General features: G+C 65.5%; 94 protein-coding genes, 3 tRNA genes and 1 pseudogene (1 of these 98 running past the window's edge). 51 read left to right on the forward strand and 47 right to left on the reverse strand.

All coding sequences use genetic code 11. The annotated features are described in order from the left end of the window. On the forward strand, positions 1–850 hold the 3' portion of the coding sequence (locus SF06_RS12575) for a c-type cytochrome (RefSeq protein WP_039561788.1). Its footprint begins 146 nt before the window's first position; 850 of the gene's 996 nt are visible here — the last part of the coding sequence; its start codon lies beyond the left edge, outside the window; the stop codon is at positions 848–850. 169 nt (positions 851–1,019) lie between these two features. Here the strand turns inward: SF06_RS12575 and SF06_RS12580 are convergent, their stop codons facing one another. The 7 genes from SF06_RS12580 to SF06_RS12610 all read right to left on the reverse strand — a co-directional run bounded on the left by SF06_RS12580 (position 1,020) and on the right by SF06_RS12610 (position 10,641). Then, positions 1,020–2,060, reverse strand: coding sequence for an FUSC family protein (locus tag SF06_RS12580; protein WP_139326696.1), 1,041 nt, complete (start codon positions 2,058–2,060; stop codon positions 1,020–1,022). A gap of 100 nt (positions 2,061–2,160) precedes the next feature. Then, a complete protein-coding gene (locus SF06_RS12585) occupies positions 2,161–3,492 on the reverse strand; it encodes a deoxyguanosinetriphosphate triphosphohydrolase (protein ID WP_039561791.1) in 1,332 nt (443 codons plus the stop codon). 256 nt (positions 3,493–3,748) lie between these two features. After that, on the reverse strand, positions 3,749–4,969 hold the full coding sequence (gene fabB, locus SF06_RS12590) for a beta-ketoacyl-ACP synthase I (protein ID WP_027589719.1): 1,221 nt from the start codon (positions 4,967–4,969) through the stop codon (positions 3,749–3,751). A 12-nt stretch (positions 4,970–4,981) separates the two neighbouring features. Then, positions 4,982–5,497, reverse strand: a complete 516-nt coding sequence (gene fabA / locus SF06_RS12595) for a 3-hydroxyacyl-[acyl-carrier-protein] dehydratase FabA (RefSeq protein WP_027589720.1) — start codon at positions 5,495–5,497, stop codon at positions 4,982–4,984. A gap of 158 nt (positions 5,498–5,655) precedes the next feature. Then, on the reverse strand, positions 5,656–7,533 hold the full coding sequence (locus SF06_RS12600; RefSeq protein WP_052199818.1) for an ATP-binding protein: 1,878 nt from the start codon (positions 7,531–7,533) through the stop codon (positions 5,656–5,658). Positions 7,534–7,592: 59 nt separating this feature from the next. Beyond that, positions 7,593–8,507 carry a hypothetical protein gene (locus tag SF06_RS12605; RefSeq protein ID WP_052199815.1) on the reverse strand — a complete coding sequence of 305 codons (915 nt, stop codon included), beginning with the start codon at positions 8,505–8,507 and terminating at the stop codon, positions 7,593–7,595. A gap of 4 nt (positions 8,508–8,511) precedes the next feature. After that, the gene (locus SF06_RS12610) at positions 8,512–10,641 is read right to left on the reverse strand and encodes a TonB-dependent receptor plug domain-containing protein (protein ID WP_076380827.1); all 2,130 of its coding nucleotides are present in this window, start codon (positions 10,639–10,641) and stop codon (positions 8,512–8,514) included. Between the two features lie 135 nt (positions 10,642–10,776). Between SF06_RS12610 and SF06_RS12615 the strand changes: the two genes are divergently transcribed. The 10 genes from SF06_RS12615 (at position 10,777) to SF06_RS12660 (ending at position 19,296) form a co-directional block, all read left to right on the forward strand. Further along, positions 10,777–11,799: an NAD(P)H-dependent glycerol-3-phosphate dehydrogenase gene (locus SF06_RS12615; RefSeq protein ID WP_027589723.1), complete on the forward strand. Its 1,023-nt coding sequence runs from the start codon at positions 10,777–10,779 to the stop codon at positions 11,797–11,799. 34 nt (positions 11,800–11,833) lie between these two features. Beyond that, a complete protein-coding gene (locus SF06_RS12620; protein ID WP_039561795.1) occupies positions 11,834–12,181 on the forward strand; it encodes a DUF4389 domain-containing protein in 348 nt (115 codons plus the stop codon). Then, entirely contained in the window at positions 12,178–12,633 is a 456-nt protein-coding gene (sixA, locus tag SF06_RS12625) for a phosphohistidine phosphatase SixA (RefSeq protein ID WP_039561798.1), read from the forward strand. The genes SF06_RS12620 and sixA overlap by 4 nt, the downstream gene beginning before the upstream one ends. Before the next feature lie 126 nt (positions 12,634–12,759). Continuing rightward, positions 12,760–14,487 (forward strand): AMP-binding protein, encoded by a 1,728-nt coding sequence (locus tag SF06_RS12630; protein WP_437123596.1) that lies wholly within the window; start codon positions 12,760–12,762, stop codon positions 14,485–14,487. Continuing rightward, positions 14,432–14,872: a hotdog fold thioesterase gene (locus SF06_RS12635; protein ID WP_039561800.1), complete on the forward strand. Its 441-nt coding sequence runs from the start codon at positions 14,432–14,434 to the stop codon at positions 14,870–14,872. Before SF06_RS12630 ends, SF06_RS12635 begins: the two co-directional genes overlap by 56 nt. Positions 14,873–14,978: 106 nt before the next feature. After that, positions 14,979–15,773: an alpha/beta fold hydrolase gene (locus SF06_RS12640; RefSeq protein ID WP_039561893.1), complete on the forward strand. Its 795-nt coding sequence runs from the start codon at positions 14,979–14,981 to the stop codon at positions 15,771–15,773. Then, positions 15,770–16,633: an alpha/beta hydrolase gene (locus SF06_RS12645; protein WP_039561803.1), complete on the forward strand. Its 864-nt coding sequence runs from the start codon at positions 15,770–15,772 to the stop codon at positions 16,631–16,633. Before SF06_RS12640 ends, SF06_RS12645 begins: the two co-directional genes overlap by 4 nt. Positions 16,634–16,685: 52 nt before the next feature. Beyond that, complete coding sequence (locus SF06_RS12650; protein WP_039561805.1) at positions 16,686–17,348, forward strand: glutathione S-transferase family protein; 663 nt, start codon at positions 16,686–16,688, stop codon at positions 17,346–17,348. A 7-nt stretch (positions 17,349–17,355) separates the two neighbouring features. After that, positions 17,356–18,159 (forward strand): DUF4892 domain-containing protein, encoded by an 804-nt coding sequence (locus tag SF06_RS12655; protein WP_039606317.1) that lies wholly within the window; start codon positions 17,356–17,358, stop codon positions 18,157–18,159. A 66-nt stretch (positions 18,160–18,225) separates the two neighbouring features. Beyond that, positions 18,226–19,296 (forward strand): AI-2E family transporter, encoded by a 1,071-nt coding sequence (locus SF06_RS12660; RefSeq protein ID WP_027589731.1) that lies wholly within the window; start codon positions 18,226–18,228, stop codon positions 19,294–19,296. Positions 19,297–19,305: 9 nt separating this feature from the next. On the opposite strand, the gene SF06_RS12665 is transcribed toward SF06_RS12660, so the two are convergent. Beyond that, positions 19,306–20,289, reverse strand: a complete 984-nt coding sequence (locus tag SF06_RS12665; protein ID WP_027589732.1) for a patatin-like phospholipase family protein — start codon at positions 20,287–20,289, stop codon at positions 19,306–19,308. Between the two features lie 132 nt (positions 20,290–20,421). On the opposite strand from SF06_RS12665, the gene selD reads away from it, so the two are divergent. The 6 genes from selD (at position 20,422) to SF06_RS12695 (ending at position 27,340) form a co-directional block, all read left to right on the forward strand. Further along, the gene (gene selD / locus SF06_RS12670) at positions 20,422–21,456 is read left to right on the forward strand and encodes a selenide, water dikinase SelD (RefSeq protein WP_039561807.1); all 1,035 of its coding nucleotides are present in this window, start codon (positions 20,422–20,424) and stop codon (positions 21,454–21,456) included. Then, positions 21,456–22,556: a tRNA 2-selenouridine(34) synthase MnmH gene (gene mnmH, locus SF06_RS12675; RefSeq protein ID WP_039561808.1), complete on the forward strand. Its 1,101-nt coding sequence runs from the start codon at positions 21,456–21,458 to the stop codon at positions 22,554–22,556. Before selD ends, mnmH begins: the two co-directional genes overlap by 1 nt. Before the next feature lie 130 nt (positions 22,557–22,686). After that, on the forward strand, positions 22,687–23,592 hold the full coding sequence (locus tag SF06_RS12680) for an AAA family ATPase (RefSeq protein WP_039561809.1): 906 nt from the start codon (positions 22,687–22,689) through the stop codon (positions 23,590–23,592). Then, positions 23,592–24,533, forward strand: a complete 942-nt coding sequence (locus SF06_RS12685) for a DUF58 domain-containing protein (RefSeq protein WP_065365685.1) — start codon at positions 23,592–23,594, stop codon at positions 24,531–24,533. Before SF06_RS12680 ends, SF06_RS12685 begins: the two co-directional genes overlap by 1 nt. A gap of 5 nt (positions 24,534–24,538) precedes the next feature. After that, positions 24,539–26,488, forward strand: a complete 1,950-nt coding sequence (locus SF06_RS12690) for a transglutaminase TgpA family protein (protein ID WP_039561811.1) — start codon at positions 24,539–24,541, stop codon at positions 26,486–26,488. A gap of 60 nt (positions 26,489–26,548) precedes the next feature. Then, positions 26,549–27,340: an acyl-CoA thioesterase gene (locus SF06_RS12695; RefSeq protein WP_027589738.1), complete on the forward strand. Its 792-nt coding sequence runs from the start codon at positions 26,549–26,551 to the stop codon at positions 27,338–27,340. Positions 27,341–27,385: 45 nt separating this feature from the next. On the opposite strand, the gene SF06_RS12700 is transcribed toward SF06_RS12695, so the two are convergent. The 4 genes from SF06_RS12700 to thpR all read right to left on the reverse strand — a co-directional run bounded on the left by SF06_RS12700 (position 27,386) and on the right by thpR (position 30,742). Beyond that, positions 27,386–28,861, reverse strand: coding sequence for a methyl-accepting chemotaxis protein (locus SF06_RS12700; protein ID WP_027589739.1), 1,476 nt, complete (start codon positions 28,859–28,861; stop codon positions 27,386–27,388). Positions 28,862–28,939: 78 nt separating this feature from the next. Then, positions 28,940–29,761: a TatD family hydrolase gene (locus SF06_RS12705; protein WP_027589740.1), complete on the reverse strand. Its 822-nt coding sequence runs from the start codon at positions 29,759–29,761 to the stop codon at positions 28,940–28,942. A gap of 31 nt (positions 29,762–29,792) precedes the next feature. Continuing rightward, complete coding sequence (locus SF06_RS12710; protein WP_027589741.1) at positions 29,793–30,092, reverse strand: lipase secretion chaperone; 300 nt, start codon at positions 30,090–30,092, stop codon at positions 29,793–29,795. Between the two features lie 113 nt (positions 30,093–30,205). After that, on the reverse strand, positions 30,206–30,742 hold the full coding sequence (thpR, locus tag SF06_RS12715) for an RNA 2',3'-cyclic phosphodiesterase (RefSeq protein ID WP_051587354.1): 537 nt from the start codon (positions 30,740–30,742) through the stop codon (positions 30,206–30,208). Between the two features lie 172 nt (positions 30,743–30,914). Here thpR and SF06_RS12720 point away from each other — a divergent pair, with 172 nt between their 5' ends. After that, complete coding sequence (locus SF06_RS12720) at positions 30,915–31,202, forward strand: hypothetical protein (RefSeq protein WP_027589742.1); 288 nt, start codon at positions 30,915–30,917, stop codon at positions 31,200–31,202. A 14-nt stretch (positions 31,203–31,216) separates the two neighbouring features. Here the strand turns inward: SF06_RS12720 and greB are convergent, their stop codons facing one another. The 3 genes from greB to SF06_RS12735 are packed head-to-tail and all read right to left on the reverse strand — an operon-like array spanning position 31,217 to position 34,928. Beyond that, entirely contained in the window at positions 31,217–31,723 is a 507-nt protein-coding gene (greB, locus tag SF06_RS12725) for a transcription elongation factor GreB (RefSeq protein ID WP_027589743.1), read from the reverse strand. A gap of 14 nt (positions 31,724–31,737) precedes the next feature. Further along, the gene (locus SF06_RS12730) at positions 31,738–34,245 is read right to left on the reverse strand and encodes an ABC transporter permease (protein WP_039561813.1); all 2,508 of its coding nucleotides are present in this window, start codon (positions 34,243–34,245) and stop codon (positions 31,738–31,740) included. Continuing rightward, positions 34,245–34,928, reverse strand: coding sequence for an ABC transporter ATP-binding protein (locus SF06_RS12735; protein ID WP_027589745.1), 684 nt, complete (start codon positions 34,926–34,928; stop codon positions 34,245–34,247). The genes SF06_RS12730 and SF06_RS12735 overlap by 1 nt, the downstream gene beginning before the upstream one ends. A gap of 10 nt (positions 34,929–34,938) precedes the next feature. Here SF06_RS12735 and SF06_RS12740 point away from each other — a divergent pair, with 10 nt between their 5' ends. From SF06_RS12740 to SF06_RS12750, 3 genes are all read left to right on the forward strand, one after another. Then, positions 34,939–35,544: an arylesterase gene (locus SF06_RS12740; RefSeq protein WP_027589746.1), complete on the forward strand. Its 606-nt coding sequence runs from the start codon at positions 34,939–34,941 to the stop codon at positions 35,542–35,544. A 56-nt stretch (positions 35,545–35,600) separates the two neighbouring features. Then, on the forward strand, positions 35,601–35,885 hold the full coding sequence (locus SF06_RS12745) for a hypothetical protein (protein WP_039561815.1): 285 nt from the start codon (positions 35,601–35,603) through the stop codon (positions 35,883–35,885). A gap of 145 nt (positions 35,886–36,030) precedes the next feature. After that, a complete protein-coding gene (locus tag SF06_RS12750) occupies positions 36,031–37,005 on the forward strand; it encodes a L,D-transpeptidase family protein (RefSeq protein WP_052199816.1) in 975 nt (324 codons plus the stop codon). 67 nt (positions 37,006–37,072) lie between these two features. Here SF06_RS12750 and SF06_RS12755 read toward each other — a convergent pair whose 3' ends face one another. Next, on the reverse strand, positions 37,073–37,324 hold the full coding sequence (locus tag SF06_RS12755) for an Lpp/OprI family alanine-zipper lipoprotein (RefSeq protein WP_027589748.1): 252 nt from the start codon (positions 37,322–37,324) through the stop codon (positions 37,073–37,075). A 363-nt stretch (positions 37,325–37,687) separates the two neighbouring features. On the opposite strand from SF06_RS12755, the gene SF06_RS12760 reads away from it, so the two are divergent. Then, positions 37,688–37,963, forward strand: coding sequence for a GNAT family N-acetyltransferase (locus tag SF06_RS12760; RefSeq protein WP_027589749.1), 276 nt, complete (start codon positions 37,688–37,690; stop codon positions 37,961–37,963). 48 nt (positions 37,964–38,011) lie between these two features. On the opposite strand, the gene SF06_RS12765 is transcribed toward SF06_RS12760, so the two are convergent. Then, entirely contained in the window at positions 38,012–39,085 is a 1,074-nt protein-coding gene (locus SF06_RS12765; RefSeq protein ID WP_027589750.1) for a 3-deoxy-7-phosphoheptulonate synthase, read from the reverse strand. Positions 39,086–39,323: 238 nt separating this feature from the next. On the opposite strand from SF06_RS12765, the gene cysB reads away from it, so the two are divergent. Further along, complete coding sequence (gene cysB, locus SF06_RS12770; protein ID WP_039561819.1) at positions 39,324–40,295, forward strand: HTH-type transcriptional regulator CysB; 972 nt, start codon at positions 39,324–39,326, stop codon at positions 40,293–40,295. 58 nt (positions 40,296–40,353) lie between these two features. Here the strand turns inward: cysB and SF06_RS12775 are convergent, their stop codons facing one another. Further along, the gene (locus SF06_RS12775; protein ID WP_039561820.1) at positions 40,354–41,088 is read right to left on the reverse strand and encodes a phosphoadenylyl-sulfate reductase; all 735 of its coding nucleotides are present in this window, start codon (positions 41,086–41,088) and stop codon (positions 40,354–40,356) included. A 173-nt stretch (positions 41,089–41,261) separates the two neighbouring features. On the opposite strand from SF06_RS12775, the gene thrH reads away from it, so the two are divergent. Continuing rightward, positions 41,262–41,879, forward strand: coding sequence for a bifunctional phosphoserine phosphatase/homoserine phosphotransferase ThrH (thrH, locus tag SF06_RS12780; protein ID WP_039561821.1), 618 nt, complete (start codon positions 41,262–41,264; stop codon positions 41,877–41,879). A gap of 149 nt (positions 41,880–42,028) precedes the next feature. On the opposite strand, the gene SF06_RS12785 is transcribed toward thrH, so the two are convergent. The 5 genes from SF06_RS12785 to pabB form a co-directional block, all read right to left on the reverse strand. After that, a complete protein-coding gene (locus SF06_RS12785) occupies positions 42,029–42,856 on the reverse strand; it encodes a DUF7281 domain-containing protein (protein WP_039561823.1) in 828 nt (275 codons plus the stop codon). Then, complete coding sequence (locus SF06_RS12790) at positions 42,841–44,061, reverse strand: hypothetical protein (protein WP_039561825.1); 1,221 nt, start codon at positions 44,059–44,061, stop codon at positions 42,841–42,843. The genes SF06_RS12785 and SF06_RS12790 overlap by 16 nt, the downstream gene beginning before the upstream one ends. Beyond that, the gene (locus SF06_RS12795) at positions 44,058–44,699 is read right to left on the reverse strand and encodes a hypothetical protein (RefSeq protein WP_039561826.1); all 642 of its coding nucleotides are present in this window, start codon (positions 44,697–44,699) and stop codon (positions 44,058–44,060) included. The genes SF06_RS12790 and SF06_RS12795 overlap by 4 nt, the downstream gene beginning before the upstream one ends. Next, the gene (locus SF06_RS12800) at positions 44,699–48,373 is read right to left on the reverse strand and encodes an ATP-binding protein (RefSeq protein ID WP_039561830.1); all 3,675 of its coding nucleotides are present in this window, start codon (positions 48,371–48,373) and stop codon (positions 44,699–44,701) included. The genes SF06_RS12795 and SF06_RS12800 overlap by 1 nt, the downstream gene beginning before the upstream one ends. A 203-nt stretch (positions 48,374–48,576) precedes the next feature. Further along, positions 48,577–49,926: an aminodeoxychorismate synthase component I gene (gene pabB / locus SF06_RS12805; RefSeq protein ID WP_039561832.1), complete on the reverse strand. Its 1,350-nt coding sequence runs from the start codon at positions 49,924–49,926 to the stop codon at positions 48,577–48,579. Between the two features lie 167 nt (positions 49,927–50,093). On the opposite strand from pabB, the gene SF06_RS12810 reads away from it, so the two are divergent. The 7 genes from SF06_RS12810 (at position 50,094) to SF06_RS12840 (ending at position 60,800) form a co-directional block, all read left to right on the forward strand. After that, positions 50,094–52,778, forward strand: a complete 2,685-nt coding sequence (locus SF06_RS12810) for a winged helix-turn-helix domain-containing protein (protein WP_081993437.1) — start codon at positions 50,094–50,096, stop codon at positions 52,776–52,778. Further along, a complete protein-coding gene (locus tag SF06_RS12815; RefSeq protein ID WP_039561833.1) occupies positions 52,775–55,483 on the forward strand; it encodes a winged helix-turn-helix domain-containing protein in 2,709 nt (902 codons plus the stop codon). Before SF06_RS12810 ends, SF06_RS12815 begins: the two co-directional genes overlap by 4 nt. A gap of 217 nt (positions 55,484–55,700) precedes the next feature. Beyond that, positions 55,701–56,141, forward strand: a complete 441-nt coding sequence (locus SF06_RS12820; protein ID WP_027589761.1) for a DUF6160 family protein — start codon at positions 55,701–55,703, stop codon at positions 56,139–56,141. Positions 56,142–56,205: 64 nt separating this feature from the next. Beyond that, on the forward strand, positions 56,206–56,976 hold the full coding sequence (locus SF06_RS12825) for a C39 family peptidase (RefSeq protein ID WP_027589762.1): 771 nt from the start codon (positions 56,206–56,208) through the stop codon (positions 56,974–56,976). A 60-nt stretch (positions 56,977–57,036) separates the two neighbouring features. After that, entirely contained in the window at positions 57,037–58,056 is a 1,020-nt protein-coding gene (locus SF06_RS12830; protein WP_027589763.1) for a transporter, read from the forward strand. Between the two features lie 18 nt (positions 58,057–58,074). Then, the gene (locus SF06_RS12835) at positions 58,075–59,667 is read left to right on the forward strand and encodes an outer membrane protein transport protein (protein ID WP_027589764.1); all 1,593 of its coding nucleotides are present in this window, start codon (positions 58,075–58,077) and stop codon (positions 59,665–59,667) included. Between the two features lie 8 nt (positions 59,668–59,675). Continuing rightward, positions 59,676–60,800 (forward strand): MalM family protein, encoded by a 1,125-nt coding sequence (locus tag SF06_RS12840; RefSeq protein ID WP_039561834.1) that lies wholly within the window; start codon positions 59,676–59,678, stop codon positions 60,798–60,800. Here the strand turns inward: SF06_RS12840 and SF06_RS12845 are convergent, their stop codons facing one another. The 3 genes from SF06_RS12845 to rloA are packed head-to-tail and all read right to left on the reverse strand — an operon-like array spanning position 60,801 to position 63,863. After that, complete coding sequence (locus tag SF06_RS12845; RefSeq protein ID WP_169745311.1) at positions 60,801–61,781, reverse strand: alpha-L-glutamate ligase-like protein; 981 nt, start codon at positions 61,779–61,781, stop codon at positions 60,801–60,803. It lies immediately after the preceding gene. Positions 61,782–61,788: 7 nt separating this feature from the next. Beyond that, positions 61,789–63,315, reverse strand: a complete 1,527-nt coding sequence (rloB, locus tag SF06_RS12850; RefSeq protein WP_027589767.1) for an osmotic stress tolerance membrane protein RloB — start codon at positions 63,313–63,315, stop codon at positions 61,789–61,791. Between the two features lie 8 nt (positions 63,316–63,323). Next, positions 63,324–63,863, reverse strand: coding sequence for a retropepsin-like aspartic peptidase RloA (gene rloA, locus SF06_RS12855; RefSeq protein ID WP_027589768.1), 540 nt, complete (start codon positions 63,861–63,863; stop codon positions 63,324–63,326). Between the two features lie 295 nt (positions 63,864–64,158). Here rloA and SF06_RS12860 point away from each other — a divergent pair, with 295 nt between their 5' ends. The 5 genes from SF06_RS12860 to prpF all read left to right on the forward strand — a co-directional run bounded on the left by SF06_RS12860 (position 64,159) and on the right by prpF (position 70,883). Further along, positions 64,159–64,866 (forward strand): GntR family transcriptional regulator, encoded by a 708-nt coding sequence (locus tag SF06_RS12860; RefSeq protein ID WP_037008614.1) that lies wholly within the window; start codon positions 64,159–64,161, stop codon positions 64,864–64,866. Beyond that, a complete protein-coding gene (prpB, locus tag SF06_RS12865) occupies positions 64,863–65,750 on the forward strand; it encodes a methylisocitrate lyase (RefSeq protein WP_027589770.1) in 888 nt (295 codons plus the stop codon). Before SF06_RS12860 ends, prpB begins: the two co-directional genes overlap by 4 nt. 84 nt (positions 65,751–65,834) lie before the next feature. Beyond that, a complete protein-coding gene (gene prpC, locus SF06_RS12870) occupies positions 65,835–66,962 on the forward strand; it encodes a bifunctional 2-methylcitrate synthase/citrate synthase (protein ID WP_039561838.1) in 1,128 nt (375 codons plus the stop codon). A 71-nt stretch (positions 66,963–67,033) separates the two neighbouring features. After that, positions 67,034–69,640, forward strand: coding sequence for a Fe/S-dependent 2-methylisocitrate dehydratase AcnD (gene acnD / locus SF06_RS12875; protein WP_039561840.1), 2,607 nt, complete (start codon positions 67,034–67,036; stop codon positions 69,638–69,640). Positions 69,641–69,695: 55 nt separating this feature from the next. Beyond that, positions 69,696–70,883, forward strand: a complete 1,188-nt coding sequence (prpF, locus tag SF06_RS12880) for a 2-methylaconitate cis-trans isomerase PrpF (protein WP_039561841.1) — start codon at positions 69,696–69,698, stop codon at positions 70,881–70,883. A gap of 62 nt (positions 70,884–70,945) precedes the next feature. Here the strand turns inward: prpF and ppsR are convergent, their stop codons facing one another. Further along, the gene (gene ppsR, locus SF06_RS12885; protein ID WP_027589774.1) at positions 70,946–71,764 is read right to left on the reverse strand and encodes a posphoenolpyruvate synthetase regulatory kinase/phosphorylase PpsR; all 819 of its coding nucleotides are present in this window, start codon (positions 71,762–71,764) and stop codon (positions 70,946–70,948) included. A 157-nt stretch (positions 71,765–71,921) separates the two neighbouring features. Between ppsR and ppsA the strand changes: the two genes are divergently transcribed. From ppsA to SF06_RS12920, 7 genes are all read left to right on the forward strand, one after another. Then, positions 71,922–74,291: a phosphoenolpyruvate synthase gene (gene ppsA, locus SF06_RS12890; protein WP_039561843.1), complete on the forward strand. Its 2,370-nt coding sequence runs from the start codon at positions 71,922–71,924 to the stop codon at positions 74,289–74,291. 69 nt (positions 74,292–74,360) lie between these two features. Then, on the forward strand, positions 74,361–75,356 hold the full coding sequence (locus SF06_RS12895) for an alpha/beta fold hydrolase (RefSeq protein ID WP_039561844.1): 996 nt from the start codon (positions 74,361–74,363) through the stop codon (positions 75,354–75,356). Between the two features lie 60 nt (positions 75,357–75,416). Beyond that, on the forward strand, positions 75,417–75,905 hold the full coding sequence (gene rraA, locus SF06_RS12900; RefSeq protein WP_027589777.1) for a ribonuclease E activity regulator RraA: 489 nt from the start codon (positions 75,417–75,419) through the stop codon (positions 75,903–75,905). A 106-nt stretch (positions 75,906–76,011) separates the two neighbouring features. Further along, entirely contained in the window at positions 76,012–76,254 is a 243-nt protein-coding gene (locus SF06_RS12905; RefSeq protein ID WP_027589778.1) for a hypothetical protein, read from the forward strand. Positions 76,255–76,256: 2 nt separating this feature from the next. Continuing rightward, positions 76,257–77,081 (forward strand): mechanosensitive ion channel family protein, encoded by an 825-nt coding sequence (locus SF06_RS12910; protein ID WP_027589779.1) that lies wholly within the window; start codon positions 76,257–76,259, stop codon positions 77,079–77,081. Positions 77,082–77,165: 84 nt separating this feature from the next. Then, positions 77,166–77,756, forward strand: a complete 591-nt coding sequence (sigX, locus tag SF06_RS12915; protein ID WP_027589780.1) for an RNA polymerase sigma factor SigX — start codon at positions 77,166–77,168, stop codon at positions 77,754–77,756. Positions 77,757–77,830: 74 nt separating this feature from the next. Continuing rightward, positions 77,831–78,811: an OmpA family protein gene (locus tag SF06_RS12920; protein WP_027589781.1), complete on the forward strand. Its 981-nt coding sequence runs from the start codon at positions 77,831–77,833 to the stop codon at positions 78,809–78,811. Between the two features lie 72 nt (positions 78,812–78,883). Here SF06_RS12920 and SF06_RS18360 read toward each other — a convergent pair whose 3' ends face one another. The 13 genes and pseudogenes from SF06_RS18360 to SF06_RS12980 all read right to left on the reverse strand — a co-directional run bounded on the left by SF06_RS18360 (position 78,884) and on the right by SF06_RS12980 (position 94,120). Then, a complete protein-coding gene (locus tag SF06_RS18360; RefSeq protein WP_139326695.1) occupies positions 78,884–79,087 on the reverse strand; it encodes a hypothetical protein in 204 nt (67 codons plus the stop codon). A gap of 79 nt (positions 79,088–79,166) precedes the next feature. After that, positions 79,167–81,854, reverse strand: a complete 2,688-nt coding sequence (locus SF06_RS12925; RefSeq protein ID WP_039561902.1) for a nitrate reductase — start codon at positions 81,852–81,854, stop codon at positions 79,167–79,169. Positions 81,855–81,879: 25 nt separating this feature from the next. Next, positions 81,880–83,079: pseudogene (locus SF06_RS12930) on the reverse strand (NAD(P)/FAD-dependent oxidoreductase); the annotation flags it as partial. A 257-nt stretch (positions 83,080–83,336) separates the two neighbouring features. Continuing rightward, complete coding sequence (locus SF06_RS12935) at positions 83,337–84,032, reverse strand: hypothetical protein (RefSeq protein WP_039561847.1); 696 nt, start codon at positions 84,030–84,032, stop codon at positions 83,337–83,339. Positions 84,033–84,156: 124 nt separating this feature from the next. Further along, positions 84,157–86,001, reverse strand: coding sequence for a sulfatase-like hydrolase/transferase (locus tag SF06_RS12940; RefSeq protein WP_039561848.1), 1,845 nt, complete (start codon positions 85,999–86,001; stop codon positions 84,157–84,159). 170 nt (positions 86,002–86,171) lie between these two features. After that, a complete protein-coding gene (locus SF06_RS12945; protein ID WP_027589786.1) occupies positions 86,172–86,960 on the reverse strand; it encodes an ABC transporter ATP-binding protein in 789 nt (262 codons plus the stop codon). Between the two features lie 13 nt (positions 86,961–86,973). Then, positions 86,974–87,753, reverse strand: a complete 780-nt coding sequence (gene ntrB, locus SF06_RS12950; protein WP_139182002.1) for a nitrate ABC transporter permease — start codon at positions 87,751–87,753, stop codon at positions 86,974–86,976. 80 nt (positions 87,754–87,833) lie between these two features. Beyond that, on the reverse strand, positions 87,834–89,078 hold the full coding sequence (locus SF06_RS12955; protein ID WP_039561849.1) for a CmpA/NrtA family ABC transporter substrate-binding protein: 1,245 nt from the start codon (positions 89,076–89,078) through the stop codon (positions 87,834–87,836). A gap of 501 nt (positions 89,079–89,579) precedes the next feature. Beyond that, entirely contained in the window at positions 89,580–90,812 is a 1,233-nt protein-coding gene (gene alaC, locus SF06_RS12960) for an alanine transaminase (RefSeq protein WP_027589789.1), read from the reverse strand. A gap of 109 nt (positions 90,813–90,921) precedes the next feature. Beyond that, positions 90,922–91,500: an ANTAR domain-containing response regulator gene (locus SF06_RS12965; protein WP_039561854.1), complete on the reverse strand. Its 579-nt coding sequence runs from the start codon at positions 91,498–91,500 to the stop codon at positions 90,922–90,924. Between the two features lie 182 nt (positions 91,501–91,682). Then, on the reverse strand, positions 91,683–91,892 hold the full coding sequence (locus SF06_RS12970) for a YgdI/YgdR family lipoprotein (protein ID WP_027589791.1): 210 nt from the start codon (positions 91,890–91,892) through the stop codon (positions 91,683–91,685). Positions 91,893–91,982: 90 nt separating this feature from the next. Continuing rightward, positions 91,983–93,473 (reverse strand): methyl-accepting chemotaxis protein, encoded by a 1,491-nt coding sequence (locus tag SF06_RS12975; protein WP_039561855.1) that lies wholly within the window; start codon positions 93,471–93,473, stop codon positions 91,983–91,985. Positions 93,474–93,703: 230 nt separating this feature from the next. After that, entirely contained in the window at positions 93,704–94,120 is a 417-nt protein-coding gene (locus tag SF06_RS12980) for an OsmC family protein (protein ID WP_027589793.1), read from the reverse strand. Between the two features lie 136 nt (positions 94,121–94,256). Here SF06_RS12980 and SF06_RS12985 point away from each other — a divergent pair, with 136 nt between their 5' ends. Then, complete coding sequence (locus SF06_RS12985) at positions 94,257–94,904, forward strand: thiopurine S-methyltransferase (RefSeq protein WP_039561856.1); 648 nt, start codon at positions 94,257–94,259, stop codon at positions 94,902–94,904. 1 nt (position 94,905) lies between these two features. Here SF06_RS12985 and SF06_RS12990 read toward each other — a convergent pair whose 3' ends face one another. The 3 genes from SF06_RS12990 to SF06_RS13000 all read right to left on the reverse strand — a co-directional run bounded on the left by SF06_RS12990 (position 94,906) and on the right by SF06_RS13000 (position 97,993). Continuing rightward, entirely contained in the window at positions 94,906–95,556 is a 651-nt protein-coding gene (locus SF06_RS12990) for a DUF2959 domain-containing protein (protein WP_039561859.1), read from the reverse strand. Between the two features lie 193 nt (positions 95,557–95,749). Further along, a complete protein-coding gene (gene htpX / locus SF06_RS12995) occupies positions 95,750–96,622 on the reverse strand; it encodes a protease HtpX (RefSeq protein WP_027591780.1) in 873 nt (290 codons plus the stop codon). Between the two features lie 159 nt (positions 96,623–96,781). Beyond that, positions 96,782–97,993 (reverse strand): pyridoxal phosphate-dependent aminotransferase, encoded by a 1,212-nt coding sequence (locus SF06_RS13000; protein ID WP_027591781.1) that lies wholly within the window; start codon positions 97,991–97,993, stop codon positions 96,782–96,784. 185 nt (positions 97,994–98,178) lie between these two features. Here SF06_RS13000 and msrB point away from each other — a divergent pair, with 185 nt between their 5' ends. From msrB to SF06_RS13015, 3 genes are read left to right on the forward strand one after another with little or no spacing between them, the layout of a single operon-like run. Continuing rightward, a complete protein-coding gene (gene msrB, locus SF06_RS13005) occupies positions 98,179–98,583 on the forward strand; it encodes a peptide-methionine (R)-S-oxide reductase MsrB (protein ID WP_027591782.1) in 405 nt (134 codons plus the stop codon). A gap of 18 nt (positions 98,584–98,601) precedes the next feature. Beyond that, complete coding sequence (locus SF06_RS13010; protein WP_027591783.1) at positions 98,602–99,084, forward strand: glutathione peroxidase; 483 nt, start codon at positions 98,602–98,604, stop codon at positions 99,082–99,084. Positions 99,085–99,096: 12 nt separating this feature from the next. Next, positions 99,097–99,978: an ATP-binding protein gene (locus tag SF06_RS13015; protein ID WP_027591784.1), complete on the forward strand. Its 882-nt coding sequence runs from the start codon at positions 99,097–99,099 to the stop codon at positions 99,976–99,978. A gap of 70 nt (positions 99,979–100,048) precedes the next feature. Here the strand turns inward: SF06_RS13015 and SF06_RS13020 are convergent, their stop codons facing one another. Continuing rightward, entirely contained in the window at positions 100,049–100,816 is a 768-nt protein-coding gene (locus SF06_RS13020; RefSeq protein WP_027591785.1) for a hypothetical protein, read from the reverse strand. A 344-nt stretch (positions 100,817–101,160) separates the two neighbouring features. On the opposite strand from SF06_RS13020, the gene SF06_RS13025 reads away from it, so the two are divergent. The 4 genes from SF06_RS13025 (at position 101,161) to SF06_RS13040 (ending at position 103,126) form a co-directional block, all read left to right on the forward strand. Further along, positions 101,161–101,236 (forward strand) — tRNA-Glu (locus SF06_RS13025). A 4-nt stretch (positions 101,237–101,240) separates the two neighbouring features. Further along, positions 101,241–101,316, forward strand: a tRNA-Gly gene (locus SF06_RS13030). A 74-nt stretch (positions 101,317–101,390) separates the two neighbouring features. Then, positions 101,391–101,466 (forward strand) — tRNA-Gly (locus SF06_RS13035). 82 nt (positions 101,467–101,548) lie between these two features. Then, positions 101,549–103,126: a cation:proton antiporter family protein gene (locus SF06_RS13040; RefSeq protein WP_039561862.1), complete on the forward strand. Its 1,578-nt coding sequence runs from the start codon at positions 101,549–101,551 to the stop codon at positions 103,124–103,126. Here the strand turns inward: SF06_RS13040 and SF06_RS13045 are convergent. From SF06_RS13045 to SF06_RS18525, 3 genes are read right to left on the reverse strand one after another with little or no spacing between them, the layout of a single operon-like run. After that, positions 103,108–103,686: an NAD(P)H-dependent oxidoreductase gene (locus tag SF06_RS13045; protein ID WP_039561865.1), complete on the reverse strand. Its 579-nt coding sequence runs from the start codon at positions 103,684–103,686 to the stop codon at positions 103,108–103,110. The two genes, SF06_RS13040 and SF06_RS13045, sit on opposite strands and share 19 nt — an antisense overlap. Positions 103,687–103,740: 54 nt before the next feature. Beyond that, positions 103,741–104,118: a MerR family transcriptional regulator gene (locus SF06_RS13050; RefSeq protein ID WP_039561867.1), complete on the reverse strand. Its 378-nt coding sequence runs from the start codon at positions 104,116–104,118 to the stop codon at positions 103,741–103,743. A 13-nt stretch (positions 104,119–104,131) separates the two neighbouring features. Continuing rightward, positions 104,132–104,383, reverse strand: a complete 252-nt coding sequence (locus tag SF06_RS18525; protein ID WP_027591713.1) for a hypothetical protein — start codon at positions 104,381–104,383, stop codon at positions 104,132–104,134. Positions 104,384–104,539: the final 156 nt, after the last annotated feature.

The following is a 104,539-nucleotide window of genomic DNA, read 5'->3' on the forward strand; positions in this document are numbered from 1 at the left end:
CCTGGAGAAGAGCCAGCTCCATCCGGAACTCAAGCGGGTGATCCGCCGGGGTCATGATCTGTTCATGAACACCCAGCAACTGCGTGGCAAGAACGTGTTCAACAACATGAACTGCAGCAGCTGCCACATGGGCGAAGGCCGCCTGCCGTTCGCCGGCCCGGTATGGCCGGCGGCGGTGACCCTGCCGGACTTCCGGCCGAAGAACAACCATGTGAACAACCTGGAGGAGCGCATCGCCGGCTGCTTCAGCTATTCCATGAACGGCACGCCGCCGGCCTATGGCAGCGACGACATGCTGGCGTTGTCCGCCTATCACCAGTGGCTGGCCAAGGGTGTCGAGATGTATCCCAGCGCGCCAATTTATGGCCGCGGCTACCCGAAGCTGAACGACCCGCAGCAGAAGCCCGACTACAAGCGTGGCAAGCAGGTGTACGAGGCCAAGTGCAGCCTCTGCCACAGCAACGACGGCAGTGGTCTGGTGCAGAACGGCAAGGTGGTGTTCCCGGCGGTATGGGGCGACAACTCCTACAACTGGGGCGCCGGTATCGCTCGCACGTTCACCCTGGCGGCGTTCGTCAAGCACAACATGCCGCTGGGCCAGCGTGGCACCCTGAGCGATCAGGAAGCCTGGGACGTGGCCTACTACATCGACACCCAGGAGCGTCCGCAGGACCCGCGCTACACCGGTAACGTGAAGGAAACCCGGGCCAAGTACGACGCGACCTTCCACAAGGCCACCAACTACGGCCTGACCGTCAATGGCAAGCTGCTGGGTGACCACGACAACACCGGCAGCAAGCCCTTCCTCAAGCCCGAAGCGCTCAAGCCGCGCACTTTTACGGCTGAGTAAGCGCCTGCTGTTGACTGAACCCTGGGGCCGGCTTCACACCGGCTCCAGGGTTTTTTGTGCCCGCCGGATGTTGCTGCGCCGCGCCGACCGGCAGTGCGAGTTGACCCGTGTCGGGGTAAACCAGGCGGGGCTCGGTTTCAATTGGCCCTGCGGTCACGCCTAGACGGCGCTATGCCGAGCGCCTTCTCGCCAGCACCCGCTGCAGTGCTTGCACCAGGCTGGCCATCATCAGCACCAGCACAATTCCCAACACCACATTAAGCAGGCGTCCCTGCGGCTGTAGCCAGTCCGTGGCGAGGCCTTCGCGCAGCAGCAGGCAGCCCAGGGTGGTCTGGATGGCGAACAGCAGGTAGTGGCTCGCCTGGAAGGCGCGGTTGAAGAAGATCACCGGCAGCAGCAGGGCGCTGAGCAGCAGCGGGCGCTGCAGGCTGTGGCCGATGGCGGTCATCAGCGCGCTGACCAGCAGCACGGCCAGCGCCATATACAGCAGCGGCCGCAGGCCACGCACCAGGTTGAGCTGCAGCATGATCACCACCGTCAGGCTCAGCCAGTAGCCGTGGGCCAGCTCCAGCAGGTCGATGAACAGCCCGGCCAGCCCCAGGGCAAGGATGCAGGCCAGGGCATGCAGCAGCCACGGCTGGCGCGGCACGCTGCGGGCCTGGCGGCGCATCACGCGCAGCACCGCCAGCAGGCGTGGCATGTAAGGCCAGGTGCGCAAGGCATGCAGGCCGCGCAGGATGAACGCCAGCAGTGTGGTCCACAGGGCACCGAGCAGGAACAGCATCGCCACCGCGCCGGCATTGTTCAGGTCGCTCTGGCCATGGCTGCCCTGGCCGAGACACAGGCAGACCGCCAGGCCGAGCCCCAGCTTGCCGGCTTCGTTGCCGTAGCGTTGCAGGCGGGCCAGCAGCAGGCCCATGGCGGCGAACAGCAGCAGGCTATACAGCGGATGGCTGGCGGCGGTGTAGCCCAGCGCCGCGGCGAGGGCGCCTAGGGTACCGATGAGCAGCATGCGCAGCATGCCGTAGCGGTGCAGCGGATTGGCCAGGGCCGCCTGGAACGCGCCCAGCGCCGCCCAGAGGAAGCCGTTATGGCCGCTGACCAGACCGAGCACAAGGGGCAGGGCGCAGCCGAGCGTGGCGACGGTGGCGACACCCCAGACCGGTGCCGAGAAGCCGTGGCGCACGGCATGGGGAATACGAAGACGCATGGTTCGGGTGTCGTGACGGTTGGTGTAAGGCCTGTCGGCATTGCGGTAGCGAAGCGGGAGGCCTGCGCTGAGTAGACTGACAGGCGCCGGCAACGTTCAGTCACATCGGCCGGGCCCGCCCGGTCAGCTCCAGGGCCATTTCGCTGGCGTAGCTGTCGGTCATGCCGGCGATGAAATCCAGCATGCGCAGATAGCCCCGGTACAGCGGCCAGTTCGGATCGGGCGCGTTGTTGCCCAGCAGGTCGAGCACTCGGCGATGCTTGAAGGATGGCGTGCGGCCACCATGCTGCTCGCGCGCCGCGCCGCAGAAGGCGTTGAGCAGGATTTCCAGGGTGGTGTAGGCGCCGATCTCGTGCAGGGTCTTGCGCTTGTCCTGGAAGATCTTTTCCCGGGCGGTGGCCTTGGCCTGCTGTACGCAGTAGCGCGCCGGTCCTTGCATGTGTTCCACCAGGTCGCCTTCAAGGGTGCCGGCCAACAGGGCATCGCGCTGGTCCACGAAGGCGCGGGCGGCGGCGTTGGTCAGGTGCTCGATGGCCTTGCCGCGCAAGATCGCCAGCTTGCGCCGCCGCGAGTCGTTGGGGCCGAGCTGGCGGTAGGTTTCCGGCAGGTCGTCGCCGACCAGGCCGAGCAGCAGGGCTTCGACCTCGCCGTAGTCGAGCAGCTCCATTTCCAGGCCGTCTTCCAGATCGATCAGGCCATAGCAGATGTCATCCGCCGCCTCCATCAGGTAGACCAGCGGATGCCGGGCCCAGCGCTGTTCCTCCAACTGCGGCAGGCCCAGCTTGCCGGCGATCTGCTCCAGCACCGGCAATTCGCTCTGGTAGCAGCCGAACTTGTGCTTCTTGTAGCCCAGGGCGTCGGCGTGGCGCGAGGTCCAGGGGTACTTCAGGTAGGTGCCGAGGGTCGCGTAGGTCAGCCGCATGCCGCCGTCGAACTGGTGGTACTCGAGCTGGGTCAGCACCCGCAGGCCCTGGGCGTTGCCTTCGAAATGCAGGAAGTCGTTGCGCTGGTCGTCTTCCAGGTCGTCCAGCCAACCGCGCTCCCCGGCCTGCTGGAACCAGTGGCGAATGGCATCCTCCCCGGAATGGCCGAACGGCGGGTTGCCGATGTCATGGGCCAGACACGCAGACTGCACGATCATGCCCAGGTCGCCGGGGTCGCACCAGTCGGGCAGCTCGCCACGCAGCATCTCGCCGACGCGCATGGCCAATGAGCGGCCGACGCAGCTGACTTCCAGCGAGTGGGTCAGGCGCGTGTGGATGTGGTCGTTGCTGGACACCGGGTGCACCTGGGTCTTGCGGCCCAGGCGGCGGAAGGCGCCGGAGAAGATCACCCGGTCGTGGTCCTTGTGGAACGGCGAGCGGCCAAGCTCCTCGGTGCCGTGCACGGGCTTGCCGAGGCGTTCGCGGCTGAGCAGGGAATGCCAGTCCAAGGGCGGGTCTCCTGAAGGGGCGGAGGCTCAAGCTTGGCCATTTGCGGTGGATTGGACAAGCGAGCAGGGCGTCGTTCGCGGCGCGATTGTCTGCCGTAGGGTGGGTAACTCGCGCAGCGATTACCCACCGAAGGCGGGTGCCCTGCGGTAGACAAGGCTGCGCCGTTGTCTACCCTGCGGTTCTGCTGCGGCCCCTCCACGGGCACTGAAACGAAAAAGGCGCCCGAAGGCGCCTCTCTCAATTCCGCGACCGGGCTTACTTGCCCTGCCAGCGCTTCAGGATCAGGGTGGCGTTGGTGCCGCCGAAGCCGAAGCTGTTGCTCATCACGGTGTCGATCTTGGCGTTCTCGACGGTGCTGCGCTGGATCGGCAGGTCGGCGACTTCCGGGTCCAGCTCTTCGATGTTGGCCGAACCGGCAATGAAGTTGCCTTCCATCATCAGCAGGCAGTAGATCGCTTCCTGCACGCCGGCGGCGCCCAAGGAGTGGCCGGACAGGCTCTTGGTGGAGCTGATGGCCGGGGCCTTGTCGCCGAACACTTCGCGCACGGCGCGGGCTTCCGCGACGTCACCTACCGGGGTGGAAGTGCCGTGGGTGTTCAGGTAGTCGATCGGGCTGTCGACGGTGGCCAGTGCCTGCTGCATGCAGCGCACTGCGCCTTCGCCGCTCGGGGCGACCATGTCGTAGCCGTCGGAGGTGGCACCGTAACCTACGATCTCCGCGTAGATCTTGGCGCCACGGGCCAGGGCGTGCTCCAGCTCCTCGACCACCACCATGCCGCCGCCGCCGGCGATCACGAAGCCATCACGCTTGGCGTCGTAGGCGCGGGAGGCCTTCTCGGGGGTGTCGTTGTACTGGGTGGACAGGGCGCCCATGGCATCGAACAGGAAGCTCTGGCTCCAGTGCTCCTCTTCACCGCCGCCGGCGAAGACGATGTCCTGCTTGCCCATCTGGATCTGCTCGACGGCGTTGCCGATGCAATGTGCGCTGGTGGCGCAGGCCGAGGAGATCGAGTAATTGACGCCCTTGATCTTGAACGGGGTGGCCAGGCACGCGGACACGGTGCTGCCCATGGTGCGCGGGACGCGGTACGGGCCGACGCGCTTGACGCCTTTTTCGCGCAGGGTGTCCAGGGCTTCCATCTGGTTGAAGGTGGAGGCGCCGCCCGAGCCGGCGATCAGGCCGGTGCGCGGGTTGGAGATCTGCTCTTCGCTCAGGTTGGCATCGGCAATGGCCTGCTGCATGGACAGATAGGCAAAGGCTGCTGCGTCGCCCATGAACCGGTAGACCTTGCGATCGATCAGCTCTTCCAGATTCAGGTCAATCGAGCCGGAGACCTGGCTGCGCAGACCCATTTCGGCATAGGACGGATTGAAACGGATGCCCGGGCGGCTGGCGCGCAGGTTGGCGGAGACGGTTTCTTTGTCATTGCCCAGGCAGGACACGATGCCCAGGCCGGTAATCACGACGCGACGCATACGGATTGACCCTTAGAAATTGTCAGTGGAAGTGAACAGGCCGACACGCAGGCCTTCGGCGCTGTAGATTTCGCGGCCATCGACGCTGACGCTGCCATCGGCGATGGCCAGGATCAGCGAGCGGTTGATGGTGCGCTTGATGTGCAGGTTATAGGTGACCTTCTTGGCGGTGGGCAGCACCTGGCCGAAGAACTTCACCTCGCCCGATCCCAGGGCGCGACCGCGGCCGGGGTTGCCCTGCCAGGCCAGGAAGAAACCGACCAGTTGCCACATGGCGTCCAGGCCCAGGCAGCCGGGCATGACGGGATCGCCTTCGAAGTGGCAGCCGAAGAACCACAGGTCCGGGTGGATATCGAGCTCGGCGACGATCTCGCCCTTGCCGTACTTGCCGCCGACGTCGGAAATATGGGTAATCCGGTCGACCATCAGCATGTTCGGCGCGGGCAGTTGCGCATTACCCGGGCCAAACAGCTCACCGCGGCTGCAGCGCAGCAAGTCTTCCCGGGTGAAGGCGTTCTGTTGTGTCATGCGAGTTCCTCAATAGTCCCAGTCATGGCTCTGGGTAAATCGTTCATCTGCACGCGCGTGACGGTGCAAATCAGCCTAAGAGACAGTCGCCTGGGCGAGAAAGTCACAGGCAACGGGATACAAGTGTTCGCCAAATGCGAATCCGAAGTGCAGAAACTTTAGCACTCGCCGTCAGGCGACTCCTTGCGTTCGGTCAGCCAGCGTAGCAGCAGGCGCTGTAAATCGGCCCGTTTGAAGGGTTTTGCCAGGTAGTCGTTCATGCCGGCCGCCAGGCAGGCTTCGCGGTCCCCGGGCAGCGCGTTGGCGGTCAGCGCGATCACCGGCACCTGCGCGTAACCTGGCAGGGTGCGCAGTACCCGGGTCGCGCTGAGGCCGTCGAGCTCGGGCAGCTGGCAGTCCATGAGGATGGCGTCGAACTGCTCGGAGCCGGCGCGCTGCAGGGCTTCGCGACCGGTGTAGGCCTGGCTGATGCGATAGCCCAGACTGCGCAGCATGGCCTGGGTGACGGCCTGGTTTACCGCGTTGTCCTCGACGATGAGGATGTGCTGGCCACCGCCGAGTGCCGCATCCAGCGGTTCCCGATCCGGTACGTTCGCGCCTTGCAGCGAGCACTCGAGGGTCAATTCCAGGGTAAAGGTGGAGCCGCTGCCGGGCTGGCTGCGCGCAAACAGCTGGCCGCCCATGCCCTCGGCGAGGGTGCGGGCGATGGACAGGCCCAGGCCGGTGCCGCCATAGCGGCGGGAGATCGAGCTGTCGGCCTGCTGGAAGGGATCGAACATGCGCGCCAGCCGCTCGGCCTCGATGCCGATGCCCGAATCCTGCACGGCGCAGCTGAGCCGCAGGCGCGATTCGTCCACCTGCTGCCAGCGAACTTCCAGGCGCACGCCGCCACGCTCGGTGAACTTAAGGGCGTTGCCCAGCAGGTTGACCAGGATCTGCCGCAGGCGGGTGGGATCGCCGCGCACCTCGTAGTCCTCCAGGCCCGGCTGAGTGTCGGCCTCCAGGCTCAGGCCGCGCTGCTGGGCGCCCGGCTGGAAGGCCTGCAGGGTGTTCTGCAGCAGCTCGGCGAGGTTGAACGGGATGTGTTCGAAGTCCAGCGAGCCGCGTTCGATGCGCGAGAAATCCAGGATGTCGTTGATCACCTTCAGCAGGTGTTCGGTGGATTCGTTGGCCAGTGCCGTGTACTCGGCCTGCTCGGAATCCAGGGGGGTGGTTTCCAGCAGCTGCAGCATGCCGAGCACGCCGTTCATGGGGGTGCGCAGTTCATGGCTCATCATGGCCAGGAAGTCCGATTTGGCACGGTTGGCCGCCTCCGCTTCCTCACGGGCCAGGGTCAGCTGGCGAATGCTGATCTGCTGCTCGCGGTTGGCGGTGGCCAGTGCCACCGCCAGCTGGTTGATATGGCGGGCCAGGTCGCCCAGCTCGCGAATGCGCGGCTCGGGCAACAGGGCAACCTGTTGGCCACGCCCGATAGACAGCACCGCGCGGTCCATGTCGCCGATGGGGCGGGACAGGCCGCGGGCCAGACGCTGGGCGAGCAGCAGTGTGAAGGACAGGGCGAAGGCCAGCAGCAGGCCCGCGCTGATCAGTATCTGCCGCTGGCGCTCGCTGAACGGGTTGTCGGTCATGCTGACGCGCACCCAGCCGAGCCGTTCCTCCGTCAGCGAGGACTCGTCGCGGCCGAAGGGCAGGAACGGATCGCTCAGGGGGATCGGCTGGCGGCGAATCGACGCCACATAAAGGGACACATTTGCCTCATTGGGCGCGGCCGGCTGGCCACCCACCGCAAGCAGGCGATCGTTGTGATCGTAGACCTCCACGGCACGCAGATAGGGGGTATCCAGGCTGCCCTGCAGCAGACTCTCCAGCACCAGCGGGTTACCGGTGATGACGCCGAACTCGGTAGCTGGAGCAAGCTGGTCGGCAATCAGTTGGCCGACCTGATCGCGCTCGGCACGCAGGTCCTGCAAGCGCGTGTGGGTGAAGTAGGCGATCAGCAGCAGTCCGAGCGCAAGCGCCGGCAGCAGGCTGACCATCAATGTGCGGGTGTGGATGTTGCGGCTGTGCCAGGAGAAAAAATGCCAAGGGGTGCGTTTCACGGGGAGGCCTCCAGGCGTTGCAGCGCTTGTTCCAGCTGGTGCGGATCGGTCATGGGGATGCCGAGCGACAGGGCGACCCGGGTATTGCCCATTACCTTGAAATGGGCTGGGTAGAGTTCGTGGGGCCAGGTGGCGGGATCTCGGTCGAGCAGGGTGCCGAGGGTGTCGAGCCAGTCCTGCTGATCGCTGTAGGTGCTGACCAGGCTGCCGGCATGCACGAAGGCCGCAGTTGGGCCGATCAGCGCCTGGCGCCGGCCATAACTGCTCAACAGCAGGGTCTTGATGGTGTGCGGGTTGTACAGGTGCGGGTCGTCGAGACCCAGCAGCACGTCGCTCTGGTCGAGCAGGCGGCCGAGAACCCGGGGGTCGCGGGTGTTCGGCCAGAAGTGCGCATTGATCTCCAGCTCGCCCGCGGGCGTCACCTGGCGCAGCTCCTGGACGAGGAAGGCACTGTCGTTGCTGTACAGCACGCCAATGTGGCGGGCCTGGGGTAGCAGGAGTCGGATCAGGTTCAGCTGGCGCGCGAGCGGCGGGTCACCCCACAGCAGGGTGATGCCCAATGGCTGTCGGCGCCCCAGGATCTGTCGTCCTTCGATCCGGTTGACCTGCATGACCAGGGTCGGCGGCCCTTCCACGGAGCGCTGGCGCCAGTCGAGCAGCTCTGGGCCGATGAGGATCAGGCGCAGATCCCGTGGCAAGTCCGCGACCGCCGGCAACTGCTCGGCACGGGAAAACTGCACACGATCATCCGGCCGGCTGGCCTGTAGGCCCACGAGGAAACGCTGCAGGGCCGGACTGCTCTCCTGAGCCGCGACCAGGATCTCCAGTGCCTGTACGGCTGGCGCTCCGGCCAGCAATAGCACCGCAAGGCCAGCTGCCCGCAGTGCGTTCATCCTTGAAAGAGTGGTCATGGAGTCAGAGTTCTACTCCTGCGGAGAGCCAGTAGACGTGGCGCTGTTTGTAATTGGTGTTCCGGCCGCCGAGTGGGTTGTCGTCCAGGCGCTGTTGCCAGGTGCCGCTCAGTTCAATACCGGTGCTGCCCATCTGGAACCGTTTGGTGACATGCAGATCAAGCCGTTCGAAGCGGTTTTCGTTGAGGCTGTCGGCCCCGAGATAGGTAAGGTTGCTATTCCAGCCTCGGCCCCATTCGCGCAGCCAGCTCAACGAGCCGCTGTGGCGCGGCGTCAACTCACTGTCGTAGTGGTGGGTGGCCTGGAATTCGATATAGGCGTAGCTCAGACGCAGTCGGTCGCTCTGCCCGAGCTGCCAGTTGGCATCGCTTTCCCAGCCATGGAAGCTCAAACGGTCATCATTGGTGGGGCTGGGATCGCCAAGCGAGGGCCAGAAGGTAATCAGGTCGGTAATGTCCTCGTCAAACAAGCGCACATCCAAATGCAGGCCGAGGTTGGCAAAGTGTCCGTTGTAGCCCAGTTCACGGGAAACGATATGCTCCTGGCGCAGCCCGCCCTGCGCATGACTGCTCAGGAACAGATAGGCTGACCCTTGGCCCAGCACGGCAGGCTGCAGGTTGCGCACCCGCATTCGCCAGTCGGCCGACTCTTCGAACATATCCGGTGAGCGAACCGCCTCGGCGTACACTGCCCGTATGCCATGGGCCGGGTGAAACAGATAGTTGACGGCTACGCGGGGCGACAGGGATTCGCCGATCATGCTGTCATGCTCGTACATCGCGCCGCCTTGAAGGAGCCATTCGGAGGTCGCGTACCACTCGAGATGTCCAAACACCCGGGCGATGTTCTTGCTGCGCGAGCCGTCGAAGTAGGTTTCCGAGGTGACGGCATCGTGCCGGTAACTCGTACCGCTGATTAGCCGCAGGTGATCGCCGATACTCAGCGTGTCTTGAACCTCGAGATCGAACCGGTTTTCGCGGCTGTTGGCATTGAGCAGGCCGCAGGTATATGCGTCGAATCCCAGAAGGCTAAGGTCCTGCATCAACTGCTGTGTCAACGTCATCTGTTGCGGTGTGGCAGGTACGGGTTGCGCGCCTTGCCCGGAGGCATAGGCGATCAGGGCGTTGACGTATGAGGGCGATTGTCCATAGAGCTGCGATAGAGCGGGACTGAAATAAATCTGTGGCGCGCAGGCGCGCCATTCCTGGATGCGCTCCCAGTGCTGCACCGCCCCCTGCACGTAAACCCTGTGGGTAGGGGAGAGGTCGATATTCCAGCGCAGGCTGGCAGCGTAGTCCCGGGCGTCGACATCGGCACGTGAGTCCTGCAGGTTGGCCGGGTAATCATTGGAATACTCGTAGTTCTTGTCCTGATTGGTGCCCGACTTCAATGCCAGTTGCCAGTCGAGCGAGTGACGGCTGTCCAATTCATGAGTGCTGCGCAGATTGAGGCGCGACAGTCGCTGGCTGTCCGGAAAGTCGTTGCCCCGGCGATCCATGTCAAAGCGGTCATGATCGAATGCGGACAAGGATATGCGCATGGCGCCACCGTCCCAGCCGAAACCGTGCCTGGCGTACCAGTCTTCAATGCCTCGCTTGCCAGTTGTGTAGCTCAGTTGGGTGCCCAGGCTATCACTGGGTTGGCGGGTGATGATGTTAATCACACCCAACAGTGCATTGGCTCCATAGCTCACAGTGTTCGGACCGCGGAACACCTCGATGCGCTCGATATCTTCGATTGCTACCGGGATGTCTACCCAGTCGACCTGGGCGAGCGCGGGGCGGTATACCGAGCGGCCGTCGACCATGACTTGCAGGCGCCTCGCTGCGGCACCCAATCCGCCGTGGTAGTTGACCGTGGTGGCGCTACCCTCGGGAATCACCAGCATGCCCGGCACGAGTCGTAGCAGTTCGGTAATTTCCCGCGCGCCGCTGGTACGGATCAGCTCGCGGTCGAGCACTGTGATGCTGCCGGGCACGGCAGCGGGGGCTTGTTGCAAACGTGTGGCGGTGAGGATTTCTGGAAGCTCAGTGGTGCCGAGAAAAAGCTCGAAGGCATGTGCGCGACCCACAGAGCACAGGGTCAGCCCCAGAAGCAGGGGCGGCAGCGATTTCGCTAATCCGGGGAATGGCACAGGACAACTCGTTTCAGGCCAGGAAAGGCCGGCATGTTAACCGAGACGGTGGTGCCACGGGCAAGGCGGTACTGTCCGCAACGGCCGCGCTCCGTATAATGCGCCGTCGCCACGGGGGTGGCTGGAGATAAAAGAATGACTGAACGACAACCCATTGCGGTTCTGGGTGGGGGAAGCTTCGGGACGGCCATCGCCAACCTGTTGGCAGAGAATGGCCAGATCGCGCGCCTGTGGATGCGCGATGCCGAGCAGGCGGAAACGATGCGCCGCGAGCGGGAAAATCCCCGCTACCTCAAGGGCATCCGTATTCATCCCGGCGTGGAGCCGTGCAGCGATCTGGCCGAAGTGCTGGCCGCTTGCGAACTGGTGTTCGTTGCGCTGCCCTCCAGCGCGCTGCGCCAGGCCCTGCAGCCAGTGGCCGAGGCGCTGCGCGGCAAGCTGCTGGTCAGCACGACCAAGGGGATCGAGGCGCAGAGCTTCAAGCTGATGAGCCAGATTCTCGAGGAGATCGCGCCGCAGGCCCGCATCGGTGTGTTGTCCGGTCCGAACCTGGCGCGTGAGGTGGCGGAGCACGCACTGACCGCCACGGTCATCGCCAGTACCGATGAGGAGCTCTGCCGTCGCGTGCAGGACGCGCTGCATGGCCGTACCTTCCGGGTCTACGCCAGCAGCGACCGTTTCGGTGTCGAACTGGGCGGTGCGCTCAAGAACGTCTACGCCATCATGTCCGGTATGGCCGCCGCCATGGGCACCGGGGAAAACACCAAGAGCATGCTGGTGACCCGCGCCCTGGCGGAAATGACCCGCTTCGCCGTGCGTCTGGGCGCCAACCCGATGACCTTCCTGGGCCTGGCCGGTGTCGGAGACCTGATCGTCACCTGCTTCTCTTCCAAGAGCCGCAACTACCAGGTGGGCTACGCCCTGGGGCAGGGGCTGTCGTTGGAGGAGGCGGTGGGTCGCCTGGGAGAGGTGGCCGAGGGGGTCAACACCCTCAAGGTGCTCAAGGGCAAGGCCGAGGAATTGCAGGTCTACATGCCGCTCGTGGCCGGTCTGCATGCGATCCTCTTCGAGGGGCGCACGGTGGACCAGGTCAGCGAGGCGCTGATGCGTGGCGATCCCAAGACCGACGTGGATTTCATCCCGGCCAGTGGTTTCTGATCGGGTCGGGTATCACTAACCGAGGAGTAAGACCATGCAGGACCCGAAAGCCGAACTGCGCCGCGAAGCCTTGTTGCTGCGCGTACTGTGGATGCTGGTATTCGTCATCGTCTGGCAGCTTGCCGAGCTGGTGCTGCTCTGCCTGGTGGTGGTGCAGTTGCTGGTGCGCCTGGTGCAGGGCGAACCGAACCGGGCGCTGATGGATTTCGGCGACAGCCTGAGCCGCTATCTGGCCCAGATCGGCCGTTTCGAGGCCTTCCACAGCGATCGCAAGCCCTGGCCATTCGCCGACTGGCCGGCTGCACGCGCTCCGGAGCGGGATGTCGAGCCGGTTGCGCCGGCGCCGGTCAAGCCCGCAGACGATACCGCGCCCCGCCCATGAGGCTCTGGTTGCTGCGCCACGGCGAAGCGCAACGCTTCGCCCCGCAGGATGCCTTGCGGGCGCTGACCGAACAGGGGCGTCGGGAGGTGCTGGAAAGCGCAGCCCAGCTGCGCGGGCGACCCCTTGAAGCCATCCTGGCCAGCCCGTACGTGCGGGCCCGCCAGACGGCCGAGCTGGTTGCCGAGACGCTGGGCTACCCCGGCGTGGTGGAAATCCAGGCCTGGCTGACGCCGGACAGTGACCCCGCGGATGCGTTGAGTCAGCTGTTCCGGCGGCCCGAAGGCGAGTTGCTGGTGGTCACTCACCAGCCCTTCGTCGGCGCGCTGGCCGGGCTGTTGCTGCACGGCCACCGCCAGTCCCCGCTGCCCATGCGGACCGCCGCACTGGTCGGCCTGGAGGGGGATTACCTGCTCGCTGGCGCCATGGACCTGCTCGTCCAGCCTTCCCGCTAAGCTTTTTGGTGATGGTTGCAGCCGCAGCGGCAGTCGTCGCTTGCGCAATCGGCGAACCCGTGAAACATTAACCAAGCAAGTGCTTGGTAGTCTAAAAAACAACAACAAGAAAATGGAGGGACGCCGGTGGCCATCACGCAACCGTTGCTGCCGCTAGAGCAATTCTATTGGCGCGAGAAACGACACCCCGATCGGCGCTACCTGATCCAGCCCCAGGCAGGCGGACAGGTGGAAGAGCTGACCTGGGGGCAAGTGGGCGAGCAGGCCCGCCGCGCGGCAGCCTGGCTGCGGCAGCTGGAGCTGGCACCGGGCAGTCGCATTGCAATCATTTCCAAGAACTGCGCGCACTGGATTGTCGCCGACCTGGCAATCTGGATGGCCGGACACGTTTCCGTGCCGCTCTATCCCAACCTCACCGCCGAGTCGGTACGCCAGATCCTCGAGCACTCGGAAAGCGCTGTAGCGTTCATCGGCAAGCTGGACGACTGGCCGGCCATGGCCCCTGGCGTCCCCGAGGGGGTACGCACCGTCGGCTTGCCGCTGCGGCCCACGGGCCGCTTCGATCATCTGTGGAGCGACCTGCAGGCCTGCACGCCGATCACCGACAACCCGGCTCCCCAGGCCTGTCGGCTGGCCACCATCATCTACACCTCCGGCACCACCGGCGTACCCAAGGGCGTGATGCACAGCTTTGGCAACTTCGGCTTCACCGGCAGGCAAGCGGTCGCGCTGTTCGGTGTGCAGGAGGGGGACCGGGGCCTTTCCTACCTGCCGCTGTGCCATGTGGCCGAGCGTATCTTCGTCGAGGTGGTGTCGTTCTACGGGGGGCAGACGGTGTATTTCGCCGAGAGCCTGGATACCTTCATTCACGATATCCGCCGTGCCCGGCCCACCCTGTTCTTCGCCGTGCCACGCATCTGGACCAAGTTCCAGCACGGCGTATTCGCGCGCATGTCGCCGCGCCGGCTGGATGTCCTCATGAAGCTGCCCGTTCTCGGCGGCCTGCTGCGGCGCAAGGTGCTCGCCGGCCTGGGCCTGGATGCCGTGCGCTATGCCTTTTCCGGTGGTGCGCCGGTGCCCGAGTCGCTGCTGGATTGGTACCGGCGGCTCGGCCTGGAGATTAACGAGGTCTACGGGATGACCGAGAACTGCGGCTACTCGCACGTCGGCCGCCCGGGCGAACGCAAGCCAGGCTGGATCGGGCGCAGCAATCCGGGCGTGGAGGTACGTATCAGCACCGAGGGCGAAGTGCAGGTGCGCAGCCAGGCGGTCATGCAGGGCTACTACAAGGAGCCATCGATGACCGCCGATACCCTGACCGAGGACGGCTTCCTGCGCACGGGCGACAAGGGCGAGCTGGACGGCAGCGGATTCCTGCGCTTGACCGGGCGCATCAAGGAAATCTTCAAGACCAGCAAGGGCAAGTACGTGGCGCCGGCGCCCATCGAGAACCGCCTGGCGGAACACGAGCAGATCGAGCTGGTCTGTGTCGTCGGCGACGGGCTGCCCAGGCCAATGGCCCTCTGCGTGCTGTCGGAAACCGGCAAGGCGCAGGCGCGCGAGCACCTGGAAGGGCATCTCCATCGGCTGCTGGGTGACGTCAACGCCGGGCTCGACAAGCATGAACAGCTCAAGGGACTGGTGATCATCGGCGACCTGTGGGCGGTGGAGAACGGCTTTCTCACCCCGACGCTGAAGATCCGCCGGGCCATGGTGGAGCGCCATTACGGCCACTGTTTCGAGGCATGGGGCGAGCACGCACGGGCGGTGCTCTGGCATGACGGCAAGGAGAACGGGCATGGCGATCTGGCGACAGACTCCGGATCTCGAGCGGCTCACAGCCCAGCTGGCTGACACCATTGGCGAGCTGCTCGACATCCGCTTCGAGGCATTCGATGCCGACACGCTGACCGCCAGCATGGTGGTCGACCGACGAACCCATCAGCCCTACGGCCTGCTGCACGGCGGCGCCTCGGTGGTGCTCGCCGAGACCCTGGGCTCGATGGCCAGCTACCTGTGCCTCGACCCACAGACCCACTATTGCGTGGGACTGGAGGTCAACGCCAACCACCTGCGGGCGCTGCGCAGCGGTCGGGTCACCGCCGTGGCCCGGCCGGTGCACCTGGGACGCACCACCCACGTCTGGGATATCCGCCTGCACGGAAAGGACGGCAAGCCCAGCTGTATCGCGCGGCTGACCGTGGCGGTGGTCCCCCACGCCGCGCAGCCACCGACCTGATGTTGGCTTGGCCGGAGTGCCGTCCTGTGCGGCGCTTCCGGCCGTTGCCGGTGGCCTGCGGGAAAGCAACAATCCCGGCCTGTTTTTCACGCCGCCAGACCCGCCGATGTCCCGTGTCCTGTTCTTCGCCCACGCCAACGGATTTCCGTCGGAAACCTACCGCAAGCTCTTTACCGGGCTGGAGCCCGACTACCGTATCCATCGCCTGGCACAGCACGGCCATGACCCGCGTTTTCCGGTGGATGACAACTGGGGCAATCTGGTCGTCGAGCTGATCGAGTCGCTGGAGCGCCTCGACGGGCCGGTCTGGGGTGTTGGTCATTCGTTGGGCGGCATCCTGCATTTCCATGCGGCCCTGCGTCGACCGGAACTGTACCGGGGCGTGGTGATGTTGGATTCGCCGCTGCTGACGGTGGTCGACCGGCTGGCCATCCGCGCCGCCAAACGCTTCGGTTTCATCGACCGGCTCACCCCGGCCGGCCGTAGCCTGGGCCGTCGCGACCGTTTCGCCGACCACGCGCAAGCCCGCGCGTATTTCGCCGGCAAGGCGCTGTTTCGCCGTTTCGACCCCGACTGTCTGGACGATTATGTCCGCCATGGCCTGGCGCCGGCCGAGGATGGTCTGCGCCTGAGGTTCGATCCGGCTACCGAAATCGACATCTACCGCAGCGTGCCGCACCGGGTTCCAGGCAGGCCGCAGCGCCTGGCCGTCCCCCTGGCCATGGTGCGCGGGCGCGACAGCCGCACCGTGCTGCCCCATCATGTACGCCTGGCCCGGCGACTGCCGCGTGGCGAGTGTCTTTCGGTGCCGGGTAGCCACATGTTTCCGCTGGAACGCCCGCAACACACCGCCGAATTGCTGCGCGGCCTGTTGCATCGCTGGGAGGAGCAAGCCCCATGACCGCCCGGGTCGAAGAAATCCGTCTCAACCTGCCCCATGTCGAACTGGCTGCGCACCTGTACGGCCCCGAGGATGGCCGGCCGGTACTGGCCCTGCACGGCTGGCTGGACAACGCCGCCACGTTCGCCCGGCTTGCGCCGAAGCTGGAGGGGCTGCGCATCGTCGCGCTGGACTTCGCCGGTCACGGCCACTCTGCTCACCGGGGCGCCGGCGCTGGCTACCAGTTGTGGGACTACGTCATGGACGTGCTGCTGGTAGCCGAAGAGCTGGGCTGGCAGCGCTTCTCGCTGCTCGGCCATTCCCTGGGCGGCATCATTTCCATGATGCTGGCCTCGTCGATGCCCGATCGGGTCGAGCGGCTGGCGCTGATCGACGGCCTGGTGCCCTATGTCGGCGAGGCCGAGCAGGCGCCGCAGAAGCTTGGCGAGGCCCTGCAGGCGCAGCTGAACCTGCGCACCAAGCGCAAGCCGGTGTATGCCACCCTCGAGCAGGCCGTCGAGGCGCGCATGAAAGGGGTGGGAGATGTTTCCCGCGAGGCGGCGGAACTGCTGGCCGTCCGCGGGCTGATGCCGGTGCCGGGCGGTTACACCTGGCGCACCGATGCGCGGTTGACCCTGCCCAGCCCGCTGCGCCTGACCCGCGCGCATGCCCGGGCCTTTGTCGAAGCGCTGCGCTGTCCGGTCGATCTGGTGGTGGCTGAGCAGGGCATGCTGGCGAGTGAACAGCTGCTGATGACGTGGCTCACCCTGCTGCCGATCACTGTGCATCGCCTGCCCGGGGGCCATCACCTGCATCTGGATGACGAGGCGGGCGCACAGGCCGTCGCAGACTGTTTCAATCGAGCCTTTGCCGTGCCTTGACTTGCGCCGGCCAACTGGCGAGGCTGCAAGCCACTGTGAGTGGAGAGCAGCCATGATTGATCTGTATACGGCCGATACCCCCAACGGCTTCAAGGTGTCCATCGCCCTCGAGGAGCTGAGCCTGCCCTACGAGGTGCATGCGCTCAGTTTCGCCAACCGGGAGCAGAAGGCGCCCGAGTATCTGAAGATCAACCCCAACGGACGCATTCCCGCCATTGTCGATCGCGACAATGACCATTTCGCCGTGTTCGAATCCGGTGCCATTCTGATCTATCTGGCCGAGAAGACCGGGCGCCTGATGCCAAGCGATTTCAAGGGCCGCTCCACGGTGATCCAGTGGCTGATGTTCCAGATGGGCGGTGTCGGCCCCATGCAGGGTCAGGCCAACGTCTTCTATCGCTACTTCCCGGAAAAGATTCCCGCCGCCATCGAGCGCTACCAGAACGAAACCCGTCGGCTGTACGAGGTGCTCGATAGCCGCCTTGGCCAAGTGGAGTACCTGGCCGGCGACTACAGCATCGCCGACATCGCCACCTTCCCGTGGGTGCGTATCCATGACTGGGCGGGGGTGAGCGTGGACGGTCTGGAGCATCTGCAGCGCTGGATGACCGCGCTGGAGGCCCGGCCTGCAGTGCAACGCGGGCTGCAGGTGCCGCCCAGCACCAAGGCCGAGGCCGAACAGGTGAAAGCCGCCCAGTCGATCCTGGTCCGGTGAGGTGCGGATGCGTCAGTTCCTGATCGGTTCCCTGTTCCTGAATCTCATCGCCCTGCCGGTTACTTACGCCGAGGAGGTGCGGTTGCCCGAGTTGCCGGTGCCGCAGCAAGCGCAGTTGAGTGAGGCACGCGAAAGCGAGGGCGTTCAGCGCGTCTATCCGCAGGCATCGATCAGCCGCATCAGCGGACGTCTGCGTATCGACCAGTCCATCGAAACCCGGGGGCGGCTCACTGCACTCACCTGGGAACTGCCGGATGAGCGTCATCTGGGCGAGGCATTCGCCCAGGCCCGTCTGGCGCTGCTCGAGCAGGGCGCGCAACTGCTCTACTGGTGCGAAGGGCGTGACTGCGGCTCCAGCAGCCTGTGGGCCAACAGCATCTTCGGCAACGCCCGCCTGTACGGCCCGGACAACCAGCAGGGCTACATGCTGCTGCGTCTGGATGAGCCCCGTGCCGACAGCCTGCTGGCGCTGTACATGATCACCCGCGGCAACCGCCGCGCCTACCTGCACGCCGAGCGCCTGGACGCCGACGCCCCACTGGGCAGGGTGCTGCCCAGCGCCGCCACGCTGCTGCGGCAGCTGCGCGAGCACGGCTCGCTGGCGCTGCGCGACCTGTCAGGGGAGCCGGACCCGGAGTGGGTCAGTGTGCTGGTGCGGGCCCTGAACCTCGACAGCACCCTGCGTGTCAGTCTGGCCGGCCCCCAGGCGGCGGCCTGGCGCGACGCCCTGGTGGCGCGTAATGTGCGTGCCGGTCGCCTGGAGCTGGCGGCGAATGGTGGCGACGGACTGCGTATCGAACTGCTGCGCTGATGATCCTGCGTACCCGGGCCCCGCGAGCCCTGATCACCTTGTGCCGCCGGGAGCGGCTGACCTCCGATGATGAGCAATGACCGCCTGCTGATTCAGATTCTGCTGTTGAGCCTGCTGGGCGCCAGCCTGTGGGTGCTGGCGCCCTTCGTGTCCGCCCTGTTCTGGGCAGCGGTGCTGGCCTTCGCGTCCTGGCCGCTGATGCGCTTGCTGACCCGCTGGCTGTCGGGGCGCCAGACGGTGGCCGCTGCCGTGCTGACCGCCGGCTGGATGCTGCTGGTGGCGGTGCCGCTGGTCCTGCTGGGGCTGAACATGGCGGATCATCTGCGTGATCTGAATGCGCTGATCCATGACCTGCAGGACGCCGGCCTGCCGCCGGCGCCAGCCTGGCTGGTCGAGATTCCGCTGATTGGCGACTGGCTGCGTGACACCTGGCGCGAGCTCGACGAGCAGGGCACGGCGCTGTTCGATGCCCTGCGCCCGCACCTGGGCTTCCTGGGCAACTGGCTGCTGGGGCGCAGCGCGCAGATTGCCGGCGGCATGATCGAACTGGCGCTGAGCCTGGTGCTGGTGTTCTTCTTCTACCGCGACGGCCCCCGCCTGTCGGCCTTCGTGCACAGCGTGCTGGAACGCCTGATCGGTCGGCGCGCGGACCACTATCTGGAGCTGGTGGCCGCCACCATCCAGCGGGTGGTCAACGGCGTAATCGGGACCGCGGCGGCGCAAGCCGCGCTGGCCGGCATCGGCCTTGCCATTGCCGGGGTGCCCGGCGTACTGCCGCTGGCCCTGCTGACCTTCGTGCTCAGCCTGATTCCCATGGGGCCGCCGCTGGTGTGGATTCCCGCCACCGTATGGCTGGTGGGCCAGGAGGCGTATGGCATGGCGATTTTCCTGGCCGTGTGGGGCACCTTCGTGATCAGCGGCGTGGACAACGTGCTCAAGCCCTACCTGATCAGCCGGGGCGGCAATCTGCCGCTGGTGGTGGTGCTGCTCGGCGTGTTCGGCGGCATCCTGGCCTTCGGCTTCATGGGCCTGTTCCTCGGGCCCACCCTGCTGGCGGTGGCCTACAGCCTGCTCAATGACTGGGTCGGCAAGGCGGAGGAGCAGAAAGCCGCCGAGACGGGCGGGCCGGTGCTGTAGGTCTCACGGTCAGGCCGTGTCTTCGTAATTGTCCAGGGTGTCGCTGGCGATCTGCCGGCCCAGTGCGATGAGTTCTTGGGCGCGGTGGAAGTCGAAGAAGCGACAGACCTTGCGCGGCACGTTGATCAGGATGTCCGGCGGATAGCCGGCGATCTTGTACTGGGCCAGCGAGGTCTGCATGGCCTCGAAGCTCTGGTTGACCAGTTCCAGCAGCGACGCCGGACCGACCTGGTCCACCACGCGCGTGCCGCTGGCCGAACGCGGCGAGCCTGGTTTGAGCGGCGCGGCGATCGGTTGCTGGGCTTCCGGATCGGCCTCCTCGGGAGCGCTCGGCGCATGGCCGTTGCCATTGCCGGTGCGCATGAAGGGCAGGCGGTGGAGCATGCCTTCGAAGCGGTTGCGCATCGCGGGCGGACGCTCGATCTCCGGCAGGCGGTAATGGCGATGCCCGGCGGCGTTGAGGTTGACCGCCACGATCAGGTCGCTATGGCTGGAGACCACCGGCACGATGGGCAGGGGGTTGAGCAGGCCGCCATCCACCAGCGTGCGCTGGTCCTGCAGGACCGGGGTGAAGATGCTGGGAATCGCCGCCGAGGCGCGCATGGCCTGGTGCAGGTCGCCTTCCTGGAACCAGATTTCCTGCTGGTTGGTGAGGTCGGTGGCCACCGCCGTGAACGGGATCGCCAGGTCCTCGATGTTCACCTCGCCGAGGATTTCGCGAATGCGCCCGAAGACCTTCTCGCCGCGCATCATGCCCAGCGAGAAACTCACGTCCACCAGGCGCAGCACGTCCAGGTAGTCGAGGCTTTCGATCCAGGCGCGGTATTCCGGTAGCTTGCCGGCGGCGTAGATGCCGCCCACCACCGCGCCCATCGAGCAACCGGCGATGCAGGTGATCTCGTAGCCGCGCCGTTCCAGCTCCTCGATGACGCCAATATGGGCGTAGCCGCGTGCCCCGCCCGAGCCCAGCACCAGTGCCACCCGCTTGCCCATATCGTTCCCTCGTCAAAAGGGGGGACGATAGCGCGGCGCCTCTGTCGTCGCCAAGCCCGACGTAGGCGCGGACAGAGGGGCCCACAGAGCGCTAGAATCCCCGCCCCGATCTGAACCTCGCCCGGAGACGCCATGCCCGAGACCATTCGCCTGACCCAGTACAGCCACGGTGCCGGCTGCGGTTGCAAGATTTCCCCGAAGGTGCTCGATGTGATCCTGGCCGGCAGCGGTGCGCAGAACCTCGATCCGGCCCTGTGGGTCGGCAACGCCTCCCGTGACGATGCCGCCGTGTATGGTATCGACGGCGAACGCGGGGTGGTCTCCACCACCGACTTCTTCATGCCCATCGTCGACGACCCGTTCGATTTCGGCCGCATCGCTGCGACCAACGCCATCAGCGACATCTATGCCATGGGCGGCGACCCGCTGATGGCCATCGCCATCCTCGGCTGGCCGGTGAACGTGCTGGCGCCGGAAGTTGCCCGTGAGGTGGTGGCGGGCGGGCGCGCTGCCTGCGAGGCGGCCGGCATCCCGTTGGCGGGCGGACATTCCATCGACGCGCCGGAGCCGATCTTCGGCCTGGCCGTCACCGGCCTGGTCGACAAGCGCCACCTCAAGCGCAACGACACGGCCAGCGCCGGCGCGCGCCTGTACCTGACCAAGCCGCTGGGCATCGGCATCTACACCACGGCGGAAAAGAAGGCCGCCCTGCGTGCCGAGGATGTCGGCGTGGCGCGCGATCTGATGTGCACCCTGAACCGCGCCGGCAGCCGCTTTGGCCGGCTGGAAGGGGTGCAGGCGATGACCGACGTCACCGGCTTCGGCCTGCTCGGCCATCTGCTGGAAATGGCCGACGGCAGCGGCCTGTCGGCCCGGGTGGCGTTCGACCGGGTGCCGCGCCTGCCGGCGGTGGAGCACTACCTCGAACAGGGCTGCGTGCCCGGCGGCACCCATCGCAACTTCGACAGCTATGGCCAGCGGGCCGCCCCCCTGGAGGAGCTGCACAAGCTGCTGCTGTGCGACCCGCAGACCTCGGGTGGCCTGCTGGTGGCCGTGGCCCCGGAAGGCGAGGCGGAATTCCTCTCCGTGGCGGCCGAGCTGGGCATGAGTCTTTCGCCCATCGGCGAGCTGACGGAGCGACAGCAGTATTCTGTCCAGGTGATCTGATGCGAGAAAACAGCAGTAACTACCGCGACCTTTTCCTCAACGACCGGCCACTGATGGACGTGCGGGCGCCCATCGAGTTTCGCAAGGGCGCCTTTCCGCAGGCCATCAATCGGCCGTTGATGGAGGACGCGGAGCGCGAAAAGGTTGGTACCTGCTACAAGCAGCGTGGGCAAGAGGCGGCCATCGAGCTGGGGCATCGCCTGGTGTCGGGGGCGGTGAAGGAGCAACGCATTGCGGCCTGGGCGGCCTTCGCCCGCGCCAATCCCGAGGGCTATCTGTACTGCTTCCGCGGCGGCCTGCGTTCGCAGATCGTCCAGCAGTGGCTGAAGAGCGAGGCGGGCATCGACTATCCGCGCGTGGTGGGTGGCTACAAGGCCATGCGCACCTTCCTGATCGATACCACCGAGCAAGCCATGGCCCAGTGCCGCTTCGTGGTGCTCGGTGGCTACACCGGCATCGGCAAGACCGAAGTCCTGGCGCAACTGCCCAGCGCGCTGGATCTGGAAGGCCACGCCAATCATCGCGGTTCCAGCTTCGGCCGCCACGCCACGCCACAGCCGGGGCAGATCGACTTCGACAACCGGCTGGCCATCGACATCCTCAAGAAGCGCGCTGCCGGCTTCGAGCATTTCGTCCTGGAAGACGAGGGGCGCATGGTGGGCAGCTGCTCGCTGCCGCTGTCCCTGTGCCGGGGCATGCAGGAATATCCGCTGGTCTGGCTGGAGGACAGTTTCGAGAACCGTGTCGAACGCATCCTCAAGGACTACGTCATCGACCTGCTGGCCGAGTTCGTCGCCCTGCACGGCGCCGAGCAGGGCTTCCCCGTGTTCGCCGAGCGGCTGCGCCAGAGCCTGTCGAATATCCAGCGCCGCCTTGGCGGCGAGCGTGCCCAGCGCCTGCTGGCGCTGATGGACGAGGCGCTGGCGGAGCAGGCCAGAAGCGGCGCGGTGGATCTGCACCGCGCCTGGATCGAAGGCCTGCTGCGCGAGTACTACGACCCCATGTACGCCTTCCAGCAGGAGAAGAAGCGCGAGCGGGTGATCTTTACCGGCAATCGCGAAGAGGTCATCGGCTACCTGGCGCGGCTGACCTGCCGCTAGCGTTTGCGCCGCGGCGTGCAGAATGTGCACGCTGCACGGCCAGGCGTCCGGCCAGTTCACAGAATCGCCGCGCGCGGCCTTGCCCGCCTTGGAGTGGTCAGTAGCATCGACCGCTCATCAAGGAGGCTGCATGCGCACGAAACTGGAACGCTGCCTGGCGGCAGTAAACGAGGTGGTGCTGGGCAAGGAAGCGCAGGTGCGTCTGGCCATGGCCTGCCTGCTGGCCCGGGGACATCTGCTGATCGAAGACCTGCCCGGCATGGGCAAGACCACCCTCAGCCATACCCTGGCGCGTGTGCTGGGGCTGGGCTTCCAGCGTATCCAGTTCACTGCGGACCTGCTGCCGGGCGACATTCTCGGCACTTCGGTGTTCGACCCGCGCAGCGGCCGCTTCACTTTCCATCCGGGGCCGATCTTCGCCGAGCTGGTGCTGGCCGATGAAATCAATCGCGCCACGCCGAAAAGCCAGAGTGCGCTGCTGGAGGCGATGGAAGAAGGACAGGTGACCCATGAGGGCACCACCCATGCGCTGCCGTCGCCTTTCTTCGTCATTGCCACCCAGAATCCCAGCAACCAGGGTGGCACCTTCGCGCTGCCGGAATCGCAGCTGGACCGTTTCCTGATGCGCCTGTCGCTGGGGTATCCAGCGCTGGCCGCCGAGCGGGATCTGCTGCTGGGCACGACACGTCGCGCGCTGCTGGCGCATATCCAGCCGCTGCTCGAACCCGGTGAGCTGGCCGAGGCGCAGCAGGCGGTCAGCGCCGTGCATGCCAGCACCGCCGTGGTGGACTATGTGCTGCGCCTGGCCACCGTGACCCGCCAGTCCGATGCCTTTGGCAGCGGCCTGTCACCGCGCGCCACCCTGGCGCTGCTGGCCGCGGCGCGGGCCTGGGCCTGGCTGGCCGGGCGCGAATACCTGATTCCCGAGGATGTCCAGGCGGTGCTGCCGGCCGTGGCCGGGCATCGACTGGGCCATGACAGCAACAGCGGGGATGCGCAGGTGCGCCGGCTGCTGGACGAAGTGCCGGTGCTGTGATGCCTGCACTGCGGGGGGAGCGCTGGCTGATGCGGCGGCTCCCGGCGGCCCGGCATGTTCGCCTGGCGCCGCGCCAGGTGTTCATCCTGCCCACCCGCGCAGGATGGGCGCTCGCGGCTGCAGTGGGGCCCATGTTGCTGGTGGCGGTCAATTACCAGAACAGTCCGGCCTATGCGCTGACCTTCCTGTTGGTATCGCTGGCGCTGGTGTCGCTGCTGCATGCCTGGCGCACGTTGCTCGGCGTAGAGCTGCGCGCGGGGCCCGCGGAGTCCACCTTCGCCGGCCAGGCCGCCTGCTTTCAGATATTCCTCGGGGCCGACAGTGCCCGTTCCGCCATCGCGCTGGGCTGGCCCGGTATGGAACGCGTCCTGGTTGATATTCCTGAGACGGGCGAGGCCCGCGTCGAACTGCTGCTGCCGGCGCTACGCCGAGGCTGGCTGGTGGCGCCGCGCCTGCGTGTGGAAAGCCGTTTCCCATTGGGTTTGTGGGTAGCCTGGAGCGGGGTGGACCTGCAGCAGCAGGCGCTGGTGTATCCGCAGCCGACCAGCGGGTCGCCGATGCGTAGTCGTGCCGGCGGTGGCGACGGCGATGGCCAGCCGGCGGGCGAGGGGGTGGACGACTTTCGCGGCCTGCGCCAGCACCAGCCCGCCGATGGCGCACGTCGGCTGGACTGGAAGGCCTTCTCGCGCGGGCAGGGGCTGCGCGTGAAGGAGTTTGCCGCGTGGGCCGGCGGCGACTGGCTGCTGGACCTGGACAGCCTGCCTGGCCCGCTGGAGGAACGCCTGTCGCGCTTGTGCCAGGCGGTGCTGGAATTGTGCTCCGAGGGACGGCCCTTCGAATTACGCGTGGCGGGCAAGCGCCTGGGACCGGCAATCGGCGCAGCCCATCGCGAGGCCTGCTTGCGCGCGCTGGCATTGCACGGCCTGGGGGAAGCCTCGTGAGCCATATGCCGCGTCACGCACTGAGCTGGCTGCTGACCGCGCAGTTGCTGGTCATTCTGCCGTTCGTGGCGTACCTGCCGGCTTGGTTGGTGCTGCTCTGGCTGGGCTGTGCCGCGTGGCGGGTCCAGGTGTACCGCATGCGCGTGCCCTTGCCGCCGTCGTGGCTCAAGGGCTTGCTGCTGCTGGCCGTGCTGCTGGGGCTGGCGCTGTCCAGCTCGGGCTTCGATCTGAACGCGGCCGCCGCGCTGCTGGTTGCCGCATTCATCCTCAAGGTGCTGGAAATGCACCGGCGGCGCGATGCGCTGGTGGTGGTTTTCCTGGGGTTCTTCGTGCTGGTGACCGGCTTCCTGTTCGATTCCGGTCTGCTGGCCACCCTGTACAGTCTGGTGCCCTTCGTCGCGCTGCTGGCAGCGCTGATCGGCCTGCAAGAAAGCGAGCTGGCCCGGCGACCCGTCCGGACCCTGCGCCTGGCCGGCACGCTGCTGCTGCAGGCATTGCCGCTGCTGCTGGTGCTGTTCGTGCTGTTCCCGCGTCTGGGACCGCTGTGGTCATTGCCCCAGGTGAAGCAGCAGGGTGTCAGCGGCCTGTCCGACCGCATGGCGCCGGGCGACATTGTCGAACTGAGCCAGTCCAGCGCGCTGGCCTTTCGGGTCGGCTTCGACGGGGCGGCACCTCCGCGTACTGAACTGTACTGGCGGGCGCTGACCCTGGAGCGCTTCGACGGTCGCGAATGGAGCCAGGACGCCGCACCTGCCTGGCCGAGCGCGCCCCAGTGGCAAGCACAGGGCGAGCCGCTGCGCTACAGCGTGGTGATGGAGCCCAGTAATCGCACCTGGCTGTATGGCCTGGATGTCGCGCAAACCGAGCTGCCGCGCGTACGCCAGGGGGCCGACTTCCGGCTGGAACACTGGCGGCCGGTGGATCAGCCGTTGCTTTACCCGGTCACCTCATGGCCGGCTGCGGTGCGCGAATTAACTGCGCCTGCGGCTACCCTGCAGCGGGCCTTGCAGCTGCCCGACGCGGGCAACCCGCAGGCGCGGCTCTGGGCCAGGCAGTTGCGTGCGGATCACGACCAGCCTCAGGCACTGGTACAGGCCATGCTCAGCCATTTCCGCGAGCAGCCCTACGTCTACAGCCTGCGCCCGCCGCCGGTGGGCGTGCACATCATTGATGACTTCCTGTTTGCCAGCCGCAAGGGCTTCTGCCTGCACTATGCCGGCGCCATGACCTTCGTGCTGCGTGCCGCCGGAATTCCCGCGCGCCTGGTGGTGGGGTACCAGGGCGGGGAATACAACCCGAGCGGCAACTACCTCACGGTGCGCCAGTTCGATGCCCATGCCTGGGTGGAATACTGGTTGCCGGAGCTGGGCTGGCAGCGTGTCGATCCGACCTTTGCGGTGGCCCCCGAGCGTATCGAGCAGGGCCTGGAGCAGGCCGTCGATGAGGAGCAAAGTTTCCTCGCCGATGCGCCGCTTAACCTGCTGCGCTATCGGGATATCAGCTGGCTGAACGGTTTGCGCCTGGGCTGGGAGCGCATCAACTACGGCTGGCAGCGCTGGGTGCTGGGCTATCAGGCCGATCAGCAATGGCGCGTGCTGAAGGAGTGGTTTGGCATTCTCGACGGGCGGGCCTTGGCCGGGGCCTTGCTTCTGCTGCTGGGTGCGCCGCTCCTGCTGCTGACGGTCTGGCTGATTGCTCCCTGGCGGCGACGTGCGGACCCGCTGTCGCGGCAGTATGCCCGCTTCGAGGCGTTGCTGGCCCGGCACGGCCTGCGCCGCGCTATCGGGGAAGGCCCCCGGGACTTTGCCGAACGGGCGGCACAGGCCCTGGCGGCGCAGCGTGAACCGATCCTCACCTTCGCCCGGCTGCACGAACAGGCCCGCTATGCCGATCAGTCTCAGTCGGGGCACGGGCTGCGAGCAGCCCTCACCCGGCTGCGGCGTTGCCTGCGCTGAGCGGCTTCTGCTGCGCCGTCGCGCTGGCTAAGCTGCGCCTTACCCGCAATGGAGTCAGTGATGAATTTCTTTGAATTGATGCAAATTCCGTCGGATAGCGCCATTCGCATCCCCGCGCACTGGGGACAGGGCCGCTCCGTGTTCGGCGGCCTGGCCGCCGCGCTGGTCTACAAGGCCTTGCGCGAGCGTGCGCCGGCCGATCGCCCGGTGCGTTCGCTGGCGATCACTTTCGTGGCGCCGATGCAGTGCGAAGCATCGGTACACCTCGAGGTGGAGGTGCTGCGCGAGGGGCGCGCCGTCAGCCAGTTGCTGGGCCGGGCGCTGCAGAACGGCGAAGTGGTGACCCTGGTGCAGGCCAGCTTCGGCGCCGGGCGCCCGTCTGTCGTGGCGGTGGACGCCGAGCCGGCGCCAGCGCTGAAAGCGCCTGACGAGTGTCAGAGTTTCCCCTACCTTCCGGGCATCACGCCGGAGTTCACCCGTCATCTGGAAATGAACTGGGGGCAGGGTGGCCTGCCGTTCTCCGCCACGCCGGCCCGGGAGATGGGTGGCTGGGTACGCCTGCGCGGTGAATCACCACACCAGCCGGTGGACGAGGCGGCCTTGCTGGCGCTCGTGGATGCGTGGCCACCGGCGCTGCTGAGTCACCTGTCGCGCCCGGCGCCGGGCAGTTCGCTGACCTGGACCATCGAATTCGTGCAGCCGCTGCCGGTGGCGGACGTCGGCGAATACTTCCTCTATCAGGCGCGCATCGAACATGCCCGCGACGGCTATGGGCATGTGGCCGCCAACCTGTGGACAGCCGGCGGCGAGCTGGCGGCCATCAGTCGTCAGACCGTGGTGGTCTTCGACTAAGCGAAAGCGCCTGGGCTCGCCCAGTCACTTTCGCGCGAGGAAGGGTTACAGCTTCAGCTTGCCGATGGCCCGGTTCAGCTCGCTGGCCAGGTTGGCCAGCTCGGTGCTGGTGGTGGTCGAATCGCGGGTCTGCAGCACGGTTTTCTCCGAGAAGTCGCGGATGCCGATCACCGAACGGGTCATTTCCTCCGCCACCTGGCTCTGCTGCTGGGCGGCGGTGGCGATTTGCATGTTGCTGTCGCGCATCTGTTCGACAGCCTGGGCGATCTCCGCCAGCGCCTGCTCCGCTTCGCGGGCCAGCTGCACGCAGTCATCGGCGCGCAACGAGCTTTCCCGCATGAACTCCACTGCGTCCCGGGTGCCGCCCTGCAGGGTGCCAACCATCGCGGTGATCTCGTCTGTGGAGTCCTGCACCCGGCGGGCCAGGTTGCGCACCTCATCGGCCACCACCGCAAAACCGCGCCCCTGCTCGCCGGCGCGCGCCGCCTCGATGGCGGCGTTGAGCGCCAGCAGGTTGGTCTGTTCGGCGATGCCGTGAATCACGTTGACCACGCCACTGATCTTCTCGCTGTCCTGGGCCAGCCGTTCGACCATTTGCGCGGTTTCCTGGATGCCGTCGGAGAGTCCGGCGATGGACTGCTCCACGCGCGCCACCACCGACTGGCCGGTGCTGGCCAGCCGGTCCGCCGCCAGTGACTGGTCACGGGTGTCGGCGGCGTGCTGGGCAATGTGGTGCACGGTCACCGACATCTCGTTGATCGCCGTGGCGGTCTGATCGGTTTCGCTCTGCTGGCCGACCATGCCCTGCTGTACCTGGCCCATGGCGGTCGCCAGGCGCGTGGCGCCTTCGTCCAGCTGCGCGGCGCTTTGCGCCACCACGCCGACGATGCGCTGGTAGCCGGCCTGCATGGCATTGAAGGCGCTGGCCATCTCGCCGACCTCGTCACGGCTGTCCAGGGGGACACGGGCGGAAAGATCGCCACTGCGCTCGACATGCAGCATCACCCCGCGCAGGGTGTTCAGGTGGGTGAGCAGGAAGCGGATCAGCAGTTGCGAGCTGGCCAGCAGCATCAGCATCAGCACCAGCACCGCCAGCGCGTAACTGCTGGCCCGTTCGAAGAACACCTCACCCAGACCGGCGCCTACTGCCAGCACGGCGGCTCGGCGGCCGTCAGCCAGCTCGACCACGTGTGCGCCGATCAGCGGCTGGCGATCGAAGAGATCGTGCTCCAGCGCCGTCCAGCCGCTCTGCCGCGACAGCGGCAGCGGGGCGCCATTGCGCCGCGGCTGTCCGTCCGGCGCATACACCAGCACCCGGTCGCTGGCCGGCAGAGCCGTGCCCGCCGGCCAGCGGGCCAGCAGCTCGGCCTGGGCCTGGGCCTGCTGGCGCGCCGCCGTCCCCCGCGCATCCTGCTCCTGATGCATGGCGAACAACACCAGCAGCAGGGTTATGGCGAAGGAGACGGCGTTCAGCGCCCAGAATTTGTATTTGAGAGAAAGATCGCGAAGGTGGAGTCCCATGGGATGGTCTTTTTATCGTTATAGGAATGTGACGCAGGCAACACTATATCGGCCATATGCCAGCCGGCATGAGAATAATCAAGAAACCCGGCCATCTGCGGCGGGTTCGGGCAGGCCGAAGAAGGCGCGGGCGCAGGCGCTGGTATGCGCGGCCAGGGCCTCGGGGCTTTCGCCCCGGTTGCGTGCCACCTGGGCGAGCACCTCGCCCAGGAAGGCCGGCTCGTTGTGCCCGTGCTTGGGTTTCGGCCGCAGAGTGCGTGGCAGCAGGTAGGGCGCGTCGCTTTCCAGCATCAGTCGGCCGGCGGGAATGTCGCGTACCAGCGCCTGTAGGTGCGTACCGCGGCGCTCATCGCAGATCCAGCCGGTGATGCCGATGTGCAGGTCGAGGTCCAGATAGGCATACAGCGCGCGGCGCTCGCCCGTGAAGCAATGCACCACCGCGGCGGGCAGGTGATCACGGAACTCCTTGAGGATGGCCAGCAGGCGTTGATCAGCCTCGCGCTCGTGGACAAACACCGGCATCTTCAGCTCGGCCGCCAGCTCCAGCTGGGCGGCGAACACGTTCTCCTGCACCGGGCGGGGCGAGAAGTCGCGGTTGAAGTCCAGGCCGCATTCGCCCACGGCGCGCACCCGTGGCTGGCGCAGCAGCGCCTGCAACTGGCGGCGGTGGCCGTCTTGCCAATGGCTGGAATCATGGGGATGCACGCCGGCCGTGCAGAACAGGCGTCCGCCCTCGGGGTCGTGCTCTTCGCACAGGTGCAGGGCCTGCTCGCTTTCGGCCAGGCTGGTGCCGGTGACCACCAGTTGTTCGACGCCCGCCTGGCGGGCGCGCTCCAGCACACCGTTCAGGTCCGCGACGAGGCTGGGATGGGTGAGGTTCACTCCGATATCGATGAGCATGACGGTTCCGCAGGGGGGCGATGAGAGGTCCTTATAAATCAGGAACATGCTGTTGCCTATCCCGTTGCCGCAAGCGGGCCCGCTCGACGTCGTCGAAGTAGTCGATCTGCAGTTGCTCGATGGCCTGCTGCCGGGCGTTGCTGTCAAGGCGCTCATTGAGCTGGATGCGCGCCTTGGCCCGGTTGTAGGCCCGCAGGCGGCGTTCCCAGGCGCGAGTCTCTTCCGCATTCAGCGGACGCAGCTGTTGCGCAGTGGTTTCGTTGGGCAACAGATGCAGCCCGCCGAACGCGAACATCAGGACCAGGCCCAGGGCCAGAAGCAGCTTCTTCATCGGCGACTCGATGACTCGGAGCGAGGCGTCCTGCCTCGCGGTGGGTTGTCGAGGCAGGAATCGTGCCTGAGTGCCAATGCCTCTGGATTCAGAGATCGCGCGCGCTCAGCCGCTCAATCGGGAGAGAAACTGTTACGGCCCGACACAGCAGGCCAGTGGGCTAGTCGCTGGTAACGTGGCTGGCGCTCGATGCTCTGGTACAACCCCCATTCGCTCACCTGCCAGGAAACATGGGGAGCGGACGCCGGTGCTGCTGTCTCGTCCAGCCGGCGTACCAGGGTCAGATGCGGCCGGTAGGGCCGCTGTTCATGGGCAATGCCGGCCGCCTGCAGGCGGTTCGACAGTTCGGCCTGGAATTCCAGCAGGGCAGGCGGCGCCTGGCGCGTGACCAGCACCAGCAGGTCGGACCAGCGCTCCGTACGGGCCAGCTCCAGCTCAAAGGCGGGCAGTGGCAGTGCAGCTGCCAGCGTGGTCAGGGCCGGCAGGGACTCCACCGGCTGATTGCCGAGAAACGCCAGCGTCACGTGCAGATCGGCAGGGTGAAGCGGTCGCCCGCTGGGGAAGTTCGCAGTGCACCAAGCGCTCAGCGCTTCGGTCACGGGCTCAGGGCAGGGCAGGGCGAAGAACAGGCGCAGGCGATCGTTGGTCATCCGGGCGGTCGTCGGTGGTTGACAGGTCTGGTGGGTCTTTCTAGCATTTCGCCCCTGCGCCGATTTAGTCAGCTACTTGCGGGGCGCTTGAGAAAAATACCGCTAAAGCGCTGGTTCCGGTGATGCCTCCCACCGCTGTCCAGTGGTTCTCGCGAGGCGGAAGCGTTTCACCATGAATTCCTCCCTTTTTACCCTGCGTACCGCTCCTGTTGCCCGCGGCCTGGCCGGCCGCGACCCGCAGATCCTGTTGGGTGGCCAGCGTCAGGTCGATCTGATCCGACGTCTGGATGCCCTGCGGGGGCGGCGTGGCCCGCTGCAGATCCGTTTTGCCGAGGAAGGCAGCGCGCTGGCCAGCCTGGCGACCGACAGCATTGACCTGGCGGTGATGGAGGCCTCCGGTCTCGACTGCATCGGCCAACTGATACGGGTGGCGCGCAAGGGCTTGATCCTCCGACGCTGAGATCCCGGTGGCGTTCAGCTGTCCTTGGGGTAGTCGATCTCCACCAGGTACCAGGTCTTGATGCCGGTGGGCGTGGACACGCGCACCTCGGCGTCAAGGCTCTTGCCCACCAGTGCGCGGGCCAGCGGCGAATCGATGCTGATCAGGTTCTGCTTGAGGTCCAGTTCGTCCGGTCCGACGATGCGGTAGCGCGCCGTCTCGCCGTCCTCGTCCTCCAGGGTGACCCAGGCGCCGAAATAGACCTTGTTCGGGTCGGCCGGGCGTTCGCGCACCACCTTCAGGTTCTCCAGGCGCTTGCGCAGGAAGCGCACACGGCTGTCGATCTCGCGCAGCATCTTCTTGCCGTAGATGTACTCGGCGTTCTCCGAGCGGTCGCCCAGCGCGGCGGCCTCGCTCACTGCCTGGGTGACCTGTGGGCGGCGCACGTTCCAGAGTTCATGCAATTCGGCGCGCAGACGAGCTTCGCCTTCGGGGGTGATCAGCGGTGTACCGGCGGTACGCGGGGGGCGATAACGACTCATGCTTTCTTCCTGACTCAACCTTCGCGCAGCACCTGCAGAGGGCTGGCATTGAGGGCGCGGCGGGTACCCAGCACGCCGGCCGTGCCAACCAGCAGGGCGCCCAGCAGTGGCAGCGACAGCAGCCACAGGTGCGGCTGCCAGTCCAGATCGAAGACAAAACGATAGAGCAGGGCGCTGGACAGTTCGCAGCCCAGCGCGGCGAGCAGACCGCTGGCCGCGCCGAGCAAGGCGAACTCGCTGCGCCGGGCGCGGACCAGCAGGCGCCGCGAGGCGCCAATGGCGCGCAGCAGGGCGCCCTGTCGAATGCGCTCATCCAGCGTGGCCTGCAGGCCGGCCGCCAGCACCACCATGCCGGCGGCCAGAACGAACAGCAATACGTATTCCACCGCCAGGGTGACCTGTTCCAGGATGCTGCGCAGTTGCGCGAGCAGGGCGTCCACCTGCAGCAGGGTTACGGAGGGGAAGGCGCGGGCCAGCGCCACCAGCTCGCGCTCCTGGCCGGCCGGCAGGTGGAAACTGGTCAGGTAGGTCACCGGCAGATCCTGCAGGGAGCCGGGCTCGAAAATCATGTAGAAGTTCGGCCGGAAGCTGTCCCAGTTCACCTGGCGCAGGCTGGTGACCCGCGCCTCGTGCTCGCTGCCGGCGATGCTGAAGCGCAGGCGGTCGCCCAGCTTCACTTTCAGGCTCTCGGCCAGCTCACTCTCCACCGAGACGCCCGGCAGGTCGGTGTCCTCCTGCTGTGGCCACCAGGCACCGGACAGCACCTGGTTGTCGTCAGGCAGTTCGGCGGCCCAGGTCAGGCTCAGATCGCGGCGGATCGCGCGTTCGCCCTGTGAGTCCTTGCTGACGATGTCGCGCACCGGCTGGTCGTTGATCGCCACCAGGCGACCGGGCAGCACTGGGTATAGCGGAGCGGCGATCGCCTGCAGGGATTCGAGGTGTTCGGCGAAGGACTGGCGTTCATCCGGCAGGATGTTCAGCGCGAAATGGTTGGGCGCATTTTCCGGCAGCTGGGCTTGCCAGGTGTCCAGCAGCTCGCTGCGCAGCAGCGCCACCAGCGCCATGGCCAACAGGATCAGTCCGAAGGCCAGCGCCTGGCCCACCGCCGCCAGCGGGTGGCGCAGCAACTGCCCCAACCCGAGGCGCCAGGGCAGTGCGGCATCGCGCAGCAGGCGGCGCAGGCCGGTCAGTGCCGCCAATAACAGACCGCCCAGTACGATGGCGGCCAGCAGACCGCCGGCGAGCAGGGCCAGGGTGAGCGTCAGGTCGAGGCTCAGGCGCCACATGATCACGCCCAGCGCCAGCAGCGCCGAACCATAGACCAGCCAGGCGCCGGGCGGCAGCGGTTGCACATCGCTGCGCAGCACGCGCAGCGGCGGCACACGGCCCAAGGCGGCCAGCGGCGGCAGGGCGAAGCCGGCCAGGGCCAGCAGGCCGGTGGCGGCACCGGCCAACGCCGGCAGCAGGCCGCCGGGCGGGATGTCCGCCGGCAACAGTCCGGCCAGCAGACGGAACAGTCCAAGCTGCGCCAGCCATCCCAGCAGTACGCCCACCGCGCTGGCGGCAACCCCCAGCATCAGCAGCTGCAGCGCATACAGGCCGAGGGCTTCGCGCCGTGAAAGGCCGAGGCAGCGGAGCAGCGCGCTCGCGTCGAAGCGGCGCACGGCGAAGCGGTTGGCCGACAGCGCCACGGCCACCCCGGCCAGCAGGATGGCGGCCAGGCTGGCCAGGTTCAGGTATTGCTCGGCGCGCGCCAGGGCGCCACCGATCTGCCGGTTCTCGTCGCGTACGTCCTGCAGGCGCTGGCTGGCCTGCAGTCGTCCTTCCACGTCCTGCCGGTAGGCATCCAGAGTTGCCGTCGGGCCGCTCCACAGCTCCCGGTAACGCACCCGACTACCGGGCTGCACCACGCCAGTGGCGTCCAGGTCGTCCAGGTGCATCAGCACGCGTGGCGTCAGGCTGTAGAAGTCACCGGCGCGGTCCGGTTCGTGGGTCAGCACGCGGGTCAGACGCAGGCTTTTCTCGCCGACGTCGATGCTGTCGCCTACCGCCAGCTCCAGTGCGGCGAACAAACGGGCCTCGGCCCAGGCTTCGCCGGGGCGGGGTCCGGCGCCGGCGCTTTCGACTCCATAGGGCTCGGCGGCGCTGCGCAGCTCGCCGCGCAGCGGATAGGCATCATCGGCCGCCTTGACGCTGGCCAGCTGGATGCCCAGGTCCGTGGCGATGACGCTGGAAAACTCCACCACCCGGGCATGGCCCAGGCCGAGGGCATGTCCCGGGGCAAGCTGCTCGGCGCTGGCCGGCGCGCTCCCGCTGAGCACCAGCTCGGCGCCGAGGAACTCGCTGGCGCGCAGCAGCATGGCGCCGTTCAGGCGCGCGCCGAAGTAGCCGATGGCGGTGCTGGCCGCCACGGCGATCAGCACGGCGCCGAACAGCACGCGCAGCTCGCCGGCACGCAGGTCGCGCAGCAACTGGCGGGTCGCCAGGGCCAGCAGGCGAACGAAGGGGATGTGTCGGGCCATCAGGGCTCTTCCTGCTCGATCAGTCGACCGCCTTCCAGGCGGATCTGCCGGCGGCAGCGGTGGGCCAGGCGCTGGTCATGGGTGACCAGCACCAGCGTGGTCCCCCGCTCCTGGTTGAGGTCGAACAGCAGGTCGCTGATGCGCTCGCCGGTGCGGCTGTCCAGATTGCCGGTGGGTTCGTCGGCGAACAGCAGGCCGGGCTCGGCGGCGAAGGCGCGGGCAATGGCGACCCGCTGCTGCTCGCCGCCGGACAGCTGCCGTGGGTAATGACGCAGGCGCTGGCCCAGGCCGACCCGCTCCAGCAGTTCGGTGGCTCGCTGACGGGCATCGGCGCGGCCTTCCAGTTCCAGCGGCAGCATGACGTTCTCCAGCGCGTTCAGGCTGTCGAGCAACTGGAAGGACTGGAACACGAAGCCCACGTGCTCGGCGCGCACCCGCGCGCGCTGGTCCTCGTCGAGGGTTTCCAGGGCGTTGCCGGCCAGCACGACTTCGCCGCTGCTGGGGCGATCAAGTCCGGCCAGCAGGCCGAGCAGGGTGGATTTGCCGGAGCCCGAGCTGCCGACGATGGCCAGGCTGTCGCCCGCCGACAGTTCCAGGGACAGGGGATGCAGGATGGTCAGCGCGCCTTCCGTGCCAGGTACCACTTTGCTAAGGTTCCGGGCGCTGAGAATGCTGTTGATCATGGGGGTTCCGATGCGTGCGTGGATTCTGGCGGGTGGCCTGGCGTGCCTGCTGTGGGGGCAGTCCGCCCTGGCCGGTACGCTGCTGGTGGTCGGCGATAGTATCAGCGCCGCTCTGGGACTGGATACCAGCCAAGGCTGGGTTGCCCTGCTGGAGCAGCGCCTGGCGGCGAAGGGGCAGCCTTACCGGGTGGTCAATGCTTCCATCAGCGGGGATACCAGCGCCGGCGGACTGGCCCGCCTGCCCCGGCTGCTCGAAGAGCATCGCCCTGACTGGGTGGTCCTCGAACTGGGTGGCAACGATGGCCTGCGCGGCCTGCCGCCTGACCAGTTGAAGCAGAATCTCGATGCGATGATCGCGCGCAGCCGGGACGCAGGTGCCGAGGTGGTCCTGCTGGGCATGCGTCTGCCGCCCAATTATGGCGTCCGTTACACCCGTTCGTTCGAGCAGGTCTTTTCCGAACTGGCCAGGCAGTGGCAGTTGCCCTGGGTGCCGTTCTTCCTGGAAGGCGTGGGTGGCGTGGATGGCATGATGCAGGCCGATGGCATTCATCCCAGCGCTGCAGCCCAGGAACGGCTGCTGGACAACCTCTGGCCGGTTCTCGAGCCCTTGTTGTGAGGCTTTCCCGCCTTTCGCCTTTCGGCTAAGGTGGCGCCCCCTTCCCGGAGCCTGCCATGCCGCGTCACGCCTGGTCCCTGTACGCCTATCAGTTGATCGAGCCAGACGAGCAGCTCGACCTCTTCGCCTGTCGCGAGGTGCGTGTGCATCTGGTTGCACGGCAGCTGGAGCTGGCCGGCCGGGGTGACCGCACGCTCTGTGGCAATCTGCTGCCGGCCCGCCCGCACTTCCGTTCGGTCGAGCTGGATCTGCTAAGTGACCGGCTGCTCTGTCCGCAATGTCTGGCTACGCTCAAGGCGCATCGCCAGGGGAAGCGGCCCGACCCTGCCCTGGCGTGGTGAGCGCGCTTCAGGGGTAGCCACTGGTCTGGTTTTTCTATCATCCCGCCGTTGTCGCTGAACGTTTGCTCCCTAGCGCAGTCTCAAGACGTCGGCTCAGTGGGCCTCGTTTTGCTCTGCATGTTCAGTCAGCCAAGGTTCCTCTCGGATGTTTGTCCCGCTTCTTGCTTCGCTGCGCCGCGCCGTTCTGCTCGTTCTCGGCGCCACGGGAACCGCTCAGGCGCTCGAGCTGCCATTGCCTCCGCCCGGCGAGGATGTGGTCGGCCAGGTGCGCATGATTCAAAGCCGCTACGAAGACACCTTTGCCGCGATCGCCGAGGCCAACGACCTCGGTTATCTGGAACTGGTCGCGGCCAATCCGGGGGTGGACCCCTGGTTGCCGGGCGAGGGCACCGAAGTGATCCTGCCGACGCGCTACATCCTGCCCCCCGGCCCTCGTGAAGGCATTGTCATCAACCTCGCCGAGTACCGTCTGTACTACTACCCGAAAGGGCGTGACGTGGTTTACACCTACCCGCTGGGTATCGGGCGCGAGGGGTGGTCATCGCCGGTTGCACAAACCCGCATAACCGCCAAGACGCCCAATCCGGCCTGGTATCCGCCCAAATCGATCCGCGACGAGCATGCGGCCGAGGGCGACCCGTTGCCGGCCGTTGTTCCGCCTGGGCCGGACAACCCGCTGGGTCCGCTGAAGATGAACCTGGCGCTGCCGGGCTACCTGATCCATGGCTCGAATAAAAAGTTCGGCATTGGCATGCGGGTCAGCCATGGCTGCTTCCGCATGCTCAACCACAACGTGCTGGAGCTGGCCGGGCTGGCGCCGGTCGGCACTCCGGTGCGCATCATCAACCAGCCCTACAAGGTGGGCGTGGGCGGTGGCCATTACTTCCTGGAGGTGCATGCCCCGCTGGAGGACGACGGCAAGGTCTCGGTGGTGGACAAGCATGCGAACATCATCAATGCCCTGTTGGCGCGCGGTGACCTTGGCTCCCAGCAACTGGACTGGGAAATGCTGCGCGAGGTGGTGGCTGCCGAGGATGGCCTGCCGGTGGAAATTGCTCGGCGTGATCCGGCAGTCGTGCAGCAGGGGGGCGAGGGGCACGTGGCCGACGTCTATCCCTGATGCTTCAGTTGGCGGAAACAAAAAAGCCGATCCGGTTGCGGATCGGCTTTCTCAAGGGATGTGTCCCTTATTTGCGGCTGGCACGATCCAGCATGCGCAGCGCTCGCTCGTTGGCTTCGTCCGCGGTCTGCTGGGCACGCTGTGCGGCGGCGAGGGCTTCGTCCGCTTTGCGATAGGCTTCGTCCGCGCGTGCCTGGGCGCGAGCGGCGGAGTCTTCGGTGGCGGTCATGCGGGCTTCGGTATCGCTGCTGGTGCTGCTGCAACCAGCGGCCAGAACGGCGGCCAAGGCGATAGCAGAAAGTTTCAGAGTGTTGTTCATTGGATTCCCCTTATGGTGGGCTTTACTGTATCGGCTATTTCCCGCAACGGGAAACCAGCGGCCTACATGCTGCCAACCACATTTCTAGACGCTGAACGGACAGCATGCAAATTAAAGACAGTTTCCGACGCGTGACGTTTAACGACGCGAGCGGAGACTTGCAATTAAGCGGCTATCTGATCCGCTCGCACGGCAAAAGTTCCAGTCAGACCACGACGCCAGACCCACGCTGGCGCACTAGGTGGAAATCCCTGGCGGGTGTAGAGTGTCGGTCATTGCCGGGATGGCAAGTGGTCAAATGACGCGCCAGGCAGTATCCGCAGGGAGGGCGGACCTTGCGCCAGATGCCGTGCGGGAGAACACATGAACGAGGCTTCCATCCATCACGATCCGGCGGGTCATCAGTTCGAGATGACCGTGGATGGCCACCGCGCCTATCTGGCCTACATGGATCTGGGCCAGCAGACCTGGGATATCTATCGCACCTTCGTCCCCAACGACCTGCGCGGCAGGGGCATCGCGGCGGCACTCACCGAGCACGCGCTGCAGTATGCCGAACGCATGGGCTATTCGGTGATTCCTTCCTGTTCCTACGTGGAGCGCTACATGGAGCGCCGCCAGCGGCAGGCCGCGAAATGAAGAAAGCCGGGCATGCCCGGCTTTCTTTTGCGGCGCGTTCCGGGTTGATCAGCGCTGGCGCTTGGGCAACACATCCCTGAGCTTGTCGCGCATGGCCAGCACGGCCTTCTCGGTGGTGTCCCAATCGATGCAGGCATCGGTGATGGACACGCCGTACTTGAGCTGGCACAAGTCCTTGGGAATGCTCTGGCTGCCCCAGCCCAGGTGACTCTCCACCATCAGGCCGATGATCGAGCTGTTGCCCTCGACGATCTGGTTGGCCACGTTCTCCATCACCAGCGGTTGCAGTGCCGGATCCTTGTTGGAGTTGGCATGGCTGCAGTCGACCATGATGTTCGGCTTGATGCCGCCCTTGGTCAGCTCCTGCTCGCACAGGGCCACGCTCACCGAGTCGTAGTTGGGCTTGCCGTTGCCGCCACGCAACACCACGTGGGCATAAGGGTTGCCCTTGGTGGTGACGATGGAGACCGCGCCCTGCTGGTTGATACCCAGGAAACGGTGCGGACGGGAAACCGATTGCAAGGCGTTTATGGCCACGGCCAGGCCGCCGTCGGTGCCGTTCTTGAAGCCCACGGCCGAAGACAGGCCCGAGGCCATTTCCCGGTGGGTCTGGGATTCGGTGGTACGTGCGCCGATGGCGGACCAGCTGATCAGGTCCTGCAGGTACTGCGGCGAAATCGGGTCCAGCGCCTCGGTGGCGGTCGGCAGGCCCATCTCGGCCAGGTCCAGCAGCAGGCGGCGCCCGATGTTCAGGCCATCCTGGATCTTGAAGGAGTCGTCCAGGTACGGATCGTTGATCAGGCCCTTCCAGCCCACGGTGGTACGCGGCTTCTCGAAGTACACGCGCATCACCAGGAACAGGGTGTCGGAGACCTCTTCCGCCAGCGCCTTGAGCCGCTCGGCGTACTCGTGCGCCGCCTTGAGGTCGTGAATGGAGCAGGGGCCAATCACCAGGAACAGACGGTGGTCCTTGCCGTCGAGGATGTCGCGTACCACCTGGCGGCCGTGGCTGACGGTCTGCAGGGCGGTGTCACTGAGCGGCATCTCGCGTTTGAGCTGCTCGGGAGTGATCAGGGCTTCGTTGGAAGCAACGTTCAGGTCGTTGATCGGTAAATCAGCCATCGAGGTACTCGTAATCACAGAGCCGGCCGCCTGGCATCCCCTTGCGGCGAGCACAGCTGGAGGCGCGGAGGCGGGGAGGGCGCACCATAACGCGACAGCCCTTGGCTCGACAATGGGACAGGGCGGCGTCGACGTGGATTTATGCCGCACTACTATTGCTGAATGACTTTTTTCTTTGCTCGTATACTCGCGATATGGTTATAAGCAAGACGGCGTTCGAGTCGAAAGAGGATCACACATGAAGCTTCAGCAACTGCGCTACATCTGGGAGGTGGCGCACCACGATTTGAACGTCTCGGCGACGGCCCAGAGCCTCTATACGTCCCAGCCGGGCATCAGCAAGCAGATCCGGCTGCTGGAAGACGAACTCGGCGTCGAAGTGTTCGCCCGCAGCGGCAAGCACCTGACCCGCGTCACCCCGGCCGGGGAATACATCATCCAGACCGCTGGCGAGATCCTGCGCAAGGTGGAAAGCATCAAGCAGATCGCCCAGGAGTTCTCCAACGAGAAGAAGGGCAACCTGTCCATCGCCACCACCCACACCCAGGCGCGCTATGCCCTGCCGAAAGTGATCGACCGCTTCATCAAGCGTTACCCGGACGTGACGCTGCACATGCATCAGGGCTCGCCGACGCAGATTGCCGAGATGGCCGCCGACGGCACGGTAGATTTCGCCATCGCCACCGAAGGTCTGGAGATGTACGGCGACCTGATCATGATGCCCTGCTACCGCTGGAACCGCTGCGTGATCGTACCCAAGGGACATCCCCTGGCCGCGCTGCCCAAGCTGACCCTGGAGGCGCTTGCCGAGCACCCGATCGTCACCTACGTGTTCGGCTTCACCGGGCGTTCCAAGCTCGACGAGGCCTTCAGCCGACGCGGACTGTCACCCAAGGTGGTGTTCACCGCCGCGGATGCCGACGTGATCAAGACCTACGTGCGCCTCGGGCTGGGCGTGGGCATCGTGGCGCACATGGCGGTGGACGAGCACGACGACGACCTGGTGACCCTGGATGCCAGCGAGCTGTTCGAGTCCAGCGTGACCAAGATCGGCTTCCGCCGCGGCACCTTCCTGCGCGGCTTCATGAGCGACTTCATCGAGTCCTTTGCGCCGCACCTGACCCGCGACATGCAGGCCAAGGCCGTGCAGTGCCGCAACAAGCTGGAGCTGGACGAGCTGTTCGCAGACGTCGAACTGCCGGTCTACTGATTTCCCGCGTGCGAAAGCAAACAGCCGGCTTGCATGCCGGCTGTTCTGTTTTTGGATCTCAACCTTTGTGAATCAGATTGCCGGCATGCAGGCCGCATTCCTTGTGGGTGGCTTCTTCCCACCACCAGCGGCCTTCGCGCTCGTGCTGGTTGGGCAACACTGGGCGGGTGCAGGGTTCGCAGCCGATGCTGATGAAACCGCGCTCGTGCAGCGGGTTGTAGGGCAACTCCAGCATGCGGATGTAGCCCCAGACTTCGGCGCTGGTCATCTGCGCCAGCGGGTTGAACTTGTAGAGGGTGTTGTCCGGGGTGGAGAAGGTGGTATCGATCTCCAGCACCGCCACCTGGCTGCGCGTACCGGGGCTCTGGTCGCGGCGCTGGCCGGTGGCCCAGGCGCGCACGCCGGCCAGCTTTCGGCGCAGCGGTTCGATCTTGCGGATGCCGCAGCATTCGCCGTGGCCGTCCTTGTAGAAGCTGAACAGGCCCTTCTCGCGCACCAGGGCCTCCAGGCGGGCGTGGTCCGGACTGAGGATCTCGATGGGCAGCGAGTAGTGCTCGCGCACCTGCTCGATGAAGCGGTAGGTCTCCGGATGCAGGCGCCCGGTGTCCAGGCTGAACACCCTGACGTTCCGGTTCAGCTTCCAGGCCATGTCCACCAGCACCACGTCTTCCGCGCCGCTGAAGGACAACCACAGGTCGTCACCGAAGTGCTCGAAGGCGAGCTTGAGGATGTCCTGGGGCGATTTCTCGGCGTAGCGGGCTGCCAGTTCGGCAATGTGGCTGGGCTCGATCATGCGGCTCTCGGCGGGTTGCAACCTGGGGCCGCGATGGTAGCACCGGGCAACCTATGCAATTAAATAACCAAAATGCGCCGTACCCACCCGGCCGGTTATAAGAGTCCAATTGCGCCGCCTGTGCCGACCGGCTAGAGTGCGGCCCTTTCTCACCTCACCCTAGGAGTGTTCTCGTGGAGATCGCTTGTCTCGACCTGGAAGGCGTATTGGTCCCGGAAATCTGGATCGCGTTTGCGGAAAAAACCGGCATCGAGGCGCTGAAGGCGACCACCCGGGACATTCCCGACTACGACGTGCTGATGAAGCAGCGCCTGCGCATCCTCGATGAGCACGGCCTGAAGCTGCGCGACATCCAGGAAGTGATCGCCACCCTGAAGCCGCTGGAAGGCGCTGTCGAGTTCGTCGACTGGCTGCGCGAGCGCTTCCAGGTCGTCATCCTGTCCGACACCTTCTACGAATTCTCCCAGCCGCTGATGCGCCAGCTGGGCTTCCCGACCCTGCTGTGCCACAAGCTGGTGGTCGACGAGACCGACCGCGTGGTGGGCTACCAGCTGCGCCAGAAGGACCCCAAGCGCCAGTCCGTCATCGCGCTGAAGAGCCTCTACTACCGCGTGATTGCGGCCGGTGACTCCTACAACGACACCACCATGCTGTCCGAGGCGCATGCCGGCATCCTGTTCCACGCGCCGGACAACGTCATCCGCGAGTTCCCGCAGTTCCCGGCGGTGCATACCTATGCGGACCTGAAGCAGGAATTCCTCAAGGCGTCGAATCGCCCGTTGAGCCTGTAAGAACCAGCAGGAAAAGGCGGCCCCGGTGGCCGCCTTTTTTGTGCCTGCGCGCGTACTCCGGCCGAGCCGTAGGGTGGACAACGTTGTCCACCATTGCGGCATCTCGTCGGGCCACTAATCGGGATTCCAGAGAAAAGAAGCTGACCGCCCTACCGGCCAATGCAGTGCAGCGGCGCACCCATAGCCAGCATATGCTGCTGCTTGACGCTGACCCCGCCCAGTTTCATCTCCGCCCACACCACTTGCCAACCGCCCAGCGCGCTGTTGTCCAGATGCCTGGCCTGCAGATGCTGCCGTTGGAAATGCTCGCGGCTGCCCTTGGCCAGCAGCTCCGGGGTGAGCTGCGGCACCAGCAGGTGACTGGCCTGCGGCAGCGCCGCGGCGATCACCAGGCCCGCCGGATCGTAGTCCGCAAAGACGACAACCGGAATCGCGGCGGGTAGGCGTTGCAGCAACTGCCGCGTGCCGCGCGTGGCGGCCCCATGCCCCCGGTACAGCACCAGCGCATCGCGCAGGCGGGCGGGGAGGGCGAAGCGGTGAAGCTGGTCGAAACAGTCGAGGTTCTCGACCACCAGCACGCTGCCGATGGCCACCACATCCAGCTGATCCAACGCAACCCGCAACGCGCAGCTGGAAGGCAGGGCGGGCAGCGGCGCGGGCAGCGCGCCCTTGGCCAGCACGAAGCCGTCATCCGGCCGTTGCGGAGCAAGCTTCTCGTCGATGGCCTGGGCAGCCGCCTGGATACGGTCTTCGCTTGGCAGCGGCCTTATGAGGTCCCAGCCGAAATAGCGTTCGGCTTCCTTGCGCAGCAGCTCGCGCTCGCGCGGGGTGAGTATCAAGCGGTGCCGCTCGACCCGGCCCAGCTCAAAGGCCCGATGGATGTCCCGCCAGGCTACGGTATAGGTCACGTCCAGCACGTGATTGCTCAGCAGGCGATGCACCGCGTTGGCATGCCTCCGGCCTAGGCGGACAAACACAGCGCCAGATCCCGCACGATGAAGTTGCCAGTGAACACCGGATGGTCCTCGCCTTCGGGCAGCAGCTCGAAGTAGTCCTTCTGCTCATCGGGTAGCGCCTCGTAGCCGCCGATCACCTGGTACAGCCAGGTTTCCTCGTCCCAGGGCAGGCGCTGTTCGGCGCGCCAGGCGAGCGCGGAAATCGGCTGGCCGCGCTCGATCACCTGGCAGAGATACTCCTGCACGGCCTCCTGGATCGGGCTGGCCTGCACCTCGAAGCTTTCCACCTCGCCCAGCAGCGTTTCGCCGGCTTCCGGCAGGGCCACCAGGGCGCGCTCATCGCGCTGCGCACGCACCTGCGCGGCCAGGGCCAGCAGTTCGGCTTCCTGCACGCTGTCGTGGATATCCACGGCGGCCGGGGCGAGCAGCGCCTCGGCCAGGTTGAGCAATTGCGGCATCTGCGGCAGGGCGGTGTGCTGGCCGGGCTGATAGTCCGGCTGCTGCTCCACATGCAGGCTCCAGCCACGCAGCAGGCGGGTTCGGCCCTGGATCTTGCGGAAGCGGCCGAGCAGGTCGAGCAGGCGTGCCTGCACCACGCCCAGTTCCAGATAGGCGTCGCTGACGCTGCGCTGCAGGCTGGTGACCAGCAGGCGGCGCAGCTCGCGCAGATCGCCGGCGGTGTCGGCCAGATCCTGGAAGTCGATCAGCTCCAGACCGGCGAGCATTTCGCTGACCTGGGTCTGCGCCAGTTCGTTCTCGCGGATCTTGGCGTTCAGGCTGCCAACGTAGCCGAACTCGTTGTTGATGCGGCTCCACAGCACGCGAATGCCGTGCCCCAGGCCTTCGCAGAAGCTGTAGACGTGCTCGCGCAGGTCGGACAGGTAGGCGTCGGCGGCGGCGAAGTCGCCCTGGTGGCGCGCCTCGGTGTAGTGGGCGGCCAGCGTACGGAACGTGGCCAGGGTGGCGCCGGTGTTGGCGTCGATCTGCCGGTTTCGGTCGTCCTTCAGCGCCTCTTCCAGCAGGGCGCGCACCGTGCGCCGTAGGTGCAGGTCGGCGCCGGGCTCCGGGCGGTAGAGGATGCCGTCCTTGACCAGGCGCTCCTGCACGCCGGGCTCCAGCGCCTCGTCGCTGATGGAGCCGGCCAGGTAGGCGTCCATGATGGGTTCGGCGTGGCGGCCCAGCTGGCGCAGGAAGCGCACGCCGGCCTGGTGCAGGTTGCCGCTCATAGCAGACTGCTCTGGCTGGCGGCCTCGGCGCGATCCTCCAGCGCCAGGCCTTCGGCTTCGTCGATGAAGCGGATCACCTCGTAGAGGTAATCCAGCTTGCCGGTGCCGATGTAGATCTGCTTTTCCGGGTTGGGGCGGATCAGGTAGCCCATGTCGCAGAGCTTCTTGAACACCTGCTTGATCTGCGCGTCGACGCTGGCGCTGGTGGAGCCGAACAGCCGGTAGTGGCTGATGCGCGCCAACTGCTCGCGGAAGGCCGGGGTGTCCTCGACGATGCCCTGCAGTTCATTCAGACGAATCGGACTGCCCTCGGTCAGCGGCGCGTCCTGGGCGCTGGCTTCCTGCACCAGCAGCAGCCATTCCACCAGGGGGGTGAGGGCATTGCAGACGTCGCGAAACTGCTGGCCGACGACCTTGCGCTCGTTCTCGCCCAACTGGCGGTAGGCGCAATAGAACACCTCCGCCTCGGCGCCGCTGCCGACGCTGGCCACCAACCGGTTGAGGGTGCTCAGGTAGTCGTCCACCTGTTCGCGGTTGGCCGGGTTCTTCAGGAAGCGCCAGCCTTCCTCGTCGGTGGTGCGGCAGATGAAGCTGCCCTGCAGCAGGCGTTCGATGACCTGTCCCTTGTTGGAAAGCATCAGACGGTCTCCTCGGTCTGGCGGGCTTTCAGGCGCTCGCCGATCACATCCAGGCGCGGCTTGACCACCTGCAGCTGGCGGGTCTGCTTGTTGACGATGTAGCGGTTGCTGAACAGCGACAGCACCTCGGAATCCGGGTTGGGGAAGGCGGCGAGGATGCGGATGCGGTTGCTGGTGCAGGCGTCGAAGATCTTCTTCACGTTGTTGTGGTGCAGCGTGCCCAGTTCGTCGATCGGCCAGTGGATCATCGCCGGCGCGTCGCCGCGCAGCAGGCGGGTAAACGCCAGCAGGAACTTGCACAGGATCAGGTAGGCCATGCCGTGGCTGGAGGATTCGTTGAGCTGGCGGTCGGTGCGGATCACCAGGTCGCTGTTGCCCTCGCGCAGGCGCAGCTCGATTTCCAGCAAGCCCGCGATGCCGCTGCTCAGCGCCGAGCGGCCGAGCACTTCCAGGGCGCGGCGCATGCTGCCGGTGTAGTCCTCGCCGGGCAGTTCGGCGAAGCCGCTGTCCTGCCATTCGCGGTAGGCGTTCACGAAGCTGCGCAGCTCCGGCCAGAACTCCAGCTCGGTGATGCGCGAGCGGATGGTTACCGCCGAATTGGACACCCCGTCGAGGAACAGCTCGTCGCTGACCTCGCGGGTGATGCGCGCGCTCTGGCTGGCGATGCGCTTGTCGATGTCGGCCAGCACGTCGAAATAGTCGTACAGGTCCTTGCCGAAGATGCGCCCCTGCTCCAGCAGGCCGCGGATGCTCTGCGGCACCAGCTCGTTGAGCAGTTGCGCCAGCACCGGCACCAGCCTGCGGTAATCCAGGGTCGGCACGCCGCGTTCGCTGACCAGCGTGCATTCCTCGCGGCCGCGCTCCCAGGTCTCGGTGAGGCTGGAGCCGCTCTTGCCGGCCAGCAGGCTGTCGAAGCGGTCGACGTGCTGCTTGATGGTGGTCATCAGCCCCTCGCGGCTGTGCAGCAGCTCCTGGCCGAGGCGCAGGCGCTCGTCCAGCTCGCCTTCGGGGCTGACGCCCTCGCGCGGCAGCTTGCAGTCGCCGAGGCGGCGCAGCAGGCCCTTGAGCAGATCCAGCTGGTCGCCGATCTGGCCCTGCTGCTGCAGGCCCTGCTTGCGCTGCTGCTCAAGCTGGTCGCGCTGGCGCTTGTAGGCCTGGGTGACGCTGTCGAGCCTCTGCTTGAGATCGCTCGCCTCGGCGCGCCGGGCGACCAGGTCGTCGTGCAGCTGCGGCTTGCGCTTGAGCCAGGTGACCGCGTACCACTCCTCGTAACGGTGCACCTCGGAACGCAGCGCCTCGGTTTCGCGGATGCGCTGCTCGCGTTGGTGGATACCGTTCTTCAGCTCGATCAGCTGGGCTTCGTCGACGCCACGGGACTTGAGCTCGTTGCGGTACCAGCTTTCGCAGGCGGCCAGTTCGGTCTTGCCCTGGGCGCGCTGCTCGTCCATCTGGCCGCGCAGCTGCGCCAGGCGCTGCTCCAGGTCCTGGATCACCTGCTGCCAGTGGGCCGAGGCTTCCAGGCGCGCGTCCTGGTGCTGCTCGGCCAGCTCTTCCAGCAACAGGCCGTGTTCGGCGCTCAGGCGGGCCAGGCTCTCGTCCAGCGCACTCAGTTGCTTGCGCGCTTCCAGGCGGCGCTCGGCGAGGGCGGCGTCGAGGCGCTCCTTGAGGGCGGCGCGCTCCTCGCGCAGCCGCTGGCGATCGTCCCTGGCGCGTTGCAGTTCGGTGCGGGCCTGCACCAGGCGGGTGTTGAGGTCGTCCAGCGCGGCGGTCTGTTCGGCCAGCTGGGTTTCCAGGGCCTCCTGCTGATTGCGCGCGGCCAGCAGGTTGTCCTCGGCCAGCTGCAGGCGGGCGCGCAGGGCGGCCTCGTCGGCGGCGTGCTCGGGGCTGGGCAGCATGGCCAGGTCCAGGCGCAGGCCGTGGAAGCTGTCGGACGGGGTGTCGCTCAGCGCGGGCTTGAGGTCGGTGCGCTGCAGCAGGCCCGGCTCGATCAGCTTGCCCAGGTGCTGTTCCCAGCCCGGCTGCTCGCGGCGCAGGAATTCCAGCAGGGTGTGCTGGCCGGGGTAGAGCAGGCGTTCCGCGACGTTCTTTTCCTGCTCGCGTTCGGCCACCTTGCGGGCCGCCTGCTGGTGCTGCTGGGCGAGTTCCTCGCGCTGGCGCAGCAGTTGGCGTTCCTGCTGGGTTAGGGTCTCGACCTGCTGGCTGGCCGCGTCGCGCTTTTCGTCGGCCTCTTCCAGACGGCGGTCGAAGATGTCCAGGCTGCGGCTTTCCTCTTCGCTGTAGCCGAACTGGTTGATGCGCTGCTCGTGATCCTTGCGCTCCAGCTCGCGGGCGTGCTTCTGCTCGCGGTAGTGGGTCTCGGCCTCCTGGCGGCGGCTGGCGAAGGACTTGTCCAGCTGGCTCAGGGCGTCGTGCTGCTGCTGGGTGCGGGCGGCCAGCTCGTCGCGCACCTTGCCTTCCTGTTGGTGCAGGCGGTCCAGGGCTTCCTGCTGGCGCTCCTGGACGATCTGCTTGCGCTCCAGGTAGGCGTTCTGCACGTCGGCGTGCTGCTCGGTGAGCAGGCGCAGACGCTCCTTGAGGTTGTCCAGCTCCAGCTTCCAGCCGTCGAGCTTTTCCAGATCGGCCTTGGCCTGGTCGATGTCGGAATCCAGGTACTGCTGGTACTGCTCCTCGATATGGTTGAGCTGGGTTTCGTCGCTCTCGATGCGCGCCTGCACCTGGGACAGATCGAGGCTCAGCGCGTCGCGCTGCTCTTTCCAGTCGCCTTCCAGGCGATTGAGTTCGAAGCCGATCTGCTCCAGCTCGCTCTTCAGGGTTTCCTGGCGGGCGAACAGCTGCGGCTCGTCGGTGCGGAAGGCCTGCAACAGACCGCTGAGGCGCGCCTCGCAGCCTTGCAGTTCCTGGAAGTCGCGCTCCAGGCGGGCGAATTCCGGGCGCAGGTCGGCGAAGCCCTGGATCAGCTGGCTGTCGCGGATCCAGTCCTCGACCTTCTGGGCGCTGAGGCCGGTGGTCGGTGGGGCAACACCGTCCTCCTCGAGGATGGCGGCGACCATCGACTTGATGGTCTCCATCTTGCCTTCGCGCGAGTGCACGGCGCGCACCAGCTTCTCGATATGGCGCAGGCTGTGTTCGCCGTTGCACAGGGAGAACTGGCGGGCCAGCTGGCGCAGCTCGCTGCGCTGGCTGTCGCTGGAGAGCAGGGTGCGGTCGTTCTGGATGATCGCCCGGTACTGACGGGTGTTGAGCTGGTTACTCACCGCGATGCCGAGCGAACGGAAATGCCGGCCCAGTTCGTTCATGGTGCGGCAGACGATGCTGTCGCCCTGGCGGCTGCGGATGTAGTCATCCAGGTCGAAGCCTTTCTGTACCAGCCGGTAGTCCACGCCCCGGCCGTCGCTGCTGGTGGCGAGGATCGCCTGGCAGGGCTCGTCGTCCATGCGCTGGTATTCGTAGACGATGAAGCTCTGCTCGGTGGGCAGGTACCAGCGCTCGAAGCTGTCACGGGTGGCCGGCACGACGCGGCTCGGGTATTCGCCGTAGAACACCGGCACCAGGCGCTGCAGGGTGGTCTTGCCGGAGGCGTTGGTGCCGCAGATGTTGGTGTGGTCGTCCACGACCAGCTCCACCACACCCTTGAGGTGGGTGTTGATCAGAATGAGGCGATTCAGGCTGGGCATGCGAATCCTTCGAAGATGCGAAGCAAGGGCGCAGTTTAAGCAAGCGGCACGCCGCTGCCGAGTCGCAATCGAGCGCGCTCGTCACATTTGGGGCGATTTGCCGCTGTGGCAGCGCTCGGTGATGCCATGACTTCGTAGGGTGGGCAACGTTTTCCTTGCCCGTTGCGGCCGCGCCGCCGGCGGCCGGAAAGACGCCGACCGCCCTACAGGGGGAGTCTCTCCAGCGTGCGCAGCAGCACCTCGACCTTGGCAATGGATTCCCGGTACTCGGCCTGCCAGTCGGAGTCCATGACGATGCCGCCGCCGCCCCAGCAGCTGATCTGCCCGTCCTTGACCAGCAGGCTGCGGATGGCGATGGAGCTGTCCATCTCCCCACGCACGTCCAGGTAAAGCAGCGAGCCGCAATACAGCGCGCGGCGGGTCGGCTCCAGCTCGTCGATGATCTGCATGGCGCGGATCTTCGGCGCGCCGGTGATCGAGCCGCCAGGAAAGCTGCCGGCCAGCAGGTCCAGGGCATCCCTGCCGTCCGCCAGTTCGCCGGTCACCGCACTGACCAGGTGGTGCACGTTGGGATAGCTCTCCAGCGCGAACAGCTCGGGCACGCGCACCGAGCCGGTACGGCAGCTGCGCCCCAGGTCGTTGCGCAGCAGGTCGACGATCATCAGGTTCTCGGCACGGTCCTTGGTGCTGGCCAGGAGCGCCTCGGCCTGTTGGCGATCCTCGTCGGGCGTGTCGCCGCGCGGCCGGGTGCCCTTGATCGGCCGGGTTTCCACCTGGCCGCCGCGCACCTCGATGAAACGCTCGGGCGAATGGCTGAGGATGTCGCCGTCGGGTCCGCTGATGAAGCCGGAAAAGGGCGTGGGACAGGCGGCGCGCAACGCGCGATAGGCCTGCCAGGCGTCGCCCCGGCAAGGAGCGCGGAAGCGCTGCGCGTAGTTCACCTGATAGCAGTCGCCGGCGCGGATGTAGTCGAGGATGCGCTGCACGGCACGCTGGTACTGCGCCGCGCTCTGGTCGGGCTGGAAGGGCGCGAGCAACTGGAAGGCCGCGTCGCTCTCGGCCGATGCCTCGGCTTCGAACAGCCGGATCAGGCGCTGCCGCTCGGTGGTTTCGACAGTGGGGTGGAACATCAGCTGCGTGGTGCGCCGGTGGTGATCGGAGATCAGCGCCCAGGCGTACAGGCCCAGCGTTGCGTCGGCGAAACCGAGGTCGTCACGGGCCTGTTCAGGCAGCTGTTCCAGGCGCCGGCCGAAATCGTAGGACAGGTAGCCGATCAGCCCGCCGGTGAAGGGCAGCGCACAGCCCGCCGGCGCCTCGGCCCGGCCCAGCGTCCCCAGCGCTGCGCGCAGGCGCTGGAAGAAGCCTTTGGCTGTTTCGTCGCAAGAAGGGCTCAGCGAGGCCAATGGCCAGGCGGACAGCAGGTCATACCGTCCGCGTTCGGCCCCCGGCCGGCCACTGTCCAGCAAGACAGCTCCCGGCGCGTGGCGAATGCGGGCGAAACGTTCGGTGGGGTCGGCCTGGTAGGGCAGGTCGTGGCAGAGACAGGTTGGCATCGGGATCGCGGGCAATAACGTGACGGGGATTGTATTCCGCTCACCGGGCTTGTCCTAGGGCCGCTGTCGGTTTGCGCGGTCGAGGGGGGGTGATTAGTATCTGGAGCATCCCGCGGGGCCGTTGGCCCGATCATAACGATAAATATAAGCAGCAAGGGATTCAGACCATGGACGTCGTCTCAGATACGATGGGCGGCCTTGCGCATCCGTCCAGGCGGTTCCTGCCTCCCGTGCCGGATGGCTATGTGCTCCGCTCCCGGCTACACAACCTGCTGGCCGAACACGCCGATGCCCGACTGATTCTGCTCTGCGCGCCCAGCGGCTCCGGCAAGAGCACGTTGCTGGCCGAACTGATCGCCAGCCGGCAGGCGCAGGGCAGTGCATGCGCCTGGCTGTCGCTGGCCGCCAGCGATACCGATCCCCACCATTTTCTGACCCGCTTGCTACACGCGCTGCGCCTGCAGGTGCCGGGCCTCTGTACCGCGTTGCTGGAAATGCTGGCCAGCCAGGACAGGCCAGCCCCCGGTGTGGTACTGGATGGCCTGCTGGCAGAGCTGGGCGAACTGCGCCGGCCCCTGCTGCTGGTGCTGGATGACTGGCAACCGGCCAGCACGGAGCTGCTCTCGGCCCTCAATCGCTTCATCCAGTTGGCCCCGCCGGGTCTGACCCTGGCCATTGGCTGTACGCAACGGCCTGCGCTGAATCTGGCGGTGCTGCGTGCCAAGGGGCGATTGCTGGAGATCGGCCTGGGCGAACTGTGCCTGACCCTGGAAGAGATGCGCGGTGTGTCGCCGGCCGGGCTCGGCGAGGAAACCCTGCAGGACCTGCATGCGCTCACCGAGGGCTGGCTGGCCGGCGCACTGCTCACCTGCCAGCCCCTGCCGGACGCACTGCCGCGTGCGGAAGCACTGGCCCACTATGCCCGGCTGCTGGACGATTTGCTGCGGCCTCTGTTTGAGGCGCTGCCACAAGAAATCCGGGAGCTGTTGCTGATCCTGGGCGTGCCGGCGCGAATGAGCGGTGAACTGGTCTGCGCCCTGACCGGACGGGACGATGGTCAGGCGCTACTCGAGGAGCTCGAGACCCGTCAGTTGTTCCTCATCCCCCTGGATCGGGAGCGCCGCTGGTACCGCTTTCATCGCCAATTCGGCCGTTTCCTGCAGTCGCTCCTGCGGCATAGCGATGCGGAGCAGTATCGCCAGCTGCAGTTCAAGACCAGCCTGTGGTTTACCAACCACCACATGCAAACCCTGGCTATCGAACATGCCTGTCTGGCCGAGGATTCGGAAATGCTCGCCGCCCTGGTGGGCGGCTACGGCCTGGAACTGATCAATCGCGGCCAGTTGCACCGCCTGTATCGCTGGCGGCGCAAGATCCCTGACGCCCTGGTGGAGCGCCATCCGATCCTGGTGCTGGTGGATGTCTGGGACAAGGCCGCCGGCCTGACCCTGGCAGAGGCCAATCGGCTGTTGGACGAGCTGCTGGCGCGCTGGGCAAGCGAGGACGAGACACCGCTGGGCGACGGACGTCTAGCCGTGCTGGCGATCAAGGCAATGCTGGCTCTGCAGAAGGATGACCTGCAGCTGTGCGTGGCGCTGGTGCGCAAGGTCGAGGCGCGACTCGAGCAGCACAGTGCCTTTCTCGAAGCTGCCACGCTGCTGATGGGAGCACTGGCCCATGCGGTGCTGGCCCAGCCGGAGCAGGCCCGGCGCCTCATCGCGCTGGCCCGGCAACGTAATCACTTCCTGAGCGGCCGCTACCTGGACATTCAGCTCGACAACATCGAGGTATTTCTGGCCTACGAACAGGGCCGCCTGCGTCAGGCCAGCATGCTCTGCGAGCGCTTGCTGGAACGAAGCCAGGGTTGTTTCGAGCCCGGCAGCACGGCGCTGGTGCTGCCGCAGATCAGCGCAGGCCTGATCGCCTATCAGCAGGGGCGTTTCGAGGGCCTGGAAGAGCGCTTGCGCCGCGCGTTGGCGGGTGTGGATGTCATCAACCCCATCGACTTCTACGCCCAGGGCCTGCTCTGTCTGGCGCGCCTGCAACGGTTGCGCGGCCAGGCCAGGGAGGCCCAGGCCACGCTCATGGAGGTGCAGAACCTGGGCGCCCGTCATCAATCCTGGCGCTTCTATGCCCAGGCGGTGGGGGAGGAAATCCTCGGATTGCTGCAGGACCCGGGTGGCGAACGCGCCAAACGTGCCGAGCAGCGCCTGAAATCAGTCGATTGGCAGCGCCAGGCGGCCGCATACCCCCAGCACACCTTCAATGCGGTGCAGTGGGTGCTGGGTTTGAGTCGGGTGCGTCTGCAGCAGGCGCGCAATCAATTCAGTGAGGCGCTGCACGAGATCACCCAGCTGCGCGCCCTGCTGCAGCCGGGTTGGCACGAGCTGCAGCGGCTGCGCCTGGACCTCCTGGCAGCGCTCAGCTACCAGCACCTGGGCTACCAGGAGCGCGCCTTGAGCCTGCTGGTGCAATGCCTGTTGGCGGCCGAGCGCGAAGGGATGCGCAGTCTGTTCGTGGAAGAGGGTGAAGGTGTACGCGCGCTGCTGCAGCATCTGGAAGCGGTCGAACGCCAGCCGGCGTTGCAGGGCTTCCTGCGCGAGCTGATCGGTATGTGGCCGGGACAACCCGCCAGCAGTGAGCAATATGGCTTGTCCGAGGCACTCACCGAGCGCGAACTGGAGGTCATTCGCCTGGCTGCCCAGGGGTTCTCCAATGACGAGATCGGCCGGCAGCTATCGCTGGCGCTGGGCACCGTGAAGTGGCATCTGCACAACATCTACGAGAAGTTCAGGGTGCGTAACCGGACCCAGGCGATCCGTCGCGCCCGCGATCTGGGAGTGCTGGCATGAACCATCTCGAAAGGGGCGCGATGCGGGCGCCCCTGCTGCGCACCAAGCTGTTTCCGGCTGGCCTGGAGAGTCGGGCACTGCTCGGGCGAGACCTGCTGGTAGAGCGCCTTTACCAGGCACGCCATCATCCGCTGCTGGTGCTCGGTGCGCCGGCCGGATACGGCAAGAGCACGGCGCTGGCCCTGCTGCGCCAGCGCCTGGAGCAGGCGGGTTGCTGCGTGGCCTGGTTATCTTGCGACGAGGCGGACAGTGAGCCGCATCGCCTGCTGGAGTATGTGCTGGCGGCGCTGGAGCTGGCGCAGCCCGGCTTTGGCGGCAGCACGGCCGAGCTGCTGCGCGATGGGCCGAGCTGGCCGGTGGAGGCTTTGCTCGATGCTTTTCTGGCCGAAGTACAGCGGTTTCCCCGCGACGTCTATCTGATCCTCGACGACGTGCACCGCATTCGTCATCCGGAGTTTCCGCAAGCCGTACGCTATCTGTTGAGCCGGATGCCGCCACGGCTGCACCTGGTTGCCAGCAGCCGCTTCCTTCCCCGCTTCCTGCGCGACGAAACGGCACTTCCCGAGGGGGCCTGCCAGCTGATCGGGGCCGGCGACCTACGGCTGAGTCGGGCCGAGACGGCCGAATACATCAAGCGCCTGCGCCACCTCGAGCTGACCGAGCGTGAGCTGGATCTGCTCTACCAACGTACCGAGGGCTGGATCACCGCGCTGCACCTGGCGGCACTGGCGTTGGCGCGCCATCCGGACCGCAAGGCGTTTATTGACGGCTTAAGCGGCACCGAGCGCGACATCGCGGACTACCTGGCCGAGGATGTGCTGTCGGGTCTCCCGCCGGCGTTGTGCCGCTTCCTGGAACAGACCTCCGTGCTTGACGAGTTCAGCGCCGAGCTGTGCGATGCGCTGACCGGGCGCACGGACAGCGCCGAGCTGCTGGCACGTCTGCAACGGGAGCAGTTGTTCATCATTCCGCTGGATGGCCAGGGCCACTGGTTTCGTTACCACCACTTGTTCGCCGAATTCCTCCAGGGGCGCCTGGCGCGCAATGGCAGCCCAACGCCGCTGTTGCTGGCTGCCGCCCGCTGGAGCGAGGCGCAGGGGCACGGCGACCGCGCCATCGCCTATGCCCTGCGCGCGCGGGACTACACCCTGGCCGCCAGTCTGCTGGAGCGGCAGGGCGCTCGCCTGGTGGCGAGCAACCGGGCCTACGGGGTCCTGACCCTGCTCAAGCAGGTGCCCACCGAGCAGATCCGTGAGCACACAGTCTTTCAGCTGTTCTACGCCTGGCAGCTGGCGTTCGATCAGCGCTTCGCCGAATCCGAGGCGCTGATCGAGGAGGTCAGCGGACGCCTGCTGCAGGTGAGGGGCAAGACGCCGCAGCCCGGTCTGATCGAATTGCTGGGCGCCGCACAGGTGCTCAAGGCGCTGGTGCTCCTCTACCAGGACAAGCTGGAGACCTGCCTGAAGATTTCCCGACAATGGCTGACGCTGGTGCCGAGCGGCCAGCCGGTGTTCCGTGCCAGCCTGGCCTGCGTGCAGGCCGCCGCCCTGGCCTTGCTCGGTGATTTTGCCGAGGCCGGCAAGGCCATCGCGCTGGCGCGCAGCGAGCTGCGTCAGGTGGACAGCGCCTACCTGTACGTTGTGACCAGTCTGATCGAAGCCCTGATCAGCAAGGAATATGGCGAACTGGAGCGCGGGCGTGCCATTGCCGAGGCGGCGCGCAATCGAGTCGAGCGGGTGTTCGGCCGGCGCAGCCGGGTCGGCGGCCCGCTGGCCCTGGCCTATGCCGACCTGCTTTATGAGCAGGATCGCCACGCCGCGGTCCTGGCCGAGCTGCCCCTGGCCACCACCTGGCGGGATGTGGCGACGCCCATCGAGCTGATCAACCGGGCAAGGCTGGTCATGGTGCGCGCGCGCTTCTATGCCGGGGAGCCCGAGCAGGGACTGGCGGAGCTGGAGGACTGGTTGCTGAATCTGCAGGGCCCCGGCTACGAGCGCGTCTATGCCCTGGCGATGGGCTGCAAGGTGAGCTTCCTGCTGTGGTTGCATCGCCCCAACGAAGCGGAGCGCGCCTGCCTGCAGCTGGAGCGGCAACTGGATCGCCTGGACATCAGCCGCTATCCAGACGCCTTTGCCGCCCTCAGTCTGGCCCAGGCACGCCTGGCCCTCAGTGAGCGGCGCCCGGAGAAGGCCCAGGGGGTTCTGGAGCCGCTGCTGTCTGCGCAGGCCGGCGAACATCAGCGCGACCGGCGTCTGCGCCTGGGCTTGTTACTCTCCGTAGCGTACTGGCGCAAGGGTAACAGCGAAAAGGCGTTCAACCTGCTGGAACAGACCGTACGTGATGCCTGGGAGCGGGGCTATCGACGCCTCTTCCTGGATGATGCGCTGTGGCTGTTGCCACTGTGGGAGGCCTGGCAGTCGGAGGTCGCCTGGCCAAGTCTGGGCGAGATGCTGCGCGAGCAGTGCCGGCGGCTGACCGTAGACCCGGAGAAAATTGAAGAGAATCAGGTGGTTAACCACCGCGAGCGGGAAATTCTCCGGTTGGTTGCGGCGGGCTTGTCGAACCGTGATATCGCCCAGGCGGTGCACCTCTCCGAAGCCACGATCAAATGGCACCTGCACAACCTGTTTGCCAAGTTGGCCGTGCGCAGCCGTACCCAGGCGGTACTGAAGGGCAAGAGCCTGGGCCTGCTGGGTGAGGCCTGAGGTTCGGCTGGAAGCCATCTGGCCTGTGCCATCCCTTGGATAGGCTGGCAGGTCACCGAAGCCTCAGTAGCTTTATGCGCAGGACGAGTTCGATGCTATCCGACTGTCGACCGAGGTGCTGCGGCAGGCGAGACGAAGCGCTCCTGCTGTCGAGGCGGGTGCCGCGACAGCTTCTGGGATGATCCCTAGCGAACCGAACCTTCTGGAGATAACAACAATGAAATTGAACCAACTGGCTCTGGCTGCCGCTGTTCTCGCCGCTCCGTTCATGGCTCAGGCCGATCTGCGCGCCCTGGACGACGCTTCCCTGGCAGGTATCAGCGGTCAGGACGGCATCAGCATTGCCGGTGACTTCAATGGCACCATCGGCGCCATCGTCTACACCGACAACGATGCTTCCGGCAGCGGCACCCTGCGTCTGGAAAACGTCTCCATGACCGGCTTCAGCATCACTGACGACAACCCGCTGATGATTGACGTGGTTACCACTGATATTTCCGGTACCGCTACCGATCAGCTGCAGATCACCCTGCCGGAAATGACCGGTCAGGTGTCCATCGGCGCCATCCGTGTGGGTGATACCGGTGCCAGCCTGGGCTCCCTGGCCATCATCGACCAGAACATGGCCGGTACCCAGCTGCGGATCTGGGGTCACTGATCCCCGGGCACGCGCCTGACAATCCGCCGGGCAACCGGCGGATTCCTGGATCGAGAGAACAGCAATGATAGAAATTCTGCTGGGTAGCCTGCTGGCTGTCTGGGGCTTCACCGAGGCCGTTGACACCCGGACAGTGCCCGAAGGCGGCGTGAATGTCAGTCACGGCATGACGGTCGCCGGCCCGGTGCGGGAGTCGGTGGTGGTCGAGCCACTGAGTCAGCTCAAGTATCGCAACGTCGTCCGCCAGGCTTACGACTACAGCTGTGGTTCGGCAGCCCTGACCACGGTGCTGGATTATTACCTGGGGCTCAATCTGGATGAACGCCAGGTCATGGAAGGGCTCCTCCATTATGGTGAGGCCGACAAGATCGCCGAACGGCGTGGCTTCTCGCTGCTGGACATGAAACGGCTCACGGCGGCGCTGGGCTACCAGAGCGGCGGTTTCCGTGCCGACTTCCAGGATCTGGTGACCCTGGAGCATCCGGCGATCGTTCCGATCGAATATGCCGGTTTCAAACATTTCGTGGTGCTGCGCAAGGTTCAGGAAGGTCGGGTTTATGTGGCCGATCCGGCCCTGGGCAACATCAGTTTTACCCAGACACGATTTCAGGACGTCTGGGATCAGAATGTCGTGTTCATCGTGTATCCGGGCGAGCGTCCGCCCGTGAACGCGCTTGCCCTCAGCGACGCAGACATGCGTCTGGTCGATGACAGGACCACCAGCCTGCTGGCATTTCGGGAGTTCCCGGTTCTGGCCAAATTCACCGAGAACCAGGCGACCGAAATCGGGTCCGCGGGTCAACTGCGAGAAACCCATTACATCCGCCGCAAATAGCAAGCACAGATCGCGCAGGGGACGCGCGACCCGTAATTCAAAAATAACAAGGGGTAGGCCATGGGAGTTCGGGGACTGGCGTGGCTGGCGATCATCTCGCTGGTCAGCGCGGGGCAGGTTTATGCCGAGGAAAGCAGTGTCGAGCAGGCCCGGGAAGCACTGAGCAAGAAAGAAGACGACGCGGACAGCACCAAGGCGCTGGAAGAAGTATTCCAGGCGGCCGAACAGAGCTACACCCTGCTCAAGAAGGGGGAACGGACCCTCACTTACGGTTTCGACTATTCACTGACCCGCGACATGGCCATCCAGACGGTGCGCACGAACCAGGACAGCCAGGGTGTGCCGAGTTACAGCGTCATTGGCCAGAGCGAGGCTCAGCACAGCTTCACCAACGCCTTTACCTTCGACTACGGTGTCTGGGACAACCTGACCTTCAGCGTGCGCCTGCCACTGGTGGCCAAGTACGATACCGAGCGCGATCTCGACGTCTACAGCATCGGCGATCTCTCCACCAGTCTGCGCTGGCAGCCCTGGAACTCGGTGCGCGGACGCCCCGTTACCACGTTCTACGCGAACCTCGGCTTTCCCACCGGGGAAAGCCCCTATGACATCAACATCAACCGAGATCTGTCGACCGGCAATGGCTACTACAGCCTAGGTCTGGGGGCCAACGTCTCCCATGTCCTCGACCCGGTCGTGCTCTTCGGTTCGCTGGGGTACGCCTACAACGCGCCCATCAAGGACATCGACCAGGTGCGCGGTGGACGGTTGCTGGAAGAGGTTTACCCCGGCGCCACCTTCTCGCTCAGCATGGGCTTTGCCTACGCCCTGTCCTATGACGTGTCGCTGGCCACCTCCTACCAGATGGCCCACAGCCTGAAGCCCAAGTTTCGCTTCGCGGATGTTTCCGGTGACGGCAACGAGCAGACCAGCGCTGTCATGAACTTTTCGCTGGGCTTGCGAACCTCGCCGGATCGCATCGTCAACGTCAACGCCGGTTTCGGTCTGACCGAGGATTCGCCGGATGTCCTACTGGGGTTCTCCATGCCCCTGGATATCAAAGGCCTCAAGGCCCGATAACGCGCAGGCGGACAGCCCATGAAAAAGCGATTTTCGCCGCTTGCGCGCGCGATTGCCGGGGTGACCTTGCTCTGGGCAATGGAAAGCCAGGCGCAGTTTTCCCAGAACCTGACCGTGGGCAACCCCAAGGCCATGGCGCTGGGCAACGCCATTACCGCCGATTCCAGCGGTATCGATGCGGTGCACTACAACCCGGCGGCGCTTTCCAAGCTCAAGGGTCGCCAGACCGCGCTGAAGCTGGTGACCGGGGTGATGGATATCCGTGCCGAGTTCGATGCGCCGCCCCATTACGGCGACAACTTCTTCAATTTCAAGAACGATCCGATCGCGGGCAGCCGCAGTCGCACCACCACCTCCACCATGTACCTGCCCGGTCTGGGCGGGACGGTCGATGTGCCGGTGCTGGTCGCGCCGCTGGCCGGGGTCTCCATCAATCCGCCGGGGTCGAAGTTCACCTTCGCCACCAACGTGTATACCCCGCAGGCGGTCGGTTTTCGGCGCGACAAGGATGATCCGGGCCGCTACATGGGGCAGGAAATCGCGCTGCAGCGCATCACCTACTTTTCGCCTTCGGTGGCCTACCAGGTCAACGATGAGTTCTCCGTGGGGCTTTCGGTCGGGTTTTCCCACCAGGCGCTGGCCCTGAAGCAGGATTTCCGGGCTCCAGGCATGCTCACCGGTGTGGTGGCCGCGGTTCAGGATGCGCTCTGCACCATCGAGGGCAACCCGATGGATGTGCTGATCAACCTGTGTGGCGCGCCCTTTGGTCCCTTCACCGACCTGGCGAACCTGGACGTCGACATGCAGCAGACGCTGTCGCCGACCTGGAACCTGGGTTTCCTCTGGGAACCGACCGAGTGGTTCTCCCTGGGGGCCGTCTACCAGAGCGAAGCGAAGATGCGCCTGCAGGGCAAGTACCGCGTCGAGTACACCGACAATTGGCAGAACTTCTGGAGGGGCCTCGACAGTTCACTGTTTGGCGCCATTTTCACCAGCATCACACCTGACGGCGTCTGGGAGAACGAGCAAGGCAACGTCTCCCTGGATGTGACCCATCCGGCGCATTTTTCCACCGGGATCAAGGTCCGCCCCTTGCCGCGCTGGCAGGTCAATTTCGACGTGAAATGGACCGACTACGGCAGCTGGGAAAACCTGGAGCTGGAGTTCGACCGTCAGTTGGATCTGCTGACCATTGCCATGCTGTTTGCGCCCGACAACGCCACCAACCGTTCGATCATCCTGGATCGCGGCTACGAGTCGGTGTGGAGCTGGGCCCTGGGCGTGCAGTACGACGTCAATGATCGTCTCAGCCTGCGGGTGGGCTATGAACCGCGTAGCTCATCCATCCCGAGTGATCGGGCGGATATCCTCGCGCCGCTGGGCGATGCCGACCTTTACGGCATCGGTGCCGGGTATCGCTGGGACAAGGATACGGAGATCGATATCGGCTTCAACTACCTGATCAGCAAGCAGGACATTCCCGCCGGCACCAGCTGTAACGTGAACTGCTCGGGATTGCTGGACATGGTCTACAACCCGTATGCCGACCTGGATATCAAGACCAAGGTTGAGGCGTATATCTTCTCGATCAGTTACCGGACGACCTTCTGAGAGTCGAGATGCGCAACTGGCTGCCGCTGTTGTGGGTGATCCTGGCCCTGCCCGTCGAGGCGGGGCAGGGGCGCTATCTGACCTGGCTGGATGACCAGGGACGTGTCCATAACACCTTCATCCAGGCTGAGGGTGCTGCCGGTGGCTTCTGGCGAAGCGGACCTACCCCGGAAGCGAACAGTCGGGATGGTGCCGGCTGGGCCAACAACGCTCCGGGCAGCAATGAGGCCAAGCGCCGCTACTTCACCTGGGTAGATGCCAGTGGCGCGTTGCAGAGCAATTTCCATGTTTCGGCGACCGCGCCGGCCGATACGCAGGTATCCGGCCGCGATCCGCTGGAGGGTGACTATGTGGATTCGGAATGGCTGGAAGGCCGCAACTTCCAGGCGGATGATCGCGCAGGAGCCTATTTCACCTGGGTCGATGATCAGGGGCGGGTGCGCAACTCGCCGGTTGGCCAGCGCGGCGGCCCCGTCGGGCCGGCCGCCGCACCGGTTGAATACAGCGAAGGTCGGCAGGTAGCGTTCAGCCGACCGTCGCCCCTGCTGCCCAGTCTGGATGGTCAGCCCGCACTGGCCTGGCAGCCGCAGGAGTCCGCGGCCGGGATGACCGAGTTGCACCGGGAGTTGCTGGAGCGTTGTTGCGAGCAGCTGGCGGAAAGCGACTTCATCGAACTGTCGACCGAAGAGCCCCGTTACGAGGAGTTCAATCGGTTCTCGCCGCGTCTCAGGTTGCCGCACCTTGACAGCCGTTACGTCGCCATCAAGCTGCCGCGCTCCGCGCAGCGTTATGGTCTGCGGGTGCGCAGTTTCGCCAACCGGCAACTGGTCTATCCGTCGCTGCTGTTTCTCGATGAGTCGCGCCGCCCCACGCGTCTGGTGAGCGAGGCGGTGTCCACTCTGCATCCGGAAAGCTGGCACCGCTACGCCTTCCTGGAGGGCGTGGTGCCGGTTTTCGGGGGTCGCGGCGAGCGCTACGTCCTGTTGCTGACCACCGAGGAGGACCGGGCCCGGCAAACGCTGGACAACCGGCCCTACAAGCGCCCGCTGCAGTCCCTGGAGCTGAACGAGGCCGGTGTGCAGGTCCATCGCCATGCCGAGGACGGCAGCTTCGAACTCACCGTGCTGCGTTGATCAGTCCCTGGGCTTCACGTGCCCGAACACTTCTTGGGCGAAGCGTACCCGCTGCTCTGGAGTTTCGGTCACGGCTGCCTTGCGCAGGGTTTCCAGATGCGCCTCGACCGCCTGGGTGCGCAGGGTGAGGCCACAGTTGTTGGCAATCTGGATGTTCAGGCCGGGTCGTGCGTTGAGCTCGAGAATCAGTGGCCCCTTGTCCTGGTCGAGCACCATGTCGACGCCGATGTAGCCAAGCCCGCACAGCTCATAGCAACCGGCGGCCAGGCGCATGAAACCGTCCCAGTCGGGCAACTGCACGCCATCCACCGCGTTGCCGGTGTCGGGGTGACGGATGATCTTGTTGTTCAGCCAGGTGCCGCCCAGGGTGATGCCGGTGGCCAGGTCCACGCCGACACCGATGGCGCCCTGGTGCAGGTTGGCCTTGCCATTGGACTGGCGGGTGGGCAGGCGCAGCATGGCCATCACCGGATAGCCCATCAGCACGATGATTCGGATGTCCGGCACGCCCTCGTAGCTGATGCTCTTGAAGATCGGGTCCGGAGTGACGCGGTACTCGATCAGTGCGCGGTCCCGGTGACCACCCAGGGAGTAGAGGCCGGACAGGATGGTCGACAGCTGCTGCTCGATCTCTTCATGGCTGATGATGCGCCCCGACACCGTCTTGTAACGCCCCTCGAAGCGGTCGGCGATCACCAGGATGCCGTCGCCGCCGGCGCCCTGGGCTGGCTTGATCACGAAGTCGTTGCGCCCACCGATGATGCGGTCGAGCCCTTCGATCTGCTTCTCGGTCTCGATGATCCCGTACATCTCCGGCACATGGATCCCCGCTTCCAGCGCGCGCTGTTTGGTGAGGATCTTGTCGTCGACGATGGGGTAAAGGCTGCGCTTGTTGTACTTGAGCACGTAATCCGCGTTGCGGCGGTTGATGCCCATGATGCCCTTGGCATCCAGGGCCTTCCAGGTTTTCCAGAGTCCCAGCATGGTGTCAGTCCTTCAGGAAAGCCTTGAAGCGGAACAGTTCGGTCAGCCGGTAGCCGCGGTAGCGACCCATCGCCAGCATGAAGGCAACCATGATCAGCAGCACGCCAGGGAAGGTGAAGACGAAGTAGGTCAGCTCCGGAATGGTCATCAGCAGGTAGGCCAGAGTGGCCGCCACCAGGGTGCCGATAGCGACCTTGAAGGCGTGCGCGCCGCCGCGTTCTTCCCAGGTGATCGACAGGCGCTCGATGGTCATGGTCAGGATCACCATGGGGAACAGGGCGATCGACAGGCCGCGCTCCAGGCCCAGCTTGTGGCTCAGCAGGCTGATCACCGCCATGAGCACCACCACGAAGGTCAGCACCACGGACAACCGCGGCAGCATCTGCAGTTTCAAGTGCTCGAGGTAGGAACGCAGCATCAAGCCCAGCGCCGTGACCAGGGTAAACAGCAGGATGCCGAATCCCAGCTGGGTTTCCCGGAAAGCCAGGGCGATCAGCACTGGTGTGAAGGTGCCCAGCGTCTGCAAGCCGCCAAGGTTACGCAGGATCAGGATCATCAGTACGCCGATGGGGATCATGATCATGATCTGGTAGGTCTGCTGGGTCTGCAGCGGCAACCCGTAGAGGGAGTACTCGAGGAAACCCGCCTGGGCCTGAGCGTCCGACAGTTGCGCCAGGCGGATGGCGTTGATCTGACTGTTGTTCAGCGTGAATTCGACTTGCGGGTTGCGCCCGCCCTCCACGCTGATCAGCGGTTCTTCGCCAAACCACCAGATCAGCCGGTCTGCCGGCAGGCCTTGCTCGCCGGTCTCCGGATTGAAGTACAGCCACTGGGTGCCGTTGTAGCTGCGCAGCCACAGCTCCGGGGTCTGTGCGATGCCATTGGCCAGGCGGATCGTGTTGACGCGCTCCATGGGTACATGGGCAATGGACAGCAGCAGATCGATGACGCGGGCTTTATTTGCCGTGGAGCGATCGCCGCCCAGCAGCAGGCCGACGTTGTCGTCGTTCAGGTTGTTGACACGCTTGATGGTCTCGCTGATGAACGTCTCCACATCCGCGGAGTGCTGGCGGATGGGGGCCAGCAGCGCTTCGGCGGCGATCTTCTCCGGCCCTTCGACCGGGATGCTTTCGCGGAAGATCGGCCCTTTTTCCTCGCTCTGCTCACCCCCGTAGCGCTTGGTCAGCACCATCCGGTAGTACAAGGTCTGATCGCCGCTGGCGCGCCGGGCCGACCAGGTGACCCGGCGATTGCCATCGACCCGGTTGACGCTGACCCCATAGTTGTTGGAGATGAAGCTCTCGTTGAGGCTGACATGGCTGGCTGCCGGCGGCGGCACGAACATCTGCACCTTCACTGGCTCGCGGGGGTTGGCCTGGAGTTCCACCCGGGCGTCGATGTTCCACAGGTCCGCGGTTTCGTCTTCGGTCAATGGAATGCCGAGCACGAAGATCTGGTAGGCCGTAGTCAGCACCCCCAGCGTCACCAGCACGGTGATGAGAATTTTCAGATGCAGAGTCAGTGAGCGCATGGAGCTGTTTACTCGCCGGGAGTTGTTTCTGGGGCAGGGCAGGCAGGCTTGCCGGCCACGTATTTAATGCTGGGATCGACCAGGGCCGCAAACTCGGACAGCGCGTCGGAACCAATCAGCAGGGGGTACTGGAAGGCGCTGCGGTCGGTCAGGTTCACTTCGATCGTGCGCAGGGTCTGGCCCATGCACAGCTGCAGCTCGATAACCGGGCGCGCGGTGTAGCTTTTGCCTTCTTCAGGATCGAAATCGCCCGCGCGCCGCTTGATCCGGCTGATGCGTGACACCGGGCGCTCGATCGGTTTGCCTTCCGCGTCACCATTATCAAGCTGAAAACGCACCCAGGTTTCCCCGTCGCGTTCGAAGCGCTGGATGTGATGGGCACTGAGCGAGGCGGTCATGGCTCCGGTGTCGAGCTTGGCGGGCAGTTCCAGATCGAAATCCATGATCCGGGCGTATTCGTTCAAACCATAGATGGTTTTCTGATCGGCGGTGCTGGCAGTGGCCAGGCCGAGCAACAGGCAGAAAAGGAGGGGAGGCGTAATTCTCATAGGTCTTGGAGTACAGGCAGTGGCGGTTCTGAACCGACCGGAGTCAGCTGCGGACCGGCAAGCGCGTGGAACGCGGGAGAAGGTATGCAGAGACGCCCCCTGGAACAAGCGGGGCGAATTCTACCATGGCGCCGGAAGTCCGGCGCCTGGCGGATCGTGAACCGGGTGGTGGAAAGACAACTCGACCAAGGTGGCATGGCTTGGCAGGGCTCGTGTTGACAATCTTCTGCTGAGATCTGGCATTGACCCGTTTTTTTGAGTATTTTTTAGACATCTAGTAAATGGATTGTCGACAATGAATGAGTGGCTCCCACCAGCCTTGCTGTCTGTGGCGGAAGAAGGCGAAACCCTGGCCGAGCAGGTGTTCCGTCGTATCCAGGCCGCCATCGTCAGTGGAGAGATCAAGCCCGGCAGCAAGATCTCCGAGCCTGAGCTGGCGCGTACCTACGGCATCAGCCGCGGGCCGTTGCGTGAAGCGATTCACAGGCTGGAAGGACAGCGCCTGGTGGTGAGAGTTCCCCACGCTGGCGCCAGAGTGGTCTCGCTGGGTACCCGCGAGCTGGTGGAGCTGTACCAGATCCGGGAGTCCCTCGAAGGTATGGCGTGTCGCCTGGCCGCGCAGCGCATGACCCGCGCCGAGGTCGACGAACTGCGCCGGGTGCTGGATGCCCACGAGCGCGACGAGGCCTTCCAGGCCGGGCGCGGGTACTACCAGCAGGAAGGCGACTTCGACTTCCACTACCGCATTATTCAGGCCAGCGGCAATGCCACGCTGTCCCAGCTGCTGTGCGGCGATCTCTATCAACTGGTGCGCATGTACCGCATCCAGTTCTCCAGCACGCCGAATCGGCCGCACCAGGCCTTCGCCGAGCATCAGCGGATTCTCGAAGCCATTGCCGAGGGCGATGGCGAACTGGCCGAGCTGCTGATGCGCCGACATATCGCGGCTTCGCGCCGCAACGTGGAACAACAGGTAGACAACCAAAGCAGAGGTGACGCATGAGCTCCAACACCCCCGGTCAGCGCTTCCGAGACGCCGTGGCCGCTGAACATCCGCTGCAGGTGGTGGGCGCCATCAACGCCAACCACGCGCTGCTGGCCAAGCGCGCCGGCTTCAAGGCCATTTATCTCTCCGGAGGCGGCGTGGCTGCCGGCTCGCTTGGCCTGCCCGATCTGGGCATCACCGGCCTGGACGATGTGCTGACCGACGTGCGTCGCATCACCGACGTCTGCGACCTGCCGCTGCTGGTGGATGTGGATACCGGTTTCGGCGCCTCGGCCTTCAACGTGGCGCGCACCGTCAAGTCGATGATCAAGTTCGGCGCCGCCGCCATCCATATCGAGGATCAGGTGGGTGCCAAGCGCTGCGGCCACCGCCCGAACAAGGAAATCGTCTCGCAGCAGGAAATGGTCGACCGCATCAAGGCGGCCGTGGACGCGCGCACCGATGACAGCTTCGTGATCATGGCGCGCACCGACGCGCTGGCCGTGGAAGGTCTGAACGCCGCGCTGGATCGTGCCGCCGCCTGTGTCGAGGCCGGTGCCGACATGGTCTTTCCCGAGGCGATCACCGAGTTGGCCATGTACAAGACCTTCGCCGACCGCGTGAAAGCGCCGATCCTGGCCAACATCACCGAATTCGGTGCCACGCCGCTGTACACCACCGAGGAGCTTGCCTCCGTGGACGTCTCCCTGGTGCTCTACCCGCTGTCGGCGTTCCGCGCCATGAACAAGGCTGCCGAGAACGTCTATACCGCTATTCGCCGCGACGGCACCCAGAAGAACGTGATCGATACCATGCAGACGCGCATGGAGCTGTACGACCGCATCAACTACCACGCCTACGAGCAGAGTCTCGACGCGCTGTTTGCGCAGAAGAAGGGCTGAGGAAGAGAACCGTGCGGCCCATCAGCCTGGGTCGCGCCTGAGGCAATTTGCAGTATCCAGAACAAATTCAATAAGGAGAGAGCAATGGCTGAAGCAAAAGTACTGAGCGGTGCGGGTCTGCGTGGGCAGATCGCCGGACAGACCACCCTGTCCACCGTTGGCAAGGAAGGCGCCGGCCTGACTTACCGTGGCTACGATGTGCGTGAGCTGGCCAAGGACTGTCAGTTTGAGGAAGTCGCCTACCTGCTGCTCTACGGCGAACTGCCCAATGCCGCCCAGCTGGAGGCCTATGTGCGCCGCCTGCAGGGGCTGTGCGACCTGCCGCAGGCGCTCAAGGAAGTGCTTGAGCGCATTCCTGCCGACGCCCACCCCATGGACGTGATGCGCACCGGTTGCTCGATGCTCGGCACCCTGGAGCCCGAGCACAGCTTCGAGCAGCAGCTCGACATCGCCGACCGCCTGCTGGCGGCCTTCCCGGCGATCATGTGCTACTGGTACCGCTACACCCATGATGGCGTGCGCATCAACTGCGTCACCGGTGAGCCGGACCTGGCCAGCCATTTCCTCGCCCTGCTGCACGACAAGTCACCCAGCGAGCTGCACCGCAAGGTGATGAACGTCTCGCTGATCCTCTACGCCGAGCACGAATTCAACGCGTCGACCTTCACCGGTCGCGTCTGCGCCTCGACCCTGTCCGACCTGTACTCCTGCATCACCGGTGCGATCGGTTCGCTGCGCGGCCCGCTGCACGGCGGCGCCAACGAGGCAGCGATGGACCTGATCGACCGCTTCAAGACGCCGGCCGAAGCCGTCGCCGAGCTGGAGCGGATGATGGAGCGCAAGGAGAAGATCATGGGCTTCGGTCACGCGATCTACAGCATTTCCGACCCGCGCAACGAGGTGATCAAGGTCTGGTCGAAGCAACTGGCCGAGGAGGTCGGTGACACCATGATCTTCCCGATCTCCGTGGCCATCGACGAGCTGATGTGGGAGCGCAAGAAACTGTTCCCCAACGCCGACTTCTACCACGCCTCCGCCTACCGGTTCATGGGCATTCCCACCAAGCTGTTCACCCCGATCTTCGTCTGCTCGCGGGTTACCGGCTGGGCCGCCCACGTGTTCGAACAGCGCAGCAACAACCGCATCATCCGCCCGAGCGCCGAGTACATCGGTGTCGAGCCGCGCGCCGTGCCGCCCATGGCACAGCGCTGATTGGAGAAGGCAGGGCCCGCTGACAGGCCCTGCCTGCTCCGTTTTACTCATCACCCCATCGAGTCCATGGCATGAACACCGCATTCCGCAAATCCCTGCCCGGCACCGCGCTGGATTACTTCGACACCCGCGCGGCGGTCGACGCCATCCAGCCCGGCGCCTACGAAAAACTGCCGTACACCTCGCGCGTGCTGGCCGAGCAGCTGGTGCGCCGCTGCGATCCGGCGCTGCTGACCGATGCGCTCAAGCAGCTGATCGAGCGCAAGCGCGACCTGGACTTCCCCTGGTATCCGGCCCGCGTGGTCTGCCACGACATCCTCGGTCAGACCGCGCTGGTCGACCTGGCGGGGTTGCGTGACGCGATCGCCGAACAGGGTGGCGACCCGGCCAAGGTCAACCCGGTGGTGCCGACCCAACTGATCGTCGACCACTCGCTGGCCGTCGAATACGCCGGCTTCGACCCGGACGCGTTCGAGAAGAACCGCGCCGTGGAAGAGCGCCGCAACGAAGACCGTTTCCACTTCATCGAGTGGACCAAGACCGCATTCAAGAACGTCGACGTGATCCCCGCCGGCAACGGCATCATGCACCAGATCAACCTGGAGAAGATGTCGCCGGTGATCCAGGCCCGCGGTGGCGTGGCCTTCCCGGACACCTGCGTCGGCACCGACTCCCATACCCCGCACGTGGATGCCCTGGGCGTGATCGCCATCGGCGTCGGCGGCCTGGAAGCCGAGACCGTGATGCTCGGCCGCGCTTCGATGATGCGCCTGCCCGACATCGTTGGCGTCAAACTGACCGGCAAGCGCCAGCCGGGTATCACCGCCACCGACATCGTGCTGGCCCTGACCGAATTCCTGCGCAAGGAGCGCGTGGTGGGTGCCTGGGTGGAGTTCTTCGGCGAAGGCGCCGACAGCCTGTCGATCGGCGACCGCGCCACCATCTCCAACATGTGCCCGGAATACGGCGCCACTGCGGCGATGTTCTATATCGACCAGCAGACCATCGACTACCTCAAGCTGACCGGTCGCGAGCCGGAGCAGGTGGCGCTGGTCGAGAACTACGCCAAGACTACCGGCCTCTGGGCGACCGCGCTGGAAGGCGCCGAGTACGAGCGCGTGCTGACCTTCGACCTGTCCACCGTCGTGCGCAACATGGCCGGCCCGAGCAACCCGCACAAGCGCCTGCCGACCTCGGCACTGCATGAGCGCGGCATCGCCGACGAAGCCATGTTGGCCGCCGCGCGCGCCGAAGAGGAAAAGGGTCTGCTGCCCGATGGCGCGGTGATCATCGCCGCCATCACCAGCTGCACCAACACGTCCAACCCGCGCAACGTGGTCGCCGCCGGCCTCGTGGCCAAGAAGGCCAACGCGTTGGGCCTGGTGCGCAAGCCCTGGGTGAAGACGTCCTTCGCGCCGGGTTCCAAGGTCGCCAAGCTGTACTTGGAAGAAGCCGGCCTGCTGCCGGAACTGGAAAAGCTCGGCTTCGGCATCGTCGCCTACGCCTGCACCACCTGCAACGGCATGTCCGGCGCGCTGGACCCGAAGATCCAGCAGGAAATCATCGACCGCGACCTGTACGCTACCGCCGTGCTGTCCGGCAACCGCAACTTCGACGGCCGCATCCACCCGTACGCCAAGCAGGCCTTCCTGGCCTCGCCGCCGCTGGTGGTCGCCTACGCCATCGCCGGTACCGTACGCTTCGACATCGAGCAGGACGTGCTGGGCCATGACAAGAACGGCAAGGCCATCACGCTGAAGGACCTGTGGCCGAGCGACGAGGAGATCGACGCCATCGTCGCCGCCTGCGTCAAGCCGGAGCAGTTCAAGCAGGTCTACATCCCGATGTTCGACCTGGGCAGCGTGGAAGAGGCCAAGAGCCCGCTGTACGACTGGCGCCCGATGTCCACCTACATCCGTCGTCCGCCGTACTGGGAAGGCGCGCTGGCCGGTGAACGCACCCTCAAGGGCATGCGCCCGCTGGCGGTGCTGCCGGACAACATCACCACCGACCACCTGTCGCCGTCCAACGCCATCCTGGCCGACTCGGCCGCCGGCGAATACCTGGCGAAGATGGGCCTGCCGGAGGAGGACTTCAACTCCTACGCCACCCACCGTGGCGACCACCTGACCGCGCAACGCGCCACCTTCGCCAACCCGCAGCTGGTCAACGAGATGGCCGTGGTCGACGGCCAGGTGAAGAAGGGCTCCCTGGCGCGCGTCGAGCCGGACGGCACCGTCATGCGCATGTGGGAGGCCATCGAGACCTACATGGAGCGCAAGCAGCCGCTGATCATCATCGCCGGCGCCGACTACGGTCAGGGCTCGTCCCGCGACTGGGCGGCCAAGGGCGTGCGTCTGGCCGGCGTGGAAGCCATCGTCGCCGAAGGCTTCGAGCGCATCCATCGCACCAACCTGATCGGCATGGGCGTGCTGCCGCTGGAGTTCAAGCCGGGCACCACCCGCAAGACCCTGGGCATCGACGGCACCGAAACCTTCGACGTGATCGGCGAGCGCAAGCCGCGTGCCGACCTGACCCTGGTCATCCACCGCACCAACGGCGAAAGCCTCAAGGTGCCGGTGACCTGCCGTCTGGACACCGCCGAGGAGGTGTCGATCTACGAGGCGGGTGGGGTGCTGCAGCGCTTCGCCAAGGACTTCCTGGAAGGCAACGCCTAAGCAACGAACGAGGCGGCCCTGAGGGGCCGCTTCACTTTTCATCTGGAGCAGCGTAATGGCTCATCAACCTCAGATTCGAATCCCCGCCACCTACATCCGTGGCGGTACCAGCAAGGGCGTGTTCTTCCGTCTGCAGGACCTGCCCGAGCGCTGCCAGGTGCCGGGCGCGGCCCGTGACCAGCTGTTCATGCGCGTGATCGGCAGCCCCGATCCCTATGCCGCGCACATCGACGGCATGGGCGGCGCCACTTCCAGCACCAGTAAGTGCGTGATCCTGTCGAAAAGCAGCCAGCCCGGGCACGATGTGGATTACCTCTATGGCCAGATCTCCATCGACAAGGCCTTCGTCGACTGGAGCGGCAACTGCGGCAACCTGTCCACCGCGGCCGGCGCCTTCGCCATCCACGCCGGGCTGATCGATCCTGCGCGCATTCCCCAGAACGGCACCTGCGTGGTGCGCATTTGGCAGGCCAATATCCAGAAAACCATCATCGCCCACGTGCCTGTCACCAACGGCCAGGTGCAGGAGACCGGCGATTTCGAGCTGGACGGAGTGACCTTCCCGGCGGCGGAGATCGTGCTGGAATTCCTCGACCCGTCCGACGATGGCGAGGAGGGCGGCTCGATGTTCCCCACCGGCAACCTGGTCGACGACCTGGAAGTGCCCGGCGTCGGCACCTTCAAGGCCACCATGATCAGCGCCGGCATTCCCACGGTGTTCGTCAACGCCGAGGACATCGGCTACCAGGGCACCGAGCTGCGCGAGGACATCAACGGCGACCCCGCCCAGCTGGCGCGCTTCGAAAAGATCCGCGTGGCCGGTGCGCTGCGCATGGGGCTGATCAAGACGGCCGAAGAGGCGTTGACCCGCCAGCACACGCCGAAGATTGCCTTCGTTTCCCCGCCGAAAACCTACAAGGCATCCAGCGGCAAGACCATCGAGGCCGGCGAGGTCGACCTGCTGGTGCGTGCCCTGTCCATGGGCAAGCTGCACCACGCCATGATGGGCACCTGCGCGGTGGCCATCGGCACGGCGGCGGCGGTGCCCGGCACGCTGGTGAACCTGGCTGCCGGCGGTGGTGAGCGCCAGGCCGTGCGCTTCGGCCATCCCTCCGGCACGCTGCGAGTCGGTGCCGAAGCGAAGCAGATCGACGGTAACTGGACGGTGACCAAGGCCATCATGAGCCGCAGCGCGCGCATCCTCATGGAAGGCTGGGTGCGGGTGCCGGGCGACGCGTTCTGATTACCTGTTTGCGAGAACGAAAAAGCCGGCCTGGGGCCGGCTTTTTCGTTTGTTCGGGCGCTCTACTTGAGACGGCGCTCCACGCCCATCTCCACCAGGATCTTGGCGGAGATCTCCTCCACCGAGAAATGCGTGGTATTCAGGCACGGGATGTTCTCGCGCTGGAACAGCTTCTCCACTTCGCGCACCTCGAACTCGCACTGGGCGAAGCTGGCGTAGCGGCTGTTGGGCTTGCGCTCATGGCGAATGGCGGTCAGCCGGTCCGGGTCGATGGTCAGGCCGAACAGCTTCTGCTTGTGCACCTTGAGGGCTGCCGGCAGTTGCAAGCGCTCCATGTCCTCTTCGGTCAGCGGATAGTTGGCGGCGCGGATGCCGTACTGCATGGCCATGTACAGGCAGGTGGGCGTCTTGCCGCAGCGTGACACGCCCACCAGGATCAGGTCGGCCTTGTCGTAGTAGTGGGTGCGGGCGCCGTCGTCGTTGTCGAGGGCAAAGTTCACCGCCTCGATGCGCTCCATGTAGTTGGCGGAGTGGCCTATGGCGTGCGACTTGCCCACCGAATAGGACGAGCTGGCGCTCAATTCCTGCTCAAGCGGCGACAGGAAACAGGAAAAGATGTCGATCATGAAGCCACTCGACTGCGCCAAGATGTCGCGGATCTCCTGGTTCACGATGGTATCGAAAATGATCGGCCGGCAACCGTCGCGCTCGGTGGCCAGATCGATCTGCTGAACCATGGCCTGAGCCTTGGCGGGCGTGTCTATGTAGGGGCGGGTGAGTTTCTGGAACTGGATGTTCTCGAACTGGGCAAGCAGGCTCTGTCCAAGGGTTTCGGCGGTGATGCCTGTTCCGTCAGAGATGAAGAAAGCGGTTCGTTTCATACGCCGAAAGCCTTAAGGTGAAAGCGATTCTTGGCTATCATAGCCGGGCTGTGCCATAGCTAGACGGCTGGCATTCTTACCTATTTCCCCGGGGCAGGCCACACCGGTGCGGACACAATCCGCTGGCAGCATTCCCCTACAGCGTGGAGAAATCACCTTGGTTGAGTACGTAGTTTCCCTCGATAAGCTCGGCAACCACGATGTCGAGCGGGTAGGGGGCAAGAACGCCTCCCTGGGCGAAATGATCAGCAACCTGGCGGGTGCCGGTGTTTCCGTCCCCGGCGGGTTCGCCACCACGGCCCAGGCCTATCGTGATTTCCTCGAGCAAAGCGGTCTGAACGATCGTATTCACTCCGCGCTGGATGCGCTGGACGTCGATGACGTCAATGCCCTGGCCAGGACCGGCGCGCAGATCCGCCAGTGGGTGATGGACGCCGAATTCCCTGCCCAGCTGGACGCCGACATTCGCAAGGCCTTCGCCGAAATGAGCGGCGGCAACGAACATATGGCGGTTGCCGTGCGCTCCTCGGCCACCGCCGAAGACCTGCCGGACGCCTCCTTCGCCGGCCAGCAGGAAACCTTCCTGAACATCCGTGGCGTGGACAACGTGATCCGTGCCGCCAAGGAAGTGTTCGCCTCTCTGTTCAACGACCGCGCCATCGCCTACCGCGTGCACCAGGGCTTCGACCACAAGCTGGTGGCCCTGTCCGCCGGTGTACAGCGCATGGTGCGCTCGGAAACCGGCGCCGCTGGTGTGATGTTCACCCTGGATACCGAGTCCGGCTTCCGTGACGTGGTGTTCATCACCGCCGCCTACGGCCTGGGCGAGACCGTGGTGCAGGGCGCGGTGAACCCCGACGAATTCTATGTCCACAAGCAGACCCTGGAAGCCGGCCGCCCGGCTATCCTGCGTCGCAACCTGGGCAGCAAGGCCATCAAGATGGTCTATGGCGACGAAGGCAAGGCCGGCAAGTCGGTGAAGACCGTCGACGTGGCCCGCGAGGAGCGCGCGCGCTTCGCCATCAGCGACGAGGAGGTCGCCAACCTGGCACGCCAGGCGCTGATCATCGAGAAGCACTACGGCCGCCCGATGGACATCGAGTGGGCTAAGGACGGTGACGACGGCCAGCTGTACATCGTGCAGGCCCGCCCGGAAACCGTGAAAAGCCGCGCCAGCGCCACCGTCATGGAGCGCTACCTGCTCAAGGAAAAGGGCACCGTGCTGGTCGAGGGCCGCGCTATCGGCCAGCGCATCGGCGCCGGTCCCGTGCGCGTGATCCACGACGTGTCCGAGATGGACAAGGTGCAGCCGGGCGACGTGCTGGTCTCCGACATGACCGACCCGGACTGGGAACCGATCATGAAGCGCGCCAGCGCCATCGTCACCAACCGCGGTGGGCGCACCTGCCACGCGGCGATCATTGCCCGCGAGCTGGGCATTCCGGCGGTGGTGGGCTGCGGCAATGCCACCCACGTGCTGAAGGACGGCCAGGGCGTCACCGTCTCCTGCGCCGAAGGTGATACCGGCTTCATCTTCGAAGGCCAGCTGGGCTTCGACGTACGCAAGAACTCCGTCGATGCCATGCCCGAGCTGCCTTTCAAGATCATGATGAACGTCGGCAACCCGGACCGCGCCTTTGATTTCGCCCAGCTGCCCAACGCCGGTGTCGGCCTGGCGCGGCTGGAGTTCATCATCAACCGCATGATCGGCGTGCACCCCAAGGCGCTGCTGAACTTCGCCAGCCTGCCGGCCGACATCAAGGAAAGCGTGCAGAAGCGCACCGCCGGCTACGCCGATCCGGTGAGCTTCTACGTCGAGAAGCTGGTGGAAGGGGTCAGCACCCTGGCCGCCGCTTTCTGGCCGAAGAAGGTCATCGTGCGCCTGTCGGACTTCAAGTCCAACGAATACGCCAACCTGATCGGCGGCAAGCTCTACGAGCCCGAGGAAGAGAACCCGATGCTGGGCTTCCGTGGCGCCTCGCGCTACATCAGCGAGTCGTTCCGCGACTGCTTCGAGCTGGAATGCCGGGCCATGCGCAAGGTGCGCGACGAGATGGGCCTGACCAACGTCGAACTGATGGTGCCGTTCGTACGTACCCTCGGCGAAGCCTCCCAGGTGGTCGACCTGCTGGCCCAGTACGGCCTCAAGCGCGGCGAGAACGGCCTGCGCGTGATCATGATGTGCGAGCTGCCCTCCAACGCGCTGCTGGCCGACGAGTTCCTCGAGTATTTCGACGGTTTCTCCATAGGTTCCAACGACATGACCCAGCTGACCCTGGGCCTGGACCGCGACTCCGGGATCATCGCCCACCTGTTCGACGAGCGTAACCCGGCGGTCAAGAAGCTGCTTTCCAGTGCCATCCAGGCCTGCCGCAAGGCGGACAAGTACATCGGCATCTGCGGCCAGGGCCCATCCGACCACCCGGATCTGGCCCGCTGGCTGATGGAGCAGGGCATCGAGAGCGTGTCGCTGAATCCGGATTCCGTTCTTGATACCTGGTTCTTCCTCGCCGAAGGGCAAATCTGAGCGCTTTGACCATACTGGAAGGGCGGGTCTGAACCCGCCCTTTTCATATCCACGCGATAGAACCCTGTAATGCAAAGCAGCAGCCGACTCTTTCCTGTCTCCCTGCTCGGCGCCGAACTCCGCGGCGACCTGAGCGAGGACGTCTACCTTCTCAAACCACGCAACAGTCCCGATGCCAGCGTCGAGCTGGCGGTCACCCGCCTGGGGCGCGCCGATGTACAGGGGGGCCGGGGCGTACCTGCGATCCTGCTGCACGGCACCTTCACCAACCGGCGTTTCTGGTACTCGCCCAAGGGCATTGGTTTTGGCGCGCACCTGGCCCGGGCCGGCTTCGATGTGTGGATTCCGGAAATGCGCGGGCATGGTCTTTCGCCGCGCAACCGGAGCTACCGGCACAATCGAGTGGTCGACTATGCGCGCTACGACCTCCCCGCCATCGCCGCCTTCGTCATGGAACAGACCGGGCAGACACCGCACTGGATGGGCCATTCGCTCGGCGGGGTGGTGCTCGCCGCTGCCGCGGGCGGTGGTTATCTGGACCAGCACAGCGCAGCCTCGCTGGCGCTGTTCGGCAGTCAGGTCAGTCGCTTGTACCTGCCGTTGAAGTTTCCGCCGGTGGCGTGGGGCGGGCACTTGCTGCTGGGCTGCCTGCCGCATCTGTCCGGCATGCGACTGGGGCGCGGACCCGAGGACGAGCCGATCGGCGTGGCGCGCGACGCCCTGCGCTGGCATGGACTGTTCGGTCGCTTCGGCTGCGGGCGGGAAAACTGGTGGCAGGGCCTGGCCACGGTGCGTATTCCGGTGCTGGCGGTTTCCGCCGAGGGGGATCGTCAGGATCCGCCGGCGGCTTGCGAGCGTCTGCTGCGCCAGTTCGGTTCGGCCAGTCGCGAGCACCTGTGCCTCGGCCCCCGGAATGGCTTCTCCAGCCCCTTCGGCCATGTGGAAATGCTCATCAGCAAGACGGCGCAACGCGAGGTCTGGCCATTGCTGACCGACTGGCTGCGGCGCCAGGCGAGCACCTCGGCGGAAGTTCAGGGGTGTGCCACGCGCGAAGCCCTGTGCTAAAGGGGATCGCTGCGGCTAAGATGTGCGCCCCCGCAGCAGCACCATCTCAAGGAGTTCAGCATGCAATACGTCACCCCTGACCTGTGCGACGCCTACCCGGATCTGGTTCAGGTCGTCGAGCCGATGTTCGCCAACTTCGGCGGCCGCGACTCCTTCGGTGGTCAGATCGTCACCGTGAAGTGCTTCGAGGACAACTCGCTGGTCAAGGAGCAGGTCGACCTGCCTGGTGAAGGCAAGGTGCTGGTCGTGGATGGTGGCGGCTCGCTGCGTCGCGCCCTACTGGGCGACATGCTGGCCGAGAAGGCGGCGAAGAATGGCTGGGAAGGCATCATCGTCTACGGCTGCGTACGCGACGTCGACGTGCTGGCGCAGACCGAGCTGGGCATCCAGGCGTTGGCGAGCCATCCGATGAAAACCGACAAGCGCGGCATTGGCGACCTGAACGTGGTCGTTACCTTTGCCGGCGTGACCTTCCGCCCTGGCCAGTACGTGTATGCCGACAACAACGGCATCATCGTTTCCCCTGAACCGCTGAGCATGCCCGAGTAGGTTCGATCGGATCTTAGCGCTCCGCGCCTCTGGCCGGAGCGCTTGCCCTGCTGTGACCCTCGGTTGTCCCGCCGCGTCTACCCGTTTGTACTCCGCGGAGGTGCGCATGCACGACCCCTTCGAAGAATCCCTGCGTGATCTGCTCAAGAACGCACCGTCGTCCCAGCATGACGACGATGCGACCCTCGATCGCGTGCTCAAGACCGCCAATCGTCAGGTGGGCGTCGGCGATCTGTTCTCGCTGATGGGCAACTGGTTCGAGGCCCTGATGATCGCACTGAATGCCGGTTCCCGGAACGTGGAATCGGGCCATGCCGCCACCAAACGCTGTGCTGAAAAGGCTGAATGAAGATGGAATTCGATCCCTGGACCCAGAGCCTCGTCAACGCCATGAGCACCATGTGGGGCTCGGTGGCGGCTTTCATCCCGCGCCTGTTCGGCGCCCTGGTGGTGCTGTTGCTGGGCTTCGTGGTGGCCAAGCTGCTGGACACGCTGCTGTCCAAGTTGCTGGCCAAGTTGGGCCTGGACCGACTGATGGCCGGCACCGGCCTGACCAAGATGATGGCGCGCATCGGCATCCAGGTGCCGGTTTCCACCCTGATCGGCAAGATCGTCTACTGGTTCGTGCTGCTGGTGTTCCTGGTGTCGGCTGCCGATTCCCTGGGCCTGCAACGTGTCTCAGCTACCCTCGACGTGTTCGCCCTGTACCTGCCCAAGGTCTTCGGTGCAGCCCTGGTACTGCTGGCCGGTGTGCTGCTGGCGCAACTGGTCAACGGCCTGGTGCGCGGAGCCGCGGAAAGCGTGGGCCTGGATTACGCTGCCAGTCTCGGTCGTGTCGCCCAGGCCATGGTCATCATCATCAGTATCTCGGTGGCCATCGGCCAGCTGGAGGTGAAGACCGACCTGCTCAACACCGTCATTGCCATCGTCCTGATCTCAGTCGGCCTGGCCGCTGCGCTGGCCTTGGGGCTGGGCAGCCGCGAGATCGCCGGGCAGATCCTCGCTGGCATCTACGTGCGCGAGCTGTATGAGGTGGGCCAGGATATCCAGGTCGGCGACATCCAGGGGCAGATCGAGGAAATCGGTACGGTGAAGACCATCCTGGTCACCTCGGATGGGGATTTGGTGTCAATAGCCAATAAGACGCTGCTCGAACATCGCGTCAACAGCCGTTGAGGCGGCAAATCCTGTTATCTTATTGCGCCGCGACGACCGCCCGGTCGCTCGCCGCGCATCCGCCTCAATCGCCGACGATTCGTTTTGAACAAAGTCCAGCACCCCGGCCAGCGCTACGACCCCCGCGAGCTCTCTGACGAAGAGCTGGTGGCGCGCGCGCACCAGGAACTCTTCCATATCACCCGCGCCTACGAAGAGTTGATGCGGCGCTACCAGCGCACGCTGTTCAACGTCTGTGCGCGGTACCTCGGTAACGATCGGGACGCCGATGACGTCTGCCAGGAAGTGATGCTCAAGGTGCTCTACGGCCTGAAAAACTTCGAAGGCAAGTCCAAGTTCAAGACGTGGCTGTACAGCATCACCTACAACGAGTGCATCACCCAGTACCGCAAGGAGCGGCGTAAGCGTCGGCTAATCGATGCCCTCAGCCTGGAACCCATGGAAGAGGCCTCGGAGGAGAAGACACCGAAAGTCGAGGACAAGGGTGGCCTGGATCGCTGGCTGGTGCATGTGAATCCCATCGACCGGGAAATCCTCATCCTGCGTTTTGTCGCCGAGCTGGAGTTCCAGGAAATCGCCGACATCATGCACATGGGCCTCAGCGCCACCAAGATGCGCTACAAGCGCGCGCTGGACCGTATGCGCGAAAAATTCGCCAGCGCGGAAACTTTGTAACCCATCCGCCTCTCTGAATGGTGACTCCCCTGTTTCTGGGGAGCCATCCATACCATTCAGATGGGGATTTACGGATGAGGCTCAAAAACACCTTAGGCGCGGTCATTGGTGCTGTTGTCGCCGCGACCTCCGCGCACGCGTTGGCTCAGGGCCAGGGCGCCGTCGAGGTGGAAGTGTTTGCCAAGCAGTACTACCCCGATAGCCGCCGCAACATCGAAAGCGAAGGCGAGCTTTACGGGGCCGGGGCTAGCTACTTCCTCACGGATGACGTCTCCCTGGGCATTTCTCACGGCGAATACCACGATCTCACCTCGGACGATCCGGTCACGGTCGATGGGCGTTACAAGAACATCAAGGGCAGTTTGACCTCGCTAGATGCGGTCTATCACTTCGGTGAGCCGGGCCCTGGCGTACGTCCCTACCTGTCGGCCGGTATGGCCCACCAGAGCATCGGCCAGGCGGAGCGCAGCGGGCGAGACCGCAGCACCTTCGCCAACGTCGGCGCGGGGGTGAAGGTCTACTTCAGCGAGAACTTCTTCGCCCGGGCCGGGGTGGATGGCATGCACAACATCGACCAGGGCAACAGCGAGTGGATGGCAGGCGTCGGTGTAGGCTTGAACTTCGGCGGTGGTCGTCAGGAAGTTGCCCAGGCCGAGCCCGAGCCGGTCTATGAGCCTGTGGTCGAAGCTGAGCCCATTCCTGAGACGGTGCGGGTCGAACTGGATGTGAAGTTCGATTTCGACAAGGACGTGGTGCGCGAGGACAGCTACGACGATATCCGCAACCTGGCGGAATTCATGCAACAGTTCCCGCAAACGACCACCGTGGTGGAAGGCCACACCGACTCGATCGGTACCGAGGCCTACAACCAGGACCTCTCCGACCGCCGCGCACGTTCCGTGCGCAACGTACTGGTCGACCAGTACGGCATTTCGGGCAACCGCGTGGATTCGATCGGCTATGGCGAAACTCGTCCGGTGGCGGACAACGCCACCGAGGCCGGCCGCGCCATCAACCGTCGCGTGGAAGCCGAGGTGGAAGCGCAGGTCGAATGACAGTCCGTTCGATCTGCGTGACCGGGACCGGGGCCTGAAGGGGCCCCGGTTTTTTTATGACCGTTTGCTGGCTCAGGGAGCGGGGGAAGGAAATACCACAAGCGGCCCGGCAGGCTTGCCGGGTGGCGGTACGAAGGCGGGTGCCGGCGTGCCGGCCGGTCCGAGATGGCTGACGAAGCGATGGATGCTCAGCAGATCCTGGTCGCTCATCAGACGAAGCGCGTGATTGGGCATCGGCAACAACAGGGCGGCGGCAAGCAGCGAAACTCTGTTCATGGCGGTTCTCTCCCTGAATCCCGCTTCAAGGTATAGCCCAGGGTCGAGACCGCGAGCGCCCGTCGCAACACGGGAAGACTCATGGCGCCGACACCATTCGGCGAATTTCCGGCAGGCAGGAACCGCACTGGGTTCCACAGCGCAGCTCGCGTTGCAGGGCGGACAGATCCAGGCCCTGTTGCAGACCCGCCAGGATGGCGCTGGCGGAAACGTTCAGGCAGTTGCAAACCAGCCGATCGGTGGCGGCCTGGCGACCCTCTGGCGCGGCGAGTGGCGCCAGCAACTGCTGATGCGGCACGTCGACCGGCTGGCCTTCCCGCCAGACCTGCATGAGCCAGTCGCGGGCCAGGACCTCGCCGGCCAGCCGCACGGCGGTCAGACGGCCCTGCTCGAGGCGCAGGCGCTTGCTGATCCCGGCTTCCGGATCTTCGTAGGCCAGTAGCGGTTCGTGCAATGCCAGCGTCCGGTCCAGCTGCATCAGCCATGACTGCGGCGGCGCCTCGGCGCGGGCGGCTCGAATCACCAGGGCCGTGCGCTCTCGCCCCAGCAGACCCAGGCTTACATAGGGGAACTCCACCAGCAGCGGCCGTAGCGCATCGAGGTGCGATAAACCGATACCTTCGACCAGCGCGAACAGCCGCCAGGGCAGGTCGGCCGGTTCGAGCGCCACACCGCTGAGCTTGAGTTCCGGCTGGCGTGACAGCGGATCGAACCCCGGCTGGGTCAGCACGTTGGTACCCAGTCCCCTGAGGAAACGGTCGCCCCAGTGCATTGGCAGCCAGGTATGCCCTGGCCGCAGGCCTGCATCGCCCTGCACCGGCAGCACCAGGCTGCCGCGTCGACTGGAGACCCGGACCAGGTCGCCTTCGTGCAACCCCAGGTTGGCCAGATCATCGGGGTGAATACCCAACAGAGGCTCGGGCGCATGGCCGAACGCCTGTGCAGCGGTGCCGGTGCGGCTCATGCCATGCCACTGATCACGCAGCCGACCGGTATTGAGCAGCCAGGGAAAGGGGGGCTCCGGCATTTCCAGGACGGCCCGATAAGGCTCGGCGATGAAGCGCGCCCGTCCGCTGGGCGTCGGGAACCGGCGGTCGCTGTACAGGCGAGGCGTGCCCTGGCGGGCTCCGGCCGGGAAGGGCCACTGCTGAGGGCCGAGCGCGTCGAGCAAGGTATAACTGAGCCCGGCATAATCCAGGTCGCGCCCGGCGGTTAACGGTGTGAACTCCTGGAACAGGGCCTGCGGCGAATCGAAGTCGAACAGGCTGGGGAGGCCAGGCCGCAGTCGCTGTTCCAGCCGGCGGGCGAAGTCGCAGACGATGGCCCAGTCCGGCCGCGCATCGCCCGGGGGCGGAACGGCCTTGCGCACGTGGCTGACACGCCGCTCCGAGTTGGTCACCGTGCCTTCCTTCTCGCCCCAGCTGGCGGCCGGCAGCAACAGGTCTGCATAGGCGCAGGTCTCGGTGCCGGCGAATGCCTCCTGCACGACCACGAACGGGCAGGCCGCCAGTGCGTCGTGGATGCGCTGCTGGTCGGGCATCGATTGCGCCGGGTTGGTACAGGCGATCCACAGTGCCCTGATGCGGCCCTCCGCCACGGCTTCGAACAGCTCGACCGCGCTCAGCCCGGCGCCGGGAAGGCTATCGACACCCCAGTAGCGGGCGAGCTCGGCGCGGTGTTCGGCATTGTCGGCCTCCCGATGGCCGGGTAGCAGATTGGCCAGGGTGCCGGTTTCCCGGCCGCCCATGGCGTTGGGCTGGCCGGTCAGTGAGAAGGGGCCCGCGCCCGGCCTGCCGATCTGTCCGGTGGCGAGGTGCAGGTTGATCAGGGCGCTGTTCTTGGCGCTGCCGCTGCTGGACTGGTTGAGGCCCATGCACCACAGCGACAGAAAGCGCGTTGCGGTGCCGATCCAGTGTGCGGCTTGCTCCAGCTGCGCCATATCAAGCCCGCACAGCTGGCTGACCCGCTCCGGTGGGTATTCCTGTACCAGGCTCTGCAGTGCCGCGAAGCCTTCGGTGTGCTCGGCGATGAAGGCAGTGTCGATGCGTTCGTCACGCAGCAGGATATGCAGCAGGCCATGCAGCAGCGCCACGTCAGTCCCCGGCTGCAGCGCCAGATGCAGATCGGCCAGCTCGCAGCTGTCGGTGCGCCGTGGGTCGACCACGATGACGCGCATCTGCGGGCGCTGCGCCTTGGCGGTTTCCAACCGGCGAAACAGCACCGGATGGGCGAAGGCCGGGTTGGCGCCAATGATCAGCACGCAGTCGGCCAGCTCCACATCCTCGTAGGAACAGGGCGGCGCGTCGGCACCCAGGCTGCGCTTATAGCCCACTACGGCGCTGGACATGCACAGCCGCGAATTGCTGTCGATGTTGGGTGTACCGATCAGGGCTCGGGCCAGCTTGTTGAAGGCGTAGTAGTCCTCCGTGAGCAACTGGCCGGAGACGTAGAAGGCAACGCTCTGCGGTCCGTGTTCGCGGATCGTCGCGGTGAAGCGCTCGGCGGCATGCTCCAGGGCGCTGGGCCAATCGGTGCGGGTGCGGCCCAGCGTCTTGCCCAGGCGCAGTTGCGGGTGGAGCGCGCGGTGCTCCAGTCCGCCTGTCAGATGAAGGCTCGCGCCCTTGCTGCACAGTCGACCCAGGTTGGCGGGGTGCTCGGGATCGCCACGCACGCCGAGGATGCGGCTGCCATCGTGCTCGATCAGCACGCCGCAGCCGACACCGCAGTAGCAGCAGGTCGAGGCGGTGGTGCGGCGTTCACTCGACATGGTGGATCTCCCGGTGTGCAAGGGCCTCACCGAACATCAGCCGGTCGCGGAAGCCGGCGATCGATGCGCCCTCGCGAATCAGGCGCTGATACCAGCCACTGTCGGAGCTGTCGCCGTACAGGCAAGCACCCACCAGGCGGTCTGCGCGCAGGACCAGTTTGCGGTATACACCGCCGACGGGGTCGCGCAGGAGGATGCTCCGGGTGCCCTCGCCGCCGGCATACTCGCCGGCCGAGTACAGGTCGATGCCGCTCACCTTGAGGCGGGTCGACAGCAGCGAGCCTGTGTAGCGGCCAATGCCCAGCCTCGCCAGGTGGGTGGCACACACCCGGGCCTGCTCGAACAGCGGCGCCACCAACCCATAGCTGATGCCGCGATGGCTGGCGCACTCCCCCACGGCATAGATGCGTGGGTCGTAGGTTTGCAGGGTGTCGCTGACCAGAATGCCCCGCCTGCAGGGCAGGCCGGCCGCTTCGGCCAGTTCGCTGTTGGGGCGGATGCCCGTCGCCACCACCACCAGCTCGGCGGCCAGCTGGGTGCCATCGCGCAGACAGACCGCACGTACCCGGCCGTTCTTGTCACCCAGCAGGCGCTCGGTATGGGCGGCCAGGCGGAAGCCAAGGCCACGGGCCTCCAGCGTCTGCTGCAGGAGCGTCCCGGCCTCGCGGTCCAGTTGACGCTCCAGCAGCCAATCGCCCCGGTGTACGACGGTCACCTGCATGCCGCGCTGGCGCAGTCCGTTGGCCGCTTCCAGGCCCAGCAGGCCGCCGCCGATCACCACCGCGTGACGATAGCGCTCGGCGGCTTCGAGCATGGTGTGCGTGTCGGCGATATCGCGGTAGCCGGTGACGCCGTGCAGCTCATGACCGGGCAGCGGAGGAATGCAGGGCCGCGAGCCGGTGGCCAGCAGCAGGCGGTCATACACCGCCTCGGTGCCGTCATCGGCGATCACCAGACGCCTCGCGCGATCAATGCGCACCACGCTGCGACCTGCGTGCAGGCGAATGCCATTCTGCCGGTACCAATCGAAATCGTTGAGGACGATGTCCTCGAGCTGCTGCTCGCCCGCCAGCACCGGAGTCAGCAGGATGCGGTTGTAGTTGGGATGGGGCTCGGCACCGAATACCTGTATGTCATACAGGTCCGGGGCCAGTCCCAGCAGCTCTTCCAGCGTGCGCACTCCGGCCATGCCGTTGCCGACCATGACCAGTCTGGGTCTGTTCATTCGCTTCTCCGTCACGCATGCCAAAAACAAAAAGGCGTCCCGTCGCCAGTGCGACGAGGACGCCTTTGTCCGTGCCGGTCGAGTCTGCCTTCGCCGTTGAAGGCCGTGCCGGTGATGCAAGAACCCAAGCAGGCTGCGTGCCAGATCGGCAACCGGTTGATTATCAGGGGCTTGGCGACGACGGTTGCATACCGACGGAGAAGGTGGATGCCCGCTGCTGGTGCGTCCTGCCCGGGCGCAGTGCGTTCGGGGGCAGGCTAGTTACGCAGCTCTTTCAGGTAGCCATCAATCAGCAGCGGCTGGTGGAAGGGCATGCCCTGGGCCATGCGCAGCACGGCGCGATTGTGTTCGTAATGGCCCAGCGCATAGCCCAGGCGCTCGGCGCAGGTGGCGACCAGGAACGTCAGCAGCACCACGCGCAGGCCAGGCAGTGGCAAGCGCGGTGCAAAGAGAATCACCAGACTCGCCAGGCTGCGCAGCAGGCTCTGGATGAGCAGAAACGCTGCGGCAAGGGGGAGCGGGTTAAGTGCGCGCAGGAAGTCCATTATCGCGCCACGGGAGAGGTCACCGAGGTGATGGCCTTGCAGGGTCCAGAGCTGATTGTCCACGTGCGCCAGCAGATGTACCAGGACGACCAGCAGCACCTGGCCGCCCAGCTGCAGCGAACGCGGCAGCCAGGCGAGCGGCCGGGCCAGCAGCCAGGCCGGTGCCAGGAACATCAGTGCGTAGCTGCCGATGAGCAGCCAGCGATAGGCCTGCTGGGGAAGGTTGTGCGCATCGGTGATGAACAGGTGCAGGTGCAGCAGGAGCGCCAGCCAGGACAGGCACCAGAACAGGGTATCCGAGCGTTCATGGTGATCGGAGCGATAGTGCACCAGGATTCCCGGCTCCGCGGCGGTGCCCCGCCAGCTGTAGGCCGGTGCCAGACTGTTCTTCTTCCTGAAAAGCGACATGCTGACCCCCGGAATCCTGAATCATCGGAAGGGACGGGCAGTAGTGGCACTCTGCCCGTGTGCTATCGCTGTCGGCTGCTGTGGGGATTTCTTTAACGACCGGCGCGGTGCGCCGGCCGTCGCCTCAGTGCGCCATGAAGCGGCGAATACCCTGAAGCTGGCTACGGATGGACGGAAGGGTCTGCTGCACGACTTGCATGGCATTCGGCAACGCCAGGTCGTCTGCACGCGTGGCCTGGAGCGCGGTGAAGTTGCCGGTGGCAAACGGCAGTACCACCTTGTGCTCTTCGCTGATGAACGCCAGGCGATCCCAGTCGCCGGCAATCAGATGACGTCCCGGTTTCGGATCGAACAGGCTGTGTCCGATGCCGTACTGATGCGCAGGATTCTGGACGCCCAGCAACGGCAACAGGGTGGGCAGCAGATCCATATGGCTGGTGCGCAGGGTTTCTTCGTGGCGCTCGCGGCCCGGCACCCAGAGCACCAGCGGTACGCGGATCTGTTCGTCGGAGAACGTCGAGTTGTGGCCCCAGCGGCCGTTCTCCATGAACTCTTCGCCATGGTCGCCGGTAATCACGATAAGGGTATTTTCCATCAGCCCGCGCGCCTTCAGGTGGTCGACCACACGGGCGATCTGACCATCCAGGTGGTGCACCGCATTCAGGTAGCGCTTGTGGATGCCACCGATGTCCCGCTCCAGGTCCATGCTGGCGTAGCTGAAATCCGCCAGGTAATCCGGCTCGATCACCGACTCGGGCGGGAAGTTGTAATTGGCGTGCGGCGATTCGAAGAACATGAAGGTCATGAAGGGCCGGGCACTATCACGCTGATCGATGAACGCCAGCAGATCATCGATGTTCTTGCGGTCGCGCTGCCAGGTTTCGCCCTCTCCGTAGGCCTGCATCTGCTCCTGCGGTACCCGTACGAACAACGTCTTGTCGAATTCCGGATAGGTGAACTTGGCACTGGTGAACAGACGCATCTGGTAGTCCTGCTGCTGCAGAACGTCAATCAGGGGACTACCGACGCGAGCATTCAGAACCGGGAACCAGAGGCTGGCCGGAAGGCTATAGAACTGACTGAACAGCCCCATGCGGGTGCCGTTGCCGCCCGAAAAATGATTGCTGTAGCGAAGGGACTCTGCGGCAAAGGCATTGGTCTGTGGCATGACCCGGGGATTCAGCGTGTCGGCTCGCCAGGACTCGGCTACTAGCCACACCAGGTTCAGCGGCTTGGCCGGCGGCTGGATCTGCAGCGGTGCTTGCGGATAGGCCAGGCGGCCCTTGATGGCGACGTTCTCCACCTCCAGGCTCTGCGGACGCTCCATGCCCAGCGTGCCGACGAAGAACTCGCGCATGGTCAGCGGCTGATACAGCGGCAGGCGCTGGGCGGTCTCCAGCAGAGGGCTGTAACCGTAAAAATGGCTGACCGCGTGGCTGACCCGCTCGGTCAAGGTGCCCACCATGAACAGCGTGAGCGCCCAGGCCAGGCGGGGTACCGGCAGGCGCGGCAGGATGCGGGTCAGGGCGCTGGCCAGCAGGCGCAAGGCCAGTTGGCCGCCAACAAAGCCCAGGCCAATCAGCGCGAAGCCCAGGTAGCTGGATTCCGACGAGCCCAGCGCCGCGATGCCGCCAGGAGTGGTAATGATGTTCCAGACGAAACCATTGAGGTGGAAGCCGTACAGCTTCCACAGCAGGCCATCGGCGTAGAGCAATAGCTGAACGGCGGTGGTCAGCACCACGTGCAAGGCCAGTTGCGCGCCCCGGGGCAGCGGACGGGCCAGCTTGCTGATCAGCCAGGCCGGTGCCAGGAACATCAACGCATACGTGGAGATCAGGAGACCCTGATAGAACGCCATCCCCACGCTTTCCGGTGCATCCAGGAAGAACCCGAGGTGGACGGCCAACGCCAACCAGGAAAGCGTCCAGAAGAGGGTGTCTGCGCGACTGCGATGCGTGCTTGAAATCATGGCGTTCCTTTGTCCGGCTGGGATCGGTGGCGCTTAATCCCACAACACGAGCCGGAAGGCAAGTGCGAGGACAAGCAGCCTGGCGGAGAATCCGCGCTCAGCATGGCGGCACTATGCGGAAATTCTTGAGGAGCGAAATGCAGCCCCGCAGGGCCGCATTCAACGACCCTTCATGCGGCTGGACGCCGCTGACGCTGGTAAAGGAACTCCAGCACCGCGCCCCGGTACTGGTGGTAGAGCGGATCGTTGGCCAACGCCAGGCGCTCACGCGGGCGCGGCAGCTCGACGGTGAGGATGTCGCCGACGGTGGCCGCCGGCCCGTTGCTCATCATCACGATGCGGTCGGAGAGCAGCACCGCCTCGTCCACGTCGTGGGTGACCATCACCACGGTGCTGCGGGTCTGGCCGACGATGCGCAGCAGTTCGTCCTGCAGATGGGCGCGGGTCAGGGCGTCCAGCGCGCCGAACGGTTCGTCCATCAGCAGCACCTTGGGTTCCATCACCAGCGCGCGGGCGATGCCGACGCGCTGCTTCATGCCGCCGGAAATCTCGCTGGGGTATTTGTGCAGCGCGTGGTCCAGGCCGACCATGCGCAGGGCCGCCTCGCTGCGTTCCCGGCGCTCGGCCTTGCTCCGGCTGGCGAACACCTTGTCCACTGCCAGCTGCACGTTGCCCAGGCAGGTCATCCACGGCAGCAGGCTGTGGTTCTGAAACACCACGGCGCGCTCCGGGCCGGGCCCGTCGATCTCGCGGCCGTTGCAGATCAGCCCACCTTCGCTGGGCTCCAGCAGCCCGGCGATCAGGTTGAGCACCGTGGACTTGCCGCAGCCGGAATGGCCGATCAGCGACACGAATTCGCCACGGGCGATGTCCAGGTTCACCTCGCGCAGGGCCACGAAGCGCCCCTTGCGGGTCTCGAAGTGTTTGCCGACGCGGGTCAGCTCGACGAACTTGTCCATGGGGTCTCCCGAATCAGCTGTGGTAGTCGAAGCGGCGGGCCAGCAGGAGCAGGCTCTGCTCCAGTGCCAGGCCGACCAGGCCGACGATGACGATGGCGATGAGGATGTGCGCCACGTTGAGGTTGTTCCATTCGTCCCACACCCAGAAGCCCAGGCCGATGCCGCCGGTGAGCATCTCCGCGGCGACGATCACCAGCCAGGCCACGCCGATGGCCAGGCGAATGCCGGTCATCAGGTGCGGAAGCACAGCCGGGAACAGGATGCGGGTCAGCACCTTGTACTCGGAGAGCTTCAGCACCCGGGCGACGTTCAGGTAGTCCTGCGGCACGCTGGCCACGCCGGCGGCGGTGTTGAGGATGATCGGCCAGATGGCGCTGATGAAGATCACCCAGATCGACGCCGGTCCGGCGGCCTCGAACACCAGCAGGCCGATCGGCAGCCAGACCAGCGGCGACACCGGGCGCAGCAGGCTGATGATGGGCGCCAGCATGCGCGCCAGGAAGGCGAAGCGGCCGATGGCGAAACCCAGCGGAATGCCGACCAGCGCCGCCAGACCGAAGCCGGCGCCGACCCGGCCCAGCGAGTGCAGGATGTTCCAGCCGATGCCCATGTCGTTGGGCCCGTTGTCATAGAAGGGGTCGGCGAACAGCTCCAGCGCCGCCTGCCCGGTGACCAGCGGGCCCGGCAGTCCTTCGCTGCGCGCTGCCAGCAGCGCCCAGAGGAAGAGGAACAGCAGGATACCGAGCAGCGGCGGCAGCACCTGCTGCAGGCTCTGGCGCAGCCAGGCGGCCATGGCCAGACGGCGCAGTGGGTGGGTTTCGCGGTGGGCCACCGGCGGTGGGCTCAGGGGAATGGACATGGGAACCTCCTCGGTCAGGCCTTGATGGCGAAGGAGCGGGCGTAGCCGGCCGGGTCACTGCCGTTCCAGACGGTGCCGTCAATCAGCGTGCTGCTGCGCAGCGGACTGGCCGGCAGGGCCAGGCCCAGGGCGCCGGCGGCCTCGCTGAAGAGGCGGGTCTGGTTGACAGCCGCGGCGACGGCGGCGTAGTCCGGGTCTTCGGTCAGCAGTCCCCAGCGGCGGAACTGGGTCAGGAACCACATGCCGTCGGAGAGGTAGGGGAAATTCACGCTGCCGTCGCGGCAGAACTGCATGCTGTGCGGGTCCTGCCAGCTGTTGCCCAGGCCATCCTCGTAGTTGCCGAGGAAGCGTTGCTCGATCACCTGCACCGGGGCATTCACATAGGCCTTGCCGGCGATCAGCCGGGCGGTGCTGCGGCGGTTTTCCTCGTTGGCGTCGATGAAGCGGCCGGCTTCCAGCAGCGCCATGACCAGCGCGCGGGCGGTATTGGGGTACTGCTCGACGAAGGCGCGAGTGGTACCCAGCACCTTCTCCGGGTGGTCCGGCCAGATCTGCTGGCTGGTGGCCACGGTGAAGCCCACCTTGTCGAAGATGGCCCGGGCGCCCCAGGGCTCGCCGACGCAGAAGCCATCCATGTTGCCGACGCGCATGTTGGCCACCATCTGCGGCGGCGGCACGACGATGGTCTTCACGTCGCTCATCGGGTTGATGCCGTGCGCGCCCAGCCAGTAGTAGAGCCACATGGCATGGGTGCCGGTGGGGAAGGTCTGCGCGAAGGTCAGCGGGTTGGCGGACTGCTTCACGTGGGCGGCGAGCTGTTCGCCAGTGGTCACGCCGGCCTCGCGCAACTGCCTGGAAAGGGTGATGCCCTGGCCGTTCTGGTTGAGGCCCATGATCACCGCCATGTCGCGCTGCGGGCCGGCCAGTCCGAGCTGGGCGCCGTACATCATGCCGTACAGCACGTGAGCGGCATCCAGCTCGCCGGTGTTCAGCTTGTCGCGCACGCCGGCCCAGGAGGCTTCCTTGCTGGGGGTGATGTTCAGCCCGTACTTGCTGCCGAAGCCCTGGGTGGCGGCCACCACCACCGAGGCGCAGTCGGTGAGCGGAATGAAGCCGATGCGTAGGTCGGTCTTCTCCGGCGCATCCGAGCCGGCCGCCCAGGCCGCGCTGCGCAGGAAGGCTGGCGCGGCCAGGCTCAGGCCGGCCACGGCGATGGACTGCTTGAGGAAGGTGCGACGGGTCGAATCACGTTCATTCATGAAGACTTCCTTTTTAGGGCAATAAAAAACGGCGTACGCGCCGGGTTTCCCTGCGAGGGGGAAGGCAACCCGGCGGACGCCGTTGTCCGCGATCCGCGGCCCGCCGCCGTTGGCGTGCTGCGAGAGTTCACCATGAACGAAGCAAAGGCCTTGCCAAGTGACTAATGGCGATTAAAGTCTTTTGAAAACAATGACATGTGGCCCGGGGCGGTAGTCAGGAGTGCCCTGTCGTTGTGAGGGGAGAAGGAGCAATGCGCCAGGGCGGCGCACGCTGCGCGGTAGTAGGGCGACATCCGCGCAGTCTGGTCGACGCCTGGGTGTATGCCGCATCGGCGGCCGGGAAAGCGCCGACGCCCTAGCGGAAGGCGCGGCGGATTCGCAGACCGTAGGGTGGTCAACGCAACGCGTTGGCCGCCGAGCATGGCCGCAATGCACACCGCATTGGCGGCCGGGAAAATCGCCGACCACCCGACGGGCCGGCGTTGCGCCGGCCCCTGAAGGTCAGGCCTCGGTCTTGCGCGCCTTGGCCGGCGGGGTGACCAGGCCGTCGGCGCGGAACATCGCCTTGATGCCACGGATGGCCTGGCGGATGCGGTCCTGGTTTTCAATCAGCGCGAAGCGCACATGATCGTCACCGTACTCGCCGAAGCCGATGCCCGGCGACACCGACACCTTGGCGTCGGCCAGCAGCTTCTTGGCGAACTCCAGCGAGCCCAGGTGTGCATAGGGCTCGGGGATTTTCGCCCAGATGTACATGGAGGCCTTGGGGTTCTCGACCATCCAGCCGGCCTCGTGCAAACCCTTGACCATCAGGTTGCGGCGCTGGCGGTACTGCTCGGCGATGTCGCGCACGCACTGCTGGTCGCCTTCCAGGGCGGCGATGGCCGCCACCTGCAGCGGGGTGAAGGTGCCGTAGTCGTGGTAGCTCTTGATGCGCGCCAGTGCGGCGACCAGTTCCGGGTTGCCGACCATGAAGCCGATACGCCAGCCGGCCATGTTGTAGCTCTTGGACAGGGTGAAGAATTCCACCGCCACGTCCTTGGCCCCCGGCACCTGCATGATCGACGGCGCCTTCCAGCCGTCGTAGACGATGTCCGCGTAGGCCAGGTCGTGCACCACCAGGATGTCGTACTGCTTGGCCAGGGCCACCACGCGCTCGAAGAAGTCCAGCTCCACGCACTGGGCGGTGGGGTTGGAGGGGAAGCCGATGATGATCATCTTCGGCTTGGGGATCGACTCGCGGATCGCCCGTTCCAGCTCGGCGAAGAAGTCCATGCCGGGAATCAGCGGCACCGAACGTACCTGGGCGCCGGCGATCACCGCGCCGTAGATGTGGATCGGGTAGCTGGGATTAGGCACCAGCACGGTGTCGCCCTGGTCCAGGGTGGCCAGCATCAGGTGCGCCAGGCCTTCCTTGGAGCCGATGGTGACGATGGCTTCGCTTTCCGGGTCGATCTCGACGGCATAGCGGTCCTGGTACCAGCGCGAGATGGCGCGGCGCAGACGCGGAATGCCGCGCGAAGTGGAGTAGCCGTGGGTGTCTTCGCGCTGGGCGACCTGCACCAGTTTCTCGACGATATGCGGCGGGGTGGCGCCGTCCGGATTGCCCATGCTGAAGTCGATGATGTCCTCGCCACGGCGGCGGGCGGCCATCTTCAGTTCGGCGGTGATGTTGAAAACGTAGGGGGGCAGACGATCGATGCGCGCAAAGCGGCGCTTGCCGTGTTCGGCCATGATTTCCTCGATGTGACGTAAGCGCCCGGAACCGTCCGAGCGACGCTGGTCGCCTGTGCGACCGCCAGCGACGATACGCCCAAAGCGAGACGGGCGGCAATAGCCCGCTTCAGCCGCGCATCAGCGACTGCATGGCGATGATCTGCTCGGCCACCTGGATGAGCTTCTGCTGCCGGTCCATGGCCTGGCGGCGCATCAGGGTATAGGCCTCTTCCTCATCGCAGTGGCGGATCTTCATGAGCAGGCCCTTGGCCTGCTCGATGCGCTTGCGCTCGTTGAGCTGCGCTTCGCGCACCTGCAACTCGCTGCGCAGGGTCTGTTCGCTGTCGAAGCGGGCCATGGCCACGTCGAGAATGGGTTTCAGGCGCTGGGCCTGGATGCCTTCGACGATATAGGCGCTGACCCCCGAGCGAATCGCCTGGCGCATCACCTGTGGGTCCTGCTCGTCGGTGAACATCACGATCGGGCGTGGCTGGGCGCGCGACACCATGACCACCTGTTCAAGCACGTCACGACCTGGCGATTCGCTGTCGATGAGGATGACGTCCGGCTTGAGCGCCTCCACGCGGGCGGGCAGGTCGATGGTCGGGCCGGATTCGGCCGTCACCTCGAAGCCGGCCTCGCTCAGGGCCTGTCGGAGACGCCCCACATGGCGAGCGGTATCGTTGATCAGCAGGATGCGCAGCATGGCAGTCTCTCCACGATGTGCTCCGCCGCACCACTCCGCGCCTGCGCACAACAAGGGCGCACGGCAAGGCGGTCATGCCTCATTGTGGATCGGCGGCGCACGGGGCACGGCAGGGCGCGGTTGCGCCGTTATAGGTATGCCGATGCCGGAGCAACTGCCATGCCAGGGCGCCTGGCCCTGGATCAGCGCTCGATGATCTGCCGCACCTGGGACTTGGGAATCTGCCGGGTGCGCCCCTCGCTGTCCTCGTATTCGATCAGGCCGGTCTTCTTGTCGAGCTCGGGCTTGTCCTGACTGGCCAGCATCTGGCCGTCGGTCGTGGCGATGATGTAATCGCTGGCGCAACCCGCCAGCCCCAGCGCGCAGCACGCAGCAATGATCCAGTGCTTCATTGAGGAGCCTCCTACCGTTTCACCCGAACGGGCGTACAGGGCTGTGACCAGCCGGCAGGGCGGATGCTCCCCACGTTCGTCCGAACCCGCTCAGACGTGGAAGCGCGAACTGAGTCGCTCCAGGCGATCAGTGAGCGCCTGCAACTGCTCGCTTTCCTGGTCCAGCCGCCGGGCGTCATCGGCGTTGCGTTCGGCCACTTCGCGGATGCTCTGCAGGTTCTGGGCGATCTGCGTGCTGACCGCGCTCTGTTCCTGCGTGCTGGAGGCGATCAGGGTATTCATGCGGCTGATCGCCTCGATCTCGTCACCCATGGCAACCAGCAGTTCGCCCGCGCGGCGACTGTCCGTCACGCAGTCCAGTGCGGCTTCGCGGCTGCTTCGCATGACCTGGGCAGCGGCCTGGCTGCCGTGCTGCAAGCGTTCGAGGATGTCGTGGATCTCGCGGGTAGAATCGGCCGTGCGTTGCGCCAGGTTGCGCACTTCGTCGGCTACCACGGCGAAGCCACGACCAGCTTCGCCGGCCCGTGCCGCCTCGATGGCCGCGTTGAGCGCCAGCAGGTTGGTCTGCCCGGCGATGCTGCCGATCACCTCCAGTACCTTGCTGACCTGCTCGGACTGCTCGGCCAGCGCCTGCACGGTCTGGTTTGCGTCATTCAACCGTTCAGCCAGCGCGTCGATCGCCTGCTGCGAGACCCTGAGCAGGCGGTCGCCTGCGTCGGATTTCTCGTTGATCCCCTGGGCTGCGCGAGCCGCTTCGCTGGCGTGGTCGGCGACGCTCTCGATGGCGGCGACCATCTCGTCCATGGCCGCCAGCATTTGTGCGGTTTCGTCCAGCTGTCGGTTGGCGCCGCTGCGTAATTGGTCGGTGGTGGCCGCCAGATGATCGGCCGACTGCTCCAACTGGCGGCTGTCGCGCACCACCGCGCCGGTGAGTTCGCCGAGCTCGTCGAGGAATTCGTTGAAGCGCTGGGCAATCGGCCCGCGCTGGGGAATGCGGTAGGTCAGGTTGATCTTGTCGTCGGACACCAGGCGATCGGTGGCGGTCATCAGGCCTTCGCCTTCTGCGGCGGCCTTGTGGCTCTGCTGCGCCAGGTACACCAGGATGGCGGTTTCCAGCACCACGTAGAAGGCGTGCAGGAAGATGGTGCCCCAGCCGCCCTGCTGGATCACCACCAGATCGAAGCCGCGGGTCTGCAGGGCGAAGAACACCAGGTGATGTACAGCCGCCGTCCCCGCCGCCGTGAGAATCGGCAGCCAGTCGCGGTAGAACAGCAGGACCGCCAGAAGCACGAAGATGCCGAAGTGGAACTCCACCACGCCGTGGGCCAGGTTGATCTGCAGGGCGGCCATCACCATGAAGGCTGCGCCCATCAGGCTGCGCAGCAGACGCTGGCCGGGAATCAGCTGGCCGAGCACGGTCAGCGTCACGCAGGTGAGGCCACCGATCACCAGGGCTTGCCCGGCATTGTCGAACCAGAAGCCCAGGATCAGGGCGTAGAGAAACATCGCCCAGAGCACGCCGCGCATGACGCGGTCGGCCTGGCGGTGATGGCGTTGGAGGGAAGTCAGGCTCAGGTTCATGGTCGGCAGCCAAAAAAAAATTAATGGAAAACCCCGCGCGGCGTTCGGGAACGCGCACGGATGCGGCAAGGACCGTTTAGTTGTTATTGGGCGGCGAGGGAGAAGCAGCGGGTGCCGGCGGGCGCAGGAAACACCCCCGGCAAAAGTGTGGGCATTATGCTAGCACGGCGCCCTACGGCTCAAATGCTTAAAACTGATACCAAGCGAGTGATGCTTGGCTGATTGTTGAACTAACTGAACGGGCCTTCGGCCAGGCGAGTCTCGATGCTGATCTGCACCTGGGTCATCAGCTTGTGCAGTGGGCAGTGGCCGGCCACCCGCTTCAACTCGGCGCGCTGATCGTCGGTCAGGCTGCCACGCAGGGTCAGTTCCGCGGTCATCGCGTAGAAACCCTCCTTCTCGCGACTGCCATCGTGGCTGACTTCCACGCTGATGCCGGTCAGCGGGATGCCGTTCTGACGGGCGTAATGGGTCACGGTCAGCGCCTTGCAGGTCGCCAGGGCGACATCGAAGTAGTCGTGGGGCTCGGGTGCGCTGCCCTGGCCACCCAGGCCGATCGGCAGGTCGGTGGCCAGTTCATGGCGCCCGTCCACCAGGACGCTGTGGCGGTAGCTGGCACTGGTCAGGGTATGCACGACGATGCTCATGGACGTTCTCCAGCGAGTGATCGAGCAAGGTAGAGCGCCTGAGGCGGCACTTGTTCCGCCGGGCCGACCGGCCTTTCATGCGAGAATCCCGCCGCTGACCGACGCGGGGTCAACAGGCCCCAGGGGGAGAAACACCATGCATGAAGACTTCTGGCGGGCGCGCTGGAACCGTAACGAGATCGGCTTTCACCTGTCCGAAGTGAATCCCTGGCTGCTGCGGCACTGGGACGCCGAGCCGGGAGCCCGGGTGCTGGTGCCGCTGTGCGGCAAGAGCCTGGACATGGCCTGGCTGGCTGGGCAGGGCCATCGGGTGCTGGGCATCGAACTGATGGAAACCGCCGTGCAGGCCTTCTTCGCGGAGCAGGGACTGACACCCCACATCATCGAAAACGGCCGTTTCCGCTGCTACCGGCACGGCAAGCTGGAGCTCTGGTGCGGCGACTTCTTCGCCCTGCGCGCCGAGGACGTGGCCGACTGCCCGCACTTCTACGACCGGGCGGCGCTGATCGCTCTGCCGCCGGCCCTGCGCGAGCGCTACGTGGCCCACCTGTCGGCGATCCTGCCGGAACGCTGCGAAGGGTTGCTGGTGACGGTGGACTATGACCACGCGCTGCGCGACGGTCCGCCGTTCGCGGTCGACGACAGTGAGGTGCGCGAGCGCTGGGGCGCGGCCGGCTGGTCGGTGACGCTACTGGAGCGTCGCGACGTGCTGGCGGAGAACTGGAAGTTCCTGAAACTGGGCGCCACCCGGCTGGACGAGGCGGCCTACCGGCTGGCGCGCTGAATCAGCTGTTCTGCTGCAGGTTGCGCACGAAGGTGTCGGCCTCGTCGATGGCGCGCTGCATGTCGCGCAGCAACTGATCGACATTGCCCTGCAGGGTGCGGTATTCGCCCTGCAGCGCGCTGATGGCGCGGGCGTTGAGGTTGTGCTTGAGGAACAGCACCTGGTCGCGCAGCACGCTCAGTACCGGCTCGATACGGCGTTCGGCGGCGCGCATGCGCTCCAGCAGGGTCTTGTACTGCGCACGGGTGCGCTTGAGTTCGGCGGCGCTGGCGTTGCGCAGGCTGGCATTGCTATACAGCTTGAGCTCGCCTTCCCACTCTTCGAACAGCGCCTCGGCCACATCCTCGACGGCTTCGATGCGCGCGCGTACCTCCTTGGCACTGGATTCGCTGGCCAAGTATTCCTTGTTCAGCGCCTCGTAGCGGGCCTCGAGCTCACCGCTCTTCACCTGCACCACGCTGCGGTAGCGATCCAGTGCGCTCTGGAACTGCTCCTTGGCCTCCTGCTGGCTGTCGCGGGCCTCTTCCACACGGTCGACCAGGATGTCGCGCTTGTGCACGCCGACCTTCTCCATGGCGGCGTAATAGGCGCTCTGGCAGCCTGTCAGGCCGAGCAGGGCGGTAAATAGCAGGGCGGAAAGGGGGCGCAGCATAAAGAGTCCTCGGCGTGAAAATGGCGACACTGTAACCCAACCCCTCTCCCCTGGCCCCTCTCCCGCAAGGAGAGAGGGGAACGCAATCGGACACCTCCCTCTCCCCATGCAGGAGAGGGCTGGGGAGAAGGGGGGTGAGAATAAAAAAGGGCGACCGAAGTCGCCCAAGCAAGTGTGAAACGGGGGTGGCCGATCAGCGCAGGGCGCGCAGGGCCTCGATACGGTCTTCCAGCGGCGGGTGGGTCATGAACAGGCCGGCCAGGCCGTGCTTGAGGCCGCCGTTGATGCCGAAAGCGGTGAGGCTGTCGGGCATCTGCACCGGTACCTCGCTCTCCGCGCGCAGGCGCTGCAGAGCGGCGATCATCGCACCGGTGCCGGCCAGGCGGGCGCCGGCCTCGTCGGCCTTGAATTCGCGTTTGCGCGAGAACCACATGACGATGATGCTCGCCAGAATGCCGAGGACCAGTTCGGCGAAGATGGTGGCGATGAAGTAACCGATGCCGTGGCCGTCCTCGTTCTTGAAGATGGCCTTGTCCACGAAGTTGCCGAAGATGCGCGCGAAGAACATCACGAAGGTGTTCACCACGCCCTGGATCAGCGCCAGGGTGACCATGTCGCCATTGGCCACGTGGCCGATCTCGTGAGCCAGCACGGCGCGCACTTCATCGGGGGAGAAGCGCTCCAGCAGGCCCTGGCTGACCGCGACCAGCGCGTCGTTCTTGTTCCAGCCGGTGGCAAAGGCGTTGGACTCGTAGGCCGGGAAGATACCCACTTCCGGCATCTTGATGCCGGCTTCGCGCGACAGCTGCTCCACGGTCTGCAGCAGCCATTGTTCGTGGCGGGTCTGCGGCTGGGTGATGATCTGGGTGCCGGTGCTCATCTTGGCCATCCACTTGGAGATGAACAGCGAGACCAGCGAGCCGGCGAAGCCGAACACGGCGCAGAAAACCAGCAGGCTGCCGTAGTTCTGGCCGGTGAAGCGATCGACCCCGAGCAGTTTCAGGGTGATGCTGGCGATGATCAGCACCGCCAGGTTGGTGGCCAGGAACAGGAAAATACGCATCATGGTGTGGGCGAACTCCACTGAGGAATAACGGAACGCTGGTTATATAAGGTTCGGGCGAGGCCTATTCAACCGAGGGACTATTGCAAACTGTGTCCCCTGGCTGCGCCTCGCCCGTCTTGCGGAGACGGCACACGACCCTGCGCGGCAGGGTCGTTGTCGTCACTGGCGGTAGGTCTTCATGAAATTGCCGATGCGGCGGATGGCCATGTCCAGATCGTCCACGCGTGGCAGGGTGACCACGCGGAAGTGGTCCGGCCACGGCCAGTTGAAGGCGGTGCCCTGCACGATGAGGATCTTCTCGGAGAGCAGCAGGTCCAGGGCGAACTTCTCGTCGTTGTGGATCGGGCAGACCTTCGGGTCGATGCGCGGGAAGGCGTACAGCGCGCCCATCGGCTTCACGCAGCTGATGCCGGGGATGTCATTGAGCAGTTCGTAGGCGCGGTTGCGCTGCTCGAACAGACGGCCGCGCGGCAGCACCAGGTCGTTGATGCTCTGATAACCGCCCAGGGCGGTCTGGATGGCGTGCTGGGCTGGCACGTTGGCGCACAGGCGCATGTTGGCCAGCATGTCCAGGCCTTCGATGTAGCCCTTGGCCAGGTGCTTGGGACCGGAAATCGCGATCCAGCCGGAGCGGAAGCCCGCCACACGGTAGGACTTGGACAGGCCATTGAAGGTCAGGCACAGCACGTCCGGCGCCAGCGAGGCGGTGGCGATGTGCTCGGCGTCGTCGTAGAGGATCTTGTCGTAGATCTCGTCGGAGAACAGGATCAGGTTGTGCTGACGGGCCAGCTCGACGATGGCCTCCAGGCATTCCTTGGAATACACCGCGCCGGTGGGGTTGTTCGGGTTGATGAGCACCAGCGCCTTGGTATTCGGGGTGATCTTGGCCTTCATGTCGGCCAGGTCGGGGAACCAGCCGGCCTGCTCGTCGCACAGGTAGTGCACCGGCTTGCCGCCGGCCAGGCTCACGGCGGCAGTCCACAGCGGGTAATCGGGCGCCGGCAGCAGCACCTCGTCACCGTTGTTCAGCAGCGCCTGCATGGACATCATGATCAGCTCGGAGACGCCGTTGCCGAGGTAGACATCCTCGATGCCCACACCCTCGACGTTCTTCTGCTGGTAGTACTGCATGACTGCCTTGCGGGCGCTGAACAGACCCTTGGAGTCGCTGTAGCCCTGGGCGGTCGGCAGGTTGCGGATCACGTCCTGGAGGATTTCCTCCGGGGCCTCGAAGCCGAACGGCGCCGGGTTGCCGATATTCAGCTTGAGAACGCGGTGACCTTCGTCCTCCAGGCGTTTGGCGTGCTTGAGCACCGGCCCGCGAATGTCATAGCAAACGTTGGCGAGCTTGTTCGACTTACTGATCTGCATGATGCTGAGTGTTCCCGAAGTGAACGTCGCGAGGCTGCACGGCCACGTGCAGTCGAGGGCGGCGAGGAGCGCCTTGGCAGCATCCGCGTGCGCTGCCAGACTGGCGGTTGAAAGCCACGCATGATACGTCTGGCCTGCAAGCGGGGAAAGGTGCAGGCGGGCATTTTCCGAAGTCAGGAGCCGCGATGGACAAGATCGACAAACCCCTCGACGCCTGGCGCGACGAGCTTACGCCCGAACAGTTCCATATCTGCCGCCTGGGCGGCACCGAGCGCGCGTTCAGCGGCGAGTACTACGCCACCCGTACACCCGGTATCTACCAGTGCGCCTGCTGCCAGGCCCCGCTGTTCGACTCCGACACCAAGTACGATTCCGGCAGCGGCTGGCCGAGCTATTTCCAGCCGGTGAGTAACGAGGCGGTCAGGGAACTGGAGGATTCCAGCCATGGCATGCAGCGCATCGAAGTCCGCTGTGCGCGCTGCGATGCCCATCTCGGCCATGTATTCCCGGACGGCCCGCGGCCAACCGGATTGCGTTACTGCATCAACTCGGCATCGCTCACGCTGGTGCCGAAGACGGACCCCGCCTGATCAAGGAGCGTTACCCCGATGACCGATCTGCTGCAGATCCCGCTGACCGATATCAATGGACAGGAAACCCGGCTGGCCGATTACGGCGCCCGGGCGCTGCTGGTGGTCAATACCGCCAGCCGCTGCGGCTTCACCCCGCAGTACGAAGGCTTGGAACAGCTCTGGCAGCAGTACAAGGATCGTGGACTGGCGGTGCTGGGCTTTCCCTGCAACCAGTTCGGCGCCCAGGAGCCGGGCAGCGAAGAGGAGATCGCCAGCTTCTGCTCGATGAACTTTGGCGTCAGCTTCCCCCTGTTTCGCAAGCTGGACGTGAACGGCCCGGGCACCCATCCGCTGTTTGCCGAGCTCAAGCGCCGCGCGCCCGGCCTGCTGGGCAGCCAGCGCATCAAGTGGAACTTCACCAAGTTCCTGATCAGCGGAGACGGCTCGCGCGTCGAGCGCTTCGCGCCCACCACCAAGCCCGAAGCCCTGCAAGAGGCGGTGGAGAACCTGCTGCGTTAAGGAGTACCCCCCTTGGATTCCCGACTGATCGCGCTGCTGGAGCGGGCCGACCGCCTGGCGCAGCGACTCGAACCCCTGTTGCCGATCGAACCGCCGGTGATCGACTGGACCGCCACCCTGGCCGCGCGCTGGCAGCGCCAGGGACGCAGTGGATTCTTGCAGCCGCTGCGGGTGAGCCATGACCTGCGTCTGGACGATCTGCTGGGCGTGGATCTGCAGCGCGAGCAGCTGGCCCGCAACACCCGCCAGTTCGTCGCCGGGCTGCCTGCCAACCACGCCCTGCTGTGGGGTGCGCGGGGCACCGGCAAGAGCTCGTTGGTGCGCGCGTTGCTGGCCGAGCATTGGCCAGCCGGATTGCGCCTGGTGGAGATCGAGCGCGACCACCTGGCTGATCTGCCACGGGTGGTGGAGCTGATCAGCGATCAGCCGCAACGCTTCGTGCTGTTCTGCGACGACCTGTCATTCGAAGCCGGGGAAGGCGAGTACCGCGTACTGAAGAGCGTGCTGGACGGCTCGCTGGAACGGGCGCCGGACAACGTGCTGCTGTACGCCACCTCCAACCGCCGGCACCTGGTGCCGGAGCGGCAGAGCGACAACGACAACTGGGAGCGAGTGGATGGCGAACTGCACCCGAGCGAGGCGGTGGAGGACAAGATCGCGCTGTCCGACCGCTTCGGCCTCTGGCTGTCCTTCTATCCCTTTACCCAGGAGCACTACCTGTCGGTGGTGCGCCACTGGATCGGCAGCCTGGCGGCCCAGGCCGGGTTGAGCTGGGCATGGGACGAAGAGCTGGAGAAGGCCGCGGTGCGCTGGGCGACTGGACGTGGCAACCGCAACGGACGCTGTGCCTACCAGTTCGCACGGCAGTGGGTGGGGCTCCGGCTGTTGCAGTGAGCGCGCCGCGCGTGCGGAGGTGGGGCGCAGCGCAGCGCTGCGGCGTTGCGCCCCACAAAGGCGGCAGGTCTCAGTCGTAGACCTGTTTCTTGCGCCACGGATCGTCGATTTCCTCCTGGGTGAGACCGACGGTCAGCTCATCTTCCTCTTCCTCGGTAGGCTCGCGGTCCAGCGCCAGGTCGTTCGCCCGTTCCAGATGCTTGGCCAGCTCGCGAAGCTCGATGCGATAGCGATCCTGATCCGCCTGGCGGCGCAGGAACTGCACCGCGCGCTCGAAGGCCAGGCGCGCCTGGCGGGGCTTGTCCTGCTGCAGCAGTTGCACGCCTACGCTGGTAAAGAAGTCGATGTGCAGCTGCACCATCATGTGGCGGATCTCGTCGACCCAGTGGCGCGCCTCGGCGGTGGTGATGAGGTTTTCGCGCGCCGCGCGGGTGATCACACCGTGCAGGCCTTCGAGCAGGAAGCGCACTTCCTTGGCCTTGTTTTCGGTGTTGATCGCCTGCGGCAGGTTCTTCACCGGCAGGTTCTCTCCCTTGCCCAGTAACACCACCAGCTCGTCGATGCGCGTGACCAACTCGGTATTCTCGGGTGCCATGGGACGCAGCCGCTCGCTCAGCTTGAGCTCCAGCTTGCACATCAGCAGCTTCAGCGCGGGTGTCATCATCTGCCCGGGCAGAATCTCGCTGAGGTCGGCACAGCGGCGAACGCGCTCGGTGAGTTCGGCTTTCTGGCGCTGTCGCTCCAGCTTGCGGCGCTCGATCTGCTGGCTCGCATAAACCAGGATGATCGCAACGAACAGTGCGGCGAAGACCAGGGCGGTGATAAGGGCTGGAGACAACGGCTTTCCTCCGATGATGGCATCTGGCCCCGAGTGTAGAGATTTCTCCCCGTGGCTCCTAGGGTCAATTAAGCTTTCGTCGCGCGCTCGGATTCCTGAGGCGCAGCGACGCATCGTGCCGCTTCAGCGGAACGCTGGAAAGCACGCGCTGCGGCAGGGCGACGGAGCGTCATTGGCGCTGAACGTTTTTTGAGCAGAAGTCATTGATTTAAAAAAAGTTTTGTTTGGGTGTTGACGCCTCCCCGAGGCATCCATAAAATGCGCCCCACTTCCAGCGCAGACGGCAACGCCAAGCGGGGAAGCCGGAAAAAAGTTTGTAAAAACTGTTGTAAGTTCCGGGCCGCGTCCCCTTCGTCTAGTGGCCTAGGACACCGCCCTTTCACGGCGGTAACAGGGGTTCGAGTCCCCTAGGGGACGCCAATAAGCGGGAATAGCTCAGTTGGTAGAGCACGACCTTGCCAAGGTCGGGGTCGCGAGTTCGAGTCTCGTTTCCCGCTCCAGATTCTTCCACAGCGCTGCATGTCGCTGGGGTAGTTAGCCGAAAGGCTGGCGTCACGACCGAAAGGTCACACATGCGGGAATAGCTCAGTTGGTAGAGCACGACCTTGCCAAGGTCGGGGTCGCGAGTTCGAGTCTCGTTTCCCGCTCCAAATACAGAAAAAAGCGACCGAAAGGTCGCTTTTTTCGTTTCTGCCTGGCGTATTACCTCACCCGTGCCGAAGGGAGCCGCCCATGATCGAAGCCACCTGGATCGCCTTCGCGTTCGGACTGGGCCTGGTGGCCCGGGTCATTGGCCTGCCGCCGCTGATCGGCTATCTCGGCGCCGGGTTCGCCCTGGCCGCGTTCGACAACCAGCTCGGCATCACCCGCGAGGACAGCGAGATCCTGGCCCATCTGTCGCACCTGGGTGTGTTGTTGCTGCTGTTCACCGTGGGTCTCAAGCTCAAGCTCGGCAACCTGGCCCGCCCGGAAGTGGTGGGCGGCAGCGTGCTGCATTTCGCGCTGTCCTCCGTGCTGATGCTGCCGCCGATCCTGCTGTTCCTGGAGGTCGGCTGGTACGAGGCGCTGATGCTCTCGGTGGTACTGGCGTTCTCCAGCACCGTGCTGGCCGCCAAGGTGCTGGAGAGTCGCCGCGAACTGAAGGCCTTTCATGGCCGCGTGGCGATCGGCGTGCTGATCATGCAGGACCTGATCGCCCTGCTGGTGATGAGCCTGGCCAGCGGCAAGATGCCGTCGGCCTGGGCGCTGCTGGTCTTCCTGCTGCCGCTGCTGCGCCCGCTGCTGTTCCGGCTGCTCGATCACAGCGGTCACGAGGAACTGCTGGTGCTGCTTGGCCTGATGCTGGCACTGGTGGTCGGCGGCCTGGGTTTCGAGTCGGTGGGGCTCAGTTCCGAGCTGGGCGCGCTGGCCTTCGGCGCCATGCTGGCCAAGCACCCGCGCGCCGGCGAGCTGTCCAACTCCCTGTGGTCGGTCAAGGAAGTCTTCCTGGTCGGCTTCTTCCTGCAGATCGGCATCGGCGGATTGCCGGATGCCGACGCGCTGATCTTCGCCGCCGTGATGTCGCTGCTGCTGCCGCTGAAGACCGTGCTGTTCTTCTTCCTGTTCCTGGCCTTCCGCCTGCGCTCGCGCAGCGCCTTCCTCAGCGCCGCCAGCCTGACCAACTACAGCGAGTTCGGCCTGATCGTATCCAGCGTCGTCATGCCGCAATGGCTGGTGCCGCTGGCCATCACCGTGGCCTTCTCGTTCATCCTGTCCGCGCAATTCAACCGGGTCTCCGCGAGGCTCTACAACCGGCTGGCCAGCCGGCTGGTGCGGCTGGAGCGCAACACCCGCCATCCCGATGAACAGCCGGTGTCGCTGGGCGATGCGCAGATTCTGGTCATGGGCATGGGGCGCACGGGACGTGCCGCCTACAACGACCTGCGGGAGAAGGGCTACCGGCTGATCAGCCTGGACTCCGACCCGGTGGCGGTCGAACGCGCGGCCCGCGAGGGCTGCAACATTCTCTATGCCGATGCCGAAGACCAGACCTTCTGGCAGAGCCTGGAGATGCGCCAGGTCGAGGCGGTGATCCTGGCCATGAACGACGCCGAGGCGAAGGTCATCGCCAGTCGCAAGCTGCGCGAGAAGGGCTTCACTGGCCTGCTGGTCTCCCATGCCCTCTATGAGGACGTCGCCCGGCAGATCGAAGCGGCTGGCGCCGATCACACCTACCTGACCATGAGCGAAGCCGGCGCCGGTCTGGCGCAGAACGTGGCCAAGCAGCTGGAAGCCCGCCACGCAGCGTCGAGTCAGGCGTTCGCGCCGTAGGCAAACGCCCGCGCCAGCCAGCGCTCCCGTGTCTTGGGGCTGGCGCCTTTCACCGGGCCGAAATTCGTGACGGTGACAGGCTTGATGCCGCAGAACCCGAGAATGGTGCGCTTCATCTGATGGTGCCCGGGCATCCGGTACACCCAGCGGAAATACCAGGGCGGCGTGTCCAGGGTGACCAGCAGGTGCGCCGAACGGCCCGCCAGCAGGCCGTCGGCCATCAGGGAATCCTTGCGAAAGCGGAAGGCGAAGCCCGGCAAGAGCACCCGGTCGAAGAAGCCCTTCAGCAGGGCCGGTATCGAGCCCCACCAGATCGGATAGACGAAGACCAGGTGCTGAGCCCAGGTGATCACTTCCTGGGCGGCCAGCAGGTCGGGCTCCAGCGGCTGGATGTGGTTGTAGCCCTCGTGGAGGATGGGGTCGAAGCGCAGTGCTCCGAGGTGGAGGGCGCGGACCTCATGGCCCGCGGCCTCGGCCCCCTGCGCATAGGACTGGGTGAGGGCAGCGCACAGGCTGTCCTGTGCGGGATGGCCGAGGATGACCAGAATTCGTTTGTTCATGCCGACTCCTTTTCTGGGAAAGCGGCAGCCTAAGGATTGCCCCTAGGGGAAGGGTCAAGCGGTTTTTTCGCAGTCCCACAGGGCGGGCGCGTCAGCCAGGCGCTGGCGGAGCTCGTCCAGCCGCTCGATCCGTGTCGTTGCGGCGTCGATCTGCGCCTGCAGCGCGCGCCGCTTGCGATCGATCTGTTCGACGATGTCATCCAGGCTGGGCGCCTGGCCGGTGGATGCGCCCCGCAGGGTCTCGGCCAGTTCCTTCAGCGTGAAACCGAGCGCCTGCGCGCAGCGAATGGTTTCGACGATGCCGACCACCTCCGGCGCATAGACGCGATACGTGCCCCGGCGCCGGGGCGTCGGAATGAGCGCCAGTTCCTCGTAGAGGTAGATCGCCTTGCGCGACGCGCCGGTCCGCTTCGAGAGATCGCCAATATACATGTCGTGGCCCACATCAGCCCCGGCCGAGGGCGGAAACCAGGCCGGCGATGAAGAATACGCCCGCCAGAAACAGAATCTGGTTGCGCTGGCGATCCGTGAACACATAGCTCTGGCCCCTGCTCTGGGCGTACACATCGCCCGTCAGGGCCACCACGACCGCGGCGGGGGTGAACAGCAGAAGCGAAATCATGATGAACCAGCGCTTGCGGAACCAGGGTAGCTCGGCATAGGGCGTGTCGATCTTCGTGAAGGCTTTCGGATTCATGGGGTTTCCATCGGGGCTTCCGGAAAGGCAGGACCAACTGAGCCCCGCATCGCCCATATCATATTGATTGCACTGGGCAGAAGTCTGTCGGGTACGTTGATCTGGATCACGGGCGCGATGTGGCGCGCTTTTGTAGGAGATTCTATGTTGCCCTGC

Origin of the sequence: Pseudomonas flexibilis (assembly GCF_000802425.1) — a bacterium.
Classification (GTDB): domain Bacteria; phylum Pseudomonadota; class Gammaproteobacteria; order Pseudomonadales; family Pseudomonadaceae; genus Serpens; species Serpens flexibilis.

Bases quoted from the DNA above. Each gene is read 5' to 3' on its own strand.
- SF06_RS12580 (WP_139326696.1), bottom strand. From the start codon at position 2,060: ATGCGTCTTCGTATTCCCCATGCCGTGCGCCACGGCTTCTCGGCACCG.
- fabB (WP_027589719.1), bottom strand. From the start codon at position 4,969: ATGCGTCGCGTCGTGATTACCGGCCTGGGCATCGTGTCCTGCCTGGGC.
- fabA (WP_027589720.1), bottom strand. From the start codon at position 5,497: ATGACACAACAGAACGCCTTCACCCGGGAAGACTTGCTGCGCTGCAGC.
- SF06_RS12600 (WP_052199818.1), bottom strand. From the start codon at position 7,533: ATGGTCAGCCTGCTGCCGGCGCTTGCGCTCGGACTGCTGCTGATCGCC.
- SF06_RS12605 (WP_052199815.1), bottom strand. From the start codon at position 8,507: ATGACCACTCTTTCAAGGATGAACGCACTGCGGGCAGCTGGCCTTGCG.
- SF06_RS12615 (WP_027589723.1), top strand. From the start codon at position 10,777: ATGACTGAACGACAACCCATTGCGGTTCTGGGTGGGGGAAGCTTCGGG.
- SF06_RS12620 (WP_039561795.1), top strand. From the start codon at position 11,834: ATGCAGGACCCGAAAGCCGAACTGCGCCGCGAAGCCTTGTTGCTGCGC.
- sixA (WP_039561798.1), top strand. From the start codon at position 12,178: ATGAGGCTCTGGTTGCTGCGCCACGGCGAAGCGCAACGCTTCGCCCCG.
- SF06_RS12635 (WP_039561800.1), top strand. From the start codon at position 14,432: ATGGCGATCTGGCGACAGACTCCGGATCTCGAGCGGCTCACAGCCCAG.
- SF06_RS12640 (WP_039561893.1), top strand. From the start codon at position 14,979: ATGTCCCGTGTCCTGTTCTTCGCCCACGCCAACGGATTTCCGTCGGAA.
- SF06_RS12645 (WP_039561803.1), top strand. From the start codon at position 15,770: ATGACCGCCCGGGTCGAAGAAATCCGTCTCAACCTGCCCCATGTCGAA.
- SF06_RS12650 (WP_039561805.1), top strand. From the start codon at position 16,686: ATGATTGATCTGTATACGGCCGATACCCCCAACGGCTTCAAGGTGTCC.
- SF06_RS12655 (WP_039606317.1), top strand. From the start codon at position 17,356: ATGCGTCAGTTCCTGATCGGTTCCCTGTTCCTGAATCTCATCGCCCTG.
- SF06_RS12660 (WP_027589731.1), top strand. From the start codon at position 18,226: ATGATGAGCAATGACCGCCTGCTGATTCAGATTCTGCTGTTGAGCCTG.
- SF06_RS12665 (WP_027589732.1), bottom strand. From the start codon at position 20,289: ATGGGCAAGCGGGTGGCACTGGTGCTGGGCTCGGGCGGGGCACGCGGC.
- selD (WP_039561807.1), top strand. From the start codon at position 20,422: ATGCCCGAGACCATTCGCCTGACCCAGTACAGCCACGGTGCCGGCTGC.
- mnmH (WP_039561808.1), top strand. From the start codon at position 21,456: ATGCGAGAAAACAGCAGTAACTACCGCGACCTTTTCCTCAACGACCGG.
- SF06_RS12680 (WP_039561809.1), top strand. From the start codon at position 22,687: ATGCGCACGAAACTGGAACGCTGCCTGGCGGCAGTAAACGAGGTGGTG.
- SF06_RS12685 (WP_065365685.1), top strand. From the start codon at position 23,592: ATGCCTGCACTGCGGGGGGAGCGCTGGCTGATGCGGCGGCTCCCGGCG.
- SF06_RS12690 (WP_039561811.1), top strand. From the start codon at position 24,539: ATGCCGCGTCACGCACTGAGCTGGCTGCTGACCGCGCAGTTGCTGGTC.
- SF06_RS12695 (WP_027589738.1), top strand. From the start codon at position 26,549: ATGAATTTCTTTGAATTGATGCAAATTCCGTCGGATAGCGCCATTCGC.
- SF06_RS12700 (WP_027589739.1), bottom strand. From the start codon at position 28,861: ATGGGACTCCACCTTCGCGATCTTTCTCTCAAATACAAATTCTGGGCG.
- SF06_RS12705 (WP_027589740.1), bottom strand. From the start codon at position 29,761: ATGCTCATCGATATCGGAGTGAACCTCACCCATCCCAGCCTCGTCGCG.
- SF06_RS12710 (WP_027589741.1), bottom strand. From the start codon at position 30,092: ATGAAGAAGCTGCTTCTGGCCCTGGGCCTGGTCCTGATGTTCGCGTTC.
- thpR (WP_051587354.1), bottom strand. From the start codon at position 30,742: ATGACCAACGATCGCCTGCGCCTGTTCTTCGCCCTGCCCTGCCCTGAG.
- SF06_RS12720 (WP_027589742.1), top strand. From the start codon at position 30,915: ATGAATTCCTCCCTTTTTACCCTGCGTACCGCTCCTGTTGCCCGCGGC.
- greB (WP_027589743.1), bottom strand. From the start codon at position 31,723: ATGAGTCGTTATCGCCCCCCGCGTACCGCCGGTACACCGCTGATCACC.
- SF06_RS12730 (WP_039561813.1), bottom strand. From the start codon at position 34,245: ATGGCCCGACACATCCCCTTCGTTCGCCTGCTGGCCCTGGCGACCCGC.
- SF06_RS12735 (WP_027589745.1), bottom strand. From the start codon at position 34,928: ATGATCAACAGCATTCTCAGCGCCCGGAACCTTAGCAAAGTGGTACCT.
- SF06_RS12740 (WP_027589746.1), top strand. From the start codon at position 34,939: ATGCGTGCGTGGATTCTGGCGGGTGGCCTGGCGTGCCTGCTGTGGGGG.
- SF06_RS12745 (WP_039561815.1), top strand. From the start codon at position 35,601: ATGCCGCGTCACGCCTGGTCCCTGTACGCCTATCAGTTGATCGAGCCA.
- SF06_RS12750 (WP_052199816.1), top strand. From the start codon at position 36,031: ATGTTTGTCCCGCTTCTTGCTTCGCTGCGCCGCGCCGTTCTGCTCGTT.
- SF06_RS12755 (WP_027589748.1), bottom strand. From the start codon at position 37,324: ATGAACAACACTCTGAAACTTTCTGCTATCGCCTTGGCCGCCGTTCTG.
- SF06_RS12760 (WP_027589749.1), top strand. From the start codon at position 37,688: ATGAACGAGGCTTCCATCCATCACGATCCGGCGGGTCATCAGTTCGAG.
- SF06_RS12765 (WP_027589750.1), bottom strand. From the start codon at position 39,085: ATGGCTGATTTACCGATCAACGACCTGAACGTTGCTTCCAACGAAGCC.
- cysB (WP_039561819.1), top strand. From the start codon at position 39,324: ATGAAGCTTCAGCAACTGCGCTACATCTGGGAGGTGGCGCACCACGAT.
- SF06_RS12775 (WP_039561820.1), bottom strand. From the start codon at position 41,088: ATGATCGAGCCCAGCCACATTGCCGAACTGGCAGCCCGCTACGCCGAG.
- SF06_RS12790 (WP_039561825.1), bottom strand. From the start codon at position 44,061: ATGAGCGGCAACCTGCACCAGGCCGGCGTGCGCTTCCTGCGCCAGCTG.
- SF06_RS12795 (WP_039561826.1), bottom strand. From the start codon at position 44,699: ATGCTTTCCAACAAGGGACAGGTCATCGAACGCCTGCTGCAGGGCAGC.
- SF06_RS12800 (WP_039561830.1), bottom strand. From the start codon at position 48,373: ATGCCCAGCCTGAATCGCCTCATTCTGATCAACACCCACCTCAAGGGT.
- pabB (WP_039561832.1), bottom strand. From the start codon at position 49,926: ATGCCAACCTGTCTCTGCCACGACCTGCCCTACCAGGCCGACCCCACC.
- SF06_RS12810 (WP_081993437.1), top strand. From the start codon at position 50,094: ATGGACGTCGTCTCAGATACGATGGGCGGCCTTGCGCATCCGTCCAGG.
- SF06_RS12815 (WP_039561833.1), top strand. From the start codon at position 52,775: ATGAACCATCTCGAAAGGGGCGCGATGCGGGCGCCCCTGCTGCGCACC.
- SF06_RS12820 (WP_027589761.1), top strand. From the start codon at position 55,701: ATGAAATTGAACCAACTGGCTCTGGCTGCCGCTGTTCTCGCCGCTCCG.
- SF06_RS12825 (WP_027589762.1), top strand. From the start codon at position 56,206: ATGATAGAAATTCTGCTGGGTAGCCTGCTGGCTGTCTGGGGCTTCACC.
- SF06_RS12830 (WP_027589763.1), top strand. From the start codon at position 57,037: ATGGGAGTTCGGGGACTGGCGTGGCTGGCGATCATCTCGCTGGTCAGC.
- SF06_RS12835 (WP_027589764.1), top strand. From the start codon at position 58,075: ATGAAAAAGCGATTTTCGCCGCTTGCGCGCGCGATTGCCGGGGTGACC.
- SF06_RS12840 (WP_039561834.1), top strand. From the start codon at position 59,676: ATGCGCAACTGGCTGCCGCTGTTGTGGGTGATCCTGGCCCTGCCCGTC.
- rloB (WP_027589767.1), bottom strand. From the start codon at position 63,315: ATGCGCTCACTGACTCTGCATCTGAAAATTCTCATCACCGTGCTGGTG.
- rloA (WP_027589768.1), bottom strand. From the start codon at position 63,863: ATGAGAATTACGCCTCCCCTCCTTTTCTGCCTGTTGCTCGGCCTGGCC.
- SF06_RS12860 (WP_037008614.1), top strand. From the start codon at position 64,159: ATGAATGAGTGGCTCCCACCAGCCTTGCTGTCTGTGGCGGAAGAAGGC.
- prpB (WP_027589770.1), top strand. From the start codon at position 64,863: ATGAGCTCCAACACCCCCGGTCAGCGCTTCCGAGACGCCGTGGCCGCT.
- prpC (WP_039561838.1), top strand. From the start codon at position 65,835: ATGGCTGAAGCAAAAGTACTGAGCGGTGCGGGTCTGCGTGGGCAGATC.
- acnD (WP_039561840.1), top strand. From the start codon at position 67,034: ATGAACACCGCATTCCGCAAATCCCTGCCCGGCACCGCGCTGGATTAC.
- prpF (WP_039561841.1), top strand. From the start codon at position 69,696: ATGGCTCATCAACCTCAGATTCGAATCCCCGCCACCTACATCCGTGGC.
- ppsR (WP_027589774.1), bottom strand. From the start codon at position 71,764: ATGAAACGAACCGCTTTCTTCATCTCTGACGGAACAGGCATCACCGCC.
- SF06_RS12895 (WP_039561844.1), top strand. From the start codon at position 74,361: ATGCAAAGCAGCAGCCGACTCTTTCCTGTCTCCCTGCTCGGCGCCGAA.
- rraA (WP_027589777.1), top strand. From the start codon at position 75,417: ATGCAATACGTCACCCCTGACCTGTGCGACGCCTACCCGGATCTGGTT.
- SF06_RS12905 (WP_027589778.1), top strand. From the start codon at position 76,012: ATGCACGACCCCTTCGAAGAATCCCTGCGTGATCTGCTCAAGAACGCA.
- SF06_RS12910 (WP_027589779.1), top strand. From the start codon at position 76,257: ATGGAATTCGATCCCTGGACCCAGAGCCTCGTCAACGCCATGAGCACC.
- SF06_RS12920 (WP_027589781.1), top strand. From the start codon at position 77,831: ATGAGGCTCAAAAACACCTTAGGCGCGGTCATTGGTGCTGTTGTCGCC.
- SF06_RS18360 (WP_139326695.1), bottom strand. From the start codon at position 79,087: ATGAACAGAGTTTCGCTGCTTGCCGCCGCCCTGTTGTTGCCGATGCCC.
- SF06_RS12925 (WP_039561902.1), bottom strand. From the start codon at position 81,854: ATGTCGAGTGAACGCCGCACCACCGCCTCGACCTGCTGCTACTGCGGT.
- SF06_RS12935 (WP_039561847.1), bottom strand. From the start codon at position 84,032: ATGTCGCTTTTCAGGAAGAAGAACAGTCTGGCACCGGCCTACAGCTGG.
- SF06_RS12940 (WP_039561848.1), bottom strand. From the start codon at position 86,001: ATGATTTCAAGCACGCATCGCAGTCGCGCAGACACCCTCTTCTGGACG.
- SF06_RS12945 (WP_027589786.1), bottom strand. From the start codon at position 86,960: ATGGACAAGTTCGTCGAGCTGACCCGCGTCGGCAAACACTTCGAGACC.
- ntrB (WP_139182002.1), bottom strand. From the start codon at position 87,753: ATGGCCGCCTGGCTGCGCCAGAGCCTGCAGCAGGTGCTGCCGCCGCTG.
- SF06_RS12955 (WP_039561849.1), bottom strand. From the start codon at position 89,078: ATGAATGAACGTGATTCGACCCGTCGCACCTTCCTCAAGCAGTCCATC.
- alaC (WP_027589789.1), bottom strand. From the start codon at position 90,812: ATGGCCGAACACGGCAAGCGCCGCTTTGCGCGCATCGATCGTCTGCCC.
- SF06_RS12965 (WP_039561854.1), bottom strand. From the start codon at position 91,500: ATGCTGCGCATCCTGCTGATCAACGATACCGCTCGCCATGTGGGGCGT.
- SF06_RS12970 (WP_027589791.1), bottom strand. From the start codon at position 91,892: ATGAAGCACTGGATCATTGCTGCGTGCTGCGCGCTGGGGCTGGCGGGT.
- SF06_RS12975 (WP_039561855.1), bottom strand. From the start codon at position 93,473: ATGAACCTGAGCCTGACTTCCCTCCAACGCCATCACCGCCAGGCCGAC.
- SF06_RS12980 (WP_027589793.1), bottom strand. From the start codon at position 94,120: ATGAGCATCGTCGTGCATACCCTGACCAGTGCCAGCTACCGCCACAGC.
- SF06_RS12985 (WP_039561856.1), top strand. From the start codon at position 94,257: ATGCATGAAGACTTCTGGCGGGCGCGCTGGAACCGTAACGAGATCGGC.
- SF06_RS12990 (WP_039561859.1), bottom strand. From the start codon at position 95,556: ATGCTGCGCCCCCTTTCCGCCCTGCTATTTACCGCCCTGCTCGGCCTG.
- htpX (WP_027591780.1), bottom strand. From the start codon at position 96,622: ATGATGCGTATTTTCCTGTTCCTGGCCACCAACCTGGCGGTGCTGATC.
- SF06_RS13000 (WP_027591781.1), bottom strand. From the start codon at position 97,993: ATGCAGATCAGTAAGTCGAACAAGCTCGCCAACGTTTGCTATGACATT.
- msrB (WP_027591782.1), top strand. From the start codon at position 98,179: ATGGACAAGATCGACAAACCCCTCGACGCCTGGCGCGACGAGCTTACG.
- SF06_RS13010 (WP_027591783.1), top strand. From the start codon at position 98,602: ATGACCGATCTGCTGCAGATCCCGCTGACCGATATCAATGGACAGGAA.
- SF06_RS13040 (WP_039561862.1), top strand. From the start codon at position 101,549: ATGATCGAAGCCACCTGGATCGCCTTCGCGTTCGGACTGGGCCTGGTG.
- SF06_RS13045 (WP_039561865.1), bottom strand. From the start codon at position 103,686: ATGAACAAACGAATTCTGGTCATCCTCGGCCATCCCGCACAGGACAGC.
- SF06_RS13050 (WP_039561867.1), bottom strand. From the start codon at position 104,118: ATGTATATTGGCGATCTCTCGAAGCGGACCGGCGCGTCGCGCAAGGCG.
- SF06_RS18525 (WP_027591713.1), bottom strand. From the start codon at position 104,383: ATGAATCCGAAAGCCTTCACGAAGATCGACACGCCCTATGCCGAGCTA.